Genomic DNA, 115,343 nt, shown 5'->3' on the forward strand with positions numbered 1-115,343 from the left:
GTCCATTACCAGACCGTTTAACGATCCGCTTGGTGAGTGAACACTCGGGGAGCCACATCGTTCCCAATTCAGCTGGCCAACTCGCGAAAGGACGGCTTTTGGTGAGCAACCAACACTGTTTACATGGACGAGCAACCGGAAACGCAATAGTCTGAGGAGACTTTCCATCCGAACCTCGAGAGGTGGCAAGATCCTCTTGATGGAAAGCCAATGTCAGTTCTCAGCAAAAACAACGTGAAAGCCGCCGGCTCAGGCGATCGCACCATGGTCTTCGCCCACGGGTTTGGCTGCGACCAGACCATGTGGCGGTTCGTGGCACCTCATTTTGAGCAGACTTTCAAAGTCGTCACCATGGATCATGTCGGTGCTGGCCAGTCCGATCTGTCAGCGTACGATCCTGTAAAATACGCATCTCTCGATGGCTATGCCGCAGACATCGTCGATCTCTGTCATGAGCTCGGGATCCGAAATGGAATCTTTGTCGGACACTCGGTGAGCGCGATGATTGGTGTAGTCGCGTCGCTCAAGGCCCCTGAAATCTTTGATACACTGATCATGGTTGGCCCCTCCCCTCGATACATCAACGACGGTGAGTACGTTGGTGGATTCGAGCGATCGGACATAGACGAGCTGTTGGCCTCGTTTGCGGACAATCCTCTCGCGTGGTCGGCGACCATGGCTCCGGCGATCATGGGTAACGCCGAGCGGCCAGAGCTTGGCCAGGAGCTCACACAGAACTTCTGCCGGACTGCCCCGCAGATCGCGCTTCAGTTTGCGCGTGCCACGTTCACATCCGACAACCGTGCCGATCTGCCTAAGGTGACCGCGAAAACTCTGATCCTTCAATGTCGCGACGACATTATCGCCGGGGAAAACGTCGGCGAGTATGTTCGAGACCACGTCGCGGGCAGCAAGCTCGTCCTTCTCGACGCCACCGGACATTGTCCTAATCTCAGCGCACCCAACGAAGTCACGAGGGCGATCATGGATTTCGTTCAAACATCGGGATGACGGAGCGGCAGGCTAACCTCGATTACAAGCAACTATTCGACGATGCGCCATGCGGCTACCTTCTGGTCGCGCCCGATGGGGTAATTATCCAAGCCAACAACTGGATATCGTCACTTCTCGGATATCCATCCGGTGGGATTGATGGGAAGCGGCTGCGCGATATTCTCAGCATTGCCGCACGCATTCTTTACGAGACCAATCTTGCACTGCTGCTGAGGCTGCAGCAGGGCGTAAGTGAGGTCACCATTGATCTCAAGAGACGCGATGGAAAAGCCATTCCCGTGATCATGTCTGCTTCGCAGACCTTGATACGGCCGGTCTACCTGACACGACGCGTATTGCGTTTGTGCTGGCTGCCGAGCGCCGGTTGTATGAACGAGAGCTGGTCAGCCAGCGAGACAGTGCCGAAGAGGGATTTCGGCAGGAACAGGCGGATGGGGTTCTTCGGGAGCAGTTTGTAGCCATTCTCAGCCACGATCTCCGAAATCCCGTTGCGTCGATCACTGCGGCCACGCGTATGCTGGCTAAGGAAGCGCTTAGCGACCGGGGCAAACAGGTCCTTGGACTGATGCAAGGCAGCGCGCTGCGGATGTCGAGCCTGATCGAGAACATCCTCGACTTTGCTCGCGCCCGGCTAGGAACTGGTATCGGCCTGAGCCTGCAAACGGAACAGTCGCTGCAGCTCTTGATCGACCAGGTTGTTCAGGAACTGCGAGCGGTTCATCCTGATCATGAAATTCTCGCGTCCTACGAGCCTCTCCAGCCGCTAACCTGCGATCCCCTGAAAATCGGACAGTTGGTATCGAACCTTCTCGGCAATGCCTTGACCCATGGGGACAAGACCCAACCCATTCGCCTTGATTGTAAAACGAGACACGGCCAACTGCGCCTGTCCGTCGCTAACGGCGGCAAGCCTATCCCGGATGCAGTGATCCCAACTCTCTTCGATCCCTTTGTTCGCGGACAGTCTGAGGGCTACAAGGACGGACTCGGTCTGGGACTATTCATTGCAAAACAGATCTCAACAGTGCATGGCGGTACTCTGGACGTATCCTCAGGAGAGGACGAGACCATGTTTACCTTTACAATGCCGTTGAACGGACCAGGCGGGTCGGTTGAATACAGATAACAATCTGCGGCAGTAGAGCCCACCGAAGGCATTCCGGGTAATCCGGAACAAACGCGGGGATGCCTGCTTATGACCCTACACAACCAAGGTCAAAGATGGCATTCGATGTACTCATTCTTGAAAGATCAGGCACTGATAGCGATGGAGATCGAAGATCCTGTCCAGTCGCTCGGCTGTCATGTGGCCGGTGTCGCGGCATAGAAAGCCGATGTTGCGGGTGTCAGGGGTCTCTGACATTGGCCTCGTCGACATTAACTTTGCTCGATGGCGCGACGGGCCCAGAAATCGGAAAAAATCTCGCGCTCAATTGGGATAATGCCGGTCTATCGCTACCATATTTACGTTATTGGGCCGACTGCACTGCCAGTCTGGATTGAAGCCTCAGAACTCCAAGAACAAACCAAAGCACGAAGGAGGATGATGTGGCTGCACTAAGGTGAGCCATAGTGTGATCCAATTCTGTCGTTCAGCCGATCCAGAACCGCTGCTATCTTCTTCCATTTCGCTATATTCACGAATTCCCGCCTAGAACGGCCGCCACAGCGCCCTGCACATCATCTTCGGCCCTTCACTCGTACGCCACCGCGTTTGACGTCTCACGGGGCTGGATTCTTCACATAATACACGCTTGCTCACACATTCCTTATCTGTACAAAGCACCAGATACTCACGCGAGAAAGTCATGGCAAAACGACAGGCCGTCAATCCAGCGTCGGCCCCCAAACGTCGTATCGGCTATGCCCGCGTGTCGACCGACGATCAGGTCCATGATGCGCAGATGGACGACCTGCGCGCCGCCGGCTGCGAGCGGATGTTTCAGGAGCACAGTACTGGCGCTTCACGGGCCCGGCCGGTGTTGACAGACTGCTCGGAGATCTGACTGCCGGCGACGTGCTTGTCGTCGTCCGGCTGGATCCCCTTGCCCGCTCCATTAGCAATCTGTTGCAGGTGATCGAGGATCTTGAAGAACGCGGCGTTCGTTTTCGATCTATCGGCGATCCGATCGACACGTCCTCCCCGCAGGGGATGTTTTCCCTTCAGGTCCTTGGCGCCGTCGCCCAGCTCGAACGGGCACTGATCGCCGAACGGACTAAGGCTGGTATCAAGGCGGCAAAAGCGCGCGGCAAGCTGCCAGGCAATCCCGGGCTGCGAAAGCGGCGGTCGGAGGCGATCGAGGCGTTGTCGAAGGCACAAATACTAGATCATTCAGTTAGATAGCACAGTGGTCAGCTGACCACTGTTATTTCTCTTAAATAAATCGGCAAAAGCTTGCGCGCGTTTATCCCGCTCGCTCCGCCAAAGGCTCTCTTACATGCGCTTTCATAAGGGCCATGATCATTGGTCCGAGTGAGAATTCGCCACGGGTCGACCGCTGCGTGAGACTGCGTAAGTAACCGCCGGCTGAGTTAATCATGTTGGCTCTTTCGAGGATGCAGGCCACGGCGGTTGCTGCGTTTTCGGGTCCCACCGCCTCGCAAGCATCCTGATATGCGGACGGGGGTTATCCCGAGACGAGCGGATAACAACCTTGGCGGGCACAAGGTCCCGCCAGTTGCAGATGCCCTCACCAGGTCCGTAATCCGAAGTCTGAGGGCATGCCTTGTAGCCGAGTACATTTAATCCGTAATTTCAATGGCTTCTCTTTGAAAATTTTCGCTTGTCCCGATACTACCAGCAACCGCTCCTCGCCGATCGGCATCATCTTCACGGGTTTGCCTGAACAGAAAGTCTCGGTCAACGAGATGGCCCGACAGCAGTGACGTTGTCGTTGAACTATATCTCGCGAGATCCATGGCAAAACCTCCCATGACAACGAGCCTCCTCAGTTCAGCGCTTTGCACGTCAGAACTTTACTTTAGATCGCGCCATGCAGTTCGCTGCATTTCGGGCATTGGAAGATGGTATCGACGTACGTATCCAGTTCTGCGATCCATGCGCGCCATGGCTGAAATGTGCGATAGAAAACGCAAGCGAGCGCATCCGCCGCTTCTTGCCGTCAGACCTCAAGGTTGATGTCCCAAGCAATGAACCAGATCGCACGCATTCTCAACGCAGAAAATGCCTAGGCTACAGGACGCCGACTGAAGCGTTCATGGCCAATTTGCAGGAAGACGCCGGCTCCCCTACCCTGCGAAATACACATGACGCACTTGGAGTAGCTTCTCCAGTGGGTGGTTTCGAGGATGTTTGCCCAAGGCGACTTAGCCATTCAGCCGCTAAAGCCGAGGCTCTTCGAAGCCATCTGTCCGGCCTCCAATAATATCCGAACATATGTGGATTTGCGGGCCGGATCGAAGCGGAATAGCGGAAATGAGATACTGATTGCTGCGATTGACTTTCCCAGATGATCGCGAATGGGTACAGCCATGCATCGTACTCCTACCTCACTCTCCTCCAGTTCCTCCGAATAACCGTCTTCGCGGATACGGATCAGCTGTTCACGCAGTGTCTGAACATCAGTAATCGTTTTCGGCGCCAGTTTCTCGAATGTCATCTTAGACAACCGCTCGGCGATTTCCGTTTCATCGCGATAGGCAAGCAACGCCTTTCCAAGAGAGGTGCTGTGCAACGGATTACGTTTGCCGAGCGGAGAGTTCATCGACAGGCTATAGGCACTGTCGTATTTGTGGATATAAGCGACGCGCTGTTCTCGCTCGTCCATCACCCCAAGATTTATGGACTCGCCAGTCTCACGAGAGAGCACGCCCATAGCTCGGTCTGCTGCCTGAAGCAGATGTGTCTGGCCACGCAGTGTGCGCGCGCCCAGTCCAAACAATTTCAACGTCAGCCGATATTTTTCGGTCTCATCCTCCTGTTCGGCATAGCCGAGATCAACAATTGTCTGCAGCAATCGGTGTGTGGTGGCCTTGGACGTCATGGCTCTTTGAGCGATATCGCCCAGGCTGGAGCGCCCTTCCTCAGCCAGCGTTTCAAGGACCGAAAAGACCTTCAAAACCGCAGCCACATTGTCAGATTTGTTGCGCGAGGCGTCAGACATCGATCACTCCAAAAAAAATAGAATTACATTTTGAAAATATTGCAGCACATTGTCAACCTCTGCCGCACCGACGAAAAATTCCTTCAAAACCTTAGTTCTTGCGGTTTGAGAGGTTTCTATCGATAAATCCTGAGCGCCCATTGCATTTCATTTTTTTGTATGCTTCCTTCAAATTCAGAATGAAATCGCGTTCCGATTTCGTGGCCGGGCGCGGAGGTCCGGCGGCACTGGAGGGAAGTATCTTTGACTATGCATGCGCTTCTGCGGCAGAAAAATTTCGTGGCGCCGAGACAGGAAGTCTTGGGCTTGATCCAGCGACTCGCGGATAATCTCGTCGCCATAGAAGACGAGACGGGCGAATTTCTGCTGCGTCTTGAAGATGGCCGGGTGATCGACACGAAGGGCTGGGCCGGTTGGGAATGGACCCACGGTATCGGACTTTATGGTCTGTTCAATTACTGGCAGCAGACCGGCGACCAGAAGGCGCTCGACATCATCACCTCATGGTTCGATGCGCGTCTGGCCGAAGGTACCCCGACGAAGAACGTCAATACCGTCTGCCCGTTCCTGACGCTTGCATGCCTCTATGAACTCAACCCGAACCCGGCCTGGAGGCCCTACCTGGAAACTTGGGCGGAGTGGGTGATGCATGAAATGCCGCGCACGAGCGAAGGCGGCATCCAGCACATCGTTTATAACAACGTCAATCATCAGCAGATGTGGGACGACACGCTGATGATGAGCGTCATGCCGCTGGCCAAGATTGGCCTGCTCCTTGACAAGCCTGAATATGTGGAAGAGGCGAAATACCAGTTTCTCATTCACACCCAGTATCTGGCCGACCGCAAGACCGGACTGTGGTTCCACGGCTGGACCTTCGAGGACAAGCACAATTTTGCCGAAGCGCTCTGGGCACGCGGCAATTCGTGGATCACCATCGCCATCCCGGAATTTCTCGATCTACTCGACCTGCCGGAAGGCGACGCGTTCCGGCGTCACCTGATCTCGACGCTGAAACGTCAGGCTGAAGCGCTGGCAGAACATCAGTCGCCGTCCGGTCTCTGGCACACGCTGATCAATGATCCGCAAAGCTATGTGGAATCCTCGGCTGCCGCCGGCTTCGGTTACGGGCTTATGAAGGCCGTGCGCAAGCGTTACCTCGGTCCGGAATATCTTCCCGTGGCGGAACGTGCGGTGAACGGTGTGATCGGCCATATCGATGCGGCCGGTGAATTGCAGAACACGTCCTTCGGCACGGCCATGGGATCAGATCTCGATTACTACCGCCAGATCAAGCTGACGGCAATGCCGTATGGGCAGGCGATGGCGATCCTATGCCTGTCGGAATATTTGCGTTCCTATATCTAACGACCAACCCGGGGGTTCCGGGCATTTCATGACCTTGTGATACGCCCGGCGCCTGTCGCCGGGCCGATGAACGCTGTCCTTTTTAGGAGGAGGAAAGCATGCATTCGCAATCAGTTTCCGAAATCACGTTAGCCTATATCGGCGGCGGCTCACTGAATTGGGCTCAGGTCCTGATGGCCGATCTGGTTCATGACCGTACGGTGGCCGGAGAAATCCGTCTATTCGACCTCAACCTGGAAGCCGCGCAGCGTAACGCAGCGATCGGCAATCGTCTCTCTGAAGCCCACGGGCTTTCTATTCGTTATACCGCCAGCGAGACAATCGCGTCGGCTTTGACCGGTGTCGATTTTGTCGTCGTATCGATCCTGCCGGGGTCGTTCGATGACATGGCAAAGGATCTCGAACTGCCGGAAGCCGAGGGCATCATTCAGGCGGTTGGCGATACCGTCGGGCCTGGCGGATTGGTGCGCGCCATGCGTGCGATCCCGGCCATGGCCGAAATCGCCGAAGCGATCCGAAAATATGCGCCCAAGGCCTATGTGTGCAACCTGACTAACCCTATGTCGGTCCTAACGGGCGCGCTTTACGCCGCTTTCCCCGATATCAGGGCATGGGGCGAATGCCACGAAGTCACCAAGCTGCGCCACATTATCGCCTGGCTCGCCAATCGGGCAGAAGGTGCGATCCGTTACGGTTTTCGCGATGTGCAGGTTAATGTTCTCGGCATCAACCACTTCACCTGGGTCGACCGCGCCTTCGTCGGTGGCCGGGACTGGCTACCGGACTATCTGAACTTCGCGGCGGAAAATCGCGAAAAGGGCTGGCGCGCCAAGCCCCTGGATCCGAACGATGAATTCCAGCGCTATTTCGAGGACGTCAACAGAGTCAAGTTCGATCTGGCCTCGCGCTTCGGCATAGCGGCTGCGGCGGGTGACAGGCATCTTGCCGAATTCCTGCCCGCAAGCTGGTATCTCAACCGCGCATCCGAATGGGGCTTTGGCCTGACACCGGTGGATTGGCGCCGCCGCGATCAGGCCAAACGCCGGGAAGACGCACGCCTAGCTGAGACTGGCAACGAAGTGCCACCACTACGGACAGTCTCGGAAGAGGCCCTTGTCGGGCAGATCCGCGCGTTGACCCGTGGCGAGACGCTAGTCGTCAACGCCAACATGCCCAACATCGGTCAGATGCAAGGCTTTGCACCGGGCACTGTCGTCGAGACCAATGTGCTGTTTTCCGGTCATGGGGTGCGCCCGATACATGCCGGACGTTTGCCAGCAGCCGTCGAGGCTTTGGTAAAACCACATGCGGAGCGTCAGAATGCCGTATTGCAAGCGGTCCTCGCTGGTGACGGCGCAACTCTCGAAGGCCTGTTCCTTTCCGACCCGCTGGTTGCACCGCTAGGTCAGGACCGTGCCGCAAAACTGTTCCGGGCCATGGTTGCCGCGACAGCCGCGCGCCTGCCGGAGAAGTTGAGGAGGCTCTCTGCATGAGTGGCGATAGTCGACTTCTCGGCTTCTGGTACGTCCTGCCGTACCTGATCGGCCTGCTGGTTTTCACGGCCATACCGTTTCTTGGCTCGCTCTACCTGTCGTTTACCGATTACCGGTTGATGCAGGGCATGGATTTTGTCGGACTGCAAAACTACATCGACATTCTGACCAGTGACCGCACATTCACGCGGTCCTTCAACGTGACGATGCTCTTCGTGGCGCTAACCGTGCCGCTAAAACTGGCCTTCGCGCTTTTTATCGCCAGTATCCTCAACTCCAAGCTCAAGGGCATCGGTATTTTCCGCACCGCCTATTACGTGCCCTCCATTCTTGGCGGCTCGATCGCTGTCGCGGTTTTGTGGCGCTACATGTTTGCCGATGTCGGTATGGTCAACATGGCTTTGACCGGCCTTGGTTTCAAAGCCATCAACTGGTTCGGCAATCCCGGTACGGCGCTGTTCACCATCACCATCCTGCGCTTGTGGCAGTTCGGGTCGGCCATGGTGATTTTCCTGGCGGCGCTGCAATCGATCGACAAGTCGCTTTACGAGGCGGCGGCCATCGATGGCGCAAAGCCGTGGCGGGCCTTCTTCGCCGTCACCCTGCCGCTTCTGACGCCGGTCATTTTCTTCAACATGATCATGCAGATGGTTCAGGCCTTCCAAGAGTTCAACGGACCTTATGTCATCACCAGCGGCGGCCCCTTGAAATCTACCTACCTGCTGCCGCTGTACATCTATGAAATGGCCTTCAAGAAATTCGACATGGGGTATGCCTCCGCCATCGCCTGGGTGCTGTTCACAGTCATCATGGTGCTGACGCTCATCGCCTTCTGGTCGTCGAAATACTGGGTCTATTACGCTGGCGACAAGAGGAGCTGACCATGAGTGACAGTATCATTCACTCCGACGACAAGGCCATCGAAGAGGCCGAACAGTATCTTGCCGTGCAGAGGCGCCGCGAAAAGATAACGCTGACCATCCGCTATACGATCCTGACGGTTGTTGGCCTCATCATGCTTTATCCATTGATCTGGCTGGTCGGCGCAAGCTTCATGACCAATGAGGAAATTTTTGGCAGCGCCGGCTTCATGCCAGCGAACCCGGTAATGGACGGTTATATCGAAGGCTGGCAGACGTCGACGCCCTACACATTCGGTCGCTTCTTCTGGAACACGTTCCTGATCATAGCGCCGAAAACGATCTGCACGGTGATTTCCTGCACGGTGGTTGCCTACGGGTTTGCCCGTTTCGACTTTCCCGGCAAGAAGATTCTGTTTGCCGCCGTGATCGGCACGCTACTTCTGCCCAACGTTGTTACCCGCATCCCGCAATACATGCTTTTCAACGAACTCGGCTGGCTCGACAGCTACCTGCCGCTCTGGGTGCCGTCCGCTTTCGCCGGCGATGCGTTCTTCGTCTTCCTGTTGTTGCAGTTCTTGCGTTCCATTCCGCGTGACATGGAAGAAGCGGCGCGCGTGGATGGCGCCACCAGTTTTCAAGCACTGATCTACGTGGTCGTGCCGATGCTGGTGCCTGCGATGATCTCGGTCGGGCTGTTCCAGTTCATGTGGACCATGGACGATTTTCTCGGCCCGTTGATCTACATCTCTTCGGTTGAAAAATTTCCTGTTTCATTGGCGCTCAAACTGTCGATCGATACTGCTGAATCGTTCGAGTGGAACCGCATCCTTGCCATGTCAGTGCTGGCGCTTCTGCCGTCGTTGCTGGTGTTCTTCATGTCTCAGAAATACTTCGTCGAAGGCATCTCTGCCGGTGGCGTAAAGGGTTAATCCAATGGCACAATTGACTATCCGTAACTTGGAAAAGGTCTATAGCAGCACCATCAAGGCGCTTCACGGCATCAATCTCGAAGTCAAGGACGGGGAATTCATGGTGCTGGTCGGTCCTTCCGGCTGCGCCAAGTCGACAACGCTGCGTATGATTGCAGGCCTGGAAACCGTTTCCGGCGGCCACATCACAATCGGCGAAAAGGTCGTCAACAACCTGCCCCCGGGTGACCGTGGCATCGCCATGGTCTTCCAGAACTACGCGCTCTATCCGCATATGAAGGTGCGCAAGAACCTCTCCTTCGGGCTCAAGCTGGCCGGGGAAAGCAAGGAGGAGATTGCAAGGCGCGTTGCTGAAGTCGCCGAGGTGCTGGAAATCGAGCCCTTGCTAGACCGCCTGCCCAAGCAGCTCTCCGGCGGCCAGGCCCAGCGCGTGGCACTCGGGCGTGCGCTGATCAAGAAGCCGGAAGTGTTTCTGTTTGACGAACCGCTTTCCAACCTCGATGCCAAGCTTCGTGCGTCCATGCGCGTACGCATCACCGATCTGCATCGCCGGCTGAAGGAGCAGGGGCAATCGTCCACTGTGGTCTACGTTACCCATGACCAGGTCGAGGCGATGACGATGGGCGACCGGATCTGCGTCATGAAGGACGGCCACATCATGCAAGTGGATGATCCCGAAACGCTCTATGCCCGGCCGGCAAATGCGTTTGTTGCAGGTTTCATCGGCATGCCGGAAATGAACCTTGTCAGTGCCAGCTTGAGCCGCGGCGAAAGCGGGCCGGTCGTGACCTTCGGAGACCAATCGATCCAGTTCGGCAAAGAACTCGCAGCGCGTCTACAATCGGGTGTGGACGGCGATGTAACCTTCGGCGTGCGGCCGCAGCATTTCCGCCTGGCAGAACCGGGTGAGGATGCCTTGATAGCGAAGGTCATCAAGGCGGACTTCCTTGGGCATGAAGTCGATGTGCACATTACCATCGGCGGTCAGCGTTTTACCATCGTTCTGCCTGTCGAGAACTTCCGCAAGGCTGTCGTTGACGGCGCCATCCGTATTCGCCCGGAAGAGGAACGGGTTTTCATCTTCGACCGCGCAAGCGGTTTGAACGTCAGCTTAGCCTGAGGGCGCAGCCGACGACTATGTCACCGATGCAGGGTTTCAGGAGGAAAAACGCATCATGAGTAAGAAATCAATACTGAAGGTTCTATCTGTTACGCTGGCAGCGTCCGTAGTTGCCACAAGCTTCGCTTCGGCGGCGGATTTGCGCATGTCCTGGTGGGGTGGCGATGGTCGCCATGTCGCCACGCAGAAAGCTTTGGAATACTGCTCGACGAAGACGGGGCATAAGGTCAAGGCCGAGTTCGCCGGCTTCGAAGGTTATCTCGAAAAGCTGACGACGCAGATGGCCGGCAGCACCGAGGCCGATATCATCCAGGTCGACTGGCCTTGGCTCTTCCAGTTTTCCAAGAACGGCGATGGTTTTGCCGATCTCAAGCAGTTTGCCGGCGAGCTTGACCTGACCCAGTGGAATGACAGCCAGCTGGCGCCTGCCATGATCAACGGCAAGCTCAACGGGGTACCGGTTTCCGTTACCGGCGCCACCTTCTACTTCAATGACGAGATCTACAAGAAGGCCGGCCTTGAGACGCCGAAAAGCTGGGATGATCTCGCCGCAGCGGCCAAGAAGCTGAACCCGCAGGGCCTCTATCCGTTCGATACCACCCGCGTCATCCTGATGCTGATGGTCGAAGCCTTTGCGGCACAGATTTCCGGTCAGGAATTCGTCAAGCCCGGCACCAATGAGCTGGCCTGGACTGCAGAAGACATCGCCGGTGCACTCAAGCATTACCAGTGGATGGTGGATAACGGTATCGTACGCTCCGCCAAGGATGCGGCCGGTGTCGGCAATATCGAAATCTTCGACGATCCGGCCTGGGTCACGGGCAGGATCGGCGGCACCTATTTCTGGGATTCGACCTATTCGAAATACGATGATCCGCTGACGGTCGGAAAGCTGATACCGGCCGCTCCGCTGCAAATCCCGGGAGCGAAATCGGATGGCGTCTACAAGAAGCCGTCAATGGTCTTCTCGATCTCCAGGCATTCGAAGGATCCGAAAGCCGCAGCCCAGGTGGTCAACTGCCTGCTGAACGACAAGGAAGCCATCATGATCCTTGGCGACAGCCGCGGCCTTCCTGCTTCGGCTATTGCCAAGTCGACGCTTGAAGCCGCAGGCAAGCTGACACCGGAACGTCTCGAAGGCGCGAAAATCGTTGCGGCGGCCTCTGGCCCGACCATGTCTCCGCTGATCGAGCATCCGACGGTTCAGGAACTGTTCAAGGACGTCATCGAGCAGTTTGCCTATGGCCAGCTGACCGCCGATGAAGCCGGCCAGGAAATCGTCGATGGCCTGACCAAGGCCCTGCGTCGCCTTTAATCATTGCGATGGCCCATGTCGAAGGGCATGGGCCATAATAACGGCTGCGCGACATGTGTCGCCTCAACCCAGAAATGCCTCAACATCCCTATCTCACGCTGGGAGCCGAACGCGTGATTGCTGTTTCCGTACCAGATGAAGCCAGTCGGCCGATACACGGCTTTCTAATGGCGGGGATCCCGTCGCTTATCTCAGTTATCGCGACAGCTCGTTTTTCGCTCAGGCTCTTCCGAAAACCATTCTTTAAACGAGCGCAATTCGAACTCCATACAGTCTATGAGGAACGCGATGTCCGCAGCTTGAAGGCAAGGTCGATGGCGGGCGACGGCGTTGCGAGGAATAGCAGACTCGCAGACCTCCAAACCGCAGCGCAAGCTCAGCCAATCAGCATGGCAACAAAAGCGTCGTATAGCGAAAAAACAGTTGTCCCGATGCGATTGTCATGGATTTCCACTAGCAGCATTGCCAAAAGGATCAGATTACCGGTGATCAAAAACGGCTTGGCCCAGTTGCGATGACCGGAGACCACAGGTTCGATATCGCCTTCCAACGCTTTCGCCGGACCTGCACCGAGCGCGATATGCGCTTCGGTAAATTCGACCGAGCGACGTATCACCTCGATGGCGGTGCTCAGCTTGCGTATTTCCTCATCTAATCCCGGCGGTGCGGCTGCGGGTATCACCGCCGGGCTGCGGGCAACGGTCTGGCGCTCGACACGCACGATACGCGAGCTTTCCTGCGCCGTATTGTCCTGCCCGATGTCTCCGCGGCGCAGCAATTCGCCGGCGATTGAGTGTACGTCCGAAAGTCTGTTGTCCATGTTACTCCCTCAATACTCCGTGAGGCATTCTCGATAGAAACGGTTCCAGTCGCGATTAGCTTTCGCGCATTGCGTGACGCAGCTGATCGGAAAGCGGCTTGATCATGTAGGACAGGATCGTGCGGTTTTCGGTCTGCATGAAGACTTCCGCGGGCATGCCGGGCTTCAGCATCGTGTCCCCCACCTTGGCGATCTCGGCTTCGGGGATGCGCAGCCTTGTCAGGTAATAGCTCGCACCAGTCTTTTCGTCGGTGGTCAGATCCGGCGAGATGTCGATAACCAGCGCGCCGAGCTCCGGCGTCACCCGCTGGTTAAGCCCGCTCAGGCGAACGCGGGCATCCTGACCGCCGAAAACCTGATCGACATCGGCTGGCGAAATCATCGCCTCGACGATCAGTTCGTCGTCTTCGGGGATGATGTTGACCAGCGTCTCGCCCGGTGCTGCAACGCTGCCGATCGTATGGACATTGAGCTGATGCAGGGATCCGGCAATCGGCGCGCGGATTTCGAGTTTGCGCAGCTTGTCGAGGGCGGCCACGCGTTCCTCATTCAGCTTGGCGATCTCAGGACGTTTCTGGTCGAGTTCGGTCAGCACGCTCTCATAGAAAGCTTCGTCCACCTGGATGAGCTTCAGTTCCGCCTGGGTCTTGGCCTGTTGCGTCTCGATGATTTCAGCCGTCAATGCGGACTGGCTGCCGGTGAGTGAAGCCTTCTCGCGTTGCATCGCGATCAGCTGCGATTGAGTGATCAGGCCGCGAGCATTCAGGCTGTCGTAGCGACGCAATTGATCATCGACCAGCGCCATATTGGCGTCCACCGCTTTGCGCTGCGCCTCGAGCGCCGAGATCTGTTCCGCGAATTGTCCTACCTGTTTCTCCAGCTGAGCCTTCTGGCTGCTCCTCGTCATCTGGCGGGCAAGCTTGAGCATGATCTGCGCCTCGGCCAGCAAGGTACGCCGGTCGGTCGGCACGAAGGAGAGTTCGGCTGGAAGATCAATGCCTGTGCGCCCCGCCTGTTCTGCAAGAAGACGCGCTTCCTGCACCATGAGCTGCGCAAGCTGGCCTTCTATGATGCCGAGATTGGCGCGAGCAGTCGTCCCATCGAGGCGGAAAAGCAAGGCGCCGGCCTCGACGCGATCTCCCTCGTTGACGACGATTTCCGAGATGATACCGCCATCGGCATGTTCGACCTGCTTGGCGCGGCCAAGAACGATGATCTTGCCGGCGGCCATCACGGCGCCGCTGATTTCGGCATAGGCTGCAGCGGTGCACACGCCTCCGAGGAACAGCCCTCCGACACCGATCGCCAGGAACAGCTGCTTGCGGATGGCGCTGGTGATGGTTCTGTCGAGTGTGTCATAGCGCATTGGCGACCACCTTTCCGGGCTGCTGCGAGCCGCTGAGCATCGAGACATTGGAGAGTACCTGGTCCTTGTCGCCGAAAGCCACCTGTTGACCATTCTGGATGATCAGGACCTTGTTGACGGCGGCCAGCGCGCTTGCCCGATGGGCGACCACGACGACGATGCCACCGCGTTCGCGAATATCCATCATTGCGCGGGAAAGCGCCTGCTCGCCCTCGACATCGAGATTGGAATTGGGTTCGTCCAGAACGACGAGGAACGGGTTGCCGAAAAGCGCGCGGGCAAGACCGACACGCTGCCGCTGGCCGGCGGAAAGACGCGCGCCGGCCTCGCCGATCATCGTGTTGTAGCCTTCCGGCAAGCCAGCGATCAGATTGTGGATCCCGGCCATCTTGGCGGCGGCGACGATTGCCACGACATCGGCATCCTTGTCAAAGCGGGCAATGTTTTCCGCAACCGTTCCCTCGAACAGCTCGACATCCTGCGGCAGGTAGCCGATGAAGCGGCCGCGATCCTGATCGCTCCACTGGTCGATCGTCGAACCGTCGAGGCGGATGGCACCCTTGAGCACCGGCCAAACGCCGACCAAGGCTCGGGCAAAGCTCGTCTTGCCGGAGCCGGAGCCGCCGATGATCCCGAGCCCGTCACCCGCCTGCAGCGAGAACTCGACACCCTGCAGGAGCACGAGAGGTTCTCCCGGCGCACTCGTTGCGGCATCCTGAACGGTCAGTTCCTGCCTCGGCAGCGGCAGACCTTCCAGCCCCTTGTCGACATCGCATTGGAGCAGGACCTGGTTGAGGCGACCGGCGGCCTGCCGGCAGGCGATGAAGGATGGCCATTGACCGACGGCCTGTTCGATCGGCGCGATGGCGCGGGCCATGATGATCGACGAGGCGATCATCACCCCGCCGGAGATTTCCTGCTTGATCGCCAGATAGGCGCCGAGCGCCAGCATGGCCGATTGCAGGATCATGCGCAGGAGCTTGATGACCGATGAGTAGAAATTGCTGCGGTCGGTCGCCATCTGCTGCGAGAAATAATAGGGTTCGACCATTTCCGAAAACCGGTCCGACAGCCGCCCCAGCATGCCCATCGCGTTGACCACTTCGGAATTGCGCCTCGCGCTGTCCATGATCTTCGATTGCGCGGCGGTACGCATGCCCACTTCTTTGGTCGGGCTGCGCGAGGCGAACTCGTTGCAGATGACCAGCACGAAGATCAGCGCGCCGCCGGCAAGGGCCAGATAACCGAGCGCGCTGTGCATGATGAAGACCAGCGCAAAATAGAGCGGCATGAAGGGAAGGTCGAAGATTGAGGCCGGGCCTTGCGAGCCGAGGAAGCGGCGGATCGTATCGAGGTCACGGCCGGGATGAACGCCCGAGCCCTTCGAACCAAGCAGCACGGGAAGACGGATGTTGGCACGCAGCGACGGATTGCAGAGCCGTGTATAGACCCGCATGCTGATCCGCAGAAGCGCCTTGGAGCGCAGGATGTCGAGCATGCCGCTGAACAGATAGAGCGACAGCGTGATCACCGACAAGACGACCAGTGTCGGTACGCTGCTGCTCGAAAGCACCCGGTCATAGACCTGAAGCATGAAGATCGGCCCGGTCAACATCAGGATATTGAGCACGGCGCTGATGACGAAGATGCCCCAGAATGCCGACCGGCAGGTCCGGATGGCGTCGGCGACCGAGAGATTGCGATTACGTTTCAACATGAACTCGCCCCAGTATCCGGCCGGTTTTCATCCCGGCCATTCCCCCTTGATTGGCGGCGGCGCCCTTTGACAGGCGCCGTCGCCCGATCCCGTCAGATGACGATGTCGTAGCCCTGCAGGTGGTTCTGCTCCTGCTCTTCGAGCGGCGTCGTGCCGAGATCCGTGATCTCCGGGGCGGGCGGCGTGTCGTCGATGGCGGAGGTCTCGCCATCCAGACCGAGGCTCATCAATGTCATCGCGGATGCACCTGCCGGTTCCAGCGAGAAGGACGAGAAGTCCTGCGAGCCGCCGTTGAAGGTCAGGCGCACGACCGTGGTACCCGCATCGAGCGCGACGCTGACGGTTTCGGTGTCCTGGAAGTTCGACCAAGTTCCGGTTCTGGGCGTCGCGACCGTCACCGTGTCGACTGCCGAGCCGTTGGTAAAGGTGGCCGTCACGCTGCGGTTCGGGCCGCCGGTTTCGCCAAGCGACATGGACAGGTTGAAGTCGTAAGTACCGGCCTCTGTCACGTTGATCGTGTATTCCAGCCATTCGCCGTTGGCGATCCAGCCCACGTCGCCGCTGCTGGTTATCTCGACCGACGAACCTGCGCGGCCACCATTGGTGCCACCCTGAAGGCCAGCGGCATCATTGTAAGCGACGCCTTGACCGCCATTGTCATACTCGACGCCGTCGAAGACGAGACCCGCATCGCCGAGTGCCGGAGCCACACCACCGAAGGGCTGCTGGCTGGCCGGCGCCGTCAGCGTGAAGGATGCCAGATCCAGCACGTAGCCGTTGGAAGCGAGCGGACCGTTGAAAGTCAACCGCAGCGTCTGCACACCTGCAGCGAGATTGATCGATATCGGCGCACTCTGGGCAAAGGCGGCGCTGTCGAAATTCGAACCGCCCGCGTGGCCATCGGCAAGGGTGACCGTGCCGAGCTGGGCCTGGCCATTGAGGGAGACGCCGATCGTGGCGCCGGCAACCGGCGTCTTGGCGTTGGCCGAGAAGGTGTAGGTCCCGGCTGTCGGCACATTGATCGTGTACTCCACCCACTCGCCCGGCTTAACATGGCCAATGTCGAGACCCGCACCGACCAGCTCGACACCGCGCCCCGGCCGGAAGGTCGGGTTGCTCGTCGGATTGTCGAGGCCAGCATTGTCATTCCAGGAAATCCCCTGGCCGCCATTGTCGAAGTTTGTGGCGTCGACGGTCAGCACCCCGTTGGTGAAGGTCGGGGCGGCTCCCGGATATGGCGTCTGCTGGTTGACCGGTGCCGTCAGCTTGAACGAAGCCAGATCCAACACATAGCCGTTCGATGCAAGCGGACCATTAAAGGTAAGCCTGAGCGTCTGCACGCCCGCGCCGAGGTTGATCGAGATCGGCGCACTGTCGGCGAAAGCCGCATTGCCGAAGTTCGATCCGCCTGCATGACCGTCTGCCAGCGTGACTGTTCCAAGCTGCGTCTGGCCGTTCAGCGAGACGGAAATGGTGGCCCCGGTCACCGGTGTCTTGGCATTGGCCGAGAAGGTGTAGGTTCCGGCCGTCGGCACATTTATCGTGTACTCCACCCACTCGCCCGGCTTCACATGGCCGATATCGAGGCCCGAGCCGACCAATTCGACATCACGGCCCGGCCGGAAGGTCGGGTTGCTTGTCGGGTTGTCGAGGCCTGTATTGTCGTTCCAGGAAATACCCTGGCCGCCATTGTCGAAGTTCGTCGCGTCGACTGTCAGCACGCCATTGGTGAAGCTCGGAGCCGTGCCGCCATAAGGTGTCTGCGGTCCGGTCGGCGGCGGCGTGGTCGTGTCAAAGAAGTTGACCGTGCCGTCATTGTCCGCATCAAGCCGCAGCGCATCGTTGATGCCGTCACCATTGGCGTCATTGGCAGCCGTCAGGGCATGCGGCTTGACGTTCTTGATGATGAACATGTGGTCGTTGTAGTCGTAATTTCCAGCGCCCGGATAATCCTGGATGGCGATATAGGTGCCGGGAATGACGTTGCCGTCGGCATCGAGCGCCTCGAAGAAGCGGATCAGATGACCCTGGTCCTCGCCGACGAGCTGGCCGAAATTCGGATCGATCTTGTTGGCTTCCGGGTCGGTCCACGAGGCGTAGGTCGGGCGGCCATCGACCGAGATGAACAGACCGAAGGGCGTGTTCTGGTTGATCACGCCGCGGGCGACGGATGCACCGGCACCGTTTCCCGTCACCAGTTGATCCGGGAGAACCGTCTGGCCCTGCTGGTCGTCATTGGCGAAGAGATTGGTCACGGCGCTCGATCCGACCTGGTGATAACCGAGGCGAGCGACATTGCCCTGCTGCAGGAAGGCCGCCATCTGGATGACCTCGACGCTCTTGGACGGGTCGAGCTTTTGCAGATAGGGCATCAGCACTTCGTCGCCGATCGTTTCCACCTTCCCGCCATTGGCAAGCTGGCCCTGCGCGATATCGGTCGAGTAACCAAATGCCTCGACAATCTGGGCGACAGTCGGCTCGGAATTGTTTTCGGAAAACTCCTGCGCCAGCCCGGCAAGCCGGATGACCTGCGCACCATCGTAATCGTTGGAGTTGATCGTCAGCGTCGCTTTGTAGAGATCCGCACCGGCAGTATTGGCGGCATGGGTACCCTTGAAGCGGACGGTGACCTGAACGGAGGCGCCGGCGGCAACGCTCGTCGGAACCGTGCCGACAAATTCGAAGGCCGAAGTATCCGACAGGACAAGGCTCGTCAGTGTCAGCGCGGTAAAGCCATCATTGGTGATGGTGAACGTCGCCTCGTTGCGGAAAGTCTGCGCGGCATTCACCGGCTGGTCGATATTGGTGAAGACCAGACGGTCGTCTGCTGCGGCATCATCGAGACTGGAAATGACCATATCCGCACCGAAACCGACCGGCTGGACGCCCTCGATGACGAAGAGGTTGTCGTTATAATCGTAGTTGATGCCGGTATAGTCCATGATGCCGAGATAGACATTCGGGATCACGTTGCCATTGGCGTCGAGCGCCTGGAACATTTTCACGGTATGCCCCTGCTGAGCGCCGGGTACGATGACCCCACCTGTCGGGTTGAGACGCGGGTCGGTCGAAAGGCCGGCCACGGTTATCCCGAAGATTTCGTTGCCCGCCCAGCCGTCAGGTATATCGTTGTTGGTGAAGTTGCGGGTGGCAAAGGTGTTGTCATTGCCGGCATTCGGCAGAAGCCGCTGGTTGTCGTTGCCTTCGTGGTTCCAGAAGGTCGTGCCCTGCCCCTTGTTGCCGGGATTGTGGATGCCGATCGTCGCGCCGCCAGGCCCGTGGAAAGCTGCGATCTGGGTGATCTTCGCGGTTGTCACGCCATCGGCGAGCTTCCAGTACGGCGACAGCACTTCCGTCTCATCGGTCTTGGCAAAGACGTCGTCGGTAGAGAGAACCGAGTTCTCGCCGCCGCCCTGCAGTCTCAACCCCTCGATCACGTTGCCGAAACCGAAGATCTTCCAGATCTCGTTGACATTGGGTTCCTGGCCACCCTCGTCGCGTGCCTGCCAGAAACCGGCAAGTTTCATGTTTGCGACAGGGCTGTCCTGATCATTGGTGATGAGTTTCAACTGGCCTTCAAAGACGGTCGAGGTCGCATCGACATTGGTGGTCGGCGGCGTATAGGCCGCACGATTGAAGACAACCGTCACATCAAGGAAGGAGCCGGGCGCGATCGTGGCGCCGTTGAGCGCATTCGGGTTCTGCAACACGAACGGGCCGGTGAGCTGGTAGTCGCTGATGGTCAGCGGCTCGGTGCCGGTATTGCTCAACCGCACCGTACCGGTATCCTTGAAGTCGCGCGGCGCGCCGGGTTCCACGGCATCCGGGTCCTCGATATAGGAGAAATGCAGCCGGTCGTCGAAATAGGCGGCATCGAGGCTCTGCACCGCGATATCGGCATTCGGATTGCCTGGCGCCGGCTGGATATCGAGATAGTCGAGACCGTTGGCACCCGGTGCGTTCGAGACGATGCGCAGCTGGTAGTTCTCACCGGCTTCGAGCGCCAGATAGACGGACTCCTCCCCTGCTGTGCCTGCGCCCGGGAAGGCGCTGATATCCACTTCGACGCCATTGAGGAACCACTTCAGCGACTGGCCATTGACTGCGTTGGCATTGGCCGCGACATCCAGCTTGTAGGTGCCATCCGCATCGACGGTGAAGTAGAAGTCGACGGTGCTGCCGTTGACGGTATGCGCCGAGCCATCGGTCGCCTCAAGCTCTATGCGGCCGGAGCCGTCGATCTCGGCGTAATCCGGTTCGAAGATGGCGACCGCATCCTTGGTGACCCGGATGTAGTCGATGTTCGGACCGACACCGCCCGGCGCTTTCAGGGTAATAACGTTTGTGCCGGCAGACAGGTCAAGTGTGACCGACTGCGGCCCCCAGACGGTTTCCCCGGCATTCGAGTTGGCGGCAAAAGGTAGCGTCTGGACCGCGACACCATTCACGAGAATAGTCATCGGGCGCGCGGCCTTTCCCGCACCAAGCGCATAGAGGATATCGAGGCCGTAGCTGCCGCTGGTGCCTGTCGAGATCGTCCAGCTGACCGACTGGTCGGCTGTGCCGACATAGTCGACAAAGGCGCCGCCGGACTGGTTGCGGTTTTCCGTGATGATCGCCGCACCGCCGAGATCACCCTTTTCCGCCTCGTATTTCACATAGGTCGTGCCGTCGACGACCATTTCGCCATCATTGGGAACGGCATTTCCTTCGCTCGCCACCAGCACTTCCAGCTGGTCGATATTCGGGCCGGTGTTAGAGACGGAACGGAGGGTGACCGTATTGGCGCCCGCCGTCAGAACGACCGGGATCTCGATCGTCTGCCAGTGGTTCCAGGGGTCGGAACCATCGGTCACCGACGTCGGCGCAAAGGACTGGACCTTGATGATCGTGCCGTTGATTTCAAGCTGCAATGGCCGGTCCGTCGTGCCGCCATTGGCATAACGGAAGCGCAGGATGGCATTGCCGGCCTGATCCGACGGAACCGAGAAATTGAAGCTGATGAAATCGGCATTGGTGGACCCGAAGTCGGCATAACCGCCCGGAATTCCATCATTGCTGTTGGTATTCCCGTCCGTGCCGTAAGCACCCGGACGCAGGCCGTTCACCGTACCGGCGACAGTGCCGGGTTCGATATTGGACGCATCGCGGATCTGGATCTGCGGTGCGGTCCCGTTCGGCACGACGACGGAGGTGCCGTCATTCGGTGTCCTGTCTTCGGCCTGAATGGTGGTGAGAAGCACGAAATCCTCACCGGAAGGCTCTTCGCCCGGCACGAAATTCAGGCTCACGGTCTTGCTGTTGAGCGCGTCGTCCGTGACTTCGAGGCTGGCAGTCACCGGCCCCGATGTTGTTCCGAGATCGATGGTGAACTGCTTCTGCGCATTGACGGTAATCGTCTGCTTCGGCCCGCCATCGAAGGAAATGCGGATCGCCGTGATATCGTCGTCTAGACCATCGATGCGGAAGATCGCGGCTTCAGAATCGGTAACGTCGACGGCGACGAGGGCGAGATTGTTGCCCTCGTCGGCCGTCAGATCCTGCGTAACGCCACCGGGCGCCGGGGTAAGCAGGATCAGCTGGCTCGCACCCGTGCTGCGGTTCAGCGTCATCAGGTAGAGCTGGCCGGTCACGGGGTTTTCGATGATGTCGAGCGGATCGATATAATCGTCGATGACCGAACCGTCGGGACGGCGCAGCACGTCGTCGTCGATGATATTGCCCTGGGCATCGACACGGATGTAGCGGACGTTATCGCCGGTTGAGAACTGGGCGAAGAGGACCGCGCCCTTGAGGTTGGAACCGAAGGCTCCGCCGGTATATTCGATCGCGCCGTTCGGCGACTGGTTGTAGCCGAGATTGTAGACGCCATCGAGATCGTAGTCCGGATCGGGCTGGACGCCGGTCTGGTATCCATCCGTATTGCTGTTGCCGTCATTGCCGCCGACAACCTCGTTCGGATCTCGGCCACCCGTCGGGTTGCCACCATTGAGGATATACTGGTCACGCAGAACGTTGGGATGGCCGTAATAGCCACCCTCGTCGATGGTGAAGAAATAGTCGTACTGTTTCGGCGAGTTGGCGATCGTCGTGTCGAGGCCCGGCTGGGTCGGATCGGTCGGCGTCTTGCCGCCCGAAGCGGTGCCGTTGGTCGGCACGTAGAGATTACCGTTCGAATGCCAGACAAGGTCGTAGGCATTGCGCACGCCGGTGGCATAGATGCTCAGCACGGCATCCGGGGCGAACGGATTGTAGAATGTCGAATGGGTGCCGTTCGCATTGAAGCTCGCAGCCGGCGACTGATAGCTCGGGTTTCCGGCGACACTGGGCTCGGTCTGTACGTTGAACCCGCCGGCCGGCGCATCGCGCGTCGGATCTATCTCGAGAATTGCCGCATTAAGCAGGCGTTCTGGACGGTTCCCCCACGCGCCGTCGGCAGCGCCAGCCGCGGAGTTGGATCCCTGGCTGAGATAGAGGAGATATTCCGGCTCGCCGTTGCTCGCAGTGTAATCGGGGTTACGGCGGAACTCCAGGCTGTTGGTCAGGTGGTCGCCACCTGAGCGCGGCAGGCCGGTGATATAAGTTTCCGCCGTCGAATTCTCGAAGACCTCGCTGAGCGTAACCTTGCTGACCCGGCCGGAGAATTCCGGCGTGTCGAACGCCTTGGATTCACGCGGGATCGGCGCGTTGTCGGAAATCCAGATCGTATTGGGATCTTCAGGATCGAAGACGAAGCCGACAATGCCGCGGCGTTCGCCTCCCGGTGCTTCGAGATAGCTGAGCGACAGCGTTTCCTGCGAGGCCTTGTCGATCGTCCCGTTAGGATTGACGTCCCAGCGATGGATTTCACCGGTGATGGTGGCGACATAAAGCTTGCCGTCAGGGCCGAACTCGATCGACGTATAACCGAAGGAGCCATCGGCAAAGCCGTTGAGAATGACGTCGGTCGAGAAGGCGACCTCGCGCGGCACGTCTTCCGGCGCCGTGCCCGTGACGAACGTGGTCGTCAGGTCCTGGAACTGCCTGAGCGGGCCGTTCGGATCGGTGATCGATCCGAGGTCCATCACGTCCTGAACCTTCAGCGTATAGCTGGTATTCTCCTTCAGATCCTGAAGCGGGCGGATGTTGAGCGTATCGGCGCCACCACTGATCTGGATCGCAACCGGCACTTCGATGCCGGTGAGTGTCTCGATCAGCGTAATATTGTCGGTATGGGTGATGTTCGGCCCGCGATTGCCTTCCGCCTGCAGGTTGATGCCGACGACGAAGGTCGAGGTTGGATCGATGCCGGTCGGCAATTCGCCATCCGGACCGATCGCGATCGAGACCTGGCCGTCTTCCAGCGAGGCAGCGACAGGGGCGACGAAGTAGGAGAAATCCTTGTCGGCGCTTCGGCCATCGCCCGGCGTGAGGTCGGGAATGCGCTCGACTTCGAGATACTGGATTTCGGTGTTGACGCCGCCGATCGAGTCCATCGTCAGCCTGCCGTCCGTTACCGTCACCACAGCTGTGACCAGCGTCGAGCGGAAACCGCCGCCGTTCTGGCTGCCGTTGATCGGGTTTGCCGGCGTCCACTCAGGCAAGACATTCACGCCTTCGAGGTTGATGATGTAGTTGGAATCGAAGGCTCCTGCCGTATCGCCGACCGACATCGTCACCTGATAGGTGCCGTTTTCGAGTGCCATTTCCCAGGCGCGTGCACCGGCGGCTCCGGCACCCGGATATTCGAAATGGGCGTAGGTCTTCTGCAGGCTGGACGCGCCGGAAACGGTGTCCTTGTACCAATGGGCATTTGCCGGTTGGGCGGATGCGATCGTGCCGTTGGCGGTTCCGTCGGCAACGCTTGCCTCGGTCACCCAGCCATAGGAGAAGCCGTTTCCGCGGTTGCCATATGCGGCACCGGTATCGGCAAGATAACCCGTCGGGGTCTGATATCCTGTCGGCAGGCCCTGCGTCGTCTGGCCTGGTGCCGGTTCAAAGTTGATCTTCACCACCGGCTCGAAGCGGATGAGATCGCGGGTTTCTCCTGGCCCCTCGTCTCCCTCGCGGCTGATCGTGACATTGTCGATATTCGGACCGTTGGTTGTCGTGTTGGCAATCGAAATGGCGTTGACGCCGGCGTCAAGCTCGATGTCGTAGGTAACCTCCACCCAGTTCGCCCAACCCTGGTCACCGGTGCCGCCGGTCGGGATGGTCGAGTTCATCGATATGGTCTGGTTCTCTCCGTTGATCGACAGCACCATCGGGCGATCCGTCGTGCCACCATTGGCATAGCGGATCGTCAGCTGATAGGTGCCCGCCTGATCGACGGTGACGTTGAAGCCGGCCTTGTCGCCAACCTCTCCGCCCATGTCGAGATAACCGCTGCCCTCATAGCCGGGACGCAGGCCGTTGCTGTCATAGGTCAGTCCGGGCCCGCTATTGCCGGCATTCGCTCCACCTTCCTTGTTGGTGGGCGTGCGATAAACGGTGTCGGCCGGCGTCGAGGCGTTCGCCTCGATATCCGTGATCGTGAATGTCTCGCCTTCGATTGTAACAGAGAACGGCTCGGTCGGGTTCTGCGGGCCTTCGCCATCCAGATATTCGAAAGTTGCCTGGTCGATATTGGGGCCACCGACCGCGCCGGCCGGAATTTCGAGGCGAATAGTATTAGCCCCAGCCGTCAGCGTCACCTCGACGCTTTTCTCGATCCAGGAATTCCAGCCCGTTGCGGCGGAGCCGGTGCCGGTGACCGGCCCTGGAACGAAGGAAACGGAGCCTTCGCTCTCGCCATTGACAGCCATGACAAGCGGACGATCCGTCGTGGCTCCGTTGGCATAACGGAATGTGACAAGGTAGGTGCCTGCTGCCGTCGCGTTTACGTTGAAAGTGATCGCATCGCCCGGATTGGAGCCGAAATCGATATAGGCACCGCCATTCGCGCCGGGACGATAATTGCCCGTTGCATCCAGACGGGTGGCATTGACCTCGCGGGTGAGAGACGTGTCGCTGTCGCCTGTTCCGGTATCGTTGACGGTGACCTTCGTTTCGTCTTCCGCCTGAATGGTGAGCGGCGCGACGACAACCGGACCGGCGATCGTGATATTCATCTGCGACTGCGCTACGTTACCCGCAGCATCGGTGACATAGGCGATCGCCGCGTAATTGCCCGATGCAAGCGCCGAACCGTCGACCGCATAATCGCCGTCGGCATCAGGATTGACCGTAACACGCGTCACGCCACCATCGAAGCTCATCTCCACCTTGACGATATCGTCGTCGATACCGGCAAGGTTGAAGTTGATGGAGTCGGCACCGGCGCCGCTCAAGGGTCCCTGCGGGCCGGAGAGGAACAACGGGATTTCGTCCGCATCAGCCGATGTATCGCCGGTCGAGGGCACATTGCCGGTAATCTCGATGGAATCGAGGTTAGGACCGGTCGTGGCACCCGGCGGGATGGCGAGCGAGAACGTATTGGTCCCCGCCTGCAGCGCCACCGTAACCGTCTGGAACGACCAGTTGTTGAAGCCTTCCGCCGGGCCGGACGTATTGGTGCCGGTGGCGACGAAGGGCAGAGATTGCGCCGTGCCGCCATTGACGACGAGATTGAGCGGGCGGGCGCTATTGCTGGCATAACGGATGCTGAACGTGTAGGTGCCGGCTGCCGGCACATCGACACTGTAGTTCAGGCGATCGCCCGCCGTGTCGCCGTAATCGACATAGCCGGTTCCGGAGAAGCCTGGACGCAGGCCATTGACGAGGCCCACGGTACCGGGGGATTCCTGGTTGCTTGGGTCGCGGATGGTCGTGATCGTCGTGTTCGAACCATTGTCCAGCAGCGTGATCGAGCCGGCTTCCGCCTGGATCGTGGTCGAGAACGGCACCAGGATCACCGGTTCGCCTACCGTGACTGAGAAGGTCACCGGTGCACTCGAAAGCTCACCATCGCTGGCGGCAACCGAAATGGCATAGGTACCGGCGGCCACATTGGTCGCGACGGTCAGCACGCCACCGGCAACGCTGATACCGGTCGGCAGCGCAGAGCCGTTGGCAAGGGTTGCGACATAGCTGACGCTGTCGCCCGCATCCGGATCGGTAGCGCCGAGTGCCGTTGCAAGGTTGATCGTTGTCCCCTCGCCGGCATCCAGCACGACATCGGCGATATCGGCTCCCACCACGAGCTTCGGGGCTTCGTTGACGTCACCGACATTGATCGCCAGGTTCGTGGTGGTCGAAAGACCCTGGGTGTCGGTTGCCTTGACGGAGACGGTTACGGTCTCCTGCGCCTCGTGATCGAGGCTTACGCCATCGGCGAGACGGATCGTGTTGCCTTCGATGGTGAAGCGCGTATCCGTCGTCGTGTAGACGATCGCGGCGCTGTTGCCATCCGGATCGGTGGCCGAAAGCGTGCCGATGATGCCCGCGACGACATTTTCGTTGATCGAGCCACCCGTCAGTGTCACAGCGCCTGGTGCCTGCTGCACCGGCCCGGTGGTCGGGGTGAAGGTCAGCTTGTCGATACGCAGGTGCTCGCCGCTATCCGACTGGCCGGAAAGCTGCGCGATGGTTGTATTATTGATGAAGACCGGACTGGTGAAGGTGATGGTCTTCAGGTTACCGGCCTGCGCGGCATTGCCACGCGCCGACGGATTGTCGAACGTGCCGTTATTGTCGAAGCTCAGATTGCTCGCCAGAACCGTTTCGCCGATTTTCAGGGAGAAGGTGGCGCTGCCGTCTGTCTCATCGAAGACGCTGATGGTGACGGTGTACCAGCCTTCGGTCACGCCGTTCTGCGATAGAACGGTGGTGACATTGGCAGACTGGTTGGCATTGGTGCGGATCAACTGGCCGCCGGAAGCGGCGGGTGCAGCCGAGAGATAGAAGCCGGTCGCCGAGCCCAGACCGGTAAACGCTTCCGCTTCGACGACGAAGCTTGTCTCGCCTGTGGCCTCACCGCCGATCAGGAACGGAACCTGGATTTCCGCACGCAGGCCGGAAGGATCGGTCGCGACAACGGTAAAGAAGCCCTCGCCCGGCTGCGTCGGTGTACCGACAATGACACCCTGCGCATTGAGGCTGAGGCCGGGCGGAAGGTCTTCGACGGAGAAGGTCAGCTGATCGCCGTCGACATCGGAAAACGCATCGCTGAAGGACGAGATGTCGATTGATACCTCGTCTCCCGTCATCGCTTCCATCGGCTCGAACTGGATCGACGTGTCGGCGACCGGTGCATCGTTGATGTCGGCAACAGTCAGGACGAAATCGCTGCTGGTCGAACCACCACGGCCGTCTGTCGCGACAACGGTAACCGTATAGCTTCCCGGCAGTGCCGCGATCGGGCCTGAGAGAACCCCGTCCTCGAAGACGAGGCCGGCAAAACCCTGGGCGGGAACACCCAGCGCAGTCTTCACGTCCAGCGTATAGGTCAGCGTATCGCCATCCGCATCGACGAAGGGAAGGTCGACTTCGAGCAAACCGCGCTCGTTGATGCTCATGTCGGCAAAACCACCGCCGACAATGCCGGGAACGGTATTTTCCGGTTCGATCTCGGCAAGCTGCACGTTGGAGAAGCTGACCGAGCCGAGGCCGTTGCTGGCCTGGTCATCGTCGGCGATGAACACCAGCGAACTGATCGTCTTGCCCGCATGGGCCGAAAGATCGATGGTGACCGTAATAATCTGGCCGGGTGTTCCGGCCGAGCCGTTGCGCAGGTCGATGAAGGAAGGCTGGTTGTGGTTGCCGGCGATCTGGTAGATCGACTTGTCGCTCGCCTCGAAAGGCAGCTCGTCGTTGTCGAAACCGATAGCGATGATTTCCGATAGCGAACTCCCGATAGTGACCTTCAAGGTCAGCTGGGTGTTGTCGGTGATCGTGTAGCTTTCTCCGAGCAACGCGCGTTTCCAGAAATTCCCGTTAAGGGTGAGCGTATTGCCGCCATCGGCAATGACGCCGCCGGGACCGCTGTCCTGCGCGCTGTAGGGCGTCAGGCCGGCGTGGTTGAAGACGAGTGACTGCGGATCAGCCGGTTCGACCGGCTGATCCGGCGCGTCGGTCACGCCGAAGGTAAAGGTTTGCGTGGTCGTGAGCACCCCATCGGTGGCGCTGACGACGATCTGGACAGACGGTTCTGCGACAAAGTCGAAGCTGGCGCCCGGTGCGACGATCAGCTGGCCGCCATTGATCAAGAAACGTGCGTCGCTGACCGCATAGGACAGCAAGTCGCCATCCGGGTCGGATCCGCCGACCGTGCCCAGCACAGTGCCCTGCGCCACGTTTTCCACGAACGTGTTTGCGCCCGTAAACGAAATGCCGGTCGGCGCTTCGTTGATATCGGCGATCGTGACAGTGATGGCCTGTGTGGCGGTGGTCTGTCCGTCGCCGACGGTCACGGTGGCGGAATAGACACCATCGCCATCCGCATCGTTCGGGCTTTCGAAATCGGGCGCTGCGATCAGCGACAGGTTGCCATTGGTATCGATGGTGAACCTGTTCGCATCGGCACCGGAGAGCGCATATTGCAGCAGGTCTCCATCGTCGTCGGAGGCGCTGATCTGGCCGACAGCAAGGCTGTTCTCGTTGATGACGAAGCCCGGTTCGCTGGAGATTTCCGGCGCCGCATTGGTGGGATCGACAGGGTCGACCGGCTCAGGAGCAACGGTGATGCTGACCGTGATCGGGGTCGAACTGAGCGTACCGTCAGAACCGACAATCTCCACCGAATAAGAGCCCGGATCGACACTTGCAGCAATCGCGAGCTTGCCCGCAACGATCGAAAAGCCGTCCGGCAGCTCTTCGGCATTGGCGATGACGAGCGAGACATCGTCGCCATCCACATCGTCGGTCGTCAATGGAAGCTCGATGACATGCGCACTGCCTGCGACCACGTTCTGCGGGGCGACGCTGCCAAACAGCAGCGGTGTATCATTCACCGAAGCAACCGTGACGGTAACGGTGGACGTATCGCTCAGGCCGTCCTGATCGGTCACCGTGTAGCTGATCGATGCCGAGCCATGAAAGTCGGCAGCCGGTGTGAAGGTGATGACGGTGCCAAGAACCAAGACGGTGCCTTGTTCTGCCGGCACCGTTGCGATGATGGTGAGCGTATCATCTTCGGCGTCGGAAATCAGTTCCGCAACGTCGATCGTGATCGACGTGTCCTCGACGCCTTCAACCGTCAGGTCGAGCGCAATCGGAGCGGTATTTTCGACCGGCGTCGGATCGGCTTCCAAAAGCTTGATGACGAACTTGTCGATATTGGGACCGGTCGTGACGCCGGCGCCGCTGAGGATCAGTGTGTTGGAGCCGGCCTCAAGATGCACCGTGACGGTTTCGACTGACCAGCCTTCCCAGCCCTGACCGATACCGGTGGCACCGGCCGGGGCTGTCTGGACATTGGTGGGAAGATCGGTCGGGCGCGCCCTCACCGCATTGGCCTGTGTGGAGGCGAAGTTGAGCGTGTGTAGCGGATCGCCTGCGACCGCGTCGCTATAAAGCTTCAACGGCCGGTTTGTTGTGCCGCCGTTGGCATAGGTGACCATGAACGAATAGGTGCCGGAAACGGGAACGTCGAATGTCATCGACACCTGCGCAGCGGCACTCTGCGCCCAGTCGAGATAGGATTCGCCTTCGGCGCCAAATCGGAAGATTTCGCTCGCAGGCGTGTTTGACAGATTGATCGGCCGATTTATCGCGCCGTTGGAATTGTTGCCGACCTGGGTCACAAGGCTTTCCGCCTGGATCACGATCATGTTCGGATCGGCATTGCGGATTTCCAGATAGTCGATATTCGGCCCCGAAAAGCCGTTCGCCGTCAGGCGGATCGTGTTTTCTCCGGCCTGCAGCAGAACGCGGGTCCCGCTCTCCGAATAGGTGGCGTTGTTTGTCGTGCCATTGAAGTCGAAGACGCGATCCCAAAGCTGGCCATTCACGTCGAGACGCATCGGACGGGTGGTAACGGTCGAGGAAAACGCATAACCGAAACCAATGTCGTAGAAACCCGCCTGGCCAACGGAGAATGTCCATTGGATATACTGGCCGTTGCCGATATTGTTATTGGTCCCGACGCCGGCGAAATCGACATAGGCGTCGCCATCGGCCGCGTCCGCATTCGGAATATCGGTCGCGCCCGCTGTGTCCTTATGAACGACATTCGGATTGGTGGTCACGTTGCCACCGGAATTGCCGAGCGTGGCGACTTCAGCCTGAATGCGTAAGGGCATGGCTGTTACGACCGGCGGCTCAATCACCGGTTCGACTGGTGGCTCCACCGACGGCTCGACCACTTCCTCAACCACGTTCTCCGAAGGTTCGTCTGCGACCAGAGCCGGGTTGTCTACCGAAGGCTCTACCGTGACCAACGCAGCTACGGAGCGGTTAACCGCCTGTCCTCCGATCTCGATCGGCGCAACATACGAAACGGGACCGCCCTCGCGGCCGGAAGAAGAGATATCACCGGCGCCGATGAAGCGGAAATCGCGCCCGCTCGTTTCCGGTATTGCAGCGGAAGCCAAATCAGCCGGCGCAGCTTGCGGTACGGTACCGGTCGTCAGGTTCGCCTTGCCATCCGGTGTTGCAGACGCCTCTTCCTGGGTTTCGTTCGATGCATTGGCGGTGGCAGACAAAGGTGTCGCTGCAAGACTTGCAACCTCTTCGGCCCGTGGCGCAGGCGGCGTATCGTCAGGGGCAGCACCAACCCTCGGCTTTTCCTCCGTCGCGTGCTGGACACTGGGGCTCAGCGCCAGCGCAACCGCGCCGACGGCGGCAATGTTCAACCCGGCAAGGGCTGCCGATGTCAGGAGCGAACGGCCGGACTTGCCGCCACTGGCAGGGCCCAGGTTGCTGACGCTGGCAATTTCCGCACCGGCATTGTTGAGCGACGAGAAGGTCAGGACATGCATGCCCTCTGCAAGATCGATATGAAGGACCCTGTTGGAGAAGGTCGTCCAAGAGCCGGTCGGCTCAAACTCGATGACTTCCGGCACCTGGCCACCGACGGACAATGTCGATCGAAGAGGTTCGTTACGGCCATTGGAAAAGGCGATCAGGATTTCCTGTAGGCCACCCACTGACACGTCGAGAAGAAAGCCTTTGGCCCCGGCTGCCTCGCCGACAGTTACCCCCAGCGGGGATGTCAGCTCAGCAACGGAAGTCACGATGATTTTGCCGGATTTGCTTTCGTTATCCATGATCGCCCCCAAAAGGAAGAGCGCTGATATCGCGCTCGAAGTGCTCCGACAGCCCGTGATTGTCCGGGCTTGTCCCCACCCCGCAGTGTGCTTGAGGCGATTGCGATCACAAACATCCCAAAAGGCCGAAGCGCTTGGTCAATTGAGGTAAACGAATGATTAACGACTAAACAAAACGCGCAGCCCCCTACCCGAAACGCCAATTTCTGAATGAAACCGGCAAAGCGCCACTTGCAATCGCAGTGGGGCAAAAGAGAGCATCTATTGAGCTGAAGCGGCAGGCTCGCCAAGGATGGGGCTATCTGGAGACCTTTGAGACGCCGCAAGCGCGGAACCGAAGCCGACGGCAAGAGCAGGATCCTGTTCACGTCTTGAATTCGAAGAACCATAATCCAAACGGGATAAGACAGATGGGATGGTTGTCCCGCAATCGCGCCGAGCGGCGCGGGAAACGCATGCTCAGGCGATAATCGATGCCTGGAGTAGGAGCGTTTGGGTGAATTCGGGCATGAATGTTCGTAGATTGACGGCAACAAAGCCGCAAATAGCCGACATTACGGTTGTTGCCGGCCGGAAGAGATCCGAGCCAACCTGAATGCCCTTGTGACCCACGGCATAAAGCGCCGCTTGGGTGCGATTCTGCATTCCGAGCTTTTTCAGGATGGCCCGAACATGGACGCGAACGGTGCTTTCTGTGATATCCAGTTTTCGGCCGATAACCTTGTTGCTCGCGCCCTTCGAAATCAGTCCGAGCACAGCATGTTCGCGATCTGTAAAAGAGCATCCCTCAAGGGCCCGGGCATTCGTGTCGTCGTTAAGGCCGGAGTGTCCCAAGCCCGCAACGGCAACCGTCGGCAATAGCGTGATCCCATGACGAACGATGCGCGCAGCAAGCGCTATTTCCTGCAGCGAGGCACCATCAGGCAGCAACGCGCCCACTTTGCCGATGATTGATCGATACTCGTCGACACTTTGGTTTGCCCGCATCAAGACGATAATGTGCGATGTGTCGACGGCGTCGTTGTCACGATTGAGTTGCGCAACCAGTTCTTTCGGATTGACCGCGTCGATGATGACGACAGTGTCGTCCCAGTCGATTACCAGGTCCGCCACGCTTGAGAAGGAAGGAGAGTGTGAGACCTGCGCAAACTCAGTTCTTATGGCTTGCGCCATGGCACAAGCAACGATCGTGCTGTCACTCACAAGAAATACTGAAACACGCATATTCCTTCTCCCCCAAGACACTAATAAAGGAAATAAAAAAATAATCTACACTTTAATTCCCAGGTGTCGAAAAAGGTTATTTTGGAAAAGCGCTAAGCATCTATACTTCGTCGATTATTCAAGCATTGACAGCAAAATATTCATGAACAGATGGAGTGCGTGCCTTACTCTCTAATGAGCTGCTGATGGTAACAAGTATCAATCAGCAGGCATCACTTTCGATACTTCGACATAGAAGTTCGGTCTCTGTAAAATGATCTCTCGATACGGGCCGTGTGGGTTCCGTTCTGCTCTTATGAGAGCCCTGTCCGTATTCGTTGAGAGGAGCTAGTAACCGGCGGTTCGATCAACTTGACCTTCCGGAATCTCGCAATGCTTGATAGCTTCGATCGCGCGCAGAACATGCGCCGTACCGGCGGCGGGATCGACCCAACTGGCAATGTGCGGCGTCACAGTAACCCTCTCTTCGCCCCAAAAAGGGTGGTCTGACGCCAATGGCTCCTTGCAGAATACGTCGAGCATGGCGCCACAGATCTGGCCGCTGCGCAACGCTCTCAGCAGGTCCTCCTCGACCAACTGTTCTCCACGCCCGGCATTTATGACGTAGGCACCTTGCCTCAACGCTGTGAATGTTTCCCGATTGAGGATGCCGATCGTTTGTTCGGTATGCGGAAGAAGACTGATCAAGATATCGGTCTCAGCCAGGAAGGACTTAAGACCACCCGCTCCGCCAAAAACGTCTAAACCTTCAACCGGCCGCCCGCTTCGGTTCCAGCCGCGAACCCTGTATCCCATCGCCGCCAGCGCCCGGGCGCTAGCCTTGCCGAGGCCGCCCATGCCCATGATGCCGATCTGCGGATTTGAGAGATCGAGTTTCTGCCAAATCTTTGCAGCCTGGTTCGCACGCATCTCATCCATGCGGCGATGATGGTTGAGCACCGCCATGACGACGTATTGCACCATGCCATCTGTGATCGACTTGTCGACCATGCGTACGATCGGCAAATGTAGCGGGATCGTGTCGTCGCTCAGGAGATGATCGACGCCCGCCCCCAGCGAGAACACCGCCTTGAGATTGGGGTAACGCGCAATCTCTCCGGCGCCCGGTGCCCAACAGAGCACATAGTCAACCTCTTCCAGCGGCCCCGTTTCGGGCCAGGCATGGACGACAAGATCGGGTGCTTGACTGGCGAATGCCTGCTGCCAGGGAGCCGTCGGGGCGTTTTTTCTGATGATGACGAGGCTCACGCGGCACTCCACAAGCGCATTCAAAAAAGACGCCGGAAAGCGCGATCGGGATGCAAAGCTCCCGCAAAGCTTTCCGGCGACATGAAGGTCAGGACGAACGGCTCATTGTTCGATCATCTTGTTCCAGCGGCTGTTCCATTCGGCGCGCTTGGCATTGATCGCATCCCAATCAAGAACGACGGCAGTCTTCATGTAGGTCTGGAATGCATCAAGCTTCACCTTGCCTTCCGGCGTCGAGGCAACAGCTTTCGGGTTGGACGGGTAGACATCGCCCGCATCGAGCGCCGCGGACTGCGCATCGGCCGACAGCAGATAGGCTGCAAGCTTCTGCGTCAGTTCCGGCTCGTTGTTCTTGGCGATCGTGCAGGCCGTGTACATCAGCACCACGGAGCCTTCCTTCGGCTGAGCGTATTCGACCGGAATACTCTGGGCCTTGAGTGTGCTGACCGCCGTCGGGGTCAGCGGGAAGATGGCCGCTTCGCCTGCTTGGGTCATTTCGGAAATCTTCGCCGAGCTCGGAATATATTCGAGCACGTTCTTGCCGATCGTCTCGCCGAACTTCGTGAAGCCCGGTTCGACATTGGTTTCGTCACCGCCCTGGATGCGGTTGAACATCAGGAAGGCGTGCAGGCCGAAGGACGAGGCGGATGCCGACTGGAAGACCACCTTGTCGGCAAATTTCGGATCGGCAAAATCCATCCAAGAGGTCGGGGCGGCCCAGCCGTTATCGGCAAACAGCTTGGTGTTATAGGCGATCCCGGTCATGCCCATGTTGACACCGACGGCCATGTCGTCCTTCATCCGGGCTGCCTTATTAACTTCGGCAAGCTCCGGGCTTTCCTTGAGTTTTTCGCAAAGGCCGAGGCCGATGGCGCGATACATGATGCCATCGTCGAGGAACATCAGGTTCATCTGCGGCGCATCCTTTGCAGCGGTCGCCTTGGCGAGAATATCGCTGGATGTGCCCGGCACGACGACAATCTTCACGTCATTGGCCTTTTCGAAGGCCGGGAAGACAGCCTGGGTGAACGTGCGTTCCAGATTGCCGCCGTTCATCCCGACATACAGGGTTTTGGTTTCGGCATGGGCCGAACCGGCAACGGTCAGGCATGCGATGCTGGCGGCGAGTGCCGCATGGATGGATTTCATCATTCACGTTCCCCTTGATTGAGGGCTCTGCGGTGGAGCGCCGGCGCCCGAGCCCTTGGCGGCGTCGACGAAGAAGCGAGTGATCGAAAAGGCATCGATCGGTGTGGTCGTCTTACCCGTGGTAATCAGCTCGGCGATGACTTCGCCGACACCCGGCGCGATCTGGAAACCAGCACCGGAAAAACCGAAGGCATGGATCAGCCCGGATGTAGTGCCGCTTTGACCGATCACCGGGTTCTTGTCCGGCATCGCCCCTTCCGTTCCCGACCAGAACCGGATTGCATGGGCATGTTTCAGCGACGGGAAAAGCCGCGCTGCGCGTTGCATCACTGTCGTGACGCCGACATCCGTCGGGCGGGAAAAATCGGCATTGTCCGCGCGGGCAACTCCCCGCTGGCCCCCGATAACGCAATTGCCGCGCTCTACCTGCCGAGCATAGACCTCGCCGCCCTCTACGCCGGTATTGACGGTCATGAACACTTTCATCGGCTCGGTGACGATCATCGACGGATAGATCCGGCCGAGCGGCACGCCCTCCCCGAAAATGTCGGCAAACGGCCCCGCCCAGGCACCGGCGGCATTGACCAGATGCGTAGCGCGGATAGCCGGTACACCCTGCGCCTCGACGAGAAACCCTTCGGCTTCCTTCGAAACGCCAAGCACCGGCGTCTGTTCGTAAATTTCGGCGCCCGCCCGCCTTGCGGCGGCGGCAAAGCCGGCAGACACGAGGCGCGGATTGGCCTGCCCATCATCGGCTGAAAACGAAGCGCCGACCGCGATATCGCGATCGATCCACGGGAAGCGCTCGGCAAGGGCATTGGCGCCAAGCAGTTCAAGCTTCAGGTCGCTCGATGCAGCGCCTCTGGCATAGGCTTCGAGCGAGGCCATTTCCGCCTCGTTGCGGGCAAGTTTCAGCTGACCGGTGCGGCGAAACTCGCCATCGATGCCGATCAACTGCCTGAGCTTCGGCCAGATCGCATGGGCGCGCTGCGCCAGCGGCAATTGCTCGACCGGGCGGCCCTGGCGGCGCACGCCGCCGTAGTTGACGCCGCTCGCCTGCGCGCCACAGAACCCGCGTTCCAGCAAGGCAACCGAAAGGCCCATCTGCCTCAAGGCCAGCGCTGCGGAACAACCGACAAGACCGCCACCGATGATCGCGACATCGACCTTCATTCCGCAGCCTCCCCAGTGATTGAGGGCGCGATCGCGGAGTAGGACATGGGCAGCGGCTTGACCGGCGCCTGTCCGCGCAGGCGACCTACGGCCGAAATAGGCCGGCCGGTCGAGGCGGCGAGCAGTTCGGCAGCAGCCGAACCGCAGACACGGCCCTGGCAACGTCCCATGCCGACCCGGCTTACCGCCTTCAGCCTGTTCATCTCGACAATGCCGAAATGATCGGTGACGTCACGAATGGCCGAAACATCGATCTCCTCGCAACGACAGACCATCGTGTCGCCCGGAAGGTCGGCGATCCAGTGCGACGGGAAAGGAAAGGATTGTTCGAGAATGGTGCGGAAAGCAAAGATCCTGCGCAGTTCTTTTTCAAGCACGCCTGCCCGACGCGGATCGACGGCAAGGCCGCGGTCTTCGATCAACGATAGCGCTGCCCTCTCACCGGACATCTCCGCGGCATCGGCGCCGGCAATGCCGGATCCGTCACCGGCAAGATAGACCCCGGCGACACTGGAGCGGCGAGCGGCATCCGTTTGCGGCAGGAAAACGCGATCCCGTTCGTTGAAGGCGAACCGGCAGTCGGCGAGATCGGCAAGCTGTGTTTCCGGCTTCAGCCCGAGCCCAAAGCCCGCACCATCGCAGGCCAGATGCCGGCGTTTGCCGCGCACCTCGAAGGAGACGCCCTCGATGCGGCTCGTCCCCTCGAAGCGAAGTTTGTTGATGCCGTAGTGGAAGGCGACACCCTTCATCATCATTTCGACAACGAAGCGCGTGCCGCGCAGGACGATGGCGGGGAAGCTCGGCAGGGCCTTCATCATTGCCATTTGCGCGGTGAGCGGTGCGGCGTCCAGCACCGCCGCCACCTTCACCCCGGCTTTCATATATTGCCAAGCGACGAGATAAAGCAGCGGTCCAGTGCCGGCAAAGACGACGCGCGAACCGATGACGCAACCCTGCGCCTTCAAGGCGATCTGCGAGCCACCAAGCGAAAATACGCCGGGCAAGGTCCAGCCGGGAACCGGCAGAATGCGGTCCATCGCTCCGGTCGCAAGGATCAGCCCATCATGGGCGAGCCGGCGATGCCCGCCATTCGTCGCCACATCGGCAATGCCGTCCGACAGGTTCCAGACCAGCGTGTTGGGCAGATAATCGATCTTGCCCTGCAGCCCGGCGAATTCTCCATGCAGCCGCTCGGCTTTGGGCGCTTCCGAGCCATACCGCGCTTTAGCATCGCGACCATCCGGCACGAAAGGCTGGCGATAGATCTGTCCACCACAGGCCGGCGCTTCGTCGACGACGATCGGCCGAATCCCCACCGCGACAAGCGTGGCCGCGGCACGAATACCGGCTGGGCCGGCTCCGACGATGAGAGGTTGGGCACGATCTTTTACAGCGTCACTCATGCGGCCTCTCCCGCCCCGGTGATCGCTTGGGTGATCACCTGCATGCCTTCCACGAGCGGGGTGGAACAGGCACGCACCCGCCCACCGCTTGTGAGTGTGACCCAGCAATCCTGGCAAGCCGACATCTGGCAGAAACCTGCCCGCGGCTCATGGCTGAAATCGCTGGGCCTGAGCCGTTCATCGATGGTGAGGATGGCGCTGAGCAGCGTGTCACCGCGCCGTCCCTCGCAAGGTTTGCCGTTCAGCGAAAAGCTGATCGGAACTTCATTCTGTCGCGCAACGCGATGCAGGAGCGGCATTTTCGTTCACTTCTGCCCGACAAGAATACGGTCCAGTCCGAACGCCCGGTCGAGCACGAGCATGGCGATACCGGTCAGGGCGATCATCAGCGCGGAAACGGCTGCCATCATCGGATCGATGGATTCCGTCGCGTACATGTACATCCTGACCGGCAACGTGACGGTCTGGGGTGAGGTGACGAAGATCGACATGGTCAATTCGTCGAAACTGTTGATGAAGGCGAGCAGCCAACCGCCGGTAATGCCGGGCAGGATCATCGGCACGGTAATCCGCCGGAACACCGTGAGCGGCCCGGCACCGAGCGTCAGCGCCGCCTGTTCAGCATTGCGGTCGATGCCTGTGAGCGCCGCCATCACCAGCCGCAGCACATAGGGCGTGACGATAACGACATGGCTTGCCACCAGCCACCCAAAGCTGCCCGTTGCGCCGATCAGCGTGAATAGCCTCAAAAGAGCGACTCCGAGAACCAAATGCGGAATGATCAGCGGCGACAGGAACAGGCCATTGAGAAAACCGCGTCCCGGAAACTCGTAGCGGGAGATCGCGATGCCGGCCGGAAGCGAGATCAGCACGGCGATCGTTGCCGCGAGCGTTGCCAGCCACAGGCTATTGTAGAAAGATGCCATGAAGTCCGGATGGACAAACACGGCCTTGAACCACCGCAGCGAAAACTCGGTCGTCGGGATGGTGAGCGTGCTGTCGGGCGTGAAAGCGACCAGACAGATGATCACCAGAGGCGCCAGCATGAAGCATACGACGAGCGTGTGAAAGATGAGGGCGCTTGGTCCGTTGCGATCCATATTCCGCCCCCTCAGCCCAGAACCTTGCGCGCCTTGGCTTCGATCATCCGGTTGTAGGCCAGCATGATCAGAAGGTTGGCGACAAGAACGATGAAAGCGATGGCAGCGCCGAGCGGCCAGTTCAGCTCGTGCATGTATTCGTCATAGACGACGGTCGCCGCCATTTTCAGCCGCCGCCCGCCGAGCAGGCCAGGAATGGCGAAAGAGCTTGCCGAAAGGCCGAAAACGATCAGGCTGCCGGAAAGAACGCCAAGCGAAATCTGCGGCAGGATGATCCGTCGCACTGCAGTAAAGCGCGAAGCGCCAAGCGACCATGCGGCCGGTTCAAGCCCAGGATCGAGCTTCTGGATCGCCGTCCAGACCGGGATGATCATGAACGGCAGCATCACATGCACCAGCGCGATCACGATCGCTGCCTCGCTGTAGAGAATGCGAACCGGGCCAAGACCGAGCATGATGCTGGCTTTGGAGATCAACCCCGTCGAACCGAGCAGCATGCTCCAGCCGAAGGAGCGCACAACGACCGAAACCAGCAGCGGACCTATGATGACGAGCAGGAAGATCGACCGCCACGGGTTCCACATCCGAGACAGGATATAGGCTTCCGGCACACCGATCACGATGCACAGAACCGTCGTAATCAGGGCGATCCTCAGCGTCCGCAAGAAGATCGAGAGGAAATAGGGATCGGAGAGAACCGTCGTGTAGTTCGACAGCGTGTAGCTGTCGAGCACACCTATATTGAAATCATAGGCATGAAAGGAAAGGACCGCGGTCAGCGTCAGCGGCAGAACCACCATGCCGAGGAAGAAGATCAGGCCGGGGAAAGACAGGAACCACGGCGTCGAGGATGTCTGCGCCGTCATGCGTCAATCCTCGAAGTCTCCCGCGTCCGGGCCGAGACACGCGCGCTTTCCGGCGACCAAGAGAGCCCAACGGGCTGCCCCTGGGATGCAGGCAATGAGCCATCCGTATTCGGCCAGGAAACGATGATCTGGCCGACCGCCGTATCGACGTTGAACAGCCAGTGGCTGCCGAAAAAGAACCTTGCACTGACCACTCCGTGCAGATGCCCCTGGCCCGCGGGTACGATGGTAATCCGCTCGGGGCGAAGCGACAGGATGGCCGGCTCGCCCTCTGTGGCGGGACAGTCCGTCGCCGGCAGGATGACGCCGGAAGACTGGATGCCAAGCCTGAGTGCTATACCGGGAATATTGTTCATCTTGCCAATGAAGGAGGAGATGAACTCCGTCGCCGGATGATCATAAACTGCCGCCGGCACATCCGCCTGCGTCATCTTTCCGTGTTCCATGACAACCACACGGTCGCTGATCGACAGCGCCTCTCCCTGGTCATGGGTCACCATGATCGTCGTCGTGCCGACCGTCTGCTGGATGCGCCGAAGCTCGAACTGCATTTCCTCGCGCAGTTTGGCATCCAGATTGGACAACGGCTCGTCGAGCAGCAGCACCGGCGGTTCGATGACGAGGGCACGAGCGATTGCGACGCGCTGCCGCTGGCCGCCGGAAAGCTGGCGCGGATAACGATCGGCAAATTGGTCGAGTTTGACCAGCGCCAGCGCTTCGGCCACCCGCCGATCGCGCGCGGCTCTGCCGACTTTGCGCATTTCCAGCCCGAAGCTGACATTCTGCGCCACCGTCATATGCGGAAAGAGCGCATAGGTCTGGAATACGATGCCGAGCCCGCGGCGGTTCGGTTTCTCGCGGGTGATCTCGCGCCCGTCGAGCATGACCGAGCCGGCCGATGGTTCGGCCAGCCCCGCAATCATCTGCAGCGTCGTGGTCTTGCCGCAGCCGGAAGGCCCCAGAAGCGATACGAATTCGCCCTTGCTGACTTCCAGATTGACCGCATCGACAGCGGTGAAATTGCCATAGATTTTCGACAGCGAATTGAGCGTCAGAAAGCTCATGTCCACTCCAGTTGCGCCAGTTTTCGCGCTTTCTCTAATTTCGTTCCCAGGCGAAGGAGACAGTAGAAAACTGCCTATGGTCAATGAAAAATTCCAATTAGGAAAATTATCATTGAAATATTCCATTATATGAAATTTATGGAAGATCAGCCCAATCCGGATTACATTTAATGGATGAAGACACTCGCCAGATCTCAAGCGCAAGGCGCACGCTGATCATCCTCAAGGCGCTTGGCGCGGCAGATGCCGCCGGGGTGCGGCTGATAGATGTGGCAAAGGAAGTGGGTTGCAACCAGCCGACAGCCCATCGCGCCATGCAGGATCTGGTCGCCGAAGGGTTCGTCGAACAGGTGTCCGGCGGAAAACGCTACCGCCTCAGTCTCGAATTTTTCGTGCTGGCGGCCCGCGCCGGACGCTCCGACGGATTGCGCGAACTGGCCAGACCGGCACTGCTTCGCCTGTCGTCAACCCTGACGGACACGATCTTCCTGCTCGTGCGAAGCGGTTATGATGCGGTCTGCCTGGACCGTGTCGAAGGCCCCTTCCCGATCCGCTCCTTCACCGGCGACATCGGCGGCAAGGTGCCGCTCGGCATCGGCCAAGGCAGCACCGCCATTCTCGCCAACCTGCCGGAAGCGGAAAGAGAAGCCGTTATCCGGTTCAATATGCCGCGTCTGCTCGATCGCAGCCATCTCGACGAGGCAAGCTTCCGACTTCTTCTCGCCAATGCCCGCGAACAGGGTTTCGTCAGCTTTAATGCGGGTCTCATTCCGGGCATGGCGGGCGTCGCCGTTCCCGTCTGCGACGCAAACGGTACGGTGGTCGCGGCCTTGAGCGTCGGTACGCTTGCCGAACGCGCCGAAGGCGAGAGATTGCAGGCGATGGTGGATATTCTCTCGGCCGAGGCTCGCGAACTCGGGCGCCGGATCAATCCATTCGACCCAGCCCTGCGCTCACCGTCACGTAGCCTGAGCTATGTCCAGGCGCAGAACCGACTTCGGTAATTGGACTTGTTTCGCGACATTACCCCTAGCGATAGAGTTAAGTCGGCTTCGACAGAGCTCTCCTGTTCAGATCATGTAAAACGTAACAAGGCTTGTGGCCTGACACGAGCGCCCCGAGCAGTTCGCGCCAATTATATCAGTGACGGCTTTTTGCCGTTTCTTGGGCTTCGGCGAAGCCCGCTAGTATTCATTCGCCTTGTTCGCCGTTGAGAGCCGTTCGACTAATCGGCAGGGCAAGCGGCGGGTTCCAGGTTCAATAGCCTCACCTCTGGTAATGCTCAGCATGGCCAAGCCCGCCTGCCGGCCAAGTTCCATGAGTTCCATGTCGACAGTGGTCAAGGGCGGCCGGGTTTGCCGCGAAATGACCTCCCAATTATCGAAGCCGACGACGGATATGTCCCTCGGCACAAGAATACCACGATCACGCAGAGCATCGATGACGCCTCTGGCGATCTCGTCGTTGCCGCAAAAGATGCCGTCGGGCAATTGGTCTCCGTCTGAAACCAGCCGGGCGATTGCCTCATGTCCCCACTCCTCGGACCAGTCTCCGAACATCGGTTCGCGACAGGCTTCGGCAAAATTGCAAAAGGCGGCTGCGCGGAGTCTGGCAGCCAGATAGTCTTTCGGACCGGTGATATGAACGATGCGCGAGCAGCCGGATTTCCTCAAGCGCTCCATCGCCAGGCGTGCGCCATGCTCATCGTCGGGCACGAAACTGACGCTCCCCGGAGGACCTTCGGCAAAGGCGTATATCACCGGAATAGGCAGTGCCAGGAGCTCCCGAGGTTGCTCGAGATCCAGTCGCGTTGCGGTGAAGATGATGCCGTCGACCTGCTTGTCGAGAAGCGCCTGCAGGTGAAGCTGTGCAAGACGGGGGTTGTTGTTGGTGGCGCAGAGAAAAACTGACACGCCCTGATCGACCAAAACTTCCGAGACGCCTGCCCCCATGGGAAGCGTGAGCCGCCCGTATGTATCATTGGTCAGCATGCCGATCGTGGAACTGCGCTTGCTCTGCAGGCTTCGCGCCAATGCATTGGGCCTGAAGCCGATTTCCTGAGCAATCCTGTTGATGCGTTCGCTTGTTTCAGCGTTGACACGGCCAACACCGTTCAGTGCGTTTGAGGCCGTGGACAAGCTGACACCAGCCGCCTTCGCGACATCGCGCAGTGTTCGTTTTCGATGAGAAACAGGCTTTAACATTCCGCAAGAATGATCTTGCAAAAACGATTTCTCAAGCGTTTTCAGACGTGCAAAAACGTTTTTGCAAAAACCGAATTCAAAATTGTCGACAGGCAAAAAAATCCGCCCTACCGTTTGTTCACGTCCATCGGGAAAGTGCGACGAACAATAGAAAAAGGGAACCGTGATGCATAAAGCTAGCCTTGCGCTCGCAGCAATTACGTTTGCTGCGACAACCTCTTTTGCTGCCGCCGAGGAAGTCAATCTCTGGGTTCGCACCTCGTCCGGCGCTGTCTTGCAGTCGCTTGCCGAGCAGTACAACGCCAAGCACGATGACAAGATCATCGTCACCCAGATCACGGCGGAACAGATGGTGCCAAAGCTCGGCGCCGCCATCGCCGGCGGATCACCGCCGGAAGGCGCGGTTCTGGATCTGATCTACCTGCCGACATTTGCCGCCAACGAGAGCCTCGAAGACATTACTGACTTCGTGAAGGGGCTGCCTTATGCAAACGCGCTCAGCCCGTCTCATGTTCGTTTAGCCACCTATGATGACAAGATCTACGGCGTCCCCGCCTTGCCTGACGCGTCGATCATCGCCTGGAATACCGACCTTTTCGAAAAAGCAGGCCTTGATCCTAACAAGCCGCCAGCTTCTCTGACGGAAATTGCGGAAGACGCGAAAAAGGTTCGCGCACTCGGATCCGATACCTACGGATTCTATTTCGTCGCGAATTCCGGAAGCTGGCTGATCTACGATTTCCTGCCCCACCTCTGGGCGGCCGGCGCGGATATTCTCAGCCAGGACGGCCGTGAGGCGACGGTCGATACACCTGCCATGCGGGAAACGATCGCGGCCTATCGCGACATGTGGACGGCTGGCGCCATTCATCCGACATCGCGCTCCGGCAACGGCAACAACGCGGTGGAGGCATTTGCCTCCGGAAAAGTCGGCGTGCTGATGACCGGCTCCTACATCGTCAATCTTCTGACGGCCAAATATCCGGATGTTAAATTCAACGTTGCTCCCATTCCCGGACCGAAGGATGGCGCTTCCAGCTTTGCCGGTGGTGACACGCTGGCACTGATTGCCGGCATCAGCGAGGAAAAGAAGAAGGTTCTGCTCGACTTCGTCAATTTCTACATGCAGCCGGAACAGCAGGTTTTCATCACCAAGGAATCCGGCATGCCATCGCGCACCGATCTCGCAGCGGATGCCTATGCGCAGTTCGACAAGCGAAACCTTGTTTCCTACGAGATCCTGACGAAGGCACGCACGCCTTATACCTTCTCCTCCGATGAGCTTTTCGTCAGCCGGACCGGCCCTTTCCTGAACCTTGTCCAGTCGAGCATCTTCGATGGCAATGTGGATGCAGCCATCTCGAAGGCGCAGGATGACTTTACCAAGATTCTCGAGCGGACAAATCCCTGACGCATGAGCGAGCAGGCAGCCGAAATATGCCTGCTCCACCATCAGCATCGATAGCCTGATAGAATGACGACGAGGATTGAATGGTAGAGACCACACTGCCGAGCGCGGTCGCGCGCCCTGTCTCAGCCTTCGGCGGCAGCCGCGAACCGCATGGCTGGCTGGGCCTGTTTTTCATCGCCCCAAGTATGGTGTTCATCATCGGATTGTTCGTCATCCCGCTTTTGATGACCGTATGGATGAGCTTCTATCACTGGCCGCTTCTGGGGCGGAAAAAGTTCATCGGCCTGGAAAACTACGCGGAACTTCTGGGCGACAGCCAACTCTGGTCCTCACTGGGATTTACCCTTCTCTACACGCTGCTGGTTACCGCAGCGATCATGGCAGTGGCTTTTCCGCTCGCTTTGCTGGTCGACCGCCCGCTCCGTAGCGCCGTTTTTTTCCGCACGATCTATTTCATGCCCGTCGTCATCGGCTTCGGTGCCGCCTCGACGCTTTGGACATGGTTGCTCAACCCTGACAACGGCGTTTTTTCCCGCCTGTTTCTCAGCCTCGGCGTTGTTGATGCATCACCTCGGCCGCTCGATAGTTTTTGGCCGGCGCTCGCCGTTATTATTCTGATGGTCGTGTGGAAGACAGCAGGTTTCACCATGGTCATCCTGCTCACCGGATTGCAGAGCATACCCGCCGAGGTCATCGAGGCTGCCAAGATCGACGGCGCCAGTGTCTTCAGCCGCTTTCGCCGCATCACCCTGCCTCTGATGCGCAACTCGCTGCTTCTGGCACTGATCCTCAACATCACATCCTCGATGCTCGCTTTCGATCAGTTCTTCATCATCACCCAGGGCGGCCCCGGCAACAGCACGATCTCCGCCGTCTTCTCCATATACCTGGCATCCTTCTCGTCCTATCGGCTGGGTTACGGATCCGCCCTCTCCTTCGCACTGCTGGTGGTTCTCGTTGCCATCAGCTCCATCCAGCTCAGCTTCATGCGCCACCGCCCGGAGGAAGGCCGATGACACATGCGAATGTTGCAGCCGGCAGGCCGTTTTCGGAGCGAATCGGACACGTCACCTTCCTTCTGGTATCCCTGCTTTTGGCAATCATCTTCCTGATGCCGATTGTCTGGTCCGTGGCCAATTCCTTCAAACCGGCGGCGGAAGCGCTCGCCAATCCAGTCGCGCTTTTCTCGAAGGCCTTTTCGCTGGAGAATTATCGGCGGCTGGAAGATGTCGGCGCCGGCTGGCAGATCTATGCAATGAATTCGCTGCTGATCGCGGCCGGCACGATCATCCTCACCATACTGGTGTCGGTGCCTGCCGGTTACGGTTTCTCGAAATTCCGCTTTCCGGGTCAATCTCTGATCTTCGTTCTGGTCATGGCCACGATGATGATCCCGTTCCAGTCCATCCTGACCCCGCTGTTTCTCATCCTGAAGTTTTTAGGTCTGCAGAACAGGTTGTTCGGACTGGTCCTCGTTTACACGACATTCCAGTTGCCATTTTCGATCTTCATGATGCGCAACGCCTTTGATGCGATCCCCGCCGCGCTGGTGGAAGCGGCACGCATCGACGGTGCCTCGCAATGGACGCTGCTGCGGCGCATCCTGATGCCATTGGCACTGCCCGGTGTCGCAACCGTTGCGATGTTCGCCTTCCTCAATTCCTGGAACGAGTTCCTCGCAGCGCTGATCTTCATCTCGGATCAGAACAAGTTCACCCTGCCGATCATGCTCGTGAACGTGTCCTCCGGCATCTATGGGATCATCGATTGGGGAGCACTGCAGGCTGGCATCACCGTCACCATGATCCCCTGCATCCTGCTCTTCCTCGCCCTTCAACGCTACTACGTGCGCGGCCTCACCGCCGGCGCCGTCAAATAAGCCGCAGAACACTGCAAAAGGAGCTTTCATGTCGTCCTCCCTGAAGAAGCCGACTAACGCCGCCGCACGCCATTTCGACAGGCTCGTACCGATCGAGCATCACCGCGTGGCTTTTCCGGACGGGTTCTGGAAAAGCTGGTCGGAGACCGTTCGGAAGACCACCATCCCGACGCAGCATATGCGGCTTGAGGAGGAAGGTTTTCTCGAAGTGCTGGACTTCGACAAGCCACCGGCACCGCTTGCGCGCCCGATCCAGCCAAGCGGGCTTTCGATGCAGCATTTCTTCGATTCCGATTTCGGCAAGTGGATCGAGGCCGCGAGCTACACCCTGAAAAACGCCCCTAATGCCGAACTCGAAGCACAGATCGACGCGATCGTCGAAAAGCTCGAACAGGGGCAAATGGAAGACGGCTATCTCAACAGCTGGTTCATTCGCCGCGAGCCTGACAAGCGCTGGACCAATCTGCGCGACCTGCACGAAATGTATTCGATGGGCCATCTGCTGGAAGGTGGCGTCGCCTATTACGAGGCGACCGGCAAGCACCGCTTCCTCGACGTGATGATCCACGCCGTAGATCACATCGACGCGACCTTCGGCTCGGAGCCGGGCAAGCTGCGCGGCTATGACGCCCATGAGGAAATCGAGCTGGCTCTGGTCAAGCTCTATCGGATCACAAAAGATCCCCGGCACCTTAAGCTTGCGGCCTATTTCATCGACGAGCGCGGCCAGATACCATCCTACTATGACGAGGAAGCACGGCTTCGCGGTGAGAATCCGGCTGATTATGTCTACAAGACCTACGCCTACAGCCAGGCACATCGGCCGGTGCGCGAGCAGTCGCAGGTCGTCGGTCACGCGGTGCGGGCCATGTATCTGTTCTCTGCCATGACCGATCTCGCCCATGAAAACGACGACCCGACCCTGAAACAGGCCTGCGACCGGCTTTTCGACAATCTCACGAGCCGCCAGCTCTATGTGACGGGCGGGCTTGGGCCATCCGCCTCCAATGAAGGCTTTACCCGCGAATACGACCTGCCGAACGAAACCGCCTATGCGGAAACCTGCGCCGCGGTAGCGCTCGGATTCTGGAGCCATCGCATGGCCCAGATCGATCTCGACGCAAAATTCACCGATGCGTTGGAGACGGTGCTCTTCAACGGCGCGCTTTCCGGCATATCCCGCGATGGCGAGCATTATTTCTATGAAAACGTGCTGGAAAGCCATGGTCAGCACCGCCGCTGGAAGTGGCATTATTGCCCTTGCTGCCCGACCAATATCGCCCGCATGATCACCTCGCTCGGCCAATATTTCTATTCAGGCAAGGCCGAGGAACTCGCGGTTCATCTCTACGGCGCAAACACGGCCGAACTGGATCTTGGAAATACCTATCTTCGCCTGAAACAAGAAACTCTCTATCCCTGGGATGGCGATGTCAGGATCCAGCTAGGCCTATCCCGGCAAGCGGACTTTACCATCAGGTTTCGTATCCCCGGTTGGTGCCGCAGTTGGACAATCAGCATCAACGGCGTGACCCTTGATGCCGACGGCATTGTCGAAAAAGGGTATGCGACGATCCGCCGATCCTGGGCGGATGGCGATGAAATCAGGCTGTCCTTCGACATGCCGGTCGAGCGGCTTTACGCCCATCCGGCAGTGGGCGAAGATGCGGACCGGGTTGCACTGAAGCGCGGGCCTGTCGTCTATTGCGTCGAAGAAACGGATATCGGCATGGAGCCGCAACGGCTTCGCCTGTCCGCTTCCGGCACGATCGAAGCACGGTTCGATCCGGAGCTACTCGGTGGTGCAGTCGTGCTGGAGGGGGAAGCCCTGGAAGCGCAGGTGGAGGATTGGAAGGCAGGGCTTTATCGCAACAGCCCCGCCGCCTTCAGGCCGCGGCGCTTCAAGGCCATCCCTTACCATCTCTGGGCCAATCGTGACGCAGGCGCGATGCAGGTCTGGCTGGCGGAACGATAGGAGAAACACATGGCGCGTCTGGAACTTCGCAATGTCACCAAATCCTACGGTATCTATGAGGCTGTCCGTGGCATCGACCTGAATATAAAGGACAAGGAATTCGTCGTCTTCGTCGGGCCTTCTGGATGCGGCAAGTCGACCACGCTCCGGATGATCGCCGGGCTTGAACATATAAGCGGCGGCGAGATCGTCATCGACGATCAGGTCGTCAACCGTCTTGGGCCAGGTAAGCGCGATATCGCCATGGTGTTTCAGAACTATGCGCTCTATCCGCATATGACGGTTCGTGACAACATCGCCTTTTGCCTCGAACAACAGCGCCTGTCGAAAGGCGAGATCGACAAGCGGATCGCGCAGGCTGCCGAGACGCTCCATATCACCGAACTTCTGGAGCGACGGCCGGGCCAGCTGTCCGGCGGCCAGAGGCAGCGCGTCGCAATGGGCCGCGCCATCGTCCGAGATCCGAAGGTTTTTCTCTTCGATGAGCCTCTGTCCAATCTCGACGCAAAATTGCGGGTGAAAATGAGGACGGAGATCAAACGGCTGCACAATCTGCTGCCGACGACGACCGTTTACGTGACGCATGACCAGATCGAAGCCATGACCATGGCCGACCGGGTCGTGGTGATGAACAAGGGGCTGGTAGAGCAACAGGGCGTGCCGCAGGAACTCTATTTCAACCCGGTGAGCAAATTCGTTGCCGGTTTCATCGGATCGCCATCGATGAATTTTCTGCCCGCGAAACTCGTTACGGAGGGAACAGGCCTCTTTGTGGAGTTGAAGGACGGAACCCGTCTTGCCATTCCGGAAGCCAGGAGATCCCGGTTCGCTTCCGCCGGCGGAAAAGACGTCACGTTCGGTATTCGCCCCGAAGCCATTTCCGGCAGCCAGGAGCGGCCCGGCTGGGTACCTTTCCATGCCAATGTCGAACTGGTCGAACCGCTTGGGTCGACCAACATGGTCTATTTCAACGTTGCCGGAGACATATGTTGCGCCAGCCTCGATAGTGAAATTCCGGTTACAGCCGGAGCAATGCTGCCGGTCTCCATCAACATGAACCAGATGCATCTCTTTGATCGGGAAACGGAACACTCGCTACTTTGCGGGAAAGCGGCATAAGTTCAAGTGACAGCGGACAGGGAAAATTTCCGTGCCCACTGCCACTGACCAAGCACTATTGGAGCGAAACGCACCGCTCCCCGTTTTCGTCGAAGACATGCAGGTGTTGCGGCGGGAAACTGACATGGACCATGGGACCCGCCGAGAGCGCGGCACGATCAAGCGTAAACACCTTGAAGGCCAGACCGTGCAGCGACAGGTGCAGGATGATACCGAAGCCGGTCGGCTCGACAAGATCGACGCTCGCCGCCATGCCGGCGCCCTCCCCGCCCATCACCACGTGCTCGGGCCGGACGCCAACCGTCACTCTTGCGCCATCGTCAAGCGATAGCGGCGCCGGGAGGGCAACCACGGTTCCATCCTTCAGCGTCACATTGCCGTTGGAATAGATCGCGTCGAGAAAGTTCATGCCCGGCGAGCCTATGAAACCGGCAACAAAGAGGTTGGCGGGACGGTCGTACAGCTCCAGCGGAGCCCCCACCTGCTGGACCACCCCGCCATGCATGGCAACGATCCGGTCCGCCAAGGTCATCGCCTCGATCTGGTCGTGGGTGACATAGATCGAGGTGGCCTTGAGGTCGCCATGCATTTTCTTGATTTCGGCCCGCATCTGCTCGCGCAGGCGGGCATCGAGGTTCGACAACGGTTCGTCGAACAGAAACGCCTTCGGCTGGCGCACGATGGCGCGGCCCATGGCGACGCGCTGACGCTGACCACCGGAGAGTGCCTTCGGTCGGCGGTCGAGCAGCGGATCGAGCCCGAGTTTGGATGCGGCACTGGCAACAGCAGCGGCGATCTTTTCCTTGGCCGTTTTACGGAGCTTCAGGCTGTAGCTCATGTTGCCGGCGACATTCATGTGCGGATAAAGCGCATAGGACTGGAACACCATGGCGATGTCGCGGTCCTTCGGATGCAGCTCGTTGACGCGCTTCCCGTCGATGCGCATCTCACCGCCGGTAACACCTTCCAGCCCCGCAATCATGCGCAACAGCGTAGACTTGCCGCAGCCGGACGGGCCGACCAGCACGACGAACTCGCCGTCCTTGATCTGCAAATCGACGTCGTGCAGCACCTGCACATGGCCATAAGCCTTTTTGACGTTCTGGATATCGATCGATGCCATGGTATTACCCCTTGACCGCGCCGGCCGTCAGGCCCTGGACGAGGTAGCGCTGTATGAGCAGGAAGAAGAGAGCCGCCGGGATGAGCGCGAGCACGCCTGCCGCCATCATCTGCCCGAAATCCACCGAGAATTTGGAAACGAAGGTCAACAGCCCGACCGGGAAGGTCGCGGCATTGTTGCCGTTGATCAGCATCAGCGCGAACAGAAGCTCGCTCCATGCGGCGGTGAAGACGAAACCGAGTGTGGCGGCGATGCCGGGCAAGGTCAGCGGCAGGATGATTTCCCGAAACGCCGTGAATTTTGTGGCGCCGTCGATCATCGCCGCTTCTTCGAGATCCTTTGGGATACCGTCGAAGAAGGACTGCATCAGAAAGGTCGCGAAGGGCACGTTGAAGGCGGTGTAGACGACGATCAAGCCTGTCAGGCTGTTGGTGAGACCGAGTGGCGTGAGGATCTTGAAGATCGGCGCCACCAGCATGACCAGTGGAAACATCTGGGTCAGCAGCATCAGGGCCACGATCCAGTATTTGGCGCGAAAATTGAAACGGGAGAGCGCATAACCGGACAGTGACGCGCAGATGGTGACGATGATCGCCGTCGAGCCGGAGACGATCAGGCTGTTCTTGAAAAAGGTCGGAAAGGCGCTGTGCTGCAGCACGAAGGAATAATGTTCCCACGTGGTCCGCGACGGCCACATGCGCACGCCTTCGGAATAAAGAAGGTCGTTGGGCGTAACCGAGACCTTCAGCAGCCAGAACAGCGGGAAGAGTGCGAAGACGATATAACCGAGTAGCGCCAGACGATGCGCGATGGTCGGAAGAAGCGACGTTTTCATGGCCCTCACCCCTTGTTCAGCAATGTCTGCCGCAGCAGGATGATCAACATCGAATAGGCCAGAAGCAGCACCAGCAGCACCAGCGCGATGGCCGAGGCATAACCGAAATCGAGCGCCTTGAAGGCCTGGGTGAAGATGTAGCTGGCGACGATCTGGGTGCGGTCGGCAGGTCCCCCGCCGGTCATGACGACGATCAGGTCGGCGAAGTTGGAAATCCACACGGTGCGCAGCAGAACGGTGATGGCGATGGTCGGCGCCAGGAATGGCAGCGTGATCGACCAGAAACGCTGGAACCACGAGGCGCCATCGATGGAGGCGGCTTCATAAAGATCGCGCGGGATCGATTGCAGTGCGGCCAGAAGCGTGATGGCGAAAAAGGGAATGCCCCACCAGACATTGGCGATGATCGGTCCCCACATCGCATATTGCGGATCGGACAAGATATTGCCGGGCTGGCTCATCAGGCCGAGATCGAACAGCCAGTGCGGGATCGGCCCGATGACCGGATTGAACAGCCATGCCCAGTTGAGACCGGCCAAGAAGGAAGGCACCGCCCACGGCAGAAATACCAGCGCCTGCACAAGGCCACGTCCCATGAACGGCTTGTCGAGCAAAAGTGCCAGAATGAGGCCGAAGGTAAATTGCAGGAACACGGAGGCGCCCGTCCACCACAGCGTGTTTTTCAACGCCGTATAAAACGCCCTGTCCTTCGACAGCGTCTCGAAATGTTCGAGCCCGATGAACCCGCCGGAAAACGGATTGAGCAGCTGGATATCGCGAAAGGCATAGGAAATGCCGATGACAAGCGGCACCAGCATGACGACGCTAATGAGGATCAGCGCCGGCGCGCTGTAGAGATAAGGCTCCGAGGCATCGGCAAGGCGCTTTTGCCACGGCCTGCGATCCTGGCGACGATCATAGACGTCGGCGGTCATGGACATCAGACAGTTTCCCGTTTGAGGCGCAAGGTTTGCGCCGTCATTTCAAAAGAAGGCGGGGTGGCGGCGCGGTTTTGCTCGCGCCGCCACGGCGTCGATTACTTCTTGGAGAGGTTCTTCTGCTGTGCCTTGGTCAGGTAAGCCGCCCATTCGTCGGCAAGTTCCTTCGCAGAAATATCGCCGAGCAGAGCCTGCTGCGAGGTCTTGATCGCCAGCGAATCCTTGAAGAAAGCGAACTCTTCGAGGAAGGTCGGCATTACGGTCGGAACGGTGTCCTTGTCTGCCAGTTCCTCGAACCAGCCCTTGAACTGGTCACCGGCATAGAACGGATCCTTTTCTGCCGCCGTATAGGCCGGCAAAGCACCGATCTTCTTGTTCCACTCGATATTGCCTTCCGGGCTCTGCAGCGTTTCGATCAGCTTCCAGGAGAGATCCTTGTTTTCGCTCTTGGCAAACATCGACCAGCCGGCATAACCGATCGTCGGGAAGGATTTGCCCGTCGGTCCCTTCGGCAGTGGCGCGACGCCAAAATCTTCCGGCTTCATACGCTCAGCAACTGCTATCAAAGCATCTGGGTCCTGATCGAGGAAGGCGCAGGTGCCGGAATAGAATCCGGCCACGACTTCGTTAAACCCCCAGTTGACGCTGTCCTTTGGCGCAAGACCCTTCTTGTATAGATCGACCATCCACTCGATACCCTTTGCCCAGCCTTCGCTGTTCATGGTCGAGGTGCCGTCTTCCGTGAAATACTTGTTGTCGCCGGCCATCGAGGCGGCGAAGATCATCCAGCCATTGAGGCCGCCCGGGCCGCCACGCATGCAATAACCGTATTTGCCCGGCAGCTTGGATACGGCTTCGGATGCCTTGGTGAACTCGTCCATGGTCTTCGGCGGCGCGGAAACGCCGGCCTGTTCAAGCAGCTTCTTGTTGTAGAACATCGCCCGCAGATAAAAGCCGTAGGGCAGCATATAGGCGGTGTCCTTGACGTCACGGCCAAGCTCCAGCGCGCGCGGCGTCAGTTCCTTGGTGTGCTGCCATTTTTCCAGATAGGGCTCGAGGCTTTCGAGCATGCCATTGTTGCCATAGAGAGAAAGCCAGGTATCCGGCATTTCCATCACATCCGGCGTATCGCCGGCAGACACCATGGTGGCGAATTTCTGGAAGGCCTCGTTCCAGGGCAGCGAGATGATTTCCACCTTGGTGCCGGGATTGGCGGCCTCGAACTTGCCGACCAATGATTTCAGCGTCTGCGTGCGTTCCGGGCTGGTGATGACTTCCACCAGCTTCAATGTCGTATCGGCCAATGCGCTGCTTGTCATCAGAGTGGCGAAGATTGCAGTCGTTATGATTGTTTTCATTGTCCTGCTCCCAGTTGTCTTGGTTTCATGCGTTATGAGGCGACGGCGATTGCCTCCTGAAGATCGCTCCACAAAGCCTCGGTTCCCTCGAGGCCGACATGGAGGCGTACGGACCGCGCATGGATGCCGAACGTATGCGCGGAATTGGGCTGGGCCTTCTGCTGCAGCACCACTTCGCCCGGAACGATCAGGCTTTCGTGGCCGCCCCAGCTGACGCCGAGCTTGAAGAGTTTGAGATGGTCGGCAAAGGCGCGGATATCCACGCCCTCCTTGAAGATGAAGGAAAACAGGCCCGACGTGCCGTGAAGCCCCGCAGGCAGCCGGTTCGCCAGACCCGGATGGCAGACGGTTTCCACCACATCGAGTTCCTGCAGCCGCCGCGCGATGGTCAGCGCCGATTCCTGATGAGCTTTCATGCGCAAGGGCAGCGTGCGCATGCCTCGGATCAAGAGCCAGGCATCGAAGGGCGAAAGCTTTCCGCCGAGATAGGGATAAGCCTCCGCCTTCACCCGAGCGATCATCTCCTTCGAACCGGCAACCACACCGGCGACGACATCACTATGGCCACCGAGATATTTGGAGGCCGAATGGATGACGAGATCCACGCCGAGTGTGATCGGCCGCTGGAAGAACGGGCTTGCCCAGCTGTTGTCGATCATCGAAACGACGCCGTGCTTTTTCGCCAAGGCCGCCAGCGCGCCGACATCATGGGCTTCCATCACCCAGCTTGTCGGGCTTTCCAGATAGAGAACCTTGGCCCCCGGCAGCGCCTTTCCGACTGCTTCCTCGTCGCGGCCGTCTACATAGGTGACCTCGACCTTCATGCGTTTCAGCAGCGTGCCGAAAAGGCGGAATGCATCGGGATAAACGTGTTTGACTGCAACGATGCGGTCACCCGGCTCGACAAAGCTCAGGACAGACGACGATATCGCCGACATGCCGCTGGCAAAACCGAGCGCATCCTCGGCGCCTTCGAGCTTGGCCAGCATTTCCTCGAACATGCGCACCGTCGGATTGAGGCCGCGCGTATAGATCGGCCGCACCTTCTCACCGCGGTAGGAAGCGATCATCTCGTCATAGTCGGAGAAGGTGAAGAGCGAGGTCTGGAAGATCGGCGGCACGACCGCATCGGCGAAATTTCCGTCGTCATGGGCAGTAATCAGCGAGGCGAATTGCGACGGATCGAACATTTCGTTCATTGGGACATTTCCTTGATGTCTTCCTCGACGACGGCGAGGATCTTTAATGTCTCGCGCCTTGCACCCTCGGGATCTTGGGCGGCGATGGCGTCGAAAAGCGTGCGGTGAAACGGAAAGGAGCGTCGGGCAAAATCCTTGCGATCGAAGGGCGAAGCCCAGAAATGCTCGAAACTCTCGCGCATCTGCTCGAGTATCTGCCGGAACAGCGGATTATGCGTGGCGTCATAAACGGCGAGATGGAAGGCAAGGTCTTCCGGGCCGGACGAGCCCTTTTCCAGATGCACGGTCTCCATCTGCACCAGCTTCTTCTCGATGATCACGAGGTCATCGTCGGTACGCATGCGGGCGGCCACCATGCCGGCCTCGCATTCGATGCCCCGGCGCACCTGCAGTGTCTGCAAAAGCACGTCACGCAGGCGTGTCGTGTCCAGCGACAGCGGCATATGCACGGTATCGGGAGAAATCGGCCGCAGCAGATAGGTGCCGCTGCCTTTTCGCGTTTCGATGACTCCGAGCGCCTGAAAGTGGCGGATCGCCTCCCGGATCGTCGAGCGGCCGACAGCAAGCGTTGCCATGAGCTCACGCTCCGCCGGCAGTCGATCCCCGGCCTTGAGCTGAACATCGGCGATATAATGCGCAAGCGCCGAAGTCACCTGCCGGGCACGATCCAGTGTCGGCAGCGGTTGAAGTGTTGCGGATAACGTCGCTCTCGTCATAACACCATGCAAGCCAAATTGGTCTGACATCATAGCAAAACACGCGACTAAAAGGGTGTCAATCGCTCCTTGTCGTTTTCGCTTGTGGATAGGCTTTTCATAATGCAGCGAGAGATCCCGCCCGGCGGTCGCGGGTCCGGGATGCGACGCATGCCGGGAGACGGCATGGTGTCGGGCAAGGGCTTGTGGCTTGGGACTTGGGACTTGGGGAGCGGTTCAGTCGTGTCTGGCTATGCGGGCAATATGGAAAGCCTGCCCACCGCCCGATCCACGGCTGGGCCTCGCCGACGGCATGTGCAGCAACCTCACTTGCAGCGATGCTGGCAATATCGCGCATTGCGCCTGGATGTAGAGCTCTTCCCGGACGTCCGGTTCACACGTCCGAGAGTGCGTTGAGCAACACGATATCGTCCTCGCCGGTAATGATATCGGCATCGGCCTGAAGGACATATTCGACAACGGCGTTTATGCCGCCGAGATGTTCCTTGAGCAGTTTCGCAGCCCGAATTTCATCATGAGCCTTGATCGCGGCATAAAGCGCCACATGCTCTTCCAGAACCTCTTCGAAATAACCGATCTTCGGAAATGCCTGGCGCCGTACGCGGTCGAGTTGCCCCGTCGCGTTATGGATCGTCTGCCAGACATTCGGAAAGCCGGCGATGCGGCAGAGGAGGCGATGGAACTCGTTGTCGACCTTGAAAGCCTCATCGATGTCACGCCGCTTTGCCGCTTCCTGCTGGCGAAAGATAAGTAGATCGAGGTCCTTCTCATGCACAGGATCGAAATTACGGGCTGCAAGACGCACCGTGCGCATTTCAAGGCTGGAACGGATCAGATGCCCCTCGATCACCTTGCGCATGGCGATCTTGTTGACGAATGTGCCCCCGCTCGGAACGATATTGACGAGCCCTTCCTGCGCCAGCCTCAACAAGGCCTCCCGCATCGGCGTTCGGGAAATGCCAAGCTCGGCGCAGGTCTCCTTTTCGTTCAGCGTTTCGCCCGGCGCCAGTTTCATTGTGATGATCGCATCGCGGATGACGTTATACGCCCAGACCGCCTTGGGCTGGCCGGCCCCCATGTCTTCCAATGCAAGTTTAGCGTGTGAATTCACTCAGCGCCTCGTCCGCTCGCTTTACGTGTTTTAGCTTCCTTACATTATAAGCAGTTGCTTTCGTCGGCATAAAGAGGGCACGAGCATCATGCTTCGTTCGCCGCGATCATTGCCATTTCCAGAAGCACCTTGGCTCCGGCCGTCACCTGATCGGGCTCGCACCATTCCTTTTCGCTGTGCGAAATGCCCTGCCTGCAGGGCACGAAGATGATCGCCGTCGGGCAAAGATGGGTCATCGACAGTGCGTCATGAGAGGTCAGCGTCGGCAGCATCACCGACGTGTAGCCCAGCCGTTCCGCCACTTCGAGAACCTGCCCGGCAAGCTCCTGCGACAAGTCAAGCCGCTGGCGATAATGCGAGGTCGTGGCATCGATCGTAAGCCCCGTCTCTCCGGCGATGCGTCCCGCCGCGGCCTCGATGCGATCGATGATCTTCGCCCTCCCCTCTTCGGCTGCATGAACGGCGACATAGGAGAGCTTGGTCAGATGCGGAATGTTGACGCGGTTGTTCGGCCAGTTACGGATCACCGTGGCGCTGACCATGCCCGCCGGCTCGTTCTCGGCTCCGATCGCCTCGATTTCGAGGATCAGTTTGGACGCAGCGACAAGCGCGTTGCGCCGCGTCGACATTGCGGCCGTCTGCGAATGGCCATTCTCGCCGCTGATATCGATAAATCCGCTGCAACCCCAGGAACTGTTGGAAACGGCAGCGATCATCGCACCTGCCTTTTCCATCTCCGGCCCCTGTTCGATATGCAGTTCGAGATATTTATGCACCGCCCGCCCGCCGACCGGCAGCTGCCCGGCATGACCGATACGGGCAAGCTCGTCGCCGAGCATCACTCCGTCATCATCCTTGCGAAACAACGCATCTTCCAAAGACAGGAGCCCGGCAAAAATGCCCGACCCCATCACGCCCGGCTGGAACCGCGCGCCTTCCTCATTGGTGAAATTGGCGATCTCGATCGCTCGCCGCGTGCTGACGCCTGCCGCATCGAGCGCGCGGATAACCGCAACCCCGGCAAGCACGCCCAGAACGCCATCGAACTTGCCGCCCGGCATCTGCGTGTCGAGATGGCTGCCGATCATCAGCGGCGGCAGCGACGGATCGGTACCTTCCCGCCGCGCGAACATGTTGCCGATAGCATCGACAGTCACCACCAGCCCCGCCTCCTCCGCCCAGTAACGGAACAGGTTGCGCCCCTCGCGGTCCGCATCCGAAAGCGCGGGCCGGAAACTGCCACCGCCCTGCGTCGCGCCGATCGCCCCCATCGTCATGATATCCGCCCAGAGGCGTTCGGCGTTGATTTCCGGCAAGGTGGTCATGGTCTATCCTTTGGCATTGGGTATGGCAGCGATAAGCGAGGCGGATGCTGTCACTCGGTCTCGTGCAGCACCTCTTCGAGCACCTTGAGGAAGATGTCCGCATGGTCCTTGCCGAACGGCAGCGGGGGACGGATCTTCAACGTGTTTCCATGAATTCCGGCGGCGCTGATCAGCACACGACGCTCGCGCATGCGATTGACGACCGCGAGCGAGCGCGGTCCGTCCGGGGCGCGGCTCTGCCGGTCCTTGACGAATTCCAGCCCGAGGAAGAGGCCCGCGCCGCGCACATCGCCGATGCAGTCGAAATGCTGCTGCAGCTTGCGCATGCCTTCCAGCATGTAATTGCCGGTCGACAGCGCATTGCCCATCAGGTCTTCGTCACGGATGACGTCGAGCACGGCATTGGCGGCGGCGATCGATACGTGGTTGGCGCCGAACGTGTTGAAATAGCGGATGTCCTTGCCGAAACGTTCCTGCACCTCGCCCTTCATCACCGCGGCCGCGATCGGCAGGCCATTGCCCATCGGCTTGCCCATGACGGCGATGTCGGGAACGATGCCGTGACGCATGAAACCCCACATATGCGAGCCGGTGCGGCCAAAGCCCGGCTGCACTTCGTCGGCGATGTAAAGCGCGCCGGCCTCATGCACCACGTCCAGCGTCTTCTTCAGGAAGCCCGCAGGCTCCGAATAGATGCCGTCAGTCGAGAATATGCTGTCCGCGATGAAGGCCGCCGGCTTGATGCCATGGCGCAACATGAAGGCGATCGCCTTGGACACCTCTTGCGCGAAGGTCTCGCCGACATCCTTGCCATCGGCGCGATAGGCATCCGGTGCCGGTACGGTGATCACATGCATGCCGAGGGGCATGTTGGGGCCAAGCGACGGCGAGATGGCGGCGGCGGCGGCCGTCGTGCCGTGATAGGCGTTCTCGGTAATGATGATGCCGGTTCCGCCCGTGTAGTAACAGGCCAGCCGCATGGCGAGGTCGACCGCCTCGCTGCCGGTGCAGCAATACATGACCCGGTTCATCTCGTCGGGAAATGTTGAAAGCAGTTTTTCGGAGTAATCGAGGATCTTTTCGTCGAGATAACGCGTATGCGTATTCAGCACAGCAGCCTGTTCGGCGATCGCGGCGACAACGCGCGGATGGCAATGTCCCACCGAAGGCACGTTGTTATAGGTGTCGAGATAGGCATTGCCGTCCGGATCGTAGAGCCAGACGCCCTCGCCGCGCACCAGATGCAGCGGGTTTTCGTAGAACAGCCGGTAGGACGGCCCGAGCATCGCCTGGCGGCGCTCGATCATCGACCGCTCGCGCTCCGGCAGGCTACTCAGGCGCGATGCATCGAAGCCGTTGATCATCGTTGTGGCTGGCTTGTTCATGTCTCTCTCCCTCGGGTGTCAGGCGCGGCAGGCCGCTGCCAGGCGCTTTACGGCGTCATCTCTTGAAATTGCGTCGAGCCGGGCAAACTGCGCCCATACGGTCGGGCTGTTACGGGTGTAAAGCGCCCGGTGTTCGGGAAACAGCTTTCCGCGCCATTCGGGTATCGCAAGCCGCATCAGCATCCGGGTGGTCACCGCGGTGTAAAGCAACTCGATCTCTTCCTGAGCGAGCGTCTTTTCGGTCGAATACCCTTTCAGAAAATCGCACATCGCCTCCACCGGATCATCGGCGTCGCCCATCTGGTAGGCCGCGCCGACAGCGACATCGAACAGGATGGGTGCATGCACCATGTCGCCGAAATCGATGATGCCGCTGATCTCATCCGGATCATCCTCGCTGACGAGAATGTTCTCCATGTTGAAATCGTTATGGATCACCTGCGCCGGCAGTTCGCCCATGCGCGGAGCAATCAGGGTCTCGAAATCGGCCATCGCCCGTTCCAGCCTTACCCGTTGCGCTTCGTCTTCGAAGACCGGCAGCAATTCGCGAAGCCCCGCGGCGTGCGACATGTCCCAGGTGATGCGATGGCCCGCGGCCTCGTGGGTAAATCCTTCAAGCGCCTTCTGCATGCAACCGAGAAGTACGCCGACGCGGTAGCGCTGGATGGGTGAATGCGGCTGTGATTTCTGTGAAATGCCAGGCGCGAAGGTCACCATGCGCACGCCGCGCGTGCCGCCTTCGTCATCGGTCATGCGGAAATCGGCCTCGCCGTCCAGTGTGCGGATGATCCGCTGGATCGGAATGCCGGGATCGGCCGCTTCGACATGCAGAAGCGCCTGGCTGTGCATGTTCGTCATCGCCGGATTTTCCGCCGGGTTGAGAACCTTGAAGAGATATTCCCTTCCGTCGTCCAGCGTCAGCCGGTAATTGCTGTCCTTCTCGCCCCAGAGCCATTCGGCCTTGCCGGACAGCCCGTATTTTTCCCTTGCGATGCGCTCGGCCTGATCCGGAGGCACGGCAGTCGCGCCCGTCTTCAGCTCTGCGCCAAGCCCGCTTGCCGCTCCTTGGCTTGCCGTGGAGGCCATCTGTCCCATCCCGATACCGCTGTTGATCGTTTGGTGCGGAAGACAAGGCCTCCCGCACCTTTGTTGTCCGGCTCAGCCGAGCCTGGGCGCGCTGAGAACGTCTTCGGGATAGGCGGACTGATAGGCCGCAGCCAATGCCAGCACGATATCGTCGCGGAAACGCGGACCGACGAACTGCAGGCCGATCGGCAACCCGCCGGCATCGAAGCCGCAGGGCACCGATACGGCCGGCTGGCCGGTCATGTTGAACGGATAGGTGAAGGGCGACCAGTCGGACCAGTCCTTGCCCTCGATCCCGCCGGGAAAATCGACACCCGCCTCGATTGCCGTCGTCGGCATGGTCGGCAGCATCAGGGCATCATACTTTTCGTGGAAAAGCGCCATCGTCACCTTGAGATCGGCACGCACCTGCTCGGCCGTGACATAGTCGATGGCCGAGTAGGTCTTTCCCTTCTCGTAGATGCGGATCAGGCCGGGATCCATCAACTTCTTCTGCTCTTCCGTCGGATTGACCATCTCGACGGTGCGGGCTTCGGCGGCGTACCAGAGCGCCAGAAGAGCATCCTGCGGATTGGAAAAGCCCGGATCGATCTCCTCGATGATCGCGCCCATATCCGCCAGCCGCTGGGCGGCCCGCTCGACCGCAGCAGCGACATCCGGCTGCACTTCGGCATAACCGAGATTTCGGCTGTAACCGATCTTCACGCCCTCGACGCTGGTAGCATTGATCCCTTCGTGCCAGTTCGGCACCGGTGTCGGACTATAGCCATACATCGCCTTCGGCGTCGGCCCGGTTGTGGCATTCATGAACAGCGCCGCATCCTCGACCGTCCGCGTCAGCGGGCCGCGATGGGCAAGCTCGAACAGCGCCGTCGGCGTGTCGGAGGGAATCCAGCCATAGCTAGGCTTGATGCCGAACGCGCCGCAGAACGAAGCCGGAATGCGGATCGAACCCGCACCATCCGACCCTTCATGCAAAACGCCCATATTGAGCGCAGCTGCCACGGCCGCACCGCCCGACGAGCCGCCAGAGGCGCGATCGGTGCGCCACGGGTTAAGCGTGTTGCCGAATGCCGGACCGTGAGTGACACCCTTCCAGCCGAATTCCGGCGACGTCGTCGTGCCGAGGATGGTCACACCCGCGCCGCGCAGGCGTTCCATGATCAGGAACTCCTTTTCGGAAGGCGTCGTTGCACCGAGCGCCGAGCCGCGCCGCCACGGAATGCCCTTGACCGGAGTGAGTTCCTTGATCGTCGTCGGCGCACCGTCGATGGGTGAAAGCGGTTCGCCCTTCTTCCAGCGCGCTTCGGATGCCTTTGCCTCGGCGAGCGCCAGTTCTGGCACCACATAGGCGAAGGCGTTGACGCTCGGATTGAACTTTTCGATCCGCGCAAGCGAGGCCTTGGCGGCTTCGACCGGGGACGCCTTGCCCGACGCGAACAGCTGGGAAAGCTGTGCCGCGGTCATTTCGCCAAGATCTGTCTTTTCCATCATGTTCATGATCTCAATCCTTGATGCTTCAGGCGTGCGCGGCCGCAACGGTATCCAGCGCGCGGGCAACGGCACCGAACATATCGTCGATCTGTTCGGCGGTGATGATCAGCGGCGGGCAGAAGCAGATGGCTTCACCGATATTGCGGATGATCAGGCCCTCGTCCTGGCATGCGGCGGCGATCGTTGCAGCCGCATCACCGGCATTGGCATCCGCCCAGGGCTTGATCTCCAGCGCGCCGAGCAGGCCGACGCCGCGCGAGGAATGCGCCAGCGGATGCTTGGCAAGTTCTGCCAGGCCGCCGAGGAACTTTTCCTCCAGTCGTGCGACGTTGCCGACCAGATCCCGCTCCTGGATGATCTTCAGGTTTTCGAGACCAACCGCGGTCGCGACGGGATGACCGGAGGCTGTGAAGCCATGGCCGAAGACGCCGATACGGTCGCTTTCGTCGGCGATCGGCTGATAGAAATGGTCGTTCATGATGATCGCCGAAAGCGGCATGTAGGACGACGAGATCTGCTTCGACACGACAAGCACGTCCGGCTCGATGCCGAGCGTCTCGCAGGCGAACATCTTGCCGGTACGGCCGAAGCCGCAGATGACTTCGTCGGCGACGAGAAGGATGTCGTATTTCTTCAGGATGGCCTGAACGCCGGCCCAGTAACCGTCCGACGGCATCAGCACGCCACCGGCGCCCATCACCGGCTCGCCCCAGAAGGCGGCGATCGTTTCAGGGCCTTCCTTGAGGATCAGGTCCTCCAGATCTTTCAGCATGCGCGTGGTGAAGTCAGCTTCGCTTTCGCCCTCGAGACCGAAATGCACATAGGACGGGCAGGATGTATGAACCATCCGGTCGAGCGGCAGGTCGAAGCTCTCATGGTTGCGCGGCAGGCCGGTGATCGAGCCTGAGGCGATCGTCACACCGTGATAGCCCTTGATCCGGCCGATGATCTTCTTCTTGTCTTTCTTGCCGAGCGCGTTGGAACGGTACCAGACCATTTTGCAGGCAAGGTCGTTGGCTTCGGAACCGGAGGAGGTGAAGTGCACCTTCGACATCGGTACCGGTGCGATCTTGACCAGCATCTCGGCCAGATCGATCGACGGGCCATGCGTCTTGTAGGAGAAGCTGTGGTAATAGGGCAGCTTTTCCATCTGCGCCTTGGCGACTTCCGCCAGACGTTTTTCGCCGAAACCGAGCGCCACCGACCACAGGCCGGCCAGGCCCTCGATATAGCGCTTGCCGGTATTGTCGGTAACATAGATACCGTCGCCGCTCTCGATCACGAGGCCGCCGGTTTTTTCATATTTCCGAAGATTGACCATCGGATGCATCTGATAGGCCATGTCGCGGGCTTCGACCGAGTTCGGCATAATCGTCATGTGCTGCTCCATAAGCGGGCTCTGTTGCCCAGATTGATTGATATCCGACGGGCTCAGGCCGTCATCAGCGCTTCCTTTGCCCGACCGGGAATGGCCTCGATCAGGCTTTTCGTGTAGGGGTGCCGGGGCGTGTCGAAGATCTCGCTCCCCGTACCAAGTTCGACGACCTCGCCCTTCTGCATCACCATAACGCGGTCACAGATCTTGGCCGCGACGCGCAGGTCATGGGTGATGAACACGAGGGAGAGGTTGAGGTCTTTTTTCAGCTGGCCCAGAAGTTCCAGAACCTGAGCCTGGATCGAAACGTCGAGTGCAGACACCGCCTCGTCGGCGATGATGATCTCGGGTTCGAGCGCCAATGCGCGGGCAATGCCGATACGCTGCCGCTGACCGCCGGAAAACTCGTGCGGAAAACGATTGTTTCCTTTGGGATCTAGCCCGACCATCTCCATCAGTTCGGCAGCGCGGGCGAGCGCCTTTTTCTCATCCTCACCATAGGCGATCGGCCCCGAGGCAATGATGCGCCCGACCTTTTCGCGCGGATTGAGCGACGAATACGGGTCCTGGAAGATCATCTGCATGCGTCTGCGCATGGCGCGCAGTTGTTCGCCCTTCAGATGCGCCATGTCCTGTCCGCCAAGCAGAACGCGGCCGCTTTCGGGGTCCTGCAGCCGCACGAGGCAGCGACCGACCGAAGACTTGCCTGAGCCGCTTTCACCGACGATGCCAAGCGTTTCGCCGCGACCGAGTGTGAACGACACGTCCTTGACGGCATGCACTTCACGGGCCTTGGAAAACAGCCCGCCGCCCATGCGATAGATTTTCGAGAGGTTCTCGACGGCAAGCAGCGGCTCGCGGGTCTCGATACGCGCCACCCCTTCGCCGGGACGCGGGATCGCCGCGATCAGCTTCTTCGTATAGGGGTGTTGCGGCGAAAACAGAACCTCTTCGGCCGTTCCCTGCTCGACGATGCGGCCGAGCTGCATCACCGTCACATAGTCGGCGATCTCGGCCACGACGCCGAAATCGTGAGTGATGAACATCACTGCCATGTTGCGCTCTTTTTGGAGCCCGGCGATGAGTTTCAATATCTGCGCCTGCGTCGTCACGTCGAGCGCCGTTGTCGGCTCGTCGGCGATCAGCACTTCCGGCTCGAGCGCCAGCGCCATCGCGATCATCACGCGCTGACGCTGACCGCCGGAAAGCTGAAACGGATAGCTGTCGGCGGCTCGCGGCGGGTCGGGCAGACCGACCTCCGTCAGAAGCGATAGCGCCTTTTGCCTGCGCTCCTTCGGAGTCAGAAGACCATGCGCCTCGAACACTTCCTCGATCTGTGCCGAGACTTTCATCAGCGGGTTGAGCGCCGACATCGGCTCTTGGAAGATCATCGCCACTCGGCGACCGCGAATGGAGTAGAGCGCATCCGCCGGCATGGTGATCAGATCGGTGGCGCCAAGCAGAATACGACCCTGCGCCACGCGCACCGTATCGGGAAGAAGCCCCATCAGCGCATTGGCCGACATGGATTTGCCCGAGCCGCTTTCACCGACCACGCAGAGCATCTCGCCGGGAAACAGCTTGAAGGAGACGCGGTCGACTGCATAGGGGCGATCAGCGCCGTCCGGAAGTGCGATGCTCAGCCTGTCGATATGGACGACCGGTTCGCCCCTCCCCTCTTCCTTCAGAGCACCCGGATGGATGACGGCGGCAGCGGTTTCGTCGGATGTCACGGCATTGGTGTCGATCATGTCTGCCATGGTTACCTCCCCTTGCGCGCAAGGCGCGGGTTGAGAGCGTCGTTCAGCCCTTCGCCGACGAGATTGAGCGCCAGCACGGTCAGAAGGATTGCAAGGCCCGGGAAGAAGCTCACCCACCAGGCCTGACGGATCACGGTGCGGCCCGCGCCGATGATATAGCCCCAGGACATGATGTTGCGGTCGCCCAGCCCCAGGAAAGACAGCGAGCTTTCGATCAGGATCGCCGCCGCCACCATCATCGAGGCGAGCACGATAATCGGCGAGAGCGTGTTCGGCAGGATCTGCCGCCAGATGATCGTCGAATGCGTCTGGCCGGAAAGAACGGCGGCCTCGACGAATTCACGCGACCGGAGCGACATAACCTCGCCGCGCAGCAAGCGCGCCACCGGCGGCCAGGAGACCACGGCAATCGAGATGACGATCGAATAGATGCTCGGCTGGAAGATCGCCACCAGCACCACGGCCAGCGCGAAACTCGGCACGCTCTGGAAGAATTCGGTGAACCGCATCAGCAGATCATCGACCCAGCCGCCGAAATATCCGGCAATTGCGCCGATCGGAATACCGATCAGTAGCGAGACGACGGTCGATACGAGCCCGACCAGCAGGGAAACCCGTGCGCCGTGGGCGAGACCCGCCGCAAGGTCGCGTCCCATCGGATCGGTGCCAAGCACGAAAGCGTCCATGGTGAAGGGCGGAATGAACGGCCGCTGCACCATCGCCCAGGGCGACTTGGTGTAGATGAACGGAGCGACGATCGAAAGAACGACGACCAGAAGCAGGATGACCAGACCGACGACGGCGCCTCGGTTCTGCGAAAAACGTTTCCAGAAATCCTTCATGACGTCACCTTGATGCGCGGATCGACGAGGCGGTAAAGCACGTCGGTGATGAGGTTGAAGAGCAGCACCATCGCCGCCGAGACGACAAAGACGCCGAGCAGCAGATTGTAGTCGCGCTGCGAGAGGGCGTCGAACATCAGCCGGCCGATGCCCGGCCAGGCAAACACGGTTTCGATCAGCACTGCGCCGCCGACCAGCTGCCCGGCCTGCAGGCCGGCAAGCGTCACCACCGGCAGAAGCGCATTTCGCAGTACATGGCGGCGCTGGATGACACTGGGACGCAAGCCCTTGGCCTTGGCGGTCTTGACGAAATCCAGCGTGCTGACTTCCAGCATCGAGGCACGGGTCATCCGGGCATAGACGGCCATGAAGAACAGCCCGAGCGTCATTGCCGGCAGGATAAGGTGCAGGAAGACATCGAGCGCGCGGGCAAGGCCGGTATAATTCGCGCCGACGGTTTCATAACCGAAGCCGGGCAGCCATCCGAGCTGGACGGAAAACAACAGCACGCCCATCAGCGCCAGCCAGAAGAGCGGCGTCGCGTAGAAGATCAGCGCGATGAGCGAGATGATCGTATCGGCCCACTTGCCCTGCCGCGCGGAGGCAAAGGCACCGGCCGCAACGCCCAGGCCGAGCGAGATCACGAAGGCTGAAAGGGAAAGTAGCAGCGTCGCCGGCAGGCGCTCGCCGATCAGTTGCAGCACCGGCAATTGCTGGCGGTAGGAATAACCGAGATCGAGCTGGACCACCGAAGAAACGTAGATCCAGAGCTGCATGTAAAGCGGCTTGTCGAGGCCGAAACGTTCTCTGAGCTGTTGCAGGAAGGCAGGATCGGCATCACCCGCTTCCCCGGCCATGACCGCAGCCGGATCGCCCGGTGCGGCATGGATGAGGAAGAAATTGAGCACGGTGATACAGATCAGGATCACGACTGCCTTCAGCAATCGCCCCGAGATGAATCTCAGCATGAGCACGGCTCCGACTAGATTTTTCAGGTCAGGAATGAGCCAGGCGGAGACGGATCTCCGCCTGAATGTCGATTACTTCTTGATCCAGGCGTCGCGCATGGATTCCGGCAGGCCGGAGGCGGTCGTCACGATATCCTGAACCTTGCAGTTGTAGATCGTTGGGAAACCGAGTTCGAGCAGCCAAGCAACCGGAACGTCTTCCTGAAGCTTTCTCTGCGCCTGGTCGTAAAGTTCCTGACGCTTGGATGCCGGATAGGCGACTGCAGCCTCGTCGAACAGCTTGTCGAGGTCGGGATTGGAATAGCCCTCGACATTGTTGAACGGGTTGCCCTTGGCGATCTGCGAGGTCTTGTAGTTGCGGTCCACGCCGATTGCCGGGTCACCATTCTGGTAGAGATAGGTGAAGGCGATGTCGTATTCCCAGTTGGATGTCCGCTGGTTCCAGCCGGCAACGTCGGCCGCTTCGATTTCGATCGGAATACCGACTTCCTCGAGGTTCTGCTTCACGGCTTCGGCCCAGCGCTGCCAGGTCTCGCCATAGGGAAGCGGCAGGAGCTTCAGCGGCTTGCCGTCATAACCGGCTTCCTTGAGCAGTTCCTTGGCCTTGTCGACATCATGCGGGTATTTTGGCTCGACATCCTTGTAGAAGGGAAGCTTTGACGACAGCGGCCCGGTCGCAACCTTGCCGTAGCCGTTCCACAGAACGTCCTTGGCGAATTCACGGTCGAGCGCATACATCACCGCCTGACGGAACTTCACATTGTCCATCGGCGCTTTGCGGTTGTTGAGCCACAGCCAGGAGAGCGGTGCGAAATATTCCCAGCCCTTTTCGGTCGTGCAGGTATTGGGCAGATCCTTCAGCCGCGGAATGTCGAAATTCTCGACCGAGCCGCCCGGCACCACGTCGATATTGCCGGTCTCGAATGCGACCGAACGCGATGCGCCGTCCGGAATGACCTGGTAATACAGTTCGTCGAGATAGGGCTTGCCCTTCACGTAATAGTCCGGGTTCTTGACGAGATGGATGTAGCTGCCGCGCTTCCATTCGTCGAACTTGAACGGGCCGGTGCCGATCGGCTTGTCGTTGGCCGGATTGGTGGCGTAGTCGGTGCCTTCATAGATATGCTTGGGCAGGACCGGCATCGTGTAGAAGGCCAGACCGCGGATGAAGGCCTCGAAGGGCTGCTTCAGCTTGAACACGACAGTCTTGTCGTCCGGTGCCGTGACGCTTTCCACATGGGTCATCAGGTTGCGATGACGCGGCTGCATCTTCATCAGATAGTCGTTGGCGGAGAACAGCACGTCGGCCGAGGTCATCGGCTTGCCGTCATGCCACTTCACGTCATCCTGCAGTGTGAACGTATAGGTCAGGCCGTCATCGGAGACCGTCCACGACTTGGCGAGCGACGGCTCGGGCTTGAGGTTCTCGTCGTAGCGCAGCAGGCTTTCGTAGATATTGCCGCCGACGAGCAGAGCCGGGCCGTTGGTGGTGGTGCCGATCATGATGCTTGGTGGTTCGGGCTGAACGATGAGGTTCAGTTTGCCACCCGGTACGCCTTGGGCAAAGGCCGCTGTCGTCGTCATGAAAATGGCTAGGGATGCAGAAATCAGTCGTCGCATGAAGTTCCCCTTTATGGATTTTCGTTTGCGTGCAGACGTCACTTCGTGATCGTATCGGAACTACAATATACCGATATATCGATACATCATCTTGACTCCGGCCTTTGGCACCTGTCAAGCAAGGCAGGTGATTTTTTGCATAAAACTTGAACTCGAAAAATGGTTGCTCAAAAATTGATCAGCTTGCGGAAAATCGCGACGCCATATGCTTTGAAGACAGACAAGCAGCAGCAATGAGGTCCTGATAAAGATGGAATTGATGAGCCGAACGGACGCAAAAATCGCTCACATCGCGCTGGTCAGCAGCACGCTCGACCTCACCTTTCTGAAAACCGCATTCGAGGCTTCAGGCCTGAATGTGCGGCTGAGTATATACCCCGAGCCCGGCTTCGAGGAAGCCGATGTCGCCGTGGCGTGGAACCCGCCGCACGGGCTTTTGGCCGATATGCCGAACCTGAAAATGGTGCACAGCATCGCCGCGGGCCTGGACAACATCTTTGCCGATCCGAACCTTCCCGCCATCCCCGTCTGCCGTGTCGTCGACAGCCAGCATGCGCTTGGCATGGCGGAATATGCGATCTGGTCCGTGCTGCTGTTTCACCGAGAAATGGACCGGCACCTGCAAAACGCCGCGCGCAAACGCTGGGAGCGCCCCGCACAGAAGGCGGCACAGGATTATACGGTCGGCATACTGGGTTTCGGCGCAATCGGTCGTACCGTCGGGCGCAGTCTGCGCGCCCTCAACTACAATGTCCGCGGATGGGCGCGCTCGCCTAAGGAAGAGGCAGGGATCGCCACCTATTACGGCGACACGCAACTGCCGGAATTTCTCTCTGGCTGCGATGCGCTGATCTGCCTGCTTCCCCTCACCGATGCCACGCGCGGCATATTGAATGCCGACCTCTTCGCCCACCTGCCGCAAGGTGCTGCGATCATCAACATGGGGCGTGGGGAGCACATGGTGGAGGCCGATCTTCTCGCCGCGATCGACACAGGCCATCTGCGTGGCGCGGTCCTCGACGTCTTCCTCAAGGAGCCCCTTCCCGAAGAAAGCCCACTCTGGAGCCATCCCAGAATCTTCGCGACGCCGCATATCGCCTCCATGCCCAATCCGCGCGATGTCGCAGCGCAGATTTTTGAGAACGCCACGAGGGTTCTGGCCGGACAGGAGCCGCTCAATTCCGGCAGTCGTGAAAGCGGTTATTGAGCCGCAGGCGCCAGCATCACGTCCAGCGTCGACAGACCGAAGCCGGGTTCCTGCACGATCAGGCCCGGCTGATCGACAAACACATATTCGACGACTGCGGCGATATCGTCGAGATGCCGCCGCATCAGATCATGGGCGCGATCGGCATCGCCGGCAATGATCGCTTCGTAAATCGCCCGGTGCTCCTGTTCGACCTCATCGAAATAACCCGACCGCGGAATGGCGAAGCGCCTTATCCGGTCAAGCTGCCCCGTCGCATTGTGAATGGTCTGCCAGACATCCGGGAAGCCGGCCATCGCGCAGATCAGCCGGTGAAAGTCATTGTCGACCGCAAAGGACTGGTCGTAGTCCTGACGCTTGGCCGCATCGCCCTGCAGGAACATTAGAAGATCGAAATCCCGGTCCCGCGCGGCGTCATGGGAACGCGCAGCTAACCGCACCATCCGTAGTTCCAGGCTGGAACGGATGAGATGCCCCTCGATCACGCCCCGCAGCGAGATGCTGTTGACGAAAGTGCCGCCGCTCGGCACCACATTGACCAGCCCCTCCTGCGCAAGCCTTAACACCGCCTCGCGCATCGGGGTACGCGATACGCCGAGCTCGGCGCAGGTTTCCTTCTCGCTGATCGTCGCGCCCGGCTCCATCTTCATGGTGATGATCGCATGGCGGATGTAGTTATAGGCCGTCAGCGCCTTGGGTTGACCCACCGCATTTCCGGGCAGGAAGTCGGACTGCTGCAAACGTGTGTTCATCTCGGTCCTCCTTCCCTGAAGGTTTTCAGCCAGCGCCATACCGATATATCGCGGCTTCTCCCTAGTCTCTTCTCCGCGGTTTGCAAGGAATATCGTCAGGTTTTTCAGGCAAAGCTCCGCCCCGCGGGTTTTCTGCACCCACGTGAACGCGCAGCAGGGAGACTTCCGGAACATGGCTGCGATACTAGATCGCAGCCACCTCCTTTTTCCGCCGGACGATCAACACCAAGGCAGCAAGCAGCAGCGTGCCGAAGATGAACAAGAAGGCCGCCGCCGCGATCGCCGGGCTGATATTGTCGCGAATGGTGGAAAACATCTGGCGCGCCAGCGTCCGCTGGTTCGGCCCGGCCACGAACAGCGTCAGCACCACTTCGTCCAGCGACGTCGCAAATGCTAGAACCGCACCGGTCAGGATGCCCGGCATGGCAAGCGGCAGGGTCACCTTGCCGAATACCCTTTGCGGAGAAGCGCCAAGGCTTGCCGCCGCAAGCTCCACCCTCCTGTCGATGCCCGCCAGAGATCCGGAAACGCTGACGATGACAAAAGGCACCGCCACGACCGTATGTGCGATGATGACCGCCAGATGCGTATTGGCAAGCCCGATACGCGCAAGCAAGATCTGCATGCCGATGCCGAGCACCACCGCTGGCACCACCATCGGCAGCATGAACAGCGTGCGGATCAGCCCGCCGATCATCGGCAACCGCCGCCGCAGACCGAGTGCCGCCAGCACGCCGAGCACCGTCGCCAGCGCCGTGGTTCCGAAACCGATGATCAGGCTGTTGACGATCGCCCTTTGCCAGGCCGGTGCGGTGAACAGTTCGACGAACCAGCGAAACGAGAATGACGGTATCGGATATACGAGAAGCAGGCTCGAAGTGAAGGCAAGCGGCATCATGACCAGAAGCGGAACGATCAGGAATGCAGCCATCAGCGCTCCGAAGAGCCACTGCAGTGTTTTGGCCGGCATCAGGCGCTCCTTTCCCGCTGTGCGGCGAGCCGGTCATAAACGGCATAGAGGATGATGGTGACGACAAGCAGCACGATGCCGAGCGCGCTCGCCATGCCCCAGTTTCCGGAATTCTGGGCATGGAAGGCGATGAAGGAACTGATCATCTGGTCCCCTGCCCCACCGATCAGCGCCGGCGTGATGTAATATCCGATCGCCGACATGAAGACGAGCAGCGAGCCCGCCGCGATGCCGCCGAAGCTGAGCGGCAGCAGTATCCGAACGAAAGCCCTGAGCGGATGCGCCCCGAGCGAGGCCGCCGCGGGCATCAGGTTCTTCGGGATGGTCAGGAGCACGCTGTAGATCGGCAGCACCATCATCGGCAAAGACACATGCGTCATGGCGATGATCACCCCGGTGCGGTTGAAGATCAGCGCCAGCGGACCGGCGATGATGTTCAGGTCCATCAGGGCCGAATTGATCAGCCCCTGTTCCTGCAGCAGGATGAACCACGCGGCAGTGCGCACCAGAAGCGAGGTCCAGAGCGGCAACAGCACGGCTGCCAGCAGTGCCTGCCTTTTCCAGCCGGTCGCAACCGTGATCAGCAGCGCATAGGGATAACCGAGCAGCACGCAGAAGATCGTGACTGTCGCGGAAATCCAGAATGTCCGCCCGAAGATCGCCACGTTGATCGTCTGCTCGGGCGGTTGTGAGACGATTTCACCGGTATCATTTCGCATCAGGTCTAAGGCCGCGAGAAGATAGCGATCGGTCGTCGGCGACAGGGCATCGGTAATCGCCTTCCAGTATTGCGGCTGGCTCCATTTCCTGTCGAGCGCCACGAGGTCAATCGGCGCGTCCGGCGTCTCCTGCACGGCCCTCAGCGTCTTGCTCATCAACGTCCGGAAACCGGATTGGGCACTGTTCAACCGGCGTACCATGTCGCCGACAGCCTGTTCATCGGTTGCTGCTGCCCGCAGATCGGTGACGAATGCCACCTGCAAGTCTGCGCCCGGCGCGCTTTCTCCATCCCAGGACGAGGCAACCTTGGAGGTCTCCGGCAAGAGCCGCGCTACCGCATTGTCCGAAACCGATTGCGTCAGCACGGAGCCGAGTGGCCAGATGAAGAACAGGCAGATGAACAGGAAAAGCGGAGCGACCAGAAGAAACGGCCCACTTTTCTTCAGAAAGCTCTTGCCGCTCATCATGCAATCACCTTGCAATCCTCGGGGCTGAAAAACGCCGTGACCTGAGCGCCGCGCTGCGGCTCCGGCGACCTGCGGTCGAGGCGCACGACATAAGATGCGTCCGCGGGACCAGCGAGCTGCACACGCAGATGGTCACCCTGATAGACACAGTCCGTCACGATCGCGGAAATGGCATTGCCCGACAGGCCTTTATTGCCGCTAAAGCCGTCCGGCAGCGAAAGCCGTTCCGGGCGAAGCGATACCGAGATCCCCTGCCCTGCCGCCAAGCCACCGGAGCCTGCGACACGCACGATATCGCCACCGTTCAGGCGGATCACGGCGGATGTCGGCTCAACCGTCTCCACCGTGCCGTCGATCAAATTCGTCTCGCCAATGAATTCCGCCACGAAACGCGTTGCCGGTTCGTCATAGACCTGTCGCGGCGTGCCGATCTGCTCGATCTTGCCCTTGTTGAACACCGCAATCCGGTCCGACATCGTCAGCGCCTCACCCTGATCATGGGTGACGAACACGATCGTCAGCCCGAGCCGCTGATGCAGCGCGCGGATATCGAGTTGCATCTGCTCGCGCAGGTTCTTGTCGAGTGCGCCGAGCGGTTCGTCCATCAGCACCACGCGCGGCTCGAAAACGAGTGCACGCGCCAGCGCCACGCGTTGCTGCTGGCCACCGGAAAGCTGCGACGGCTTGCGTTCCGACAATGTGCCGAGCTGCACCATGTCGAGTGCCGTCTTTACACGGTACGCGATTTCAGCCCTGGAAATCCCCCGCATCTGCAGCGGAAAGGCGACATTGGCGCCGACGGTCATATGCGGAAAGAGCGCGTAGTTCTGAAAAACCACGCCCATGTCGCGCTTGTGCGACGGCACATCATTGACCTTGTAGCCGTCGACGAGGATTTGGCCTTCGGTTGCGGTCTCGAAGCCGGCCAGCATCATCAGAAGCGTGGTCTTGCCCGATCCCGATGGTCCGAGAAGACTGACGAACTCGCCCTTCTCGATATCCAGCCTCAACTTGTCGACTACGCATTGCTGTCCGTAATATTTGCTGACGCCATCGAAGCGTATGCGGAATTCAGCCACGCGATTCCCCTTTTTCGGTCGTTGGATACGGTTGCCCTATCGGTCGCGCCCTTCATGGCGGTCCGTATCCATCCGTTATGTCGGTTAAAGAGGGAGGCCGCATGTCTGCAGCCTCCCGGTCGTCGGGAAATGGCTTGATTACTGCGCCAGCCAGGCGTTGAAGCGTGCTGTCAGCGCTTCGGAATTGTCGATCCAGAAATCGACATTGAGCGGGATCGCGACTTTCAGGTTGTCCGGATGGGTCGGCAGGTTGACGTCGATTTCCGCCGGGATGGTCGCCGCAGCCTTCTTGTTCGGCATGCCGTAATCCACCTTCAGCGGCAGCTTGGCCTGATTTTCAGCCTGGCTCGCGAATGCGATGAAATCCAGCGCCGCATCCTTGTTCTCGGCACCCTTGAGGATCACCCAGCTGTCGATCGCATACATGCTTTCCGGCCAGACCAGCTTGAAGTTCTTGCCTTCCGCCTTGTTGATGCCGGTGACGCGGCCGTTATAGACTGCCGCGATGGAAACTTCGCCGGATGCGAGATACTGTACCGGCTGCGCACCGGCTTCCCACCAGACGATGTTCGGCTTCAGCTCGTCGAGCTTCTTGAAAGCCCGGTTGACGCCTTCATCGGTCGACAGGACGTCATAAAGTTCCGCCGGCTTCACGCCATCGGCCAGAAGCGCGAATTCGAGATTGTATTTGGCGCCCTTGCGCAGCGAACGCTTGCCCGGGAACTTCTTCGTATCCCAGAAATCGACCCAGTTCTTCGGGCCGTCTTTGAGCTTGTCGCCGTCATATCCCATTGCCAGCGACCAGTAATAGACGCCGGCACCGCACTCGTTGACGGCTTCCGGCAGGAACTCGCCCTTCACGCCGATCTTGTCCCAGTCGAGCTTTTCGTAAAGACCGTCGGCGCAGCCGAGCGCCAGTTCTTCCGCCTCGACCTGCACGACGTCCCAGTTCGGAGCGCCGGCCTTCATCTTGGCCTGCAAAACGCCGTAACCGCCGTCCCAGCTTTCTTCCAGGAAAGGTTTGCCGGACTTTTGCGAGAACGGCTTGAAATAGACGTCGCTCTGCGCCGCCTGCGCCACGCCACCCCAGCCGACAATCGTCAGGTCGCGTGCATTTGCCTGCCCCGCTATAAACGCCGTGGAGGCAAGCGCGAACATGCCGAAGGCTGCGGTCTTGAAGAGATTTTTCATTTCGTTCCCCTGTTTGGGCCCGGACTGTTATCCTGGGCCTTGGACGTTGATACGGATCCTTTCGTTTCCTCCAGCAGGGTGCGCAGTTGGCCTGCGTCTATCCTTAGATGACAGGGTCAGACATGTTGTCCGCCATTGATGTGGATTTCCGCACCGTTGATGTAGGACGACTGTTCGGTGCAGAGAAAATAGATGGTCTTGGCAACTTCGATGGTCGTGCCGAGCCGACCCAGCGGCACTTCGGCCTTGACCAGTTCGTCGGTGCCTGGCGACAGGATCGAGGTCGCGATCTCGCCCGGTGCAATCGCATTGGCGCGAATGCCACGCGGACCGAATTCATGCGCCAGTTCGCGGGTCAGTGCAGCAAGCCCGGCCTTCGACGCAGCATAGGCGACACCGGCAAACGGGTGCACGCGGGAGCCGGCAATCGAGGTAACGTTGACGATCGATCCCCGTGCGGCCTCTAGTTCCGGCAACAACGCCCGCGCCAGAAGCGCCGTCGAGATGAGGTTGACGTTCATCACCTTCATCCAGGTCTCGGCATCCGTTTCCGCGACACCGAGGCGGCTGCCGCCCGGTCCCTTGGGCGAAATCCCAGCATTGTTTACCAGCGCTGCGAGCTTCCCGTCAGGCAACCGTTCACGCACTGTCGCGGCAAGCGCATCGATCGTCGATAGGTCTGCGAGATCGGCCTGGATGTGGCTTTCGCGGGCAGACGGCCAGCGGCATTCCTCGGAAAAAGGCTGGCGCGAAACCGTCAGGATCCGCCAGCCGTGCTCCATGAACAGCTTGACCGTCGCGTGACCAATGCCGCGGCTGGCGCCGGTCAGAAGCATGTAGGGGGTGGTCGTCAATCAAAAACTCCCTGGGTCCTGCATCGGACCCGTTACCCGATATATCGGTATGTTAGCGACGGATTATTCGTTTGCAAGCGGTTTTCATACCTTCGAACGACGCAAGGCAATCTTTAATGACGATCCGCCCTTTGTCGGAATAGTGAGGCATGAGACGGCCAACGAGTGGAACGTCGATCATGAAGGATCGGCCGCAGAATATCGCGAAAAAAATCGCATGTGCCCTCCGGCTCACTCATCACCCCACGATGCGAAGCGTGGAAACATCGATAACGAAGGCAAATCAGACGAAGCCCATAGCCTGTTCGGTGCCGGAGCCCTAATGAGGTGTCATCCGGTCCAATGGACCAGGGGCCGTCTGCTGTGCCAATGTCGCGCGATGGGCTTGTGCGTATGATATCCTGCAAGCACATCAACCTCATAAGCCTGGCGACCATATAGAGGCAACATCGAAGCCTTCACACTTTAATTGCCCAAACATTGCGAACGCTAGAGACACGGAAGGCCAGCTTCGTGATCCGGCACCATACGGAACGCATGCTCACGACCAGCCAACTTTAGCTTTGCCTAGGTAATTCCGGCGCGCGATGACCCAAAGTCAAGATGCACCTCTAAAAGATACCACGAGCCCAACCAGATCTGACGAAATTCAGAGACACAGATGAACCAGAGCTTTGGCCAGCTTCTCGGCCACCATTTGAAGATAGTCGTTATCGCAACCTTGCGCCGTTATGAACTGCGTGCCGACCCTAAGCGCATGCCGGCCAGGCAAGATTGGATTTTTGCACGTACCAACCAGAATCCCGAGCTTTTCCAAACCTTGCATCACCTGCGGCGGATTGAGATGATCCGCGAGCGGCAAAAGAATTTGATGGGTAAACTGCTCGCCTTCTGACGGAGCGATAACCTCTATGCCGCGTTCGCGTAACGCCTGTGCAAATACCTGCGAATTATGGCAAACCCTCGCAGCATATGCTTTCGCGCCAGCGCGCGTCTCCTGGAGCGTCAAGAGGAACGAGGGTAGCTTGCCGGCATCAAAATTGGCGAGGAATTTCTGATCGATGAGGGCCGCGAGCTTTTCGCCGTCGCCTCGAATACGACCTGCGATGATACTATGTGGCCGACCGGCAATCGTCTTGTAGGTCGAGCTTGTCATCACATCGACACCAAGTGAAAGCGGATTGGGAAAAGCTCCACCCGCGATCAATCCCGAGACATGCGAGGCATCGAAGACAGTCTTTGCTCCCACCTCCTTTGCAGCAGCAACCACCGGCGCAAGCTCATCCGGCTTGATCATCACCGATCGACCGAGCATGACCATGGCAGGCGCAGATTTGCGTATCGCAGCGGCAGCGGCCGCGGCGTCAAGCCGGCAGTTCTCCATATCGAAGGGCAGATCCTCGATTTCTAATCCGGCAAGATCAGGCGTACCACCGCGACGCTGGCTCAAGTGTCCGCCGTGATCGGCGGACGGCGCAAGCAGAAGATCGCCCGGCTTTGTGAACGCATGGAAGACCGCCATGTTGGCGATCGTGCAGCTTGGCAGCCGTGGCTCCGCCCATTCGGCTGAAAACAAAGCACAAATTTCAGATCGAACAGCCACTTCCAATCGCGAAACGAGATCGGTCTCCGGCTGCTCCTTGTCGAAACTCGGCCCCATGGCGGGATAGGCGCTCAGACCTGCGGAATAGGCATTTTGTGCTGCCTCGCTCGGAAGGTTTGCGCCGGCATAAAGCACGATGCGCTCATGCGACAACACCCAACTTCGCTCCGCAGCCGCCTGCAGTAGACCGTTTTCGTTCCAGACGTCGATATCCATTTTCAAGCCAGTCAGTGTACGAGAATCTTGGAGAGGAACTGCTGTGCCCTCTCGCTGCGCGGTTTGCCGAAGAAGTCGCCCTTGTCGGCATCCTCAACAATCTCGCCGCGATCCATGAAGATCACGCGGTTCGCCACCTTGCGGGCAAAACCCATCTCATGGGTGACGACCATCATCGTCATGCCGTCACGGGCAAGTTCCACCATCACGTCCAGCACTTCGTTGATCATCTCGGGATCGAGTGCCGATGTCGGCTCGTCGAACAGCATCGCGATGGGATCCATGGCAAGCGCCCGCGCGATGGCGACACGCTGCTGCTGGCCGCCGGAAAGTTGACCCGGAAATTTCTCCGCGTGGGCGGTAAGACCGACGCGATCAAGCAGCGCCATGCCCTTCTCCATTGCAGCATCCTTCGACCGCTTCAGAACCTTCACCTGCGCAAGCGCCAGGTTCTCACGGATATTGAGATGCGGGAAAAGCTCGAAATGCTGGAACACCATCCCCACCCTAGACCGCAGAAGTGGGAGATTTGTCGTCGGCGCCGAGACAGTTGTACCGTCGACGATGATATCGCCACTGTCGATAGGCTCCAGCCCGTTGATCGTCTTGATCAGCGTCGACTTGCCCGACCCCGACGGACCGCAGACAACCACGACCTCGCCCTTGGAAACAGATGTCGAGCAATGCGACAGGACCTGGAAATCCCCGTAGGTCTTGTTGATGTCTCGAAGTGTAATCATGCTCATGGAGTGCCCCTAGCGAATGATCGCGACACGCTTCTGCAATCGTCTGACTGCCTGCGACGCGATGAGGGAAATGATGAAATAGACGACCGCAGCGAACACATACATCTCGAACAATCGGCCATCGCGCTGGAGCACCGAGGAAATCGGTGATCGAAAGCACATAAACGAGCGATGTGTCCTGAAAGAGAATGATGGTCTGCGTCAGGATCAGCGGCAGCATGTTTCTGAGCGCTTGCGGCAGGATGATGTAGAAGAGCGCCTGCCGGTCGGTCATGCCGAGCGCGCTGGCGGCAAGCGTTTGTCCCCGCGGCAGCGACTGAATGCCCGAGCGCACGATTTCGCAGAAATAGCAGGCTTCGAACAGGGTGAAGGTGATCACGGACGACCAGAACGGATCGATCCTGACCGGGCTTGATGAACCGGTCAGCCATTGCGCCATGAACGGCACAAGGAAATAGAACCAGAAAATGACAAGCACGAGCGGCAGGGACCGCAGCAGGTTAACGTAGCCGCCAGCGATGGCTGACAATAGGCGGTTGTCGGAAAGTCGCATGACGGCAAGCAGCGTGCCGAAAATCATGCCGCCGATCGTGGCGCAAAGCGTCAGCGTCAGCGTGAACGACATACCCGACAGGAACAGGTAGGGAAGCGCGTGGACGATGATTTGAAAATCGAAACCGGACAGCATCTCAGCGCCCCCGTCCAGCGATACGATTGCCGAGCCCCGGAATGACTGCCGCTTTCTCGACAGAACGCATGGCAAAAACGATGACCATGTTGAGCGCCAGATATAGAACCGTTGCAGCGGCGAAAGCCTCAAAAACCTGGAATGTGTTCTCCTGCATGGCGCGGGCAGTACCGGTGAGTTCCACCAGACCGATCGCAATGCCGACCGAGGTGTTTTTGGTGCAGCTCAGAAATTCCGATGTGATAGCCGGCACGACGATGCGATAGGCGACAGGCAGAAGAACGTAACGATAGGTTTGCGGCAAGGTCAGGCCAAGTGCCTGTCCGGCCATCTTTTGCCCCCTGGAAAGGCTAAGCAGGCCGGCGCGCACCACTTCGGCCATACGGGCAGCATGGTAGAAACCAAGGCAGACTGCGGCCGTGTAGAATTGGGCGTTGGGAAGCTGCTTCAGCCACATTCCCGCATCCCGTGGCAACACTTCCGGCAGCACGAAGTACCAGAGGAACATCTGCACCAGCAGCGGGATGTTGCGGAAGACTTCGACGAACACCATGCCCCACGTCTGCACCCAGCCGATTGGCGCAGTACGCGCCACGCCGACGACGGAGCCAAGTGCGAGCGCGATGGCAAACCCGACGACTGCGGTTGCCGCCGTCCAGCCGAGCCCCCAGAAAAGGGTCGTAAGATACGTGTTGGTGCCATCGAGCGAGGGCTCGAAGAAGATCCACCAATTCCAGTGATAATTCATGGGGGTGTCCGTCGAATAGCAGATCCTCCCGGCCGCAGTTCCGGCTCTGGGCCAACGGTGCGACCGGGAGGATAAAAAATATCAGCGATAGAGATCCGGGTTCGGATCGTCGGTCGGGTTGGCGATGACCTTCTTCAACTGGGCCGACATCGGGAAGTTCATGTTGATGCCCTTCGGCGGAATGGGCTGGGTGAACCACTTCTCATAGATGCCGTTGATCTCACCGCCCTTGTAGAGGCCTTCGATCGTCCCGTTGACCAGAGACTTGAAGCCGTCGTCATTGCGACGCAACATGATGCCATAGGGTTCAACCGACAGCGGATCGGACGACATCTGATAATCCTGCGGCGCCTTGGACGTAGCAGCGGCACCGGCGATAGAGACGTCATCGAAGATCAGCGCCACAGCGCGATCGGTCTCGAGCGTCAGCATGCCTTCGGCAAGATCCTTGGCGGAGAGGATCGTCAGACCAAGATTTTCGGCTGTATTTGCCGCGTTGATCAGCTTCACGCTCGTTGTGCCGGAAAGTGTCACCACCGTCTTGCCTTTGGCGGCGGCCATGGAGGCGACCGGCGCACTCTTTTTCGACAGGATGCGAATGCCGGCAACGAAATTGGTGGTCGAGAAAGTCACCTGCTTCTGACGCTCGGCATTGTTGGTCGTCGTACCGCATTCCATGTCGATCGTGCAATTGACAAGAAGCGGGATGCGGGTCGTACCCGTGACCGGCATATAGCTGACCTTCAGATCCGGCTTGCCGAGTTTTGCCTTTACCGCATTGACGACGCGTGCGCAGATGTCCATCGCGTAACCGATCGGCTTCTGCTGATCGTCATAATAGGAAAACGGTACCGCGCCATCCCGGTGCCCGACGGTTATCTCGCCACGCTCGGCGATCTTGGCGAGAGTGGCACTCTCTTCTGCGGCATGCGCAGGCAATGCGGCAAACATCAGCGTCATCAGCGGCGCCGCGAGCAGTTTCATCGTCATGAAGGTTCCCCGGTTTGTTGATCCCCCACCGATTGGCAGGTGAACAGGCCTGTTATTGGGCCCATGCTTGGGGAAGCCGCTTCGCTCGTCAACCAAAAACAGAATAATGAATTATGAATTTATTTTTCTGCCCAAAGCTTCGGCGAGAAATGAATATCTGCCTCAATATTGACCTGCGATCGCCTCTTTAAGAGCCACTCTCCGCAGCGAATCTTGGCCCATTGAGATCGTCCATCGAATGACGAACAGCCTCTGCCGTGTTCAACACGTGCTGTTTCATGATCGCTGAAAGACGTACCTTGTCACGAACACCGAGTGCAAAAAGCATCTCATTATGGTCATCGAGCGCCTGCTTCCAGTCATCGGGGAGCTGGCGCATCGTGTGGCGGATGTTGCGGATCTTGAGTTCCATGTTGCGATAAAGCGCAGTCAGCGCCGCATTGCCTGCGGCATCGAAGATTGCCATGTGAATGGCACGATTGAGCATGGCATATTCCAGCCGGTCGGATTGGTTGAATGCGGACAGCATACGCTCATGCATCTGCCGGATTTCTTCGACCTGCGGAGCGGTGATCCTGTCACAGGCGAGTTCGCCGGCAAGCGCCTCCATGGCTGCAATGATCGGGAACAGCTCGGCCACTTCTTCTTCATCGAGGATCGCGACCCGGGCACCTCTCTGCGGCAGAAGCTCGAGCATGCCTTCGGCGGCAAGCGCCTTCAGAGCCTCTCTGAGTGGGGTGCGAGAGATATCGAACCTGTCGCACAGTTCTTTTTCCGGGATCTTCTGACCCGGTTCCAGATGTCCATCGACGATCATCTCGCGGATAGCGTCGACAATTTCGCTATGTAGCGTGCGTCGCACGCCTGTGGTCCCAGAGATCAAGCTCGGCTCCCATCACGTTCGTAAGCGACAGCTAGTCTCAACCGAGTGAATTGTCATCCGATAACCCACAGAATATCCGCACTGATGATTGCTGTTTGCAATCAAATCGGGCCAGAAGGCTAGACTGCCGCTAACCGGATCTACGGATCACCAAGCCTCAGACGTATTGCATCCGGGACAAAAGGCACGCTGACGGGAGTAACAGCATGCAGAAGGCGCGATATCGAACCCATGCCTGATTCTTTGCAAAAACTTTGCGGAAGTGACGCGCTTCAACGCAAATAGAGAGGTACCATAAACTACTGATCACTGATAAATTTTCCTCAGAATCTCGTCGAGCCAAGCTGTGTTCTGCCAAGCGGCTCAGCATAACGCCATCGGACGAAAATGACCTCTATTATGCAAGGCATGAGTGAATGGCAGCCGGTTAATCTGCCTGGAGCACAAACATTCGAAATCCACTCTCAACACACGGGTGAAATCTACCGAATCCTAGTCCGCGCCCCCTTGGGGCCGCCTCCACAGGCAGGCTATCCGGCTTTGTGGATGCTAGACGGGGACGCGAGCTTCCCACTCGTCTTTAGCAAGCCTGCAGGCGGGCTTTTCCCTGCGGCATCGACGCCGGCAGATCTGGGCACGGGTCTGACCGTTGCAATCGGCTTTCCCGGCGGCACACCGTTCGATGCGCCCGCACGATCCAGAAACTACACACCGCAGCCGGATCAGGAGACCGGCGACATCGTCTCCGGTGTCTTCGGGGGCGCCAGGGATTTCCTGCATTTCCTCGTTGAAGAACTCCGTCCGGCGCTTTCAGCGCTCTATCCGCTGGACCCGACCCGCAACACTCTCTTCGGCTTCTCCTATGGCGGGCTCTTTACCGTCCACACTCTGCTGCACTGTCCCGGCCATTTCCAGCGATATTGGGCCGCAAGCCCGTCACTCTGGTTCAGCGACGCGTTGATGATGCGCCGCATGCGCGAGGATGCGTCGACGAGAGCGGCCGAGCGGCTTGTGATCACAGTAGGCAAGGACGAGCAATATGCAACGCACGCTCTGCCGGCCGGACGGCAGGACCACCTGTCGCGCCGGGCCATGGTCGACAATATCACGGAAGCTGCCGGCCTGATCGCCCGCGCTAACCCGACCATGAAGGTCGATCTGATCGTCGCTGCCGATCACGACCATTTCGACATGCTGCTGCATGGTGTCAGGCGCGCACAGGCAATGGCCTTCACCGAGGCGGGTTCCGCCGACTGAGATCGACCGCAAAACGAAGACGGCCCGGAACATTGGTTCCGGGCCGTCTTCTTGAGATTTGCAATCTCCTGATCAGAAAGTCGCGTTGAGCTTGAAGACAACGTTGCGCGGCTCGCCGTAGAAGTTGAACACCGAAGTGCCACCTACCCGTTCGTAGTATTTCTTGTCGAACACGTTGTTGACTGACAGGCTCGCCGTCAGATTTTCGTTGAACTTGTAACCTGCCTGTAAATCGACCACCCCGTAACCCGGGGCTTCGATTGTGGTGGCTCCACCTGCAGCCGTGCGTGAAATGTTCTGGAACGAGGAGAACAATTTCACGCCACCGCCAACGAAGATGCCGTCGGTCCAGGTGCCTGAGCCGTCAAACGTGTATTTGGTAAAGAGCTGAACCATATGCTCCGGGGTGTAAAACTCGGAGCCTGCAGCGCGCGTCGTGTTTTTGAAATGGGTATCTGTATAGGTGTAACCGGCCATTGCTTCCCAGTTGGGCAGGATTTCCCCATTGATCTCGAACTCAATGCCCCGCATATGCGCTTCACCTGCAGCAAGATAGTAACCGCTATGGGCCGGATCCGTATCTGAAACCGCGCGATTCTTGTCAGTCAGATCGAACCATGCCAGTGAAGCATTGAGATCTTCAGTCAATTCAGCCTTTAACCCGATCTCGTATTGCTCACCCGTACGCGGATCGAGAATATCTTTCGTCGCGTATTCAAGAGAAGACTGCGGCTGGAAGATTTCCGTATAGCTGGCATATGCCGACAAGCGGTCTGTCAGATCGTAAATGATACCGGCGTAGGGGGTGAATTCACCGTTGACCTTGACCTCACTGGTTCCGGACTGAGCATCGTACCAGCTGAAGCGGCCACCCCCGATCAATGTCAGCTTGTCGATCGGCTTGATGCGCCACTGGCCATAGATACCATATTGATCGGTCTCCGTTTCGGCAGGGCTACCGAAATTGACGGTCGGCTTTGCGACGTTGGAATTCCAATCGTAGATATTCTGCGTCCCCGCGATCAGGCCGGTTGCCGTCCGCAGGCTGTCATCCGAACCACGATAGTCGGCGCCAGCGATTATATTGTTTTCAAGGCCAAAAAATTCGAAGGGCTTGCTGATGTGGGCATCTAGCGAAAACGAATCCTGCTGATAGTCGCGCGCCAGCCAGCGCGTTCCGCCAGTAATGCCTCCAGCTGTCGCGGATACATTGCCGGTTGGCGATGCGGCACTTGCCGCGTAAGCATAAAGGAAATTGACGTCCACATGCGAATAGAGCGCCGAAATCTTCGCATGACCACCGTCATCAAAACGGTGCTCGAGTTCGGCGATATACTGCGTGACGTTGTTTTCGAAATTGTTCCAGTCCGCACCGGTATAGGTCGAACGCGGTAGATCGATCAGCGTCCCATCTGCAAATGTCGGCAGGCCGTTGAACGGCGTGATGTCGCGGCGGGTGTGATTGACACTGAGCGTTGCCGTCGTGTTGTCGGTGATGTCGGCCTGGATCGTGCCGTAGATGACACCGACCTTGTTGTCGACGGTATCGATGAAACTGTCCTTGGTCGAAAGCGCGCCGACAAGGCGACCGCGCACCCGGCCGGACTTGGTCAAAGGTCCGGTCACATCACCCTCGATGCGCTTGCCGTCCCACGAACTCATGATCGTGTTGATGCTGGCCCTGTACTGATCGGAAGCCTGCTTGAGGCGCATGTTGACGGCACCGGCCGGCTCGCCTGCCCCGCCGAAAAGACCGGAAGGCCCGCGCAGGATTTCGATATGGTCGACCACAACCATGTCCGGCTGGGTGCCGTAGATCGAAGAGACCGGCGTCGAAAGGCCGTTCATGTAGAGCGTGTCATATTCGAAGCCGCGCGAATAAAGGCTGGAGCGACCATCGTCATTGGTCAGAACCACAACGCCCGGCGTCTTGCGCATGACGGTATCGAGCGAAGAAAAATTGCCGTCGTCGAGACGTTCGCGCGTCATCACGGTGGTCGACTGCGGCACTTCGCGCAGGGTGCGCGTGTCCTTGTCGCCGACGCTGATTTCCTTCGTCGTATAGCTGTTCGTGCCTTCAGTCTCGTAGGTCGCACCTTCGAGCACGATCGGCGCCAGTTCCGTGCTGCTGTCCTGATTGTCGCTGCCGTCCTGCGCCTGCGCCGCAGTCGCAAGGCCCGTCAGCACGGTCGTTGCCAGCAGGATCCGCGTCAGCCGCCCGATTGCCTGCCGCTGTGCGATTGTCTTATTTCCGTTCATTCCCATACCCCTGGGCAACCAGTTCATTCCGCACGATTGTCGCGCCCCACACGGCAAACAGTGCCGGACGTCCCCCGTCGCGGCTATTCTTGAGTGCATATTTCATGTATTCCTATACGTGGTCTTGCAAACCTCCGCTTTCGTTAATCACGCATAAACTTATGCAGGAGACCTGTGTGAACAGTGCCGTCGATCCCCTTCCGCCCGTGCTCGCCAATCCCAACCCCGTCCTGACGCGGCGCGAATTGCGCAAGAACGGAGTGCGCGTGCTCGATGGCGGCGATCAAGGCGATGCGGTTGTCGCATGCGGTATTGTCGGGCAGGTGCGGATGGATGGCATCCACGTCAATTTCGGCCGCCGCATGCAGGTCGACGATCTCGAGATGGAAGTGGCGCTCGACGCTCAGGTCTGCATCAAGATCTTCCTCGAAGGTTTCGTCGAGGCCTCGCTGAACGGGGTGCCGATGCCCATGCCGCAACGCACGGCGCAGGGACGCTGGCAATCATCGGCAATCATCGTTTCCCACGAAAACGGCGCGCGGCTGCGGCGGCGAGCACGCAAGGGCCAGTATCTCGACAAGATGGTCATCGGCATGTCGCGCGAATGGCTGCAGCGCTTTTCCGAGACAAGCGAGGCTCCTGACAAATTCCAGGCGCTTCTGGGCGGAAACCCCGGTTTCTGGCAATGGCAGCCAAATCGCAAAGTGGAATTCCTGGCCCGGCAGATGTTCGATATCGCAGCCCGCAAGCCGCCGTTTTCGGCCGTACTTCTGGAAAGCCATACGCTCGCCATCGTTTATGAAGCGCTGACGGCAGCCTTCGGCTCCAATCCCGATGCGGTGATGCCGCCGACGAACCTTACGGCAGCAGAACAGCAGCGCATCTATGCGCTTGTGCAGTATATCGATCGTCATTCAGCCCAGGAACTGGCCGTCACCGAGATGGCAAACGAACTCGGTGCCAGCCAGGCGACGCTGCAGCGGCTGGTGCGCAAGGCGCATCATTGCTCCCTCAACGAGTTCATCCGCAACCGCTGGCTGACCGAGGCGCGCCAGGCGCTTCTCTTCAGCAATCGCAGCATTTCCGACATCGCTTATGAGGCAGGTTACGTGCATCTATCGAACTTCACGACCGCCTTCCGCAAGCATTTCGGCTATCCGCCTTCGTCACTGCGACGGCAGACGGGACAGATCGAGGGCTGAACGACGCAGCCCCAACAATCCTGCGCGATGCGCTCATGTTTTGGTAGCGGGTGCCGGCCTGCGATGCTAATGCTGCCGCCCGCACGGGCTGCGAGCGGACGGCACGGCCCCTGCCCTGCCCACGCCGTCAGCGGAGAATGCAGCCATGAGGATTGCGACAACCAGCCGAATCGCGGCGCGAATCGCCACAGCGGCGATTGCGTCGCTGCTATTCTGGTCGCAGGCCTCCGCCACCGAGACTTGGCCGTGCATCTTCACCAATGTCGATGGCAGCCAGACGGAAATACCGGCCAAGCCGAAGCGCATTCTCTCGACCTCGGTGACGTTGACGGGCACGCTTCTGGCGATCAAGGCTCCAGTTGCCGCGAGCGGTTCGGCCGCCAACGGCCAGTTCTTTGCCCAGTGGGAAAAGGTCGCCAAGGAGAAAAACGTCGACAATGCCTGGCCAGCCGGCAAGGTCGATCTGGAAGCCGTCTATGCCACCGAACCCGATCTCATCATCGTGACGGCAAGCGGCGCAGGCTCGACCAGGGACCAGCTTGCCGCATTCCGGCAGGTCGCACCGACCATTCTCGTCGATGACGGCGCCCTTTCCTGGCAGGAACTTGCAACCGAACTGGCTAAAGCAACGGGGCTGGAGGAAGAGGCCGCCGCATCGATCGCCGATTTCGACGCCTATGTTGCGGCAGCCAGAGCCAGGATCAAGATCCCAGCCGGCAAGGCCAATATCATCAGCTTCAACGGAGCCGGCCAGAGCAATCCGATCGGGCGACCGGGCGGTCCGCATGCAGCGCTTCTGGCAGCTCTCGGCTTCGACATCGAGGCTCCGGATCCAGCATGGCACACGCAGGCGGCAAGCCGCGACGATTTCGTCTGGGCCGACTACGAGCGCCTGGTGGATCTGAAGGCCGAAACAACATTCCTCCTGCGCGTGGATGACAGCAAGGCGGCAGCTTTCCGCAACGATCCCGTGCTTGCCAACCTGCCTTCAGTGAAGAACGGCCAGGTCTTTGGACTAGGTATCCATTCCTTCCGTATCGACTATTACAGCGGCAAGGAAATCGTCGACGGCATCGTCTCCAGGTTCGGAGACTGAGGTCTTGCGAAGCGGCCCGAGACGTATGGCAGCGGCAACCCGCACACGTGACAGCCGCCTGACGGCCGGGCTCTGCGCGCTCTTCGTGCTGGTTCTCGCCGCGGTCGTATTCGGCATCGTCGCTGGCGCCCGGCCCATCCCGCTTGCCACCACCTGGAATGCGATTACCCATTTCGATCCCGCCGACAGCGATCATCTTCTGGTTCGGCTGCTGCGTATTCCCCGCACGCTGCTTGCCATCTTGGTCGGCGCAGCGCTCGGGGCGGCCGGCACGATCATGCAGGCACTGACCCGCAATCCCTTGTCCGATCCCGGCATTCTCGGCATCAATGCCGGGGCAGCGATGGCGGTCACGGGCGCGATTGCCGTATTGGGCATAACCGATGTGACGGCCTATATGGCCTTCGGTATCGCCGGGGCCGCATTTGCCGGAGCGGCCGTCTATCTGCTCGGCAATCTCGGGCAAAACGGCGATCCGGTGCGTGTCGTCTTGGCAGGTGCCGCGCTTTCCGTCGTTCTTCTGTCGCTGACCCAGATCGTTCTGGTCAACAGCGACGAACAGGTTTTTGATCAGTTTCGCAACTGGTCCGTCGGATCGCTTCAGGGCCGCGGTTATGCGGTTCTTGTGCCTGCTCTCGCCCTCTCGTCGGTCGGTATCCTGATCGCGCTCACCCTGACCAGGGCCTTGGACACGGCAGCCCTTGGTGCGGACCTCGCCAAGGCGCTCGGCGGCAATCCGCTGCATGTCTGGAGCCTTTCGGCGCTTGCCGTGATCATTCTTTCCGGCGCGGCGACGGCGGCCGCGGGTCCGATCGGCTTCATCGGCCTCACCGCGCCGCATATCGCCCGGCTGATGACCGGGCCCGGTCACCGCTGGCTGCTGCCCTACGCCATGACCATCGCCGCCCTCCTGACAGTCAGCGCCGACGCGCTTGGGCGGATCATCGCACCACCCGGAGAAGTCGGCGTCGGCATCATGGTGGCGCTGATGGGTGGACCGTTCTTCATCACGCTCGTGCGTCGCCACCGGATATCGAAACTATGAGCCGCGCATCTGCCTCCAGTTCCACCGGCACGGCTCGCCGGCTTGTCTGGCGCAGCCGGCGCATGTCCTTTGCCATCGCCGTCCGCCCGATCGCGATCACGCTCTGCCTGACGGTTCTCACACTCCTCGCCGCACTTTTCGCCATCACGCTCGGGCGCGTCTCGGTTCCCTTCATGGAGGTCGTGTCAACGCTCTTTGGATATGGAGAGAGTGGCATGCGACAACAGGTCGTCATGAACCTGCGCCTGCCGCGCCTGCTCGTTGCGATCTTTGCCGGCGCATCACTCGGCGTCTCGGGTGCCGTATTCCAGTCCGTGTCCCGCAATGCGCTCGGCTCGCCGGATGTGATCGGCTTCACCACCGGGGCCGCGACAGGCGCGCTGATACAGATCGTCATCTTCGGCGGAGGCCCGCTTGCCGTGGCGTTCTCGGCCATGCTCGGTGGGTTGGTGACGGCAACCTTCGTTTATCTCCTGTCATTCCGGCAGGGAGTGACCGGCGGTTATCGTTTGGTCCTGATCGGCATCGGCGCCGGTGCAACGCTCAATGCTCTCAACGGCCTGATGCTGGTGAAGGGCGACCTCGACAATGCGATCGCCGCCAATCTCTGGCTTGCCGGTTCGCTCGATGCCCGCAACTGGGATCACGCATCGGCGGTGATGGGCGGCGCGCTCCTGCTCATTCCGCTGGTCGGTCTTGCAGCGACACGGCTGCGGATGATCGAGATGGGCGACGATCTGGCCCGACAGCTGGGCGTCAATGTCGAACGGACGCGGTTCGCCATGATTGCCTGCGCCGTTCTTCTCGCCGGCGTCGCCACCGGTGCGGCGGGACCGATCGCCTTTCTGGCGCTGGCGGCACCGCAGGTTGCGGCACGTTTGACCGCCTCGCGCGGAATGCCGGTCGTGAGCGCCGCAGCCATGGGGGCTTTCCTTCTGGTCATCGCCGATCTTGTGACCCAGTACATTGCCGCAGATATTGTCCTGCCCATCGGGCGGACGACCGGCCTTGTCGGCGGCCTCTATCTTCTGTGGCTGCTCACGCGATCAAAACAGCGCTGACGGCAGGGTCACGGCGACGTTGCCATCTCATCCAGCGGCACGACCATCGGATCGCCGGTAACCGGATCGTCAATAACGATAGCCGCAAGCCCGAAAACAGACTTCACAAGCTCCGCGGTCATGACGCTGCGCGGATTTCCTTCCGCGACAATGTTTCCGTCGCGCATGGCAACGATGTGATCCGCATAACGGCAGGCCTGGTTGAGATCATGCAGAACCGCAACGACAGTGTTGCCCTGCCGGCGGTTCAGATCGCGCAGAAGATTGAGAAGTTCGATCTGATGGGCGATGTCGAGAAACGTCGTAGGTTCGTCGAGCAGCAGAAGCGGTGTTTCCTGTGCAAGCACCATGGCGATCCACACACGCTGGCGCTGCCCGCCGGAAAGCTCGTCAACGGCGCGCTCGGCAAGCTCCTCCACCCGTGCGGTGCGCATCGCCCATGAGACTGCGTCCTCGTCCGCTTGGCTCCAGCGCTGCAGAAAAGACTGGTGTGGATAACGGCCGCGAGCCACGAGATCGGCAACCGTGATCCCGTCAGGCGCCACCGAACTCTGCGGCAGAAGACCGAGCGTGCGGGCGACATCGCGGGCCGGGATGCGTTCGATCTCTTTGCCGTCGAGCACGACATGACCGGCATTCGGCCGGATGATCCGGGCGAGCGCTCTTAAAAGCGTGGACTTGCCGCAGGCATTGGGGCCAACGATGACGGTGAAGAGACCGTCCGGAACCTTGAAACGCAGATCGCGCGAAATGGTCCGGTCGCCATAAACCAACGTGACGTCTCGGGCTTCAAGCCTGCTATCCGAGCCAATGAGGGTGGTTCTGGAAACGGACTCGATCATAAAATTTCCATCCTTCAGTCGGTCGCTTGTGGCTGAACGGTGGAAGCATCGTCAACCAATATCTCTCTGCTCGGAGCATCCGGCATGTTCAAGGGGGCGGCCATGGCGGTCACCGCTGCATCGTGATCTGAAACTTAAGAACGGTCAGCCGCAAGCGATAAAGTATGGCGTCTGACATGAACACAGACTGGTTGGCTTATGCAAATGTGGATGCGGTCAGCCGGCCGCGAAAATCTCGCAGGTGCGGCCGGCAAGGCACCTAGCATAGGCAAGAACACACACAACTGGTGTAACTTCATTGCAATGTTTGGCGTATAGCGTCGAGAGATGCTGAGGGACAGAATTCAAAAGTTATTCTTTATAGCAATGTTAGGCTTGGCGGTGCTGGTCTATCTGGTTGCCAATCCTTTGCGTGCGGAAGAACCTTCAAAAATTGTTAGCTCCTGCTGGACCTCGAGCGGATTATCGAGCGACATGGTCGAACTTGCAGGATCGCTTGAGCATTGGATTTGCGGGGATCAGACCTATTCGCTCGAGGGCGAAAGGGTGGTTCTGCGCTTCGAAATCGGGCCCGACGATACGCTTCCCCGCTATCTGTTCTCCAGGAGAAGCGCACTTCAGGCCGTTCATCTGTTGGTGATCGACCGGGATGGCGCGACACGCCAGAGTTCATTTTCTTCAGGTGACCTGTCGAATTCCCTTCGTGGCGGGTATTTCAAGGCATCGTTGCCTGAAGTCACGCGCAACACGCAACACGTCATAGCTGCATTTGATCTGCCAAGCCATCGGATGACGCTGGAGCGAGCGTATCTGTCACAATCCGACCTCCCGTTGAGTGGCAATCTTCTACGATCATTTCTGCTTCTTGCCATCCTTGCCGGCATGCTTTCCATGCCGCTCATTTTCAACGCTGCTTTCTACAGGATCTTGAACGAGCCTTTTGTATTGTGGCATTCCACGCTGACCATCTCGCTTCTGCTGACGATATTGGTCTCGTCTGGACTTGCAGCGGTTCTCTTCGACCTGCCGGCGATGACGCTAAGCTGGATGACGACGATCATTTTCGGTTTTACGGTGGCATCCGGGGCTATGTTTACGCATAGTTTCATCGAACCCGGACGTATGCATCCCATCCTGCGCCGAGCGTTGCTTTCTTGCGCAGGCTGGGCAATGTTGCTGAGCATCTCTCACGCTGCATTTCCTTTCGTAGCGCGCCCTATTCAGTCGACGCTCTATACGGCGGCTTTTGCGCCGATTCTCGTCATTTTCTTACTGTCAGTTGCCGACGCCTTGATGCGAGGCAGCCGTGCCGCCAAATTCCAGGCGCTTGGCTACATACCCGTGATCTTGGCCGGATCGGTGCGGCTGGTTACCGGTATCACTCCTTGGCTGGAGAGCAATGATGCCATGCTGCTCTTCTATATGGGATGCGCATGCGAGGTTTTGTTCACCACCTTGGGGGTTGCCGATCGCTTCATGGCGATCCGGCGCCAGAGAGACAGCGCACGCTTCGAGGCGGATGTCTTCGAGCGCCTGTCGGAATCCGACGCACTGACGGGGCTGCTCAACCGAAGGGCAATAGAACAGAATTTCGAAACGTATCGTGCCGAGGGATATCGCGCGCTTGCCGTACTTGATCTCGACCATTTCAAGAAAATCAACGACGTTTACGGTCATGGGATCGGCGACGAGGTTCTGAAAGCGGTGGCCGAGACCCTGCAGGCCGACCCTCAGATTCGTGCATTTCGTCTGGGCGGCGAGGAGTTCGTGCTTCTCGTACGCGGTGAAGACGCCCAGCTACGGGCGGAACGTCGGCGCCAGGCAATTACTGCCGCAGTCGCAACTGCGCTACCGGAACTTGGGCAAGCGGTCACCGCCAGCATGGGCATGACAAACTCCCGACCAGATGAAGATGCGGGCTTCGCCGAGCTTTACAAGCAGGCCGACAGATTACTTTACGACGCCAAACTCGCTGGCCGAAATCGAACAAAACTCATTCTGGTGCAAGGCGCCTAGACCTGCCCCGATCACCTGAACCACTCGTCCAACAAATCAGACATTCGAATATGCCACTGCTCTCTGCCTGATACTGAGAGGGCAGGCGTGAGGCCGACAGTTCATCGGCATGGATTAGGTTGTTCCTTGAAGCCTGAGTTTCTGCTCGCTTGATGAACCTGCGCGATAGCTGCACCCACAGTGCCGGGTTAGAGCTTTGTCAAAATTCGGAAGCGCGAACGGATATGCAACAGGACTTGCCCCACGTGCTGCAGTCCGTCGAGAGGTGATCCACTATCTATAAACGCAACAAACCCGATCGAAGGCTTCTCCAGCCCCGAGACAATTCAGGCCGAAACTAGCCGAAGCCAATACTAAGGCGACGTTGCATAGCCCGAAATATGCGACAAAACGTCAACATTTTGATCCACACGCGCTTGGATCCATCTCAATGACGCAGGCAACCGGTTGATAATATAACGTTTTCTAGAAATCTCTCTTGTCATTACGTTTGCTAATTACAGTGATCCAATAAATTCAATTCTTTAAACGTCACATCTCTGCCACAAAGTTTTCAGGCGCTTCCTTCGAAGTGAAAAGCAAATTCAGATCAGTTTTTTTGAGGCAATCTCGACATGGATTGCACTCGATCATTTGTGCTTATCAGAAACAAAAGGAGCCCTTTCTGAGGAAATACATTTCAAGTTCAAAAGTAAACGCTTCCTAATTTTAGCGTTACTGGGGAGAGAGCAGATATGCTAGCTATTCTTGGATTAGTGACAATCCTTGTTCTGTTGACAGTTATATTGACGAACAAGCTGTCACCATTGGTTGCCCTCATCGTGATCCCGATCATCGCATCGCTGATTGGTGGGTTCGGTGCAGAAACAGCAACATTCATCGTCAGTGGCGTCAAAAACATCGCGCCGACGGCAGCCATGTTTGTCTTTGCGATCGTTTTCTTCGGTGTCTTGACTGACGCCGGCATGATGGACCCGATCATCGACCGCATTCTGAAAGCCGTCGGGTTAAAGCCGACCCGCATCGTCGTCGGCTCGGCATTGCTCGCCCTGATCATCCATCTCGACGGTTCCGGCGCGGTCACCTTCCTCATCACCATTCCAGCCATGCTGCCTCTCTACGACCGTCTGGGCATGCAACGCCGAATTCTGGCACTCGTCGTGGCTCTGGCTGCCGGTGTCAACTTCCTGCCCTGGACAGGTCCGGTTCTGCGCGCTTCGGCTGCACTGAATGTTCCGGTATCGTCGATCTTCACACCGCTCTTTGTCGTGCAGATTGTTGGTCTGGTATTCGTCTTCGCCACAGCCTGGTACATGGGTAAGCGCGAGGAACGTCGCCTTGGCCTTGGTGCTGGCGCCACGGTTGCTGCAACCGGCGAAGGTTCGGAAGGCGCCTACAAGCGCGAACTCACCGATGCCGAAAAGGAAATCCGTCGTCCTCATCTCTTCTGGGTCAACATTCTTCTGGCGCTTGCGATCCTCGGTACGATGATCTCGGGTTATGTCGATGCCGCTCCGATGTTCATGATCGGTACCGTGCTTGCCCTGATGATCAACTATCCCAAGGTCAAGGACCAGAAGGCTCGCGTCGATGCCCATGCAAAAGCCGCGCTGATGATGGCCTCCATCCTCTTCGCCGCTGGCGCCTTCACCGGCATCATGGGCGGTACAGGCATGATCAAGGCGATGGCCGCAGCCGGCGCAACCTACGTCCCGGCGGACCATGCACAGGCCATTCCCTTCATCACCGGTATCCTGTCGATGCCGCTCAGCCTGCTGTTCGACCCCGACTCCTACTACTTCGGTGTCATGCCGGTTCTGGCAAATGTCTATCACAGCTTCGGCGGTGACCCGATCCACGTCGCCCAGGCCTCCATTCTCGGCCAGATGACCACCGGCTTCCCCGTCAGCCCGCTGACGCCCGCCACCTTCCTGATCATGGGCCTTACCGGCGTCAGCCTCGGTGAACACCAGAAACTGGCAATTCCATTCCTCTTCGCTGCCACGGTCCTGATGACCATTACCGCAGTGATCCTGGGTGTCATCCCATCCCCGTTCGGATGAGCCGCGCCCACCTGATTTGAAATAAGGAGTTACAATAATGCGTACTATTCGCATCGGATCCGGAGCCGGATATTCCGGCGATCGCATCGAGCCGGCGGTGGAACTCGCCGAAAAAGGCAACATCAACTACCTCGTTTTCGAATGCCTGGCAGAGCGCACCATCGCGATCGCCCAGAACGCCAAGCTGAACGACCCGACAAAGGGGTATGACCCGCTGCTCGTCGAACGTTTCGAAGCCGTACTGCCAATCTGCAAGAAGAACGGTATCAAGATCATCACCAACATGGGCGCTGCAAATCCGCAGGCCGGCTCTGCCAAGGTTCGCGAGATTGCCGCCCGCCTGGGCCTCGGCAAGCTCAAGATTGCAGCCATCTTCGGTGACGACGTCGTCGAAGCCCTCAAGGTCAGCGACACCAAGATCCTTGAAACTGGCGCTCCGGCTTCCAGCATGGCCGGCGTTCTCGTCTCCGCCAACGCCTATGTGGGTGCTGCCCCCATGGTAGAAGCGCTTGCCAACGGCGCCGACGTCATCATCACCGGCCGCGTTGCCGATCCGTCGATGTTCCTAGCCCCGCAGATCCATGAATTCGGGTGGTCGCAGGACGACTGGGACAAGATCGGCAAGGGCACGGCTGTCGGCCACCTCTTGGAATGCGGCGGTCAGGTCACCGGCGGTTATTACGCCGAACCCGGCAAGAAGGACGTTGCCGACCTCGCGCGCCTCGGCTTTCCGATTGCGGAAGTTTCCGAAGACGGCGCGATCGTCATCACCAAGGTTGAGGGCTCGGGCGGCAAGGTCACCGAGCACACCTGCAAGGAACAGATCCTCTATGAGGTTCACGACCCCAAGACCTATCTGACACCGGATGTGACTGCCGATTTCTCGCAGATCACCTTCACCGAAATCGCTCCCAACCGCATCAAGGTCGGTGGCGTCACCGGTCGTGCCCGCACTGACACCTTCAAGGTTTCGGTCGGCTATAACGACGGCTACATGGGCGAAGGCCAAATTTCCTATGCCGGTCCCGGTGCGCTGGCGCGTGCCCAACTGGCCCTCGATATCGTCAGGGAAAGACTGAAGATCACCGGCGTCGAGGCAAACGAGCTGCGTTTCGACCTGATCGGCGTCAACTCGATCCATGCCGGCGTTCTGGCACCGGCCCCCGAACCGACCGAGGTTCGTGTCCGTGTGACCGGTCGTTGCGACAGCATGAAAGAAGCTGTGCGCATCGGCAATGAAGTCGAGACGCTATACACCAATGGCCCTGCCAGCGGTGGTGGCGCCACGAAATCGGCCAAGCAGGTGGTCGCGATGCTTTCCGCGCTCTTCCCGCGCGATAAGGTCGTCCCCGTCATCGAATATCTGGAGGCCTAAGGCTATGAAACTCTTCGACATCGCCCATTCCCGCACCGGCGACAAGGGCAACATCTCCAACATCTCCGTCATCGTTTATGACCAGAAGGATTACGAACGCGTCCGCGAATACGTCACGCCCGAACGGGTCAGGGCGCATTTCAAGGGCATCGTCAACGGCGACGTCGTTCGTTACGAAATCCCGACGCTCGGCGCACTCAACTTCGTCATGCAGGATGCTCTCGGCGGCGGCGTAACTCGCTCGCTTGCCCTTGATGCACACGGTAAATGCCTGGCCTCCGCGCTTCTCGCGATGGACATTCCGGCCAAGAACTAAGGCGCCAAAGGTGCCGGCAGCCTGAATTCTTGTGGGCTGCCCCGCCTCCCCCGAAGAGGAAAGATCCATGTCAAAAGTAAGTAGCGTCGCAGCTGCAGTCGAGCAGATCCCGGATGGCGCGGTATTGATGATCGGCGGTTTCATGGGCGCGGGCACCCCGCCACTGCTGATCGACGAACTGGTCCGCCAGGGCAAGAAGAACCTCACCGTGATCGCCAATGATACGGCCCGCCCCGGTGTCGGCATCGGCAAGCTGATCGATGCCGGTCTGGTGAAGAAGGTGATTGCCAGCCATATCGGCACCAATCCGCAGACCCAGAAGCTGATGATCGCCGGCGAACTCGAGGTCGATCTCGTTCCGCAAGGGACGCTGGCCGAGCGCGTGCGTGCCGGCGGTTCCGGACTTGGCGGCGTGTTGACGCCGACGGGTGTCGGCACAACGGCAGGCGAGGGCAAGCAGACCGTCGAACTGAACGGCACGACCTATCTCGTGGAAGAGGCCATCAAGGCCGATATCGCGCTGATCTCCGCCCGTAGCGCCGACTATTCCGGCAACCTGCGTTATTCGCTGACATCGCGTAACTTCAACCCGCTGATGGCGCTGGCCGCTGAGCTGGTGATTGCCGAGCCGAACGAGATCGTCCCCATCGGCTGCATCGAGCCCGATGCCGTTGTTACCCCGCACGTGCTTGTCGACGTGATCGTCGCGAAGGGAGCCGAAAAATGAACGAGAAAGAAATCATCGCCCGGCGCGTCGCGCTGGAACTGAAGCGCGGCGATCTGGTCAATCTCGGGATCGGCCTGCCGACCATGGTTGCAAACTACCTGCCTTCCGATGCTGGCATCTCCTTCCAGTCGGAAAACGGCATTGTCGGCATGAGCGCCCTGCCTGATCCGGGTCTTGCCGGAGCTGACCTCACCGATGCCGGCGGCTCTCCGATCGGTGCCCTACCCGGGGCCTGCGCCTTCGACAGCGCCTTGTCGTTCGCACTGATCCGCGGCGGCCATCTCGATGTGACGGTTCTCGGCGGATTGCAGGTGGATGAAGAAGGCCAGCTCGCCAACTGGATGGTCCCGGGCAAGATGGTGCCAGGCATGGGCGGCGCGATGGACCTCGTCTCTGGTGCCAAACGTGTGATCGTTGCAATGACCCACACGGCAAAGGGCGCTCCGAAGATCATCAGGAAATGCACGCTGCCCCTCACCTCCGTTCGCCGCGTTGATCTGGTGGTCACGGAAATGGCTGTGATCCAGCCGACCGAGGAAGGGCTGGTGCTTCTGGAAACAGCTCCCGGCGTGACGGTCGATCAGGTTATCGCTGCGTCGGAAGCCAAACTGTTGATACCGAAGGTTCCAGGCGTGATGGGCATCGCAGCCTGAACTATCGGTTTGCGGGAGGGGCGTATCCTCCTCCGTCGTCCCTCCCGCTTCATTCCGGCTCTCATCGAGCCACCGTAATGTCGAGGCGTGGATCTCCTGCGCCATCTTCTCTCTTTCGCTGCAGATGAAGGCCGGAAGGTCACGAACTCATGCGGCAGGATTGGAAAACCCATGACCAATATCGTAATCGTTTCAGCCGCGCGCACTGCGATCGGCAAGTTCATGGGTGGGCTTTCCACCCTTCCCGCAAGCCAGCTTGGCTCGATCGTCATCCGCGAAGCTCTCGAACGCGGCGGTGTCGAAGCCTCCGCCGTTTCCGATGTCGTGCTCGGCCATGTGCTGAGCGCCGGTCAGGGCCAGAACACCGCCCGCCAGGCAGCCGTTACCGCAGGCATCCCGATGAGTGCTACCGCACTCACCATCAACCAGGTCTGCGGTTCGGGCCTGCGTGCGGTCGCACTCGGCGCCCAGTCGATCCTTGCCGGGGATGCCGATGTGGTGGTGGCCGGCGGCCAGGAAAACATGAGCCTTGCTCCACATGCCGCCGTGCTGCGCACCGGCATCAAGATGGGCGCGGCCGAGTTCGTCGACACGATGATCAAGGACGGATTGTGGGATGCGTTCAACGACTACCATATGGGCATCACCGCCGAAAACGTCGCAGCCAAATATGCATTGACCCGTGAAGCACAGGATGCCTTTGCACTTGCCTCGCAGACCAAGGCTGCAGCCGCAATCGCCGAAGGCCGGTTCAAGTCAGAGATCGTGCCGGTGACGATCAAGGGCCGCAGGGGTGACATCATTGTCGATACCGACGAGAACCCGCGCGCCACGACGCTCGACGTTCTGGCCGGGCTCAAGCCCGCCTTCAAGAAGGACGGCACGGTGACGGCGGGCAATGCCTCTGGCCTCAACGACGGTGCTGCCGCCGTGGTGCTGATGCGCGAAGAGGAAGCTGCTCGCCGTGGTCTCACCCCGCTTGCCCGGATCGCCTCGTTTGCAACGATGGGTGTCGATGCGGCCATCATGGGCACCGGTCCTATCCCCGCCTCGCGCAAGGCGCTGGAACGGGCCGGCTGGACAATCAACGATCTCGATCTGATCGAGGCCAATGAGGCGTTTGCGGCACAGGCGCTATCGGTCAACCGCGATCTCGGCTGGGATCCGGCCAAGGTCAATGTCAATGGCGGTGCAATCGCCATCGGTCATCCGATCGGGGCTTCCGGTGCACGCGTCCTTGTCACGCTGCTGCATGCGCTCAAAGCCCGCAACGCAAAGAAGGGCCTCGCAACGCTGTGCATCGGCGGCGGCATGGGCATCGCGCTTTGCGTCGAGGCCTTCTGAGACACCCCTGTGAAGCTTCGGCTTCGCAACGGCGTGGGCATCTGGTGGGTGCCCACGCCTCGACAATTTTCGGGGAAAGGGCTGTAGCCAAAGCCGGTCACGCAACCCGCAGCAATATTGAAATCGATATCAACAGGACAGGCGCGAGCGGCAAAGGCCGTTGCGACGAGGAACCGTGCCCATACGGCACGTCCCGCTAGAGGATTACATGAATGGCCCAAGATCAGTCACACGTTCTCATCATCAATTGCGGCAGCTCGTCGCTGAAGTTCAGCCTGTTTGCCGGTGAAGGCCGTACGGCAGTCGTTTCAGGCCTCGCCGAAAATCTCGGACAGCCGGAAAGCCGACTGATCCTCAAGGAAAACGATGCGAAAGTGACGATCGCGCTTGATGGCGGCAGCCATGACGCAGCGCTGCGCCGACTGATGGACAGCCTGAAGGAACGAGATCTGCTGGACGCGATCGGTGCCGTCGGACACCGGATCGTGCATGGCGGCGAGCGTTTTACCAAGGCAATCCGCCTCGATACCGAAGTTCTCGACGAGATCGAGACCCTCTCCTATCTCGCTCCGCTGCATAACCCGGCAAACGTGCTTGGCGTGCGTGTCGCCATGGAAGTGCTCGGCTGGGTGCCGCATGTGGCGGTGTTTGACACGTCCTTCCACATGACCATCCCACAAGCCGCACATGCCTATGCCATTCCGCAGACCTATCGTGATGCCGGCGTCCGCCGTTACGGCTTCCACGGCACCAGCCACGGCTTTCTTGCGAAGGAAGCGGTTGAACTGCTGGGCCTTGACCCCAGCGATCATGGCCTCGTGATTGCCCATCTCGGCAACGGTTCTTCGGCAACCGCCGTCCTGAACGGCGAAAGCGTCGATACGTCGATGGGTCTCACACCGCTTGAAGGCCTCGTCATGGGCACCCGTTCCGGCGATATCGATCCCGGCGCAATATTCCACATTGCCCGACAGGATAAGCTCTCTATCGATGAACTCGACACCCTGCTCAACCGCAAGAGCGGCCTGTTTGGCCTTTCCGGCCTCTCCAACGATTGCCGGACGCTGGAAAGTGCTGCGGCTGAAGGTCATGAGGGTGCGATCCTTGCACTCGATGCAATGGTCCATCGCCTCGCCCGTTATATCGGCGGTCTTGCCACGTCCCTGCTTCGTCTCGACGCAGTCGTGTTTACCGGTGGTATCGGCGAAAACTCAGCCTTCGTACGCCGCAAGACGATCGCCCGGCTCAGGGTGCTCGGCATCACGCTGGACGACGAAGCCAATGGCCAGATGTTCGGCGGACGTTGCGGCGTGATCAGCGCTTCCGGCAGCAGGACCGCTGCGGCCGTCATCGCCACCAACGAGGAATGGGCCATAGCAAACGAGGCCCGGCCCTATATAGGTAAGGCAAGTTGAGGCGGTCCGATCAAATTCCGAGGCGTCCGGTCCATACGAAGGGTTGCCGGGCGCCTCAAAATAGATTTTTCCCGGCATGGCCGGAACGGTCATGACAAATCGAAAGGCGATAGTTTCATGTCGGCACATCTCATTTTTCTCGCACCGCTGGCGCAAGACGTCGACCTGAGCGCCGTAGCGCTCGGTTTCGTGCGAGCCCTGCAGCGTGACGGTCTGAAGGTCGGCTTCGTCAAGCCGATCGCTCAGCCGACGGCCAGTGAACATCCCGGCTCGCCGCTGAAGACGACCGAAGTCTCCACCTATTTTGCCCGCAGCCTGTGCCTGACGGAGGCCCCCGAGCCGATCGCATTTACCCATGCGGAAGATCTTTTGCGCAAGGGCGAACTCGATCTGTTGCTGGAAGAAGTCGCAACGATGACGGAAGCCCTGCGCGCCGATCATGACGTGGTTGTCGTCGAAGGCCTGATCCCGTTTACCGATCTGCAGATCGTTCCCAGGCTCAATGTCGAGATTGCTCGCAGCCTCGACGCCGAAGTGGTTCCGGTCGTCAGCGGTGTCGATGATGACAAGCGGCTGACCGATACGGTTGCGCTCGCCGAGCGTCAGTATATGCGCGACGCCGAGGGGCATTTTGCCGGCCTGCTCGTCAACAAGCTACCTGAGAAAAGCCGGCGTGAGGCTCTGACGGTTGCATTTGCCAAAGCCGGAATGGAAACCAGCACCATCCTCGGCGCGATCCCGTACGAGCCGAATCTCAACACGCCACGCCTGTCCGACCTCGTCTCGTCGCTCGATCTGAGCGTCGTGCAGGGTTCCAAGCTCGATGCCGTGCGTGTCCGCGAGATCGTCGTCGGTGCCCGTTCGGTCGAGAAGATGATCGACCGCCTGCGTCCGGAAACCCTGGTCGTCATGCCCGGTGACCGCAGCGATATCGCGCTTGCCTCGGCGCTCGCCCATAGCCGTGGCGTGCCGCTTGCCGGCCTGTTGCTCACCTGCGGCGCACCGCTTGCAACCCCGGTCGCAGACCTGATGGCCTCGGTCGGCTCAAACATCCTGCCGATCCTGTCCACCCCCGACGATACCTATGCCACCGCCTCCCGCCTGGCGCATCTCAGCTACCATGTCAGCCAGGATGACAGCCAGCACATGGAAAAGGTCATCGATTTCGTCGCCGAACATATCGACACGACATCGCTGCGTGACCGGATCGGTACCTCGACCGAAGCACGGCTTTCGCCGCCGCGCTTCCGCAACCACCTGATCGAAGGTGCACGGAAGGCCAATAAGCGCATCGTGCTGCCCGAGGGTGAAGAACCCCGCACGCTGCAGGCTGCCGTCATCTGCCACCAGAAGGGCATTGCCCGTTGCGTGTTGCTCGGTCGCCCCGATGCCATCCAGATGATCGCCAGGGCCAAGGACATCGAACTGCCCGCCGATCTCGAAATCCTCGACCCGGCCGCCGTGCGCGCCAACTATGTCGATGCCATGGTCGAACTGCGCAAGTCCAAGGGCATGACGCCTCCCCAGGCAATTGCCCAGCTGGAAGACACGGTCGTTCTCGGCACGATGATGCTCGCCGTCGGTGAAGTCGACGGTCTGGTCTCCGGTGCGGTCCATACCACGGCAAGCACGGTGCGCCCTGCCCTGCAGCTGATCAAGACGGAGCCGGGCCAGAGCATCGTCTCCTCGGTCTTCTTCATGCTGATGCCCGATCAGGTTCTGGTCTATGGCGATTGCGCCATCAACCCGAACCCGACGGCAGACCAGCTGGCGGAAATCGCCGTCCAGTCTTCCGACACGGCAAAAGCCTTCGGCATCGATCCGCGGGTGGCAATGATCTCCTACTCGACCGGCACGTCGGGTACCGGCGGCGATGTCGACAAGGTGCGCGAGGCAACCGAGCTTGCCCGTCAACGCAAGCCGGACCTCCTGATCGACGGCCCGATCCAGTATGATGCGGCAAGCGTCGAAAGCGTCGGCCGTTCCAAGGCTCCCGACAGCCCGGTCGCCGGCCGCGCCAATGTCTTCGTCTTCCCGGACTTGAACACCGGCAACACCACCTACAAGGCCGTTCAGCGCTCCGCCGATGTTGTCTCCGTCGGCCCGATGCTGCAGGGCCTGCGCAAGCCGGTCAACGACCTGTCGCGCGGCGCGCTGGTTGACGACATCGTCTTCACAATCGCGCTCACCGCTATCCAGGCTGACCAGCAATCGGCGGGCGCGAAATAAGGCGTAGAGGGCAGAACAAGATCATCACGCCGGTTTCACATGCCGGCGTGATGAGTGCAGCCTCAACGAAATGCAAACAGATCCCAATGCCCGACTAGGCAGTCCGAGCTTTCCGCCTGCTGCAGCCGTGCCAGTCGCCAGTCGTTCACATCAGCTTCCTCAACAAGCCCTGTTTCAGCAGCGGCACTCGCAATGCCGAAAATGAATTGCCGCTGCAGCTCCGCATGTGCCTTATCAAGCCGCCACGGGCTGGGTGCCAAGGCGACCTGAAACCCCTGCTCCTCCAGCAACCTGCGCAGAACCGGCGTAGCGTCTGGGCCGAGTGCCGGACCGAAACCCTTATCTCGCCTTTGATGGACATTGAACGCCGCAACCACCTCATCATCCAACGGATGATGTTCGTCCCAGCGACAGACACCGTCATAATTCAGTGCGGCATAAAGGCCGATATTTGTCTGGGCGAGTTCTGAAACCAGCCGGGCCAGAAAGCTCTCCGAAACAAGATCGAAAAGAGCGGAGGCCGTCACAAGTCGCGCTTCGAAAAACAGGCTGTCAGCCGGGGCATCCAGATGTGCCTCCATACATTCAATCCGTGCGGACCCTGCATGCCGGCGTTTTGCCTCGATTAGCAACAGTGGATCATTATCGACCAGCCGCCAGCGCCAATGAAGAGCCTTAGGCAGAAAAGCCCTGAAGGTCGACCCTGTCCCGGCCCCCAGATCGACAACCAGCGTTTCTCCATGCGCCGCAGCCAGATGATCGATCACCTGCTTTTGGAGGCCGTGATCCCGCGCCGCATGATCGGCAGCTTCCCGCAGGTCAAGCCAAGTCTTGTCGAAGCCGCTCATCCTATACCTTCCAAAAAATCAGAAAGAATTCTGGCGCTCGCCGGCCAATCCGGCAAATTCAGGCCCACGGCAAGCGAACCGGCAGCGTAGTCCCGCCGTTTCTGAGGTTCATCCAACATCGTCGCCAACGCCTCTGCAAACCCAGTGGCATCACCAGGTTCTACCAGAATGCCAGCGCGATCGGGGACTAAATCAGGTACCGCACCGCCATGGCAGCCGACGATCGGCAGGCCTCGCGCCATGGCTTCGGCAAACACCATGCCGAACCCCTCGTAGCGGCTCGCGAGCGCAAAAATGTCGGCCGCCGCATATTCGGCATCAACGTCATCAAGGGCACCCGTCACGGCAATCCTGTCGTTCAGGCCAGGTTCTGCAATCTGCCGGCGCAGGGCGGAGGCGGATTGGAGATCCATCCTGTCGCTACCGACGATACGGCATTGCCATGAACGATCTCGAAGTTTCGCCAGTGCCGCGACAAGCGTCTGATGATCCTTACGTGGCGTCAGCGAGCCGATGGAAAGGATCATCGGCGGTGCGCCGTCGATGCTGCCATGCGCCTGCTCGGAAGGTGCCGTCCCCGGTATGGCGATACAGATCGAACCCTGTCGAACGCCGAAATTGCAAGCCAAAATGCGGGCCGTCTCGGGACTTGTAACAACCACCCCGCGCACATGAGCCAGCGCATCAACTTCGCTTTGCCTGAGTTCTTCCGCTCGCTGTTGTGAAAGCCCGGTTTCCATCGCCAGCGGATGGTGTACGAGCGCGACGAGCTTCAGCCGCTCCGCCTCCCGCCTTGCAATATCGGGCATGGTGCCGAAGGCCAACCCATCGACAAGCACGAGGCTATTTTTCGCAAGACCGGCAAAGTGCCGTGCCGCCGTCTCAAGTTCGTCGCGGCCTGGAGCCGGAAATCCGTCCGGCAGTCTCATATGGTCGACTTGCCAGCCAAGCTTGCGCAATTCCGCGATCATTCGCCGATCATAACTGTAACCGCCACTGCGGGTCTCGATGTCTCCGGGAATGGCAAACACGAGATGCGGTGCTCCGGCTTCCTCATCCACACCGTTCAAATCGCGGCCTCATACCATGCGCGCGCCACATGGCTTTCGTGCAGCATGATCTTCAAGCGACAAATCCGCTTGCCGCCCGGCCCAAGCTCGCCCGCCTCAATGCGTCGACGCAGATCGTCGAAGATATGCTTGGCCAGCACTTCGGTGGTGGTCACCTTGCCGCGAAAGATATCCAGTTCATCGAGGTTCTTGTAGTTGAGCGGTGCCAAGGCGTCTTTGAGCACGACTGTCGCCAGCCCGATATCGACGCCAAGGCCGTTGTCATCGAGATCCTCCGTCATGAAGGCGGCGTCGACAACGAAAGTCGCGCCGTGCATGGCCTGGGCGGGACCGAAAACCTCGCGCGGCAGGCTATGGGCAATCATCATGTGGTCGCGCACTTCGACGGCAAACATCGTTCTTGGATTCTCCGGTTGTCAGGAATAGCGGATGCGGTGACACAACGTATTCGGATCGGCGAGGATCCGGATATAGCTTGCGGCGAGATCATCGAAAGCGGTCTCACCGGAAATGAGAGCATCAAGCCGGTCGTCCGCCAAGAGAGCGAGCGCTGTTTCAAGCCGCCGCGAAAGTGGCCAACGGGCTCGCCTTGCAGCCGGGACATGGCCAACCTGCGAGCCGACAATCGACAGGCGATGGCTGTGAAACCGTCCGCCGAGCGGTATATTGACCATGCCTTCACCAAACCAGGACATTTCGACGATCCTCGCCTCGAAGCCGGCGACAGAAATGGCGGTCGCAAGGCCTTCGGATGTCGCCGAAGCATGTATGACCACGTCGCTGTTGCAAGCAGACCCCTCAGCTTCGCCGGGCAGGGCGAAATGGCAACCGAAAGCGGTGGCAAGCGCCTCTCGCTCGGAGTTCACATCGATCAAGGTGACATCCGTCCCCGGTATTCTTGCCGAAAGATATGCGGCGAGAAGCCCAACAAGTCCGCCACCGACAATGGTTACCCTGTCGCCGGCAAGAATGTTCGCGTCCCAGATGCCGTTGAGAGCCGTTTCCATATTCGCGGCAAGAACGGCACGTGATGCCGGCACATCGGGCGGAACGGCTACAGCCATATCTGCCGGCACATGGAACAGGTCCTGATGCGGATGGAGACAGAAGACGGTTTGACCGGCAGGCGCCTCTGCGCCCGCCTTGACCGTGCCGACGACAGCGTAACCATATTTCACCGGAAACGGGAATTCACCATCCTGCAACGGGGCGCGCATGCAGTCGTGTTCACTCTCCGGCACCGATCCTTCGGCCACCAGAGCCTCCGTGCCTCTGCTGATGGCGCCAAAGCGGCTTTCGACAAGCAGCTCGCCCTCGGTGAGCGGTCCGATCATTGTCGGTTTCAGTTCTGCCTTCATTTTACCCGTCAGCCACAAGGCGCGCGATGTCGTCATGTATGGCTATCCACCAAAGCTTGGGATTGAACCGTCGTATCCCGATGGAAAGGTGCAGTCGCGCGGCGTCTCCAGCGACGGGCGGCATGCGGCACGAGCGGGCTCAAGATCCGCGGCATGCGCACTTCCTCGGGAACGGCGAACAGGCCGAAGCGCGTCGTCCAGCGGCCGAAACTCTTCGAGGCGGTCAGCATTGTGAACGGGATTGCCAGACAGAGACCGACAACCATAGGCAATGTCCACAGAAGAGCCGTTACTCCTGCTCCTGCAAGGAGAGCGGTTGCGAGCATAAAACCGATGACCGTTTGAAGTCCCATTGTCTTCAAGGCCGAAAGAAAGGAGACCCCAAGCCTGTCGCGGTTCTGACCGCTCCATGTGACACAGCGTCCGAACGGCAGGCCGAGCAGAAAGACTGACACGTAGACCGCGATGATCGGCGCCATCAGCATCGAGGCGAGAATTTCGATTATTGCCGACAAGCCGAACCGCAGCGGTCCGCCATAACGCCGCACCGCGCCTTTGGTCAGACACACATCGAGCATGCCGGCGAGTTTTGGGGCTACCGACATGAAGAAGATGACGGCAAAGAGACTAAGGCCCAACTGCAGATAGGCGGGATCGAACTCCCCAGAGATGGCTTTCCACGCGGCGGCAAAGGTTGCGACGATCCAGGCCGGCGGCGCGACATACATCAATATAGCCTGGAGAACCTGGAACCGGCTGAGCGTCTTCAGCCCGGGCTCGAACAGGAAACGCCAATATTGCATGTTTCCCTGGCACCAGCGCAGATCTCTCTTGGCGAAATCGGGAAATGTCGGCGGGTTGGCCTCGAAGCTCTGCGTCTCGACCGGCAGCACCCGAACTTCGTAACCACCGCGACGCATATAGGCGGCTTCCAACTGGTCATGGCTCAGCACATGCCCGCCGAGCGGCGGTGCGCCCGGCAGGACGGGCAGATGGCAGTGGGCTCTGAACGCTGTCGTGCGGATCAGAGCGTTATGGCCCCAATATGGGCCGCAATCGGCATTCCACCACGCCGCGCCCATGGTGAAAGCGCGCATGCCATGGCGCATGCCGAACTGGAACATCCGCGCGAACCCGCTGGTCGCCGGCATGCCGACCACAAGCGACTGAAGAATGCCGATCTCGGGCCGGGCCTCCATCGCCGCGACAAGGCGGATGATCGCATCGCCGGACATGACGCTGTCTGAATCGAGCGGCAGGAAGAAGTCGTAATCCTCGCCGTATTCATCGAGAAAGTCGTGAATGTTGCCGGCCTTGTAGCCGGTATTGACTTCACGCCGCCGGTAGACCGGGCGGTTTTCAGCGGGAAAAGCGACCGCGCCAACGAAGCATTCGAAGCCCATGGCCTCGGCTTTCGCAATAGCCTCGTCGGATGTGTCGCTCAAGACGAAGAACCGGAAATGCTGCGCGAGGCCCGTCGCCTTCAGGCTGTCGGACATCGCCTCCAACCGTGCCAGAGCCGGCAGCGGATCCTCGTTTCGCAGAAACAATGTCAGTGCGGTTCGCGACGAAAGGCTATTGGGGCGACCGCGCTCACCCTGCGGATAAAACGGATAGATACTGCGGGCAGGATTACCCGGCCCATGCTGAAGCATCAGTCCGATGATCGCATTCCAGAAGCCAAGCACGGTCCAGGGCATGGCCAGCAGAAAACCGAGCAACATGACGGCCTCGATCAGATCGATCCCGCCCGGTGAAAGGAGGCGGAACAGCCCATATCCCAGCGCTGCAATCGTTGCGAGATTGAGCACCAGCACAATCATCCGTCGCGTGCCGATCCGGAGCCCCGCATATCGAAAGGTGATTTCCGGCGTAGTTTCGCCGCGAGGCTTATGGCCACTCTCGAGACCGTCGCCAGGGACAGTTTCGGCGGTTTTCGGCCGACTGGTATGCAGATCCATTGAGGCATGCTTTCGGTGGGTGTCCGAAAGCTAAAAGTAGGAGCCGATTACGTTTCAACAAGCACGCACGCGTTCAAACGATCTGCCCCTACCGTCACGAACGGGTGATCCGGCATGGCACCGAACAAATGCTCGGTCAGCGAAGGCTTCATACCCTCGAAAGACAAAAAAGCCCCGTCAGCATATCGGCTGGCGAAGGCTCAATCTGTTATGCTGCGTGAGCAGGCCTTGCTTTGCGTCGCGCGCTATACCAGACAAAACCGACGACAAGCAGCAATGCGGCAACCGCGCCCGCCCCCATGCCGATCCTTGCCAGCTGAACGATATTCGACTTCGGTCCGCCCTCGCGAAGCACCTGAACCTCTTCCGGCGTCACGGTCAGCTTATCATTGCCGTATTGAGCCAGAAGATAGTTCGAAAGCGAGGCAACCTCGACATTGTTCAGCTGCACGACGGCATTCGCCTGATCGCCGAAAGGCGGCATGAAGACATGGCCGGCTTCAGTATGGCGGTCAACGCCGTTGAGGATGGCGGAGATGACATTGATCGAGTTGTCACCTGCCGTCGCGGCATTGTGGAACAGGCTCGGATAGTAACCATCCTTAGTGCCCTGGGCATTGTAGCCATGGCAGGAGGCGCAGTTGGCGGCAAAGATTTGCGCGCCGGCGTGATCACCCTTCAGTCCGTCGGCATAGTTCTTGCCGCGGAAAGCGGCCATGTCATTGCCTTCTGAACCCTTGTCGAAGCGGGTGATGCCCGATGCCTGCCCGGCATTGGCGGAGGGAACGCTGCGCACATAGGTGGCGATCGCGTTCAGGTCCGCATCGGTCAGGTGCTGGAAGGAGTAGCTGATGGCTTCCGCCATGCTGCCCGCCGCCTGCGCCCTGTTTTCCAGCTTGCCGGTCTTCAGGTAGGTGACGAGATCCTCCTGGCTCCAGGAGCCAATACCATGCACCTTGTCATTGGTGATATCCGGCGCATACCAAGCGCCGACCTGACCGCCGGTCAGGTTGAGGCTCTTCTGTTCCTGCATGAAGACGCCGCGCGGCGTGTGGCAGGTGCTGCAGTGCGCGGCACCCTCAGCCAGATATTTGCCGCGGTTCCATTCGTCCGACTGGCTCGGATCATCCTTATGTACCTCGTTCGGACGGAACAGCAGGTTCCAGCCCATCATCGAGGCGCGGATGTTCATCGGAAATGGCAGGCTCGTTTCCGGAGCCTTTTCGTCCACCGGCTCGACGCCCTGCATGAAATAGGCATAGAGCGCATTGATGTCCTCGTCCGTCATGTTGGAATAGGACACATAGGGCATGGCCGGGTAGAGGTTTGCGCCATCTCCGCGAACACCCTTGCGAACTGCGTCGGCAAACTGGGTTTGCGAATAGTTGCCGATGCCGAACTGCCTGGAGGGGGTGATGTTGGTCGACATGATCGTGCCGACCGGGGACACCATGGATAGGCCGCCGGCCATCGGCTTGCCGCCGTCATGGTTGGTATGACAGGCAACGCAATCGGAAGCGGTCGCCAGATAGCGGCCCTTCTCGATCAGTTCCTTGGAGAATTCCTGTGCTGCCGCCGGTGCCAGCGCAACAAGGGCAAGCGGTGCCGCGAGGGCTAAGGATTTTACGGTCTTCATGATCAGGCGCCCCGCATCTGTTCGACAATGGCGTCGCCAGCCTTGAGGGCAAGCGCGGTCATGGTGATGGTGCTGTTGCCGCAAGCACCGGCTGCCATTGCGCCGCCACCGGGGATGAACAGGTTTTCGTGGTCATGGGCGCGGCAATCGACATCGACAACCGAGTTGGACGCATCCTTGCCCATTATGGTGCCGCCCATAATGTGCTTGCTGTTGTTGTATTTCGGGCTGATCTTGATATCGATCGCACCCATGGCTTCGGCGATCTGCTTGCCGATTGGCTGGGAGTAGACTTCCCAGCATTTACGGACATAGTCGCCGACATCATAATTGATCGACGGTTTCGGAAGGCCAAGCCAGTCTTTCTTGTCCGACAACGTCAGGCGATTATTCGGGTCCGGCAGAATTTCGTGAGCCGCGACGATATCGGCGGTGCAGGCCGCCATGCGCCGGATTTCTTCGTCCAGCGCCTTGCCGACCAAGCCCTTCTTCAGCGCCGCGAATGTGACGAAACGGTTGCGGGCGAAGTTGTTGTAGCGGAAATACGCGCCGGCATGTTCGGAGCGGAACGCGCCTTGCGAGGTTTCCATGATGCCCGAATTGACGACCGGGCCGATGCCAGACCAGAAAGGCTCCTTGGTGGTGACCGTGAACGTGCGGGCCGGATGGTCCATCATGTTGCGGCCGACCTGATCGGAGGAATTGGCAACCCCGTTCGGGTTGCGGTCGTCCTGCGACATCAGAAGCAGTTTCGGGTTTTCCAGACCGTTGCAGGCGAGCACGAAGAGCTTGCCGGTAATGCGGTGGCTTTCCTTGTGCTGGTCGTAGAAGTGAACCCCCTCGATCTTGTTCTGGGCATTCGTCTCGACCTTATAGACGACCGAGTCGACCAGCAGCGTCGCGCCCTTCTTTTCGAGGCGATGCAATGCGGTTTCCGCATCATACTTGGCGGCGACGGGACAGACGGGAACGCAGTTGTTGTTGGCGCAGCAGGCAGGACGGCCATCATAGGGCATGCCGCTGTTGCGGGCCTGCGAGACGGGAATGTTATTGTAGCCCAGCGTCTTGACGACTTCGGTGAATTTCACTTCGCCGGGTGAAAACGGCAATGCCGGCATCGGATAGGGTGCCGAGCGGTCGCCTGTCTGCGGCCATTGCTGCGAGCGGTCGGACGGGCCGCAGATGCCGAGCTTGTGCTCAGTGCGGACGTAATAGGGTTCCAGCGTGTCGTAGTCGAACGCCCAGTCGCGACCAACGCCGTAAAGCGAATTCAGGCGCATGTCCTCTGGCGTCAGGCGCCAGGAGGTGCCGGCCCAGTGCCAGGTCGAGCCGCCCGCGTAACGAATGAAGGTCTGGTCATAGGCGTCAGGCCCGGTAAACTGCAGATAGGCATCTTCCGGCTTCTCTCCGCCCATCGGATGCGGCGCCCAGGGCCGCGACGGATAGGCGACCGATGTATCGCCCTTCACGCCAAGAGGAGCGTTGCGCCAGTTTTCGACCACTTCGGCGCGCGTGACGCGCGGACCGGCCTCGATCATCAGCACGGAATGACCTGCATCGAGCAGCTGTTCGGCAATCACGACGCCGACGACGCCCGTTCCGACGATGACGACGTCGGCACTATTCTTGGTAACCATGGGGAAAAGACTTTTCTTCGCTGGATTTCGTCAGAAGCGCGGCATCGGCGCCGAAAGCGGCAAGTTGGGCCGGGTCCACAGGTTGGGACCGGAAATGCCGTAGGAGGGGATGGTCAGAATATCGCTGGTCGTCTTGAAGGTCAGCGCTTCTTCATAGGTAAAGACGGTTGCATTGCGCTTCTCGGAGGAACAGCCGCTATACCAGGCAGAAATCACCCAATGGGCAAAATCCTTCAGCTCTCCATCGGGAATATCGCCGAAGAAATCTTCGACCTGCGCCGCATTTTTCTTCTCGGCGATGGCGATGATCGCATCGAGCATCTGCGGAAGGTTCTTGTATTCACCGCTTGCCGTATCAACGATACGCGCGCCGACAGCCGGGCTGAGCTGGTGCTGAATCAGCAGGTTGGACAGTTTCATGAACTGTCCCTGCGTGCCGGCATCGACGGCCGCCAGCGAGAGGGTGGGACAGAGCGTTGCGGCAATGCTGCCGGCAAACAGCGTCGCACCGCCGAGCAGAATGCCACGGCGCGACATCATCAACGTTCCGTTGAGGTCTTTCGACTGTCTAGTCATCGTTTTCCTGACCATGGGGAAAAAGAGGCTGATGCCTCCGGGGTGAAAGCTGCGGCCGTTAAGGCGCGTTGCGTGTGCGCGAAATGTCGGGCAAGTTTCGTCGCCACCCTGCTCACCATCATGTCAGAGGTGGGGATATTGAGGGCGGAAGCGGGACAATGAATCGCGGACATGCAACAACAAAAAAGGCGCGAGTGAACACAATGACGCTGTCGCTAGACAGCGCGGTCCTCCGCCGCACCGAATTAGTTGGATAGCTGATTATCAGCTACGCCACCAATTGATAATTGTCAATCCGGCAAAAGGAGGCACACCGGCGTGATCGTTACTGCTCATGAAATCCTACATTCGCACGGTATTCTGCTGCGACGCTGCCAGCAGGTGGCGCTCGCCATGTTCACGCAGGAGGCAGGCGATCTCGGCTTTTCTCCCACGCAATACAGTGCGCTGGCCTTTGCCCATATCGAACCCGGCATTCACCAGAATACGATGGGGGAACGGATCGCACTCGATCGCTCATCCGTTACCAAGTGCCTGGAAGGTCTCGAAAGCCAGGGTTTCGTTCGCCGGGAAGTCGATCCGAGCGATAAACGTGCCCGCCTGATATACATCACCCCGGAAGGCGAGGAGATGCTGCAGCAGGTCGCCGCCGCCGCACGACGTGCACGCAAACGATTCCACGCGGCCCTCGGCGAGGCTGAGTTCGGCCACCTCATGGATCAGCTGAGCGCGTTCAGCCGCGTGCTGGAAGAGCCAGAAGAGGGAAAGTAGCGGATAGGATCACGCCCGGCGGGTAAGGCAGCGCGAGACGCTATCCTGCCAGCCGGCGATTGCCGTCTTCCTCTCGTCATCCGCCATTTCCGGTTCAAAACGCTTGTCGCGTTTCCAGTGGGCAGAAAACCCTTTCGCATCCGGCCAGACCCCGGCACGGGAGCCGGCAAGCCAGGCGGCACCGAGCGCCGTCGTCTCCAGAAGCTCCGGCCGGTCGACCGGCGCTGCCAGAATGTCTGACAGGCGCTGCATCGTCCAGTTGGAGGCAACCATGCCGCCATCGACGCGCAGCACGGTCGTCGCGCCGTGGCCCTGCCAGTCCTTCTTCATCGCTTCGAGAAGATCGTGAGTCTGGAAGGCGACGCTTTCGAGCGCCGCATGGGCGAATTCCGCCGGGCCGCTGCTGCGGGTAAGCCCAAAGATCGCGCCACGGGCCTCCGCATCCCAATAGGGCGCGCCCAGCCCGGTGAAGGCCGGCACCATGTAAAGCCGCTGTTTCGGATCCGCCTGCCGCGCCAGCGCACCGACTTCCGACGCAACCTTGATGAAACCGAGTTCATCGCGCAGCCATTGCACGGCGGCACCGGCAATGAAGATCGAGCCTTCCAGCGCATAGGTCGTGACGCCGTCGAGACGGTAGGCGATGGTTGTCAGAAGACGGTTGGAGGATGTGACGCGATCCGTGCCGGTGTTCAACAGTGCAAAGCAGCCGGTGCCATAAGTGGATTTCAGCATGCCGGGTTCGAAGCAGGCATTACCGATGACGGCCGCCTGCTGATCGCCAGCAACGCCGAGGATCGGGATTTCAGCGCCGAATATCGACCTGTCCGCCACCCCAAAATCCGCCGCACAATCCTTGACCTCTGGAAGCATGGCGCGCGGGATATCGAGAATGCCGAGCAACTCGTCATCCCAGTCATTATCGCCGATATTATAGATCAGCGTACGCGAGGCATTTGTGGCGTCGGTGACATGCGCCTTCCCGCCGGTGAGCTTGTAGATCAACCAGCTGTCGACCGTGCCGAAGCACACGTCGCCACCTTCGGCGCGGGCACGCAGACCCTCGACATTGGAGAGCAGCCAGGAAAGTTTTGTCCCGGAGAAATAGGGATCGAGCAGAAGACCGGTCTTTTCAGTGAAGGCGGCCTCAAGCGCCCTACCCTTCAATTCCTCGCAAAGTCCGGATGTGCGGCGGTCCTGCCAGACGATCGCCGGATGCAATGGCTTGCCGGTCTTGCGGTCCCAGACGACTACGGTTTCACGCTGGTTGGTGATGCCGATCGCCGCGATATCAGCGGCCGAGATTTCGGCCTTCTCAATCGCCGTGCGGGCTGTGGCAAGAACGCTTTGCCAGATTTCCTCAGGGTCGTGCTCGACCCAGCCGGAGGCAGGAAAGAACTGGGTGAATTCCTGCTGGCCAAACCCCTTGATCGCCATGTCGCCATCGAAAACGATCGCCCGGCTGGATGTCGTGCCCTGGTCGATGGCAAGAATATACCCACCCATAAATCCAAACTCCTCCAGATATTCCATAAGAATCGGCCATAAAAACCGGGGCGCGATATCACGCCCCGGCATTTCTCATATAGGCCTTTAGGCGGCTATTTCTGCCAGCTTTTCACCAGTTCGTCGTAGTTGACGGTGATCGGCTTTTCCTTCTCGTTGGCGATCTTCAGCTGCGGCGCAAGGTTGCCCTTGGAGACCGCATCCTTGTTCCAATATTCGAGATCGTGTTCCTCGGCGAGCTTCGGCCCCATCTCGCCCTGAACGCCGGCGCGTTCCAGGCGCTGCAGCACCTTTTCCTGCTCGGCGCACAACGAATCCATTGACGCCTGTGCAGTCTTGGCACCCGAAGATGCGTCACCGATCGCCTGCCACCAGAGCTGTGCGAGCTTCGGATAGTCCGGGATGTTCGTACCGGTTGGCGACCACTGGACGCGGGCGGGCGAGCGGTAGAACTCGATCAGGCCGCCGAGTTTTGGCGCACGATCGGTGAAGGACTTGTGGTTGATCGACGAGTCGCGGATGAGTGTCAGGCCGACATGGCTCTTCTTCACATCCACGGTCTTCGATACGACGAACTGTGCATAAAGCCACGCCGCTTTGGCGCGATCGTCCGGCGTGGATTTCAGAAGCGTCCAAGAGCCGACGTCCTGATAACCGAGCTTCATCCCATCCTTCCAATAGACGCCATGCGGCGATGGGGCGAAACGCCATTTCGGCGTTCCGTCGTCATTGACCACCGGCAGGCCCTTCTTGACGAAATCCGCCGTGAAGGCCGTGTAGGTGAACATCTGCTGGGCAACCTCACCTTGGCCCGGCACCGGACCGGATTCGGAGAAGGTCATGCCGTTTGCGGCAGCCGGCGCATAGGCCTTCATCCAGTCCAGATATTTCTGGATGGAATAGACTGCGGCCGGGCCGTTGGTGTCGCCGCCACGGGCAACGCAGGAGCCGACCGGCTGTGATTTCTCGTTGACCTTGATGCCCCATTCATCGACCGGAAGACCGTTCGGCAGGCCCTTGTCGCCGTTGCCGGCCATGGAAAGCCATGCATCGGTGAAGCGCCAGCCAAGCGATGGGTCCTTCTTGCCATAGTCCATATGGCCATAGACCTTCTTCCCATTCACCTCGCGACCAGTGAAGAATTCGGCAATGTCTTCATAAGCAGACCAATTGACCGGCACGCCGAGGTCGTAGCCGTATTTAGCCTTGAAATCGGCCTTGTTCTTCTCGTCGTTGAACCAGTCGTAGCGGAACCAGTACAGGTTGGCGAACTGCTGGTCGGGTAGCTGGTAGAGATCGCCATCCGGTGCGGTGGTGAATTTCAGACCGATAAAATCCTGAAGATCGAGGCCGGGATTGGTCACGTCCTTGCCTTCATTCGCCATCCACTTGGTCAGCGAACGGGCCTGCTGGTAACGCCAATGGGTACCGATCAGGTCCGAGTCGTTGACATACGCGTCATAGACGTTTTCACCCGACTGCATCTGCGTCTGCAGTTTTTCGACCACGTCGCCTTCGCCGATCAGGTCATGGGTGATCTTGATGCCGGTGATGTCACTGAATGCCTTGGCGAGAACCTTGGATTCATATTCGTGCGTGGTGATGGTTTCCGAAACCACCTTGATGTCCATGCCGGCAAAAGGCTTTGCCGCATCGATAAACCACTGCATTTCCTTTTCCTGCTCGGCGCGGGAAAGCGAAGACTGTTCGCCGATTTCCGCAT

85 protein-coding genes and 4 pseudogenes (1 of these 89 running past the window's edge) are annotated in these 115,343 nt (G+C 59.4%); 33 read left to right on the top strand and 56 right to left on the bottom strand.

The window, feature by feature from the left end; genetic code table 11:
• Positions 1-210 precede the first annotated feature (210 nt).
• From JZX87_RS20795 to JZX87_RS20805, 4 genes and pseudogenes are all read left to right on the top strand, one after another.
• Positions 211-1,011 (top strand): alpha/beta fold hydrolase, encoded by an 801-nt coding sequence (locus JZX87_RS20795; protein WP_206827726.1) that lies wholly within the window; start codon positions 211-213, stop codon positions 1,009-1,011.
• On the top strand, positions 1,008-1,472 hold the full coding sequence (locus tag JZX87_RS31430) for a PAS domain-containing protein (protein ID WP_286194979.1): 465 nt from the start codon (positions 1,008-1,010) through the stop codon (positions 1,470-1,472). The genes JZX87_RS20795 and JZX87_RS31430 overlap by 4 nt, the downstream gene beginning before the upstream one ends.
• Positions 1,358-2,140, top strand: coding sequence for a sensor histidine kinase (locus tag JZX87_RS20800; protein ID WP_353654228.1), 783 nt, complete (start codon positions 1,358-1,360; stop codon positions 2,138-2,140). Before JZX87_RS31430 ends, JZX87_RS20800 begins: the two co-directional genes overlap by 115 nt.
• 682 nt (positions 2,141-2,822) lie before the next feature.
• A pseudogene (locus JZX87_RS20805) lies at positions 2,823-3,334 on the top strand (recombinase family protein); the annotation flags it as partial.
• Positions 3,335-3,419: 85 nt separating this feature from the next.
• Here JZX87_RS20805 and repC read toward each other — a convergent pair.
• Positions 3,420-3,742 (bottom strand): annotated as a pseudogene (gene repC, locus JZX87_RS20810) (replication initiation protein RepC); the annotation flags it as partial.
• A 217-nt stretch (positions 3,743-3,959) separates the two neighbouring features.
• On the opposite strand from repC, the pseudogene JZX87_RS32045 reads away from it, so the two are divergent.
• Positions 3,960-4,143 (top strand): annotated as a pseudogene (locus JZX87_RS32045) (IS30 family transposase); the annotation flags it as partial.
• 206 nt (positions 4,144-4,349) lie between these two features.
• Here JZX87_RS32045 and kdgR read toward each other — a convergent pair.
• Positions 4,350-5,138 (bottom strand): DNA-binding transcriptional regulator KdgR, encoded by a 789-nt coding sequence (kdgR, locus tag JZX87_RS20815; protein ID WP_206827728.1) that lies wholly within the window; start codon positions 5,136-5,138, stop codon positions 4,350-4,352.
• 306 nt (positions 5,139-5,444) lie between these two features.
• Here kdgR and bglB point away from each other — a divergent pair, with 306 nt between their 5' ends.
• From bglB to JZX87_RS20845, 6 genes are all read left to right on the top strand, one after another.
• Positions 5,445-6,506, top strand: a complete 1,062-nt coding sequence (gene bglB / locus JZX87_RS20820) for a beta-galactosidase BglB (protein WP_353654229.1) — start codon at positions 5,445-5,447, stop codon at positions 6,504-6,506.
• A gap of 98 nt (positions 6,507-6,604) precedes the next feature.
• A complete protein-coding gene (locus JZX87_RS20825; RefSeq protein ID WP_206827729.1) occupies positions 6,605-7,999 on the top strand; it encodes a family 4 glycosyl hydrolase in 1,395 nt (464 codons plus the stop codon).
• Complete coding sequence (locus tag JZX87_RS20830; RefSeq protein ID WP_148144739.1) at positions 7,996-8,880, top strand: carbohydrate ABC transporter permease; 885 nt, start codon at positions 7,996-7,998, stop codon at positions 8,878-8,880. Before JZX87_RS20825 ends, JZX87_RS20830 begins: the two co-directional genes overlap by 4 nt.
• Before the next feature lie 2 nt (positions 8,881-8,882).
• Positions 8,883-9,791: a carbohydrate ABC transporter permease gene (locus tag JZX87_RS20835; protein WP_183685320.1), complete on the top strand. Its 909-nt coding sequence runs from the start codon at positions 8,883-8,885 to the stop codon at positions 9,789-9,791.
• A gap of 4 nt (positions 9,792-9,795) precedes the next feature.
• Entirely contained in the window at positions 9,796-10,911 is a 1,116-nt protein-coding gene (locus JZX87_RS20840; protein ID WP_206827731.1) for an ABC transporter ATP-binding protein, read from the top strand.
• A gap of 55 nt (positions 10,912-10,966) precedes the next feature.
• Positions 10,967-12,226, top strand: coding sequence for an ABC transporter substrate-binding protein (locus JZX87_RS20845; protein WP_206827733.1), 1,260 nt, complete (start codon positions 10,967-10,969; stop codon positions 12,224-12,226).
• 376 nt (positions 12,227-12,602) lie between these two features.
• Here JZX87_RS20845 and JZX87_RS20850 read toward each other — a convergent pair whose 3' ends face one another.
• The 13 genes from JZX87_RS20850 to JZX87_RS20910 all read right to left on the bottom strand — a co-directional run bounded on the left by JZX87_RS20850 (position 12,603) and on the right by JZX87_RS20910 (position 40,520).
• Positions 12,603-13,046 carry a hypothetical protein gene (locus tag JZX87_RS20850; protein WP_148144735.1) on the bottom strand — a complete coding sequence of 148 codons (444 nt, stop codon included), beginning with the start codon at positions 13,044-13,046 and terminating at the stop codon, positions 12,603-12,605.
• A 55-nt stretch (positions 13,047-13,101) separates the two neighbouring features.
• The gene (locus tag JZX87_RS20855; protein WP_206827735.1) at positions 13,102-14,412 is read right to left on the bottom strand and encodes an HlyD family type I secretion periplasmic adaptor subunit; all 1,311 of its coding nucleotides are present in this window, start codon (positions 14,410-14,412) and stop codon (positions 13,102-13,104) included.
• A complete protein-coding gene (locus JZX87_RS20860; RefSeq protein ID WP_206827737.1) occupies positions 14,402-16,129 on the bottom strand; it encodes a type I secretion system permease/ATPase in 1,728 nt (575 codons plus the stop codon). Before JZX87_RS20860 ends, JZX87_RS20855 begins: the two co-directional genes overlap by 11 nt.
• 92 nt (positions 16,130-16,221) lie before the next feature.
• On the bottom strand, positions 16,222-31,293 hold the full coding sequence (locus JZX87_RS20865; RefSeq protein WP_206827739.1) for a carbohydrate-binding protein: 15,072 nt from the start codon (positions 31,291-31,293) through the stop codon (positions 16,222-16,224).
• Positions 31,294-31,752: 459 nt separating this feature from the next.
• Positions 31,753-32,517: a LuxR C-terminal-related transcriptional regulator gene (locus JZX87_RS20870; RefSeq protein ID WP_206827741.1), complete on the bottom strand. Its 765-nt coding sequence runs from the start codon at positions 32,515-32,517 to the stop codon at positions 31,753-31,755.
• A 327-nt stretch (positions 32,518-32,844) separates the two neighbouring features.
• Complete coding sequence (locus JZX87_RS20875) at positions 32,845-33,765, bottom strand: 2-hydroxyacid dehydrogenase (RefSeq protein WP_206827743.1); 921 nt, start codon at positions 33,763-33,765, stop codon at positions 32,845-32,847.
• A 102-nt stretch (positions 33,766-33,867) separates the two neighbouring features.
• On the bottom strand, positions 33,868-34,914 hold the full coding sequence (locus JZX87_RS20880; protein ID WP_206827897.1) for an ABC transporter substrate-binding protein: 1,047 nt from the start codon (positions 34,912-34,914) through the stop codon (positions 33,868-33,870).
• Positions 34,915-34,917: 3 nt separating this feature from the next.
• On the bottom strand, positions 34,918-36,087 hold the full coding sequence (locus JZX87_RS20885; protein WP_206827745.1) for an NAD(P)/FAD-dependent oxidoreductase: 1,170 nt from the start codon (positions 36,085-36,087) through the stop codon (positions 34,918-34,920).
• Positions 36,084-37,490 carry an FAD-dependent oxidoreductase gene (locus JZX87_RS20890; RefSeq protein WP_206827747.1) on the bottom strand — a complete coding sequence of 469 codons (1,407 nt, stop codon included), beginning with the start codon at positions 37,488-37,490 and terminating at the stop codon, positions 36,084-36,086. Before JZX87_RS20890 ends, JZX87_RS20885 begins: the two co-directional genes overlap by 4 nt.
• Positions 37,487-37,789, bottom strand: a complete 303-nt coding sequence (locus JZX87_RS20895) for a (2Fe-2S)-binding protein (RefSeq protein WP_148144727.1) — start codon at positions 37,787-37,789, stop codon at positions 37,487-37,489. Before JZX87_RS20895 ends, JZX87_RS20890 begins: the two co-directional genes overlap by 4 nt.
• 6 nt (positions 37,790-37,795) lie before the next feature.
• The gene (locus JZX87_RS20900) at positions 37,796-38,590 is read right to left on the bottom strand and encodes an ABC transporter permease (RefSeq protein WP_206827749.1); all 795 of its coding nucleotides are present in this window, start codon (positions 38,588-38,590) and stop codon (positions 37,796-37,798) included.
• 11 nt (positions 38,591-38,601) lie between these two features.
• A complete protein-coding gene (locus JZX87_RS20905; protein ID WP_148144725.1) occupies positions 38,602-39,456 on the bottom strand; it encodes an ABC transporter permease in 855 nt (284 codons plus the stop codon).
• The gene (locus JZX87_RS20910; RefSeq protein WP_206827751.1) at positions 39,453-40,520 is read right to left on the bottom strand and encodes an ABC transporter ATP-binding protein; all 1,068 of its coding nucleotides are present in this window, start codon (positions 40,518-40,520) and stop codon (positions 39,453-39,455) included. The genes JZX87_RS20905 and JZX87_RS20910 overlap by 4 nt, the downstream gene beginning before the upstream one ends.
• A gap of 170 nt (positions 40,521-40,690) precedes the next feature.
• Between JZX87_RS20910 and JZX87_RS20915 the strand changes: the two genes are divergently transcribed.
• Positions 40,691-41,524, top strand: a complete 834-nt coding sequence (locus JZX87_RS20915; RefSeq protein WP_206827753.1) for an IclR family transcriptional regulator — start codon at positions 40,691-40,693, stop codon at positions 41,522-41,524.
• 180 nt (positions 41,525-41,704) lie between these two features.
• Here JZX87_RS20915 and JZX87_RS20920 read toward each other — a convergent pair whose 3' ends face one another.
• Positions 41,705-42,724 (bottom strand): LacI family DNA-binding transcriptional regulator, encoded by a 1,020-nt coding sequence (locus JZX87_RS20920; RefSeq protein WP_206827899.1) that lies wholly within the window; start codon positions 42,722-42,724, stop codon positions 41,705-41,707.
• A gap of 166 nt (positions 42,725-42,890) precedes the next feature.
• On the opposite strand from JZX87_RS20920, the gene JZX87_RS20925 reads away from it, so the two are divergent.
• The 5 genes from JZX87_RS20925 (at position 42,891) to JZX87_RS20945 (ending at position 49,108) form a co-directional block, all read left to right on the top strand.
• Entirely contained in the window at positions 42,891-44,135 is a 1,245-nt protein-coding gene (locus JZX87_RS20925) for an extracellular solute-binding protein (protein ID WP_206827755.1), read from the top strand.
• Between the two features lie 80 nt (positions 44,136-44,215).
• Positions 44,216-45,151, top strand: a complete 936-nt coding sequence (locus tag JZX87_RS20930) for a carbohydrate ABC transporter permease (protein ID WP_206827757.1) — start codon at positions 44,216-44,218, stop codon at positions 45,149-45,151.
• Complete coding sequence (locus JZX87_RS20935) at positions 45,148-46,014, top strand: carbohydrate ABC transporter permease (RefSeq protein WP_206827759.1); 867 nt, start codon at positions 45,148-45,150, stop codon at positions 46,012-46,014. The genes JZX87_RS20930 and JZX87_RS20935 overlap by 4 nt, the downstream gene beginning before the upstream one ends.
• 28 nt (positions 46,015-46,042) lie before the next feature.
• Positions 46,043-47,989: a glycoside hydrolase family 127 protein gene (locus JZX87_RS20940; RefSeq protein ID WP_206827761.1), complete on the top strand. Its 1,947-nt coding sequence runs from the start codon at positions 46,043-46,045 to the stop codon at positions 47,987-47,989.
• A 9-nt stretch (positions 47,990-47,998) separates the two neighbouring features.
• Entirely contained in the window at positions 47,999-49,108 is a 1,110-nt protein-coding gene (locus JZX87_RS20945; protein ID WP_206827764.1) for an ABC transporter ATP-binding protein, read from the top strand.
• Positions 49,109-49,163: 55 nt separating this feature from the next.
• Here JZX87_RS20945 and JZX87_RS20950 read toward each other — a convergent pair whose 3' ends face one another.
• The 16 genes from JZX87_RS20950 to JZX87_RS21025 all read right to left on the bottom strand — a co-directional run bounded on the left by JZX87_RS20950 (position 49,164) and on the right by JZX87_RS21025 (position 68,243).
• The gene (locus tag JZX87_RS20950) at positions 49,164-50,231 is read right to left on the bottom strand and encodes an ABC transporter ATP-binding protein (protein ID WP_206827766.1); all 1,068 of its coding nucleotides are present in this window, start codon (positions 50,229-50,231) and stop codon (positions 49,164-49,166) included.
• 4 nt (positions 50,232-50,235) lie between these two features.
• Positions 50,236-51,066 (bottom strand): carbohydrate ABC transporter permease, encoded by an 831-nt coding sequence (locus JZX87_RS20955; protein ID WP_148144716.1) that lies wholly within the window; start codon positions 51,064-51,066, stop codon positions 50,236-50,238.
• Positions 51,067-51,071: 5 nt separating this feature from the next.
• Positions 51,072-52,007 carry a carbohydrate ABC transporter permease gene (locus JZX87_RS20960; RefSeq protein ID WP_148144715.1) on the bottom strand — a complete coding sequence of 312 codons (936 nt, stop codon included), beginning with the start codon at positions 52,005-52,007 and terminating at the stop codon, positions 51,072-51,074.
• Between the two features lie 95 nt (positions 52,008-52,102).
• Positions 52,103-53,362: an ABC transporter substrate-binding protein gene (locus JZX87_RS20965; protein ID WP_206827768.1), complete on the bottom strand. Its 1,260-nt coding sequence runs from the start codon at positions 53,360-53,362 to the stop codon at positions 52,103-52,105.
• A gap of 32 nt (positions 53,363-53,394) precedes the next feature.
• On the bottom strand, positions 53,395-54,561 hold the full coding sequence (locus JZX87_RS20970; protein ID WP_206827770.1) for a PLP-dependent transferase: 1,167 nt from the start codon (positions 54,559-54,561) through the stop codon (positions 53,395-53,397).
• The gene (locus JZX87_RS20975) at positions 54,558-55,277 is read right to left on the bottom strand and encodes a FadR/GntR family transcriptional regulator (RefSeq protein WP_183685338.1); all 720 of its coding nucleotides are present in this window, start codon (positions 55,275-55,277) and stop codon (positions 54,558-54,560) included. The genes JZX87_RS20970 and JZX87_RS20975 overlap by 4 nt, the downstream gene beginning before the upstream one ends.
• A 373-nt stretch (positions 55,278-55,650) precedes the next feature.
• On the bottom strand, positions 55,651-56,388 hold the full coding sequence (locus JZX87_RS20980) for a GntR family transcriptional regulator (RefSeq protein ID WP_353654230.1): 738 nt from the start codon (positions 56,386-56,388) through the stop codon (positions 55,651-55,653).
• A gap of 86 nt (positions 56,389-56,474) precedes the next feature.
• Positions 56,475-57,713 (bottom strand): Zn-dependent hydrolase, encoded by a 1,239-nt coding sequence (locus JZX87_RS20985; RefSeq protein WP_206827772.1) that lies wholly within the window; start codon positions 57,711-57,713, stop codon positions 56,475-56,477.
• A gap of 50 nt (positions 57,714-57,763) precedes the next feature.
• On the bottom strand, positions 57,764-59,098 hold the full coding sequence (locus tag JZX87_RS20990) for an aspartate aminotransferase family protein (RefSeq protein WP_286194981.1): 1,335 nt from the start codon (positions 59,096-59,098) through the stop codon (positions 57,764-57,766).
• A gap of 18 nt (positions 59,099-59,116) precedes the next feature.
• Positions 59,117-60,184: a phosphotransferase gene (locus tag JZX87_RS20995; protein ID WP_206827775.1), complete on the bottom strand. Its 1,068-nt coding sequence runs from the start codon at positions 60,182-60,184 to the stop codon at positions 59,117-59,119.
• A 72-nt stretch (positions 60,185-60,256) separates the two neighbouring features.
• Positions 60,257-61,684, bottom strand: a complete 1,428-nt coding sequence (locus JZX87_RS21000; protein ID WP_206827777.1) for an amidase — start codon at positions 61,682-61,684, stop codon at positions 60,257-60,259.
• A gap of 19 nt (positions 61,685-61,703) precedes the next feature.
• Complete coding sequence (locus JZX87_RS21005; RefSeq protein ID WP_206827779.1) at positions 61,704-63,056, bottom strand: aspartate aminotransferase family protein; 1,353 nt, start codon at positions 63,054-63,056, stop codon at positions 61,704-61,706.
• 53 nt (positions 63,057-63,109) lie between these two features.
• The gene (locus JZX87_RS21010; protein WP_206827901.1) at positions 63,110-64,804 is read right to left on the bottom strand and encodes an ABC transporter ATP-binding protein; all 1,695 of its coding nucleotides are present in this window, start codon (positions 64,802-64,804) and stop codon (positions 63,110-63,112) included.
• An 11-nt stretch (positions 64,805-64,815) separates the two neighbouring features.
• On the bottom strand, positions 64,816-65,655 hold the full coding sequence (locus JZX87_RS21015) for an ABC transporter permease (protein ID WP_183993661.1): 840 nt from the start codon (positions 65,653-65,655) through the stop codon (positions 64,816-64,818).
• The gene (locus tag JZX87_RS21020; RefSeq protein WP_206827781.1) at positions 65,652-66,623 is read right to left on the bottom strand and encodes an ABC transporter permease; all 972 of its coding nucleotides are present in this window, start codon (positions 66,621-66,623) and stop codon (positions 65,652-65,654) included. Before JZX87_RS21020 ends, JZX87_RS21015 begins: the two co-directional genes overlap by 4 nt.
• Positions 66,624-66,695: 72 nt before the next feature.
• On the bottom strand, positions 66,696-68,243 hold the full coding sequence (locus tag JZX87_RS21025; protein WP_206827782.1) for an ABC transporter substrate-binding protein: 1,548 nt from the start codon (positions 68,241-68,243) through the stop codon (positions 66,696-66,698).
• 259 nt (positions 68,244-68,502) lie between these two features.
• On the opposite strand from JZX87_RS21025, the gene JZX87_RS21030 reads away from it, so the two are divergent.
• Positions 68,503-69,450: a 2-hydroxyacid dehydrogenase gene (locus tag JZX87_RS21030; protein WP_206827783.1), complete on the top strand. Its 948-nt coding sequence runs from the start codon at positions 68,503-68,505 to the stop codon at positions 69,448-69,450.
• On the opposite strand, the gene JZX87_RS21035 is transcribed toward JZX87_RS21030, so the two are convergent.
• The 12 genes and pseudogenes from JZX87_RS21035 to JZX87_RS21090 form a co-directional block, all read right to left on the bottom strand.
• Entirely contained in the window at positions 69,444-70,202 is a 759-nt protein-coding gene (locus JZX87_RS21035) for a GntR family transcriptional regulator (RefSeq protein ID WP_206827784.1), read from the bottom strand. The genes JZX87_RS21030 and JZX87_RS21035 overlap by 7 nt on opposite strands.
• Positions 70,203-70,386: 184 nt before the next feature.
• Entirely contained in the window at positions 70,387-71,172 is a 786-nt protein-coding gene (locus JZX87_RS21040) for an ABC transporter permease (protein ID WP_206827785.1), read from the bottom strand.
• Positions 71,172-72,356, bottom strand: coding sequence for an ABC transporter permease (locus JZX87_RS21045; RefSeq protein ID WP_206827786.1), 1,185 nt, complete (start codon positions 72,354-72,356; stop codon positions 71,172-71,174). The genes JZX87_RS21040 and JZX87_RS21045 overlap by 1 nt, the downstream gene beginning before the upstream one ends.
• Positions 72,356-73,438, bottom strand: coding sequence for an ABC transporter ATP-binding protein (locus JZX87_RS21050; RefSeq protein ID WP_206827787.1), 1,083 nt, complete (start codon positions 73,436-73,438; stop codon positions 72,356-72,358). Before JZX87_RS21050 ends, JZX87_RS21045 begins: the two co-directional genes overlap by 1 nt.
• A gap of 138 nt (positions 73,439-73,576) precedes the next feature.
• Positions 73,577-74,629, bottom strand: coding sequence for an ABC transporter substrate-binding protein (locus tag JZX87_RS21055; RefSeq protein ID WP_206827788.1), 1,053 nt, complete (start codon positions 74,627-74,629; stop codon positions 73,577-73,579).
• A gap of 116 nt (positions 74,630-74,745) precedes the next feature.
• Positions 74,746-75,465 carry an SDR family NAD(P)-dependent oxidoreductase gene (locus JZX87_RS21060; RefSeq protein ID WP_206827902.1) on the bottom strand — a complete coding sequence of 240 codons (720 nt, stop codon included), beginning with the start codon at positions 75,463-75,465 and terminating at the stop codon, positions 74,746-74,748.
• A gap of 667 nt (positions 75,466-76,132) precedes the next feature.
• A complete protein-coding gene (locus JZX87_RS21065; protein WP_206827789.1) occupies positions 76,133-77,302 on the bottom strand; it encodes a PLP-dependent transferase in 1,170 nt (389 codons plus the stop codon).
• An 11-nt stretch (positions 77,303-77,313) separates the two neighbouring features.
• The gene (locus JZX87_RS21070) at positions 77,314-78,042 is read right to left on the bottom strand and encodes an amino acid ABC transporter ATP-binding protein (protein WP_206827903.1); all 729 of its coding nucleotides are present in this window, start codon (positions 78,040-78,042) and stop codon (positions 77,314-77,316) included.
• Positions 78,043-78,057: 15 nt separating this feature from the next.
• Positions 78,058-78,736: pseudogene (locus tag JZX87_RS21075) on the bottom strand (amino acid ABC transporter permease).
• Position 78,737: 1 nt separating this feature from the next.
• A complete protein-coding gene (locus JZX87_RS21080) occupies positions 78,738-79,484 on the bottom strand; it encodes an amino acid ABC transporter permease (RefSeq protein WP_206827791.1) in 747 nt (248 codons plus the stop codon).
• Between the two features lie 81 nt (positions 79,485-79,565).
• Complete coding sequence (locus JZX87_RS21085) at positions 79,566-80,474, bottom strand: transporter substrate-binding domain-containing protein (protein ID WP_206827793.1); 909 nt, start codon at positions 80,472-80,474, stop codon at positions 79,566-79,568.
• Between the two features lie 187 nt (positions 80,475-80,661).
• Positions 80,662-81,357, bottom strand: a complete 696-nt coding sequence (locus JZX87_RS21090) for a GntR family transcriptional regulator (RefSeq protein WP_206827795.1) — start codon at positions 81,355-81,357, stop codon at positions 80,662-80,664.
• A gap of 408 nt (positions 81,358-81,765) precedes the next feature.
• On the opposite strand from JZX87_RS21090, the gene JZX87_RS21095 reads away from it, so the two are divergent.
• On the top strand, positions 81,766-82,614 hold the full coding sequence (locus JZX87_RS21095; RefSeq protein WP_286194990.1) for an alpha/beta hydrolase: 849 nt from the start codon (positions 81,766-81,768) through the stop codon (positions 82,612-82,614).
• A gap of 72 nt (positions 82,615-82,686) precedes the next feature.
• Here JZX87_RS21095 and JZX87_RS21100 read toward each other — a convergent pair whose 3' ends face one another.
• Positions 82,687-84,873 carry a TonB-dependent siderophore receptor gene (locus JZX87_RS21100; RefSeq protein WP_206827799.1) on the bottom strand — a complete coding sequence of 729 codons (2,187 nt, stop codon included), beginning with the start codon at positions 84,871-84,873 and terminating at the stop codon, positions 82,687-82,689.
• A 176-nt stretch (positions 84,874-85,049) separates the two neighbouring features.
• Between JZX87_RS21100 and JZX87_RS31840 the strand changes: the two genes are divergently transcribed.
• The 4 genes from JZX87_RS31840 (at position 85,050) to JZX87_RS21120 (ending at position 89,277) form a co-directional block, all read left to right on the top strand.
• A complete protein-coding gene (locus JZX87_RS31840; protein WP_206827801.1) occupies positions 85,050-86,075 on the top strand; it encodes an AraC family transcriptional regulator in 1,026 nt (341 codons plus the stop codon).
• Between the two features lie 145 nt (positions 86,076-86,220).
• Positions 86,221-87,171 carry a Fe2+-enterobactin ABC transporter substrate-binding protein gene (gene fepB, locus JZX87_RS21110; protein ID WP_206827803.1) on the top strand — a complete coding sequence of 317 codons (951 nt, stop codon included), beginning with the start codon at positions 86,221-86,223 and terminating at the stop codon, positions 87,169-87,171.
• 25 nt (positions 87,172-87,196) lie between these two features.
• The gene (locus JZX87_RS21115) at positions 87,197-88,216 is read left to right on the top strand and encodes a FecCD family ABC transporter permease (protein ID WP_206827805.1); all 1,020 of its coding nucleotides are present in this window, start codon (positions 87,197-87,199) and stop codon (positions 88,214-88,216) included.
• Entirely contained in the window at positions 88,213-89,277 is a 1,065-nt protein-coding gene (locus JZX87_RS21120; RefSeq protein ID WP_206827807.1) for a FecCD family ABC transporter permease, read from the top strand. The genes JZX87_RS21115 and JZX87_RS21120 overlap by 4 nt, the downstream gene beginning before the upstream one ends.
• An 8-nt stretch (positions 89,278-89,285) precedes the next feature.
• Here the strand turns inward: JZX87_RS21120 and JZX87_RS21125 are convergent, their stop codons facing one another.
• Positions 89,286-90,119 (bottom strand): ABC transporter ATP-binding protein, encoded by an 834-nt coding sequence (locus tag JZX87_RS21125; RefSeq protein ID WP_206827808.1) that lies wholly within the window; start codon positions 90,117-90,119, stop codon positions 89,286-89,288.
• A gap of 366 nt (positions 90,120-90,485) precedes the next feature.
• Here JZX87_RS21125 and JZX87_RS21130 point away from each other — a divergent pair, with 366 nt between their 5' ends.
• The 9 genes from JZX87_RS21130 (at position 90,486) to pta (ending at position 102,257) form a co-directional block, all read left to right on the top strand.
• Positions 90,486-92,135: a GGDEF domain-containing protein gene (locus JZX87_RS21130; protein ID WP_286194992.1), complete on the top strand. Its 1,650-nt coding sequence runs from the start codon at positions 90,486-90,488 to the stop codon at positions 92,133-92,135.
• 734 nt (positions 92,136-92,869) lie between these two features.
• A complete protein-coding gene (locus tag JZX87_RS21135) occupies positions 92,870-94,198 on the top strand; it encodes a CitMHS family transporter (RefSeq protein WP_206827812.1) in 1,329 nt (442 codons plus the stop codon).
• A gap of 37 nt (positions 94,199-94,235) precedes the next feature.
• Complete coding sequence (locus JZX87_RS21140) at positions 94,236-95,573, top strand: acyclic terpene utilization AtuA family protein (protein WP_206827814.1); 1,338 nt, start codon at positions 94,236-94,238, stop codon at positions 95,571-95,573.
• A 4-nt stretch (positions 95,574-95,577) separates the two neighbouring features.
• Positions 95,578-95,889 carry an AtuA-related protein gene (locus tag JZX87_RS21145; RefSeq protein ID WP_206827816.1) on the top strand — a complete coding sequence of 104 codons (312 nt, stop codon included), beginning with the start codon at positions 95,578-95,580 and terminating at the stop codon, positions 95,887-95,889.
• 67 nt (positions 95,890-95,956) lie between these two features.
• On the top strand, positions 95,957-96,616 hold the full coding sequence (locus JZX87_RS21150) for a CoA transferase subunit A (RefSeq protein ID WP_206827819.1): 660 nt from the start codon (positions 95,957-95,959) through the stop codon (positions 96,614-96,616).
• Positions 96,613-97,269 carry a 3-oxoacid CoA-transferase subunit B gene (locus JZX87_RS21155; RefSeq protein ID WP_206827820.1) on the top strand — a complete coding sequence of 219 codons (657 nt, stop codon included), beginning with the start codon at positions 96,613-96,615 and terminating at the stop codon, positions 97,267-97,269. The genes JZX87_RS21150 and JZX87_RS21155 overlap by 4 nt, the downstream gene beginning before the upstream one ends.
• Positions 97,270-97,440: 171 nt before the next feature.
• Positions 97,441-98,613 carry an acetyl-CoA C-acetyltransferase gene (locus JZX87_RS21160; protein ID WP_206827822.1) on the top strand — a complete coding sequence of 391 codons (1,173 nt, stop codon included), beginning with the start codon at positions 97,441-97,443 and terminating at the stop codon, positions 98,611-98,613.
• A gap of 212 nt (positions 98,614-98,825) precedes the next feature.
• Positions 98,826-100,028, top strand: coding sequence for an acetate/propionate family kinase (locus JZX87_RS21165; protein WP_206827824.1), 1,203 nt, complete (start codon positions 98,826-98,828; stop codon positions 100,026-100,028).
• Positions 100,029-100,145: 117 nt separating this feature from the next.
• Positions 100,146-102,257, top strand: coding sequence for a phosphate acetyltransferase (pta, locus tag JZX87_RS21170; RefSeq protein ID WP_206827826.1), 2,112 nt, complete (start codon positions 100,146-100,148; stop codon positions 102,255-102,257).
• Positions 102,258-102,319: 62 nt separating this feature from the next.
• On the opposite strand, the gene JZX87_RS21175 is transcribed toward pta, so the two are convergent.
• The 8 genes from JZX87_RS21175 to JZX87_RS21210 all read right to left on the bottom strand — a co-directional run bounded on the left by JZX87_RS21175 (position 102,320) and on the right by JZX87_RS21210 (position 111,343).
• Positions 102,320-103,105, bottom strand: coding sequence for a class I SAM-dependent methyltransferase (locus JZX87_RS21175; RefSeq protein WP_206827828.1), 786 nt, complete (start codon positions 103,103-103,105; stop codon positions 102,320-102,322).
• On the bottom strand, positions 103,102-104,166 hold the full coding sequence (locus JZX87_RS21180; protein ID WP_353654232.1) for a glycosyltransferase family 4 protein: 1,065 nt from the start codon (positions 104,164-104,166) through the stop codon (positions 103,102-103,104). Before JZX87_RS21180 ends, JZX87_RS21175 begins: the two co-directional genes overlap by 4 nt.
• A gap of 5 nt (positions 104,167-104,171) precedes the next feature.
• A complete protein-coding gene (locus JZX87_RS21185; protein ID WP_183824914.1) occupies positions 104,172-104,570 on the bottom strand; it encodes a 6-pyruvoyl trahydropterin synthase family protein in 399 nt (132 codons plus the stop codon).
• A 21-nt stretch (positions 104,571-104,591) separates the two neighbouring features.
• Complete coding sequence (locus tag JZX87_RS21190) at positions 104,592-105,569, bottom strand: zinc-dependent alcohol dehydrogenase (RefSeq protein WP_286194984.1); 978 nt, start codon at positions 105,567-105,569, stop codon at positions 104,592-104,594.
• Positions 105,566-107,494 (bottom strand): glucans biosynthesis glucosyltransferase MdoH, encoded by a 1,929-nt coding sequence (gene mdoH / locus JZX87_RS21195; RefSeq protein ID WP_206827830.1) that lies wholly within the window; start codon positions 107,492-107,494, stop codon positions 105,566-105,568. The genes JZX87_RS21190 and mdoH overlap by 4 nt, the downstream gene beginning before the upstream one ends.
• Before the next feature lie 208 nt (positions 107,495-107,702).
• The gene (locus JZX87_RS21200) at positions 107,703-109,130 is read right to left on the bottom strand and encodes a cytochrome c (protein ID WP_206827832.1); all 1,428 of its coding nucleotides are present in this window, start codon (positions 109,128-109,130) and stop codon (positions 107,703-107,705) included.
• 2 nt (positions 109,131-109,132) lie between these two features.
• Positions 109,133-110,767 (bottom strand): GMC family oxidoreductase, encoded by a 1,635-nt coding sequence (locus JZX87_RS21205; RefSeq protein WP_206827834.1) that lies wholly within the window; start codon positions 110,765-110,767, stop codon positions 109,133-109,135.
• A 30-nt stretch (positions 110,768-110,797) separates the two neighbouring features.
• Positions 110,798-111,343, bottom strand: coding sequence for a sugar dehydrogenase complex small subunit (locus tag JZX87_RS21210; protein ID WP_206827836.1), 546 nt, complete (start codon positions 111,341-111,343; stop codon positions 110,798-110,800).
• A 318-nt stretch (positions 111,344-111,661) separates the two neighbouring features.
• On the opposite strand from JZX87_RS21210, the gene JZX87_RS21215 reads away from it, so the two are divergent.
• Positions 111,662-112,114, top strand: a complete 453-nt coding sequence (locus JZX87_RS21215) for a MarR family winged helix-turn-helix transcriptional regulator (RefSeq protein WP_206827837.1) — start codon at positions 111,662-111,664, stop codon at positions 112,112-112,114.
• A gap of 9 nt (positions 112,115-112,123) precedes the next feature.
• On the opposite strand, the gene glpK is transcribed toward JZX87_RS21215, so the two are convergent.
• Both glpK and JZX87_RS21225 read right to left on the bottom strand, forming a co-directional pair.
• The gene (gene glpK / locus JZX87_RS21220; protein WP_206827838.1) at positions 112,124-113,620 is read right to left on the bottom strand and encodes a glycerol kinase GlpK; all 1,497 of its coding nucleotides are present in this window, start codon (positions 113,618-113,620) and stop codon (positions 112,124-112,126) included.
• Between the two features lie 95 nt (positions 113,621-113,715).
• Positions 113,716-115,343: the 3' portion of an ABC transporter substrate-binding protein gene (locus JZX87_RS21225; protein ID WP_206827839.1), read on the bottom strand. 94 nt of this gene lie beyond the right edge of the window; 1,628 of the gene's 1,722 nt are visible here — the last part of the coding sequence; its start codon lies off the right edge, out of view; the stop codon is at positions 113,716-113,718.

Source organism: Agrobacterium sp. Ap1 (assembly GCF_017313375.1).
Taxonomy (GTDB): domain Bacteria; phylum Pseudomonadota; class Alphaproteobacteria; order Rhizobiales; family Rhizobiaceae; genus Neorhizobium; species Neorhizobium cellulosilyticum.

Excerpts from the sequence above, each read along its gene's own strand:
- JZX87_RS21135 (WP_206827812.1), top strand. The coding sequence starts at position 92,870 with ATGCTAGCTATTCTTGGATTAGTGACAATCCTTGTTCTGTTGACAGTT.
- JZX87_RS20915 (WP_206827753.1), top strand. The coding sequence starts at position 40,691 with ATGGATGAAGACACTCGCCAGATCTCAAGCGCAAGGCGCACGCTGATC.
- JZX87_RS20895 (WP_148144727.1), bottom strand. The coding sequence starts at position 37,789 with ATGCCGCTCCTGCATCGCGTTGCGCGACAGAATGAAGTTCCGATCAGC.
- JZX87_RS21065 (WP_206827789.1), bottom strand. The coding sequence starts at position 77,302 with ATGGATATCGACGTCTGGAACGAAAACGGTCTACTGCAGGCGGCTGCG.
- JZX87_RS21025 (WP_206827782.1), bottom strand. The coding sequence starts at position 68,243 with ATGCGACGACTGATTTCTGCATCCCTAGCCATTTTCATGACGACGACA.
- JZX87_RS21085 (WP_206827793.1), bottom strand. The coding sequence starts at position 80,474 with ATGACGATGAAACTGCTCGCGGCGCCGCTGATGACGCTGATGTTTGCC.
- JZX87_RS21060 (WP_206827902.1), bottom strand. The coding sequence starts at position 75,465 with ATGCTTCTGACCGGCGCCAGCCGCGGCATTGGTCACGCGACGGTCAAG.
- JZX87_RS20945 (WP_206827764.1), top strand. The coding sequence starts at position 47,999 with ATGGCGCGTCTGGAACTTCGCAATGTCACCAAATCCTACGGTATCTAT.
- JZX87_RS20935 (WP_206827759.1), top strand. The coding sequence starts at position 45,148 with ATGACACATGCGAATGTTGCAGCCGGCAGGCCGTTTTCGGAGCGAATC.
- JZX87_RS20865 (WP_206827739.1), bottom strand. The coding sequence starts at position 31,293 with ATGGATAACGAAAGCAAATCCGGCAAAATCATCGTGACTTCCGTTGCT.
- JZX87_RS20855 (WP_206827735.1), bottom strand. The coding sequence starts at position 14,412 with ATGCGCTATGACACACTCGACAGAACCATCACCAGCGCCATCCGCAAG.
- JZX87_RS21145 (WP_206827816.1), top strand. The coding sequence starts at position 95,578 with ATGAAACTCTTCGACATCGCCCATTCCCGCACCGGCGACAAGGGCAAC.
- kdgR (WP_206827728.1), bottom strand. The coding sequence starts at position 5,138 with ATGTCTGACGCCTCGCGCAACAAATCTGACAATGTGGCTGCGGTTTTG.
- JZX87_RS20940 (WP_206827761.1), top strand. The coding sequence starts at position 46,043 with ATGTCGTCCTCCCTGAAGAAGCCGACTAACGCCGCCGCACGCCATTTC.
- JZX87_RS20975 (WP_183685338.1), bottom strand. The coding sequence starts at position 55,277 with ATGACGAGAGCGACGTTATCCGCAACACTTCAACCGCTGCCGACACTG.
- JZX87_RS21210 (WP_206827836.1), bottom strand. The coding sequence starts at position 111,343 with ATGACTAGACAGTCGAAAGACCTCAACGGAACGTTGATGATGTCGCGC.
- JZX87_RS20830 (WP_148144739.1), top strand. The coding sequence starts at position 7,996 with ATGAGTGGCGATAGTCGACTTCTCGGCTTCTGGTACGTCCTGCCGTAC.
- JZX87_RS21040 (WP_206827785.1), bottom strand. The coding sequence starts at position 71,172 with ATGCCGGCCAAAACACTGCAGTGGCTCTTCGGAGCGCTGATGGCTGCA.
- mdoH (WP_206827830.1), bottom strand. The coding sequence starts at position 107,494 with ATGGATCTGCATACCAGTCGGCCGAAAACCGCCGAAACTGTCCCTGGC.
- JZX87_RS21185 (WP_183824914.1), bottom strand. The coding sequence starts at position 104,570 with ATGTTTGCCGTCGAAGTGCGCGACCACATGATGATTGCCCATAGCCTG.
- JZX87_RS21150 (WP_206827819.1), top strand. The coding sequence starts at position 95,957 with ATGTCAAAAGTAAGTAGCGTCGCAGCTGCAGTCGAGCAGATCCCGGAT.
- JZX87_RS20880 (WP_206827897.1), bottom strand. The coding sequence starts at position 34,914 with ATGAAATCCATCCATGCGGCACTCGCCGCCAGCATCGCATGCCTGACC.
- JZX87_RS20955 (WP_148144716.1), bottom strand. The coding sequence starts at position 51,066 with ATGAAAACGTCGCTTCTTCCGACCATCGCGCATCGTCTGGCGCTACTC.
- JZX87_RS21010 (WP_206827901.1), bottom strand. The coding sequence starts at position 64,804 with ATGATCGACACCAATGCCGTGACATCCGACGAAACCGCTGCCGCCGTC.
- JZX87_RS20850 (WP_148144735.1), bottom strand. The coding sequence starts at position 13,046 with ATGGACAACAGACTTTCGGACGTACACTCAATCGCCGGCGAATTGCTG.
- JZX87_RS20990 (WP_286194981.1), bottom strand. The coding sequence starts at position 59,098 with ATGAACAAGCCAGCCACAACGATGATCAACGGCTTCGATGCATCGCGC.
- JZX87_RS20860 (WP_206827737.1), bottom strand. The coding sequence starts at position 16,129 with ATGTTGAAACGTAATCGCAATCTCTCGGTCGCCGACGCCATCCGGACC.
- JZX87_RS21095 (WP_286194990.1), top strand. The coding sequence starts at position 81,766 with ATGAGTGAATGGCAGCCGGTTAATCTGCCTGGAGCACAAACATTCGAA.
- JZX87_RS21155 (WP_206827820.1), top strand. The coding sequence starts at position 96,613 with ATGAACGAGAAAGAAATCATCGCCCGGCGCGTCGCGCTGGAACTGAAG.
- JZX87_RS21000 (WP_206827777.1), bottom strand. The coding sequence starts at position 61,684 with ATGAACATGATGGAAAAGACAGATCTTGGCGAAATGACCGCGGCACAG.
- JZX87_RS21160 (WP_206827822.1), top strand. The coding sequence starts at position 97,441 with ATGACCAATATCGTAATCGTTTCAGCCGCGCGCACTGCGATCGGCAAG.
- JZX87_RS21165 (WP_206827824.1), top strand. The coding sequence starts at position 98,826 with ATGGCCCAAGATCAGTCACACGTTCTCATCATCAATTGCGGCAGCTCG.
- JZX87_RS20900 (WP_206827749.1), bottom strand. The coding sequence starts at position 38,590 with ATGGATCGCAACGGACCAAGCGCCCTCATCTTTCACACGCTCGTCGTA.
- JZX87_RS21080 (WP_206827791.1), bottom strand. The coding sequence starts at position 79,484 with ATGAATTATCACTGGAATTGGTGGATCTTCTTCGAGCCCTCGCTCGAT.
- JZX87_RS21030 (WP_206827783.1), top strand. The coding sequence starts at position 68,503 with ATGAGCCGAACGGACGCAAAAATCGCTCACATCGCGCTGGTCAGCAGC.
- JZX87_RS20890 (WP_206827747.1), bottom strand. The coding sequence starts at position 37,490 with ATGAGTGACGCTGTAAAAGATCGTGCCCAACCTCTCATCGTCGGAGCC.
- JZX87_RS20930 (WP_206827757.1), top strand. The coding sequence starts at position 44,216 with ATGGTAGAGACCACACTGCCGAGCGCGGTCGCGCGCCCTGTCTCAGCC.
- fepB (WP_206827803.1), top strand. The coding sequence starts at position 86,221 with ATGAGGATTGCGACAACCAGCCGAATCGCGGCGCGAATCGCCACAGCG.
- JZX87_RS20795 (WP_206827726.1), top strand. The coding sequence starts at position 211 with ATGTCAGTTCTCAGCAAAAACAACGTGAAAGCCGCCGGCTCAGGCGAT.
- JZX87_RS21115 (WP_206827805.1), top strand. The coding sequence starts at position 87,197 with ATGGCAGCGGCAACCCGCACACGTGACAGCCGCCTGACGGCCGGGCTC.
- JZX87_RS21070 (WP_206827903.1), bottom strand. The coding sequence starts at position 78,042 with ATGATTACACTTCGAGACATCAACAAGACCTACGGGGATTTCCAGGTC.
- JZX87_RS20845 (WP_206827733.1), top strand. The coding sequence starts at position 10,967 with ATGAGTAAGAAATCAATACTGAAGGTTCTATCTGTTACGCTGGCAGCG.
- JZX87_RS21205 (WP_206827834.1), bottom strand. The coding sequence starts at position 110,767 with ATGGTTACCAAGAATAGTGCCGACGTCGTCATCGTCGGAACGGGCGTC.
- JZX87_RS20910 (WP_206827751.1), bottom strand. The coding sequence starts at position 40,520 with ATGAGCTTTCTGACGCTCAATTCGCTGTCGAAAATCTATGGCAATTTC.
- JZX87_RS21125 (WP_206827808.1), bottom strand. The coding sequence starts at position 90,119 with ATGATCGAGTCCGTTTCCAGAACCACCCTCATTGGCTCGGATAGCAGG.
- JZX87_RS21190 (WP_286194984.1), bottom strand. The coding sequence starts at position 105,569 with ATGACGACATCGCGCGCCTTGTGGCTGACGGGTAAAATGAAGGCAGAA.
- JZX87_RS20995 (WP_206827775.1), bottom strand. The coding sequence starts at position 60,184 with ATGGCCTCCACGGCAAGCCAAGGAGCGGCAAGCGGGCTTGGCGCAGAG.
- JZX87_RS21130 (WP_286194992.1), top strand. The coding sequence starts at position 90,486 with ATGTTAGGCTTGGCGGTGCTGGTCTATCTGGTTGCCAATCCTTTGCGT.
- JZX87_RS21035 (WP_206827784.1), bottom strand. The coding sequence starts at position 70,202 with ATGAACACACGTTTGCAGCAGTCCGACTTCCTGCCCGGAAATGCGGTG.
- JZX87_RS20950 (WP_206827766.1), bottom strand. The coding sequence starts at position 50,231 with ATGGCATCGATCGATATCCAGAACGTCAAAAAGGCTTATGGCCATGTG.
- JZX87_RS20920 (WP_206827899.1), bottom strand. The coding sequence starts at position 42,724 with ATGTTAAAGCCTGTTTCTCATCGAAAACGAACACTGCGCGATGTCGCG.
- JZX87_RS20840 (WP_206827731.1), top strand. The coding sequence starts at position 9,796 with ATGGCACAATTGACTATCCGTAACTTGGAAAAGGTCTATAGCAGCACC.
- JZX87_RS20905 (WP_148144725.1), bottom strand. The coding sequence starts at position 39,456 with ATGACGGCGCAGACATCCTCGACGCCGTGGTTCCTGTCTTTCCCCGGC.
- JZX87_RS20885 (WP_206827745.1), bottom strand. The coding sequence starts at position 36,087 with ATGAAGGTCGATGTCGCGATCATCGGTGGCGGTCTTGTCGGTTGTTCC.
- JZX87_RS21140 (WP_206827814.1), top strand. The coding sequence starts at position 94,236 with ATGCGTACTATTCGCATCGGATCCGGAGCCGGATATTCCGGCGATCGC.
- JZX87_RS21020 (WP_206827781.1), bottom strand. The coding sequence starts at position 66,623 with ATGCTGAGATTCATCTCGGGGCGATTGCTGAAGGCAGTCGTGATCCTG.
- JZX87_RS20925 (WP_206827755.1), top strand. The coding sequence starts at position 42,891 with ATGCATAAAGCTAGCCTTGCGCTCGCAGCAATTACGTTTGCTGCGACA.
- JZX87_RS20965 (WP_206827768.1), bottom strand. The coding sequence starts at position 53,362 with ATGAAAACAATCATAACGACTGCAATCTTCGCCACTCTGATGACAAGC.
- JZX87_RS21175 (WP_206827828.1), bottom strand. The coding sequence starts at position 103,105 with ATGAGCGGCTTCGACAAGACTTGGCTTGACCTGCGGGAAGCTGCCGAT.
- JZX87_RS20985 (WP_206827772.1), bottom strand. The coding sequence starts at position 57,713 with ATGACCACCTTGCCGGAAATCAACGCCGAACGCCTCTGGGCGGATATC.
- JZX87_RS21200 (WP_206827832.1), bottom strand. The coding sequence starts at position 109,130 with ATGAAGACCGTAAAATCCTTAGCCCTCGCGGCACCGCTTGCCCTTGTT.
- JZX87_RS21100 (WP_206827799.1), bottom strand. The coding sequence starts at position 84,873 with ATGAACGGAAATAAGACAATCGCACAGCGGCAGGCAATCGGGCGGCTG.
- JZX87_RS21015 (WP_183993661.1), bottom strand. The coding sequence starts at position 65,655 with ATGAAGGATTTCTGGAAACGTTTTTCGCAGAACCGAGGCGCCGTCGTC.
- JZX87_RS21045 (WP_206827786.1), bottom strand. The coding sequence starts at position 72,356 with ATGAGCGGCAAGAGCTTTCTGAAGAAAAGTGGGCCGTTTCTTCTGGTC.
- JZX87_RS31430 (WP_286194979.1), top strand. The coding sequence starts at position 1,008 with ATGACGGAGCGGCAGGCTAACCTCGATTACAAGCAACTATTCGACGAT.
- JZX87_RS20835 (WP_183685320.1), top strand. The coding sequence starts at position 8,883 with ATGAGTGACAGTATCATTCACTCCGACGACAAGGCCATCGAAGAGGCC.
- JZX87_RS21055 (WP_206827788.1), bottom strand. The coding sequence starts at position 74,629 with ATGAAAAATCTCTTCAAGACCGCAGCCTTCGGCATGTTCGCGCTTGCC.
- JZX87_RS20825 (WP_206827729.1), top strand. The coding sequence starts at position 6,605 with ATGCATTCGCAATCAGTTTCCGAAATCACGTTAGCCTATATCGGCGGC.
- JZX87_RS20960 (WP_148144715.1), bottom strand. The coding sequence starts at position 52,007 with ATGTCCATGACCGCCGACGTCTATGATCGTCGCCAGGATCGCAGGCCG.
- JZX87_RS21120 (WP_206827807.1), top strand. The coding sequence starts at position 88,213 with ATGAGCCGCGCATCTGCCTCCAGTTCCACCGGCACGGCTCGCCGGCTT.
- glpK (WP_206827838.1), bottom strand. The coding sequence starts at position 113,620 with ATGGGTGGGTATATTCTTGCCATCGACCAGGGCACGACATCCAGCCGG.
- pta (WP_206827826.1), top strand. The coding sequence starts at position 100,146 with ATGTCGGCACATCTCATTTTTCTCGCACCGCTGGCGCAAGACGTCGAC.
- JZX87_RS21005 (WP_206827779.1), bottom strand. The coding sequence starts at position 63,056 with ATGACGATTATGCCGAACTCGGTCGAAGCCCGCGACATGGCCTATCAG.
- JZX87_RS20870 (WP_206827741.1), bottom strand. The coding sequence starts at position 32,517 with ATGCGTGTTTCAGTATTTCTTGTGAGTGACAGCACGATCGTTGCTTGT.
- JZX87_RS20970 (WP_206827770.1), bottom strand. The coding sequence starts at position 54,561 with ATGAACGAAATGTTCGATCCGTCGCAATTCGCCTCGCTGATTACTGCC.